Source organism: Hyphomonas atlantica corrig., from assembly GCF_000682715.1.
In the GTDB taxonomy this organism is placed as follows: Bacteria; Pseudomonadota; Alphaproteobacteria; order Caulobacterales; family Hyphomonadaceae; genus Hyphomonas; species Hyphomonas atlantica.
In genome coordinates this window covers 560,082-654,607 of the sequence record NZ_AWFH01000001.1, presented here as the reverse complement: position 1 = coordinate 654,607, position 94,526 = coordinate 560,082, and the positions used below count along the sequence as shown (strand labels likewise).

Here is a 94,526-nt window from a genome sequence, read left to right as displayed (position 1 = left end):
CCGGGGCCTCCCGCCGTTAGGGCGCAGAGCCAGCCGCAGGAGGCTCCGGCGCCCTGCGCCCCACGCTTGGGCCTGCTACGGGGCGAACGCAGTGCGTTCGCTTTATCCCTCCGCAGCGCCGGAGACACGGAGAGAGGAGACTGAATCCCGCAAACCGCGCAGGGGCCTGCGGGGCACTCTGGTCTCTCGAAGCGTGGCAGGGAAAGCACAATCCCTGAAAGATTTTGCAAGTGAATGTCAGATGCACATTGATCCCTGGCATCTGCTGCTCCTAATCAGGCGCAACTCAGTCTCAATTTCAAAACAGGTATCCCCTCATGCCGTTTTCCCACTTGTCTGTACTTCTGGCTTCCAGTGCGCTCGTGTCGCTTTCCGTCTATGCCGACACGGCCACAGAGCCGGGTGAGCAAAACCCCTACACGCTGCTGTCGACGATTGTCGTGACAGGGTCGAGCGAGGCGGTCGACGAGGTGGCAGGCTCTGTCTCTTTCCTCACAGATGCCGACCTCTCGGCACAGGCGCAGAGTGACATCCAGCGCGTGCTGCGCGTTGTGCCCGGCGTGAACATTCAGGAAGAAGACGGCTATGGCTTGCGCCCCAACATTGGCCTGCGCGGGTCCGGGTCTGACCGGTCATCCCGCATCGTACTGATGGAGGATGGCGTGCCGATTTCGCCCGCGCCCTATGCGTCTCCGTCCGCCTACTATTTCCCGACCACGGCTCGGATGAGCGCTGTGGAAGTGACCAAGGGGCCAGCAGCCATTCTGTATGGACCGCGCACGACAGGGGGCGCGCTGAACCTGTTCTCCACGCCTGTGCCAACAGAGATGAGCGGTTTTGCGCAGGCTTTCTTCGGCACGAATGACCGCCAGCGCGTACATGCCTGGACGGGCGGGCGCGCAGATGTGGGGGCAGGCTGGCAGCTTGGCGGCCTGATCGAGGTGTTCACTGACGAGACCGATGGCTTCAAGGAGCTGGACAATGGCGGCCCAACCGGGTTTGACGCTGCTGATCTGATGCTGAAGCTCGGCGCCTACAAGAGCGATGGCCCGATGCCGCAAAGCGTTGAGCTGAAATACCAGACGCGCGAAGAAACCTCCAACGAGACCTATCTGGGCCTGACTCTTCAGGATTTTCAGGCTGATCCCTATCGCCGCTATGATGCGAGCGCAGACGATACGTTCCGGGGTGAGAATGAGCTGTTCCAGCTGACCCACAAGATTGAGTTCTCACCGACGCTGAACCTGACGACGATTGCGTATCACCATGATTTCGCCCGCAACTGGTACAAGCTGCAGGGCATCAGCGCAGATGGTTCAGGCGCTAGCGGCGATACCGGCATTTCCTCCATTCTGGCCGATCCGGTGACCTATGCCGCCGAGTACAGCCTGGCGACCGGCGCGACGAGCCTCGACAATTCCATTGTGTATCGCGCCAACCGCCGCGCCTATTACAGCGAGGGCCTGCAAACGACGCTCAGCTGGCAGACGCAATTTGGCGGACTGGATCATGATCTCACAATTGGCGTGCGTGTGCATGAGGATGAAGAAGACCGGTTTCAGGAAGAAGACGCCTATCGCCTCGAAGGCGGGCGCCTGATCCTGACTGCCGCCGGTGCGGCAGGCAGCAATGCCAACCGGGTATCCAGTGGCGAGGCGGTTGCCCTGTTCGTTCAGGACCGCCTGACGCTGGACAGGCTGACCGTGACGGCGGGCGCGCGGTTTGAGGATTATGAGCTGACGCGCGAGGATTTCTCGACGGCGGACCCGACCCGTGCGGCTGGGCCGACACGGATTCGGACGCTGGATGATCAAGTGGTCGTACCGGGCCTGAGTGCGCTTTACGAACTGAATGAAAATCTGACCCTGCTGGCCGGCGTGCACCGCGGCTTTGCCATTGCCAGTCCGGGCGCGACCGATGCCGACGCCGAAGAAAGCGTGAACTGGGAAGCCGGTGGGCGTTTTTCCAGGGACGGACTGGATGTGGAGGCGATTGCCTTCTTCAATGATTATTCCAACCTGCTCGGCACCTGTACGGCGTCTTCGGGCGGCAATTGCACTATTGGCGACCAGTTCGATGGCGGCGATGTGGATGTGATGGGTCTGGAACTGACGGCCAGTTGGGACGCGGCGAAATTGTTCGACACCTCGCTCTCCCTGCCGGTCGGCGTCGTCTACACCTGGACCGATGCGGAGTTCCAGTCGGCCTTCGAGAGCAGCTATGAGCCCTGGGGCGATGTCGAGGCGGGCGATGAGCTGCCTTATGTCTCCGACCAGCAGATCACGCTGATGGCGGGCATCGAGGCAAGCCGCTGGGGTGTGGATCTTTCGGCCAATCATGTCTCCGAAGCGCGCGCGCGGGCCGGGCAGGGCGCCATTCCGGCGGCTGAGCGGATTGATGCGCGCTGGCTGGTCGATGCGGCGGCCTGGATGGATCTGACCGACACGCTGCGCCTGCGCGTAAAGGCCGAAAACCTGTTCGACGAAACCTATGTCGCCTCCATCGATCCCGCCGGCCTGCGCCCGGGCAAGCCGCAAGAGATTCTGGTCGGCCTTGAGGTGAAATTCTAGGGGGCGGCGCTTTTGCGCCAAACCTCACCTGAAGGCCTTTCATTTCGGGGGAAAATGAGCCATAAGCCGCCCCTTGTGGTGGGATATCGGGTTCTGACCCGGCTGGACGACATCCCGGCCGTGGCCTGGAGCTGCGGATACTCACCCGAAAACCCCGCCAATTCAGGCGTTTAGATGAAACCCGCCGCAAGGCGATCACATGAAAGATATTCGATGTCGATTACCGCTGAGAAGAAAAAAGAGCTGATCGAAAAGTTCGCCACCAAGCCTGGCGACACCGGCTCTCCTGAAGTGCAGGTCGCGATCCTGACCGAACGGATCAACAACCTCACTGAACACTTCAAGACGAACAAGAAAGACAATCACTCCCGCCGGGGCCTTCTGGCCATGGTTGCCACCCGCCGGAAGCTGCTTGATTATACCAAGAAAAAGGATGAGGCGCGTTACAAGACCCTCATCGAAGCCCTCGGCATCCGCCGCTAGGCTGACCAAACAAGCCCGCCGGGCAATAGGGCCACGGCGGGCTTTTCGTATGTGAAAAGAAAGACTGTTTGATGTTTGACAAGAAATCCGTGTCGCTGGAATGGGCCGGCCGCACACTGACGATTGAAACGGGCCAGGTGGCCCGCCAGGCCGATGGCGCCGTCATGGTGACCTATGGGGACACGAGCGTCCTCGCCACGGCTGTCTATGCCAAGGAAGCAAAACCGGGTCAGGACTTCTTCCCCCTGACCGTGAACTACCAGGAAAAATACTACGCATCGGGCCGCATCCCCGGCGGCTACTTCAAACGTGAAGGCCGCCCGACCGAGAAAGAGACGCTGACGTCTCGCCTCATCGACCGCCCGATCCGCCCGCTTTTCGTCAAGGGCTTCAAGCATGAAGTCCAGGTCGTGCTGACGGCTGTATCGTATGACCTTGAGAACGATCCGGACATTCTGGGCATGATCGGCGCCTCTGCGGCGCTCGTCCTGTCCGGCGCCCCGTTCATGGGCCCGATCGGCGCAGCCCGCGTTGGCTACAAGGATGGCGAATACATCATCAACCCGTCCGTGGTCGACCTTGAAGAGTCCGAACTGGACCTCGTCGTGGCCGGTACGGCGGACGCCGTGATGATGGTGGAATCCGAAGCGAAAGAACTCTCGGAAGAGGTCATGCTGGGCGCTGTGGTCGCTGGCCATGACGCCATGCAGCCAGTCATCGATGCGATCATCGAACTGGCAGAGCAGGCCGCCAAGGAGCCGTTCGACTTCGCACCAGTCGACAATTCCGACGCCGTTTCCGCGATTCAGAAGCTGGTCGGCGCAGACCTGTCCGCCGCCTACAAGATCACTGAAAAGCTGCAGCGCCAGGCCGCTGTCGGCGAAGCACGTGACAAGGCGAAAGAGGCTCTGGTCGGCACCGAGGAAGAGCCGGGCGAAATGACCGGCGAGACTTTCAAGGCCGCCTTCAAGGAAGCTGAAGCTGCTGTTGTCCGGGGTGATATCATCAAGACCGGCAAGCGGATTGATGGTCGTGACCTGGACCAGGTTCGCCCGATTCTGGCGGAGGCTGGCTTCCTGCCACGCACGCACGGGTCTTCCCTGTTCACGCGCGGTGAGACGCAGGCTATCTGTGTGGCCACGCTGGGCACGTCCGATGACGAACAATTCATCGACAGCCTGGACGGCACCCGCAAGGAACGTTTCCTGCTGCACTACAACTTCCCGCCATACTCTGTCGGCGAAACCGGCCGCATGGGCGGCGCTGGCCGCCGCGAGATCGGCCACGGCAAGCTCGCCTGGCGCGCGCTGCAGGCTGTCCTGCCGGATCATGCGGAATTCCCGTACACGATCCGTCTCGTGTCCGAGATCACCGAGTCCAACGGGTCGTCCTCGATGGCGACCGTGTGTGGCTGCTCTCTCGCCATGATGGATGCCGGCGTGCCGGTGAAGCGCCCGGTTTCGGGTATCGCCATGGGCCTGATCCTGGAAGGCGAAGACTTCGCCGTCCTGTCCGACATTCTCGGTGACGAGGATCACCTCGGCGACATGGATTTCAAGGTGGCCGGTACGGAAGCGGGTGTGACCAGCCTTCAGATGGACATCAAGGTGGCCGGTATCACCAAGGACATCATGGAAAAAGCCCTTGCTCAGGCAAGCGGTGGCCGCCTGCATATCCTCGGTGAAATGGCGAAAGCGCTGGATACGTCGCGCGACAGCCTGTCCGACAACGCCCCGCAGATGGAAATCATCAAGGTGCCAACCGACAAGATCCGTGACGTGATCGGATCCGGCGGCAAGGTCATCCGCGGTATCGTGGAAGAGTCCGGCGCCAAGGTGAACATCGATGATGACGGCACGGTTCAGGTTTCCGCGCTCGACAAGGAGTCGATCAACAAGGCGCTGAAGATGATCAAGGAGATCGTTGCAGAGCCGGAAGTTGGCGAAATCTATGAAGGCAAGGTTGTTGGCCTGAAGGATTTCGGCATCTTCGTGAACTTCTTCGGTCCGAAGGACGGTCTGGTGCACGTTTCGCAAATGGCGAACGAGCGCGTGAACCATCCGAAGGACATGGTGAAGGAAGGCGACACGGTCTGGGTCAAGCTGATGGGCTTCGACGATCGCGGCAAGGTTCGCCTGTCCATGAAAGTTGTCGATCAGGAGACCGGCAAGGAACTCACCAAGGACGAGGGCGGCGAAGAGGAATAGTCCTCTTCCCACTCACCAATTGCAGAAGGCCGCCCCACCGGGCGGCCTTTTTCGTTGCGGGCCTACAGGCCCTGACCGCCGGAAACCTCGATCCGCTGCGCGGTGATCCAGTGATTGTCCGGGGCCAGAAGATTGGCGATGACGGGGCCGATATCATCCGGCAGGCCAACCCGGCCGAGGGCGGTGATCGCGGCGATCTGCTGGTTCAGGCCGGGCGTGTCGCGCACCGCCCCGCCGCCGAAATCGGTTTCGACCGCGCCCGGCGCGACCGTGTTCACGGAAATGCCGCGCGGGCCAAGTTCCTTTGCCATGTAGCGGGTGAGCACTTCGACAGCGCCCTTGGCGGCGGCATAGGCGCCATAGCCGGGATATGTGAACTGGGTCAGCCCGGACGAGATGTTCACGATCCGCCCGCCATCCGCGATCAGGGGCAACAGGGCCTGGGTCAGGAAAAGGGGGCCTTTGACATGTACGGAGAAGAGCGTGACGAATTGTGCCTCACGGATCTCTGCCAGCGGCACATTGATGCCTTCGCCGGCATTGTTGACGAGGTGATCGAGGCTGGACCGGTTCCATGTCTCCTGCAGTGCTGCTTTCACGCTGTCTGCAAAGGCAGGGAAACGTGACGGTTCGCTCATGTCGAGTTGGAGCGCGCAGGCCTTCCGGCCGAGCGCCTCGATTTCGGCAATGACGGCATCTGCGGCATCAGCGCGGCTGCGATAGGTAATCAGCACATCGCCGCCCTTGCGTGCGATGCTGAGCGCGGTGTTGCGGCCAAGGCCGCGGCTGCCGCCAGTTACGAGGGTGAGAGGGGGCATGTCGGTCTCCTGTAGGGGGTGATCGCCTGAAGGTGGGAGCGAAGCCCGCCGCGCGGTTGCCGGAACCTCGCCAATTCTTGCCTGATCCTCCAAAATCGGATGCGGTGGCACGCTGGTTGGGGTAGGATACGGTCATGACCGACCCCCTGATTTCCGCCGCCCGGCATTATGCGGTTGACCATGCCGATGCAGATGGCACTGCTGAAACCCCGATCCCGGGCCTTGTCATCATGACGGCAACCCGGCCGACCGCGTTGCAGCGCCTGATCCTGCAGCCCGTGGTCTGCCTTGTCCTGCAGGGTAGCAAGCGGATGATGACGGGCCCGGATGTGTTCGACTTTTCGGCTGGCGATTCCCTGCTGATCACGACCGATGTGCCGACCCTGAGCCAGATCACGCAGGCGAGCCGGGAGAGGCCCTATCTGTCCCTGGCGCTGGATCTCAACCCGTCCGTGATCGCCGATTTGGCCGGGGACATGCCGCCGGCGCGCACTTCGGCCGGAGCGCCGGTACGAGTGGACCCGACGGATCGTGAAGTGGCCGATGCGGCAAGGCGGCTGGTCGGCTTGTTGGACCGGCCGGATACCTTGCCGGTCCTGCAGGACCAGCTGGTGCGGGAGATGCATTATTGGCTGATGGCCGGGCGTCATGGAGACGCGATCCGGCGGCTGGGCTGGCCGGATGGCCATGTGGAGCGGATCGGGCGGGCTGTTGCCATCCTGCGCAGGGATTATGCGCAGGCCCTGCCGGTGACGGATCTGGCCGCGATTGCCGGAATGAGCGTGTCCTCCTTCCACCAGCATTTCCGGGCTGTCACATCCTTGTCGCCCCACCAGTTCCAGAAGCAATTGCGCCTGATCGAGGCGCGCCGCCTGATGCAGGTGGATGGACGCACTGCCAGTCAGGCCGCCCATGCCGTTGGCTATGAAAGCGTGCCGCAATTCACGCGGGAATATGGACGTCTGTTCGGCCGTCCGCCCGCGCAGGATGCCCGGACCGTGCGGGCGCGGCCTGATGCTGTGGCGGGCTGACTGCGTTCCGGGCGTGGCCCGCCGCAATAATCCGTTGAAAGGCTAAGGGGTTTGCCGGTAGACCACGGGCCATCATGGCAAAGAAAAAACCCTTCCTAGTCGCAATGTCCGGCGGTTCGGGGTCCGGCAAGTCCACGCTGGCCGAAGCCCTTCTGGACCATCTGGAGCCCGGACAGGCTGTCCTGTTCGGCGAAGACGCCTATTACTATCCGATGAGCCATTATGGCGAGCCGACCACAAAGGAAGAGTGGACCGAGCTGGTGGCGGGCATCAACTATGATGCGCCACGCTCGAAGGAGGCCGATCGGCTGGTTAAGGATCTGCGCGCGCTGAAGGCGGGCGAGACGATCCAGCAGCCGATCTATGACTATGAGCGCCATGACCGCAGCGAGAAGACGCGCCAAATCAAGTCTGCGCCGATCCTGATCCTTGAGGGCATTCACGCGCTGTCCTTCCCGAAAATCAGCTCCCTGATCGATTTGTCGGTCTATGTGGATACGCCGGATGATTTGCGCCTGGCGCGCCGAATTCGCCGTGATGTGACGGAGCGGGGCCGCAGCCTGGAGAGCGTTCTGCAGCAATATCTCGGCACGGTCCGCGCCGCGCACTACCAATGGACGTATCCTGCAAAGTTTGAAGCTGATCTCGTGATTGCGGATGAGGGGCTGCCCGCCTATGGCAATGTGCGCCCGACCGAGGAAGCGATTGAGCGCATGATTGCACCCGTTCTGGCGCGCTTGCAGAATTGCGGGGCCATCTAGGCGCTTTTCGGCATGGAAGCCGTCTGGTAGAAATCAGGCCATCGCAACGGGAGATGGCCATGACACGCATAAATTCACTTTTCATGGCGGGCTTGCTCGCACCGCTGGCTATCTCGGCCTGTGTGTATGTTGACGAAGGGTCTGCGCCGGTGCGCGAAGTGGTGGTGGAGCAGGAAGTGCTCGTCACCGAGGCCGTGCCGCAGGATGACCGGCTGAACGCTGTGCTCTGGGCGCAGCAGGCGGTTGAGTACAAGGCGACGACCGATGGCATCTACGCGCTGGCGGCGATGCGTCTGGATCAGGCGCTGGCCGATCCGGACTGGACCGCCGCGCCGGATTTGCAGGGCGCAGGGTATCAGGATCTGCCCCCGGCAATCATTCTGGACGCAGACGAGACCGTTCTGGACAATACGCCCTATGCGGCGGACGACATTCTGGCGGGCGAACAATTCGATCCGGACCGCTGGAACGATTGGGCGAGCGCTGGCGTGGCAAACGCTGTTCCCGGCGCTGTTGAATTTACCCGCGCAGCAGCGGCCAAAGGCGTGAAAGTGTTTTACGTGACCAATCGCGACGCGGTGACAGAAGAGGGCACGGCCCGCAATCTGGCGGCGCTGGGCTTTCCGATGGGCGGCAACGTCGACACGTTGCTGACCAAGAAAGAGAAGCCGGACTGGGGTTCTGCCAAGTCTTCGCGCTGGAGCGTGGTGGCGAAGGATTACCGCATCCTGTTGATGATCGGCGACAATCTTGGTGACTTTACGGACGACTACAAGACCAGCCCGGCAGACCGTCAGGCTGTGTATGATGCAAATGCAGATAAATGGGGCCGTGAATGGATCGCCCTGCCCAATCCTGGCTATGGCAGCTGGGAAAGCGCGCCGTTTGATCATGATTACAGCCATTCGGTGGAAGATCTTCGCCAATTGAAGCGCGAACAGCTGCAGCCCTGGCCGCCGAAACCGTAACTGTCCTGTTCATCTTCGCCGGGATATAGTTCCTGTGAGATGATGTTGAGATCGCTGATTATCGGCCTGATGCCTGTGCTGCTGGGCTTGCCCGCCCTGGCTTGCGATCTGGGCCTGTCTGATCGAGGCGAAGCTGTGGCGGACTATGTGGAACAGGTGCGGCCCTGTTTCGTCAGCCTGCCAGAGGGCTATACGTTCGATGCGCGCATGGAGCGGGAGTTCCTGCGACTGACGAATGCTGCGCGGAAAGAGGCGGGGCTCGCTCCGCTGGTTTACCGCGCTCACCTCCGCAACACAGCGCGGTTTCATAGTCTCGACATGGCGTATAATGACTTCTTTGGACATGTCGGCCCGGATGGGCGCGAGCCGCAGGATCGGATTGCGGCCTTTGATCGGCGGGCGCTGGTGGAATATTCTGCCGAGAATGTCGCGATGCTGGAAGTGGTTCAGGGGCGGTGGAATCTGGAGCGGGAAGCCGTGCGCCGCCTGCATCAGAACCTGATGGACAGTCCCGGCCACAGGGCAAATATCCTGAGCGAAGAGGCCACTCATGTCGCAATGGGCGTCGCACGGACAGACAAGGGTGTCTGGCTAACGCAGAATTTCCTGAACTTGTCCGGCAGCCTCGCGCGGGATGTGCCGGTGCGCATGAAGGCGGGCGATCGGCTGCGGCAGATGCCGGTACTGGAAGGCTGGAATTTCCGTCAGTTTACAGCGGAACTGCCCGGCGGCGATATTCGCTCCATTAGCAATGGAATTCCGCCGGACCTTCGCGGGGATATTTATATTGCGGCTGAAGGCCGAAAGCCCGGCGAAAAGCCACTCAGCTTCTATACGATCCACCTGCCCGGACCTGCCGTGACGGTGGGCGGCTAAAGCACGCTCATGATCTGCTCCAGCGGCTTTTTCACCAGTGCGTGTTTCGGCACCTTGGCGCCGTCTGCCGGGTAACCCGCGACGAGGATCAGGAAAGGCTTTTCCGTTTCCGGACGATCACAAATTCCGTTCAGGAACTTCATAGGATTGGGCGTGTGGACGAGGGTGGCCAGCCCGGCCTGATGGCAGGCCGCCATCAGCATGCCAGTGGCGATGCCGACGCTTTCATGGATGTAGTAATTCTTGCGGTCTTCACCCTCATGTGCGCCGCCACGCCGCTGCGCGAAGATGCAGATCAGCCAAGGCGCTGTTTCCATATAGGGTTTGTCCGCATCCGTGCCGATGGGCGCGAGCGCGTCGAGCCAGTCTTCCCCGGCGCGCCCTGAATAGAATTCGCGTTCCTCGGCCTCGGCCGCTTCGCGGATCTCGCGCTTCTTTTCGGCGCTGTTCACACAAGCGAAGAACCAGGGCTGGTGGTTTGCGCCGGACGGGGCGGAGCCGGCCGTGGCGATGCAGGCCTCGATGATTTCGCGCGGGACGGGCGCGTCCGAGAATTCCCTGACCGATCGGCGGGTGGCCAGGGAGTCATGAAACGCCACTGCCCGGTGCAGCATTTCCTCTTCAGGATAATGCGGGAAACCGCTGAGCGGGACGTGGGTGTCGGTGCTGGTTTTCATAACGCCCGTGTTAGCAGGCTGACGGGCGGACGCAATTCACATCAGCGGGACCGGCGGGCAGCATCAGCGCCGCGCCGTTCGGCCCGCTTCAACCATTTTGCGAGCGTCGCCTCCTTGGCCGTCTTCACCGGTCCAACCTGCAGGATGCGTGCGGGCCGTATGCCGACAAATTTCATGACGGGCTTCTGCACCTGTAGCTTGGCGGCGCGACCATTGGATAGCCGGTCAAACCAGACCGGCGCGTCGGAAGTCATCAGCACGTCACCCCGTCGTCCGGCCAGAAGGCGATCCCAGAATGGGTCTTTCTCGTGATATTTCATGGCAAAGCCCGGCAGGAAACTGCGGTCGATCACACCTTTCATCTTTGCGGGCATCCCGCCCCACCATTGCGGATAGGCCCAACAGACATGATTGGCCCAGAGCAAGTCTTCCCGCCACGCTTCAAGGCTTGGCTCAAGTGTCTTGCGGGCGTGGTAGCCTTCGGTGAGATCCGGGTCGAAGACCATGTCCGACAAATTCATGCGGCGGGTTTCAGCACCGTTTGCTTCGGCCCCGCGCTGATAGGCATCGGCCATACCATGACTGAGCGATGCGGCACGTGGATGGCCGACCCAGATAAAGATACGTGCTGGCATAGAGCCTCCAATAAATCATTGAACAAAACATTTATTGTTCAATGATTGCATGTTGGCAAGGCCAGAAGTCGTAGAGCGCGAATTGCCAGTGTGGGCTTCGCCCTGCGTGTCAGCCCCGTTTCAGGCTGGCCACTGCCTCTGCAATCGGAGTGTCGCCATTGGTCAGCTCGATGATCTCATTGGTGATCTCGGGCGTGTTAATCAGTTCGGCCAGCGTCGCCGCAACATTGCCGCGGGCCACGTCTCCATAGGTGATGGCGCGCCCGGCGCTGACTTTGCCGTCGCCGTCATCATCTTTCAGCGTTCCGGGGCGCAGGATGACATAGTCGATGCCGCTGGTGGCCAGGGCCGCATCGGCGCGGCGCTTCATGGCCATATAGTGCTCGAAATCATCGCTCGTGTTGCGGTCGCGTCCGGCATCCATGATGACGGAAACCATGTAGATGCGGTTCACGCCCGTGGCGCGCGCAGCCTCGATCAGCTTTTCCGGGCCTTCGCCATCAATTGCCGTGGTCTTGTCGCGGCCTGATCCGGCCGCCCCAGCGGAGAAGATGGCTGTGTCGCACCCAGTCATCGCGCTGGCGATGTCATCAGCCGTCATGTCGATGATGTTGCCATAGACCGGCTCGACGCCGTGTTCGCGCAGATCGCCCGCCTGTTCAGGCTTGCGGTGCAGGCCTTTGACCGCGTGGCCGGCGCCCACGAGTTTCGGGCCGAGGCGGCTGCCGACGCCGCCCGTGGCGCCGATAAGAAAGATGTTGGACATGGAAGTCTCCTGTCAGAATGGGTTCGCCAGACCAACAGGGCAGACGGGCAGGAGTTCCGGGCGATTACAGAAGCGTGATCGCTATTGTACAACTTCAACCGGTTCGATTTCAAAGAACCGATTGCCTTCGCAATTGATCACGATTGAGCGGAGTTCCGGCTCAGGAAAGTCCGACTGAGTGTATCCAACGGACGTTTCGGTGATGACGCGGAGCATGCCTGTTTCAGTGCGCTTAAGATCGAAGACGTAGCTCGGAGGCGCTGACTCTTGGATGCTCTCAAATTCGAGTTCGTACGCGTCGCCGTCATTCGGTGCATCGACCAGAAACTGGATCTTCAGCACTGGAGGTTTAACGATGCCGGGCATGAAGTCGATCACGGCGCTTCCGTTGCGTGGATCGTAGGCCGGACACGTCGGACTTTCCTCCGCCGAGGCATCAGGTTCGGGGTTCTCTGCGGCAGTCTCTCCACACCCTGCCAAAAGCAGCGCCGCTGTCATGGCTGAACACGCGATACGTAACATGGTTATCTCCCTCCCAGCTTGAGGGAGAAGCATAGCACAACACGCTTAGGTTTAGGAGTCCGCTCCCCAAGATTGGGCCAGCGCGTACTACTCTTCCGGCAGATCCGGGACGCCGACGACGTGGAAGCCGGCGTCGACATGGTGGACTTCACCGGCGACGGAGTGGCCGAGTTCTGAGAGCAGGTAGAGCGCTGCACCTGCAACGCCTTCCATGCGCGTGTCTTCCTTCAGCAGAGACCAGTCGCGGCCCGTGCCCATCAGGCTCTTGCCGCCGCGGATACCGGCGAGGGAGAGCGTGCGCATCGCGCCGGCCGAGATCGCATTGACGCGGATGCCCTGCGGGCCGAGATCGCGCGCGGCATAGCGGGTTGCGGCTTCGAGCGCGGCCTTGGCAACGCCCATGACATTGTAGGAGGGCACGGTGCGCTCTGCGCCGAGATAGGTCATGCAGATCATCGCGCCGCCATCAGGCATGATCTCGCTGGCGCGGCGGGCTGTGTCGATGAAGCTGAAGACTGAAATGTCCATCGCGCGGCGGAAGCCTTCGCGCGTCGTGTTGGCGACCATCGAGCCTTGCAGCTCGTCCTTGCCGGCAAAGGCGATGGAGTGAACGAGGAAATCGATCTTACCCCATTTGTCTTTCACGGCGTCGAAGGCGGCATCCATCGAGGCGTCATCGGTCACGTCTGCCGGGATCATGAAATCCATGCCGATGCTTTCGACCAGCGGGCGGACGCGGCGCTCAAGGTTCTCGCCCTGATAGGTGAAGGCGATGTCGGCGCCCTGCGCGGCGAGCTGGCGGGCAATGCCCCAGGCGATGGAATTCTGGTTCGCGACGCCCATTACGATGCCGCGCTTGCCTTTCATCAGATCGCCTGCCGGCGGGGTCCAGTCATCAGCCATGTGGGAAAGCCTCTCTTGGTGAATGTCTCTACGGGAAACCGCTAGGCATCCCCGCTTTGCCCGTCAAGTTTCGGGCGGTGTTTTGCGCGGATCGGACAGTCTGCTGGACCAAATCAATCAGAGCCGCATCAGGTCTGGTGTGGTGCCGCGCTTCCCCATCCATGCCTTCTTGAACAGGTGTTTGGCGTAGCGCGCAGACCGGCGGTCGCCCGTTGCCTTGTAGGTCTGCCACAGGCCGTAAAGGGCATGGGCATTGTTCGGGGATTTCAGCAGGGCGCGATGGAACATGCGCTCGGCCCGATCCGTCTGACCATCCTGAAGCAGCATCGCGGCGAGGGTCTGGCGGGCGGGATAGTACCAGATTGGCGGCTCGCTATAGGGCAGCGCATCCTGCAGGTGTGCGGCGCGCTCCATCAGCGAAATGGCGGAAGGCAAATCGCCATCCTGAGCGGCGATCCGAGCGGATATGACCAGAGATGAGATCCGGGCGATGTCGCCCGCCGGAAGGTATTGTGCTTCCAGTTCCGCCACGCCCTCGCTGGAGACTAGAGCATCAATCTGGTCGGTTTCGGACTGTGCGCTGGCGGTGTCGCCTTCAGCTGCGAAGGCCAGCCCCCGCGCATAGTGCCAGGCAATCTTGTCCATGACGGACTCTGTGCCCGGATCGGGCAGTCTCAACACAGTTTCCGGGGCCGAGAACTGCGCGTGGGCATAGTAGGCGGACGGACGGATCAGGGTGATCCACGGCGCAAGCGAGGACATGTCCTGTGGCAGTGCTGCGTCCAGTTTGGAGGCTGTCGACAAAGCGGTCATTCCGTCCCCGGCCATCATCGCCGATGTCAGGATGAAATGGAGATTGTGAGGATAGTATCCATACTCATAGAGCGGCGGGGCGTTGCCGCTCGCAATATAGAGCTCGTCAGCCTGCGCGGCCGCCAGATTGGACTCCATCGACCGCTTCCACTGGCCGGTCAGGTACCAGAGATGTGAAGGCATGTGGACGAGATGGCCGGATTGCGGGGCAAGCTGCGGCAGGTGTTCAGCGGTCTCGATTGCACGCCAGGGATCATCGGACGCCTCGGTGGCATGGATGTAGAGGTGGATGGCATGGACGAATTCCGGATTTCTGTTCAGCACGGTTTCCAGCGTCGTGATGACATCTGCTGTCCGGCCTTTCGGCGTGTGCCCATCCGCCTCCCAATAGTCCCAAGGCTGGGTGTTCATGGCCGCTTCGGCGGCGAGGGAGAGAACGAGATCATCATTGGGAAATCGCACCGCTGCCAGCGCCATTGCGTCCGCGAAGGCTATCGGGTCTTCCGCGACACCGCCCTCTTCGGTGAGCGGATACCGGGCGATCGTTGCGTCGATAAGCACCTGCTCAAGAACGGGTGTGTCGGAGGCCCGAAGCTTGGCAGCCTGCGCCGCATCGTGTGCCAACTGAAGGGCATCCTCGCCAACCGCCATGTTCAGGTTGCTGCCCCGCGCAAACGCCTCGCCCCAATGGCACATCGCGCAGTTCGGGTCAGCCGCCTGCGCCTGACGAAATACATCAACTGCGGCGTCATGATTGAAGCTGATCACAAGGGACAGACCAAGGTCGAAAAGATCCTGCGCGTCTGCGGATTTGGTGGTGATGGGATAGGTGATCACCGGCGCGCTCAAACCTGCGGCGAAATTGTTGACGATCACTCCGGACTCCGCATAGGCGCGCGCTGCGCCCAGAAACAGGCCGAGGCGCCGAGCGCTGCTTCCGCTGCCGAGACAGGACTCGCCTGACAAAAGAACGGGATCCGGGAAAGGGGCCTGCTGAGGCCGCTCCGCCAGGTCAACGCCGCCGAGCGCCAGCACAGCAGCTGTAAGAATCGTGCCTGTTTTCCAATAGGCCATGCGGAGTCCCCTTTTCTCCCAAGAGGGGAAAGTACCGCAGGTCCGTCAATCTGTCATGGGGCAGGCTTGTTGTGCGCATTTTGTGCAATGCGCATGAAGGCCTGCGCGCTAGAGCACGTTCTTCAAGCCGACCTTCATGTCGAGGGCAGTGTAGACGTGTTCGCCATCGACATAGACGCGACCGTCAGCGATCCCGAGGTTCAGCTTGCCGCGGCGCACGCGTTTGATGTCGATGACATATTTCACGAGTTTCTTGTCGGGCGTGATTTCCCCGGTGAACTTCACTTCGCCCACGCCGAGCGCGCGTCCCTTGCCGGGGCTGCCGGACCAGCCGAGCCAGTAGCCTACGGCCTGCCACATTGCGTCCAGCCCGAGACAGCCGGGCATCACAGGGTCGCCGGGAAAGTGGCATTCGAAGAACCAGAGGTCCGGCGTAATATCGAGCTCGCCGATCACGCTGCCCTTGCCGTACTCGCCACCATCCATGGTGATTTCGGTGATCCGGTCCATCATCAGCATCGGCGGGATCGGCAATTGGGCATTGCCAGGTCCGAAATAGCCGCCCGCGCCGGATTTCAGCAGGTCTTCCTTGGAATAGGAGGATTGGGGCGTGTGGTAATCGTGCGGTCCGGACATGGCGGTTCCCTTGTTCATTCAAGCGCAAGTCGCCGTTCGAGCCTGTGCGGCCCGGATTGTCAACTCTGATGGGGTGTCGGAGTGTGTTGGCTTACAGCGCAGCGGCGCTGGTATTGTCGCCCCAGAGCGCGGTCGTCGGGACAAAGCCCTTGTAGTGCTTGGCCGTTACCTTGCACCAACCCTGGCCACATCCGTCGAGTTCGACCAGCACGGTGGCCTCAAGGCGCGCAACTTTCGGGCTCATCGCGTCCGGTGCCTTGTGCATGACCGTGTCGGACTGGACCATCGCGATCGTGTCAGGCTCCAGCATGCGGGCGTGAACCCAGACTTCGGCCCCTTCCGGGTCGCGCACGCGGCGCCAGTTCTGGCTTTCCTTGATGATCAGCAGAGGCAGGCCCTTGCGCTCATACCGCCAGACAATGGGGTGGTCCCGGCTTGGGCCGGCGCGGCCATTCACGGCGTTGTATTTCAGCGTTTCGAAACGCGGTACTTCCTTACCGGAAAATTTGCTGACGCGGACATAGTCGGCCCCTTGCGCAAACGCCGCAGCGCTCGCGACGAGAAAGCCCGTTAAGATGACCACTGCCCGCTTCATGTGCAGTCTTTTCCCATGTCTGCGAGGGGCTAGAATTCCATACGCAAATGAATCTTGTGTAAAACATGAAGCGTTGGCGTGTCCCGATCCCTCTGCTAAGGCCCGATTGAGAATATTTGCAAAAAGAGTCCCTATGTCCGCGAAGAAGCTGAAAGTTGTCGTCACCCGCAAGCTGCCCGCCCCAGTCGAATTGCGCTTGAAAGAGCTGTTCGATGCGAAGCTGAATGATGATGATCACCCCTTCACGCAGGAAGAACTGGTTGAGGCGATGCAGAGCGCGGACGTTCTGGTGCCCACGGTGACAGACCGCCTGGATGGGCGCGTCATGGCCCGCGCGGGAGAGCAGCTGCGCCTGATCGCCCAGTTTGGGGCAGGGGTCGACAATATCGACGTGCAGAGCGCGGTGCAGCGAGGCATCACGGTGACCAATACGCCCGGCGTGCTAACCGATGACACGGCAGATGTGGCCATGGCGCTGATCCTGTCTGTGCCCCGCCGCCTGTTCGAGGGCGCCGACGTGATGAATTCAGGCGGCTTTGATGGCTGGACCCCAACCTGGATGATGGGGCGTCGGCTCGCCGGCAAGCGGCTCGGCATCATCGGCATGGGCCGGATTGGCCAAGCCGTTGCGCGCCGCGCCAAGGCGTTCGGCCTGCAAATTCACTATCACAACCGCAAGCCGGTCAGTCCGCGCATCGAGGAATTGCTGGAAGCGACCTATTGGGACAGCCTCGACCAGATGCTGTCGCGCATGGACATTGTTTCGGTAAACTGCCCGCACACGCCGGCGACTTTTCACCTGATGAATGCGCGCCGGATCGAACTGATGAAGCCGGAAGCCTATATCGTGAATACGGCGCGCGGTGAGGTGATCGACGAAGCAGCGCTGGCCCGCGCGCTGAAGGCGGGCAAGATTGCCGGAGCGGGCCTCGACGTGTTCGAGCGCGAGCCGACAGTGAACGAGGAATTGTTCGGCCTGCCGAATGTCGTGCTTCTGCCGCACATGGGCTCGGCCACGATCGAAGGCCGCACGGAGATGGGCGAGAAGGTCATCATCAACATCAAGACCTTCGCCGACGGCCACCGCCCACCAGACCGCGTGATTCCGTCAATTCTGTAATTTCGACGGAAACCGATCCGGGCGGCCCTAGTCCAGTGCGCCGATATAGGGCAGGCCGCGATATTTGCCGGCATCGTCCATGCCATAGCCGACAAGGTAGCGCCCGGGCGCATCAATGGCGCAATAATCGACCCCGTTTTCGCCGCGCGGGGCCCAGGGTTTCTGGGTGAGGGCGCAGGTGATGACTTCGCGCGCACCCTTGGCCAGCATGTGTGTCTTGGCAAAGGCGAGCGTGCGGCCCGTATCGAACACGTCGTCCAGAATGATTACGCCCTTGTCCTTCACGGAGCGGGCGAGGTCTGCGCGCACAACGACGCGGCCCGAGCTTTCCCGCGCATCGCGATAGGATTCCAGCCAGATCACGTCGAGCGTGGGGTGAATGTCGCGCCGAGCGAGGGCTTTCATCAGGTCGGATGTGAAGGGGGTGGCGCCAATCAGGATGGAAACAACAGTCCATTCGCCCGTCAGGCGCGGGGCCAGCGTTTCGGCCAGTTTATCGATCTCCGCCAGAAGTTCGTCTTCTGGCACGATCACCTCGATTTTCGGCATGTCGGTCATTCTTCGGCGGCGTCCATTTCAGCTGAATTTGCAGGCTCGCTTGGCATGTCAGGTTCAGGCGCCTCTGCCGGAATTTCAGACAAGTCGACAAATTTGAGTTCGATTTCGAAGCTCTCCATCGGCGCTTGTTCCACGACCACGCGGAAGCTGCCAGATTCGCCTGCGCCCAGCTGCGCCGGGCTGATGCGGCCGTAAGTGGTAGCGACCACGAGTCCGATTTCGTCTTTCAGGTCCACACGCACAGCGGGCGAATCGACGGTTGAGTGGGACACGTTCAACGCCTTGCCGGACACTGTGACGATCGGGATGGTGTCATTGAAGGTGCGGCTGCGCTCGATGTCTTCGAATTCCAGCCCGAACCGGTTCACCTTGAAGCCGATCTGCTTGTAGGCGCTGCCCGCTTCCGGCCAGAGTTTCACCACTTCATTGCGGTAGACGATGGCGCCGACGCCTAGCGCAAAAAAGATGGCGGCTGTGATGAGCCAGGAGAGCAGGGCGGCGGTCCGGCTGCGCCGACGACGCTGGGCGCGGACCTTCTCGCGGTAGATTTCGTGCGCGGCGGCAGGGGTTCGGCGCACGGTTTCGTCAAGGTTTTTCGGCTCAACAAACCATGATCCACCACATGCGGCACACTTCACGGTGCGGCCACTTTCACCGATTGTTGAGTCATCGGCGAAATACTGGGTTTCACAATGGGGACAAGTGAGGATCATGACTTGGTGTTTCCCGCAATTCGCCCCAATAATCCACTCGAACGAGCACAGGATAGGAGCTGATGACCCTTCCCCGCCATGACCTTTTTGACGATGTCGCCGTGCGCCTTGATGGCGTCTCGCTGCGTTACGACACGTCGGAAGACATCCTTAGCGGGATTGATCTTGTCCTGAAACCCGGATCGTTCAGCTTTCTGACCGGAGCCTCCGGCGCGGGCAAGACCAGCCTGCTGAAACTGCTTTATCTGGCACTGAAGCCGACACGTGGCGAAGTTTCACTGTTCGGCCGACCAACCAGCCGCCTGACGCGCGACCAGTTGTCTGCGCTGCGTCGGCGGGTTGGGGTCGTGTTCCAGGAGTTCCGCCTGCTGGATCATCTGACCGCGTACGAGAATGTTGCGCTGCCCCTGCGCGTTCTGGGGCGCAAGGAAGCGAGCTATCGCCATGATGTAGAGGAGCTGCTGGCCTGGGTCGGCCTTGGAGAACGCATGCATTCGCGCCCGCCAACCCTGTCCGGCGGGGAGCAGCAGCGCGTTGCCATCGCCCGTGCCGTGGTGACCCAGCCGGATATCCTTATCGCAGACGAACCGACCGGGAATGTCGATCCGGAAATGGGCGCGCGCCTGATGCGCCTCTTCCTTGAGCTTAACAAGCGGCGAGCGACTACAGTCATCATCGCCACGCATGATTTGGGCCTCGTGCGGCAGGTCGATGCGCCGGTTTTCCGGCTCCAGCATGGCCTGCTGGTCCAGGATGTCGAATATGGCCCGGCGGCGCGTCGCCGAACCGATATCGTGAAGACGGTGGATTAGGCATGGCAAAGGAAACCCCGCTTCTGCCTGTAGAGGATGCGCGCGAAATGGCGCTGTTCTTCGTCGTCGGTGCGCTCTGCTTCCTGGCCGCACTGGCAACGCTCTCGGCGAAGTCGACTTATGGTGCTGCGCGCAGCTGGACGGCTGAGGTTGAGGGGGAACTGACAGTCTCCCTGCCGGATGCAGACCGGCGCGGCGCCGAAGAAGCGCGGCAATTGATTGAGGCAACCGAAGGCGTGCGCGAAGCGCGGCTTCTGTCCAAACAGGAAATAGATGCGCTTTTGGAGCCGAACTTTGGCAGCCGCGGCCTGCCGGAAAGCCTGCCCTTGCCACAGCTGATCGCCGTCACCGCTGAACCGGACACGCAATTCATGGGGCCAACGCTTGAACGGCGTCTGACGGAGGCCGGATATGCACATGCCGTGGACGAACATGCCGATTGGGCAGGGGATGTCCGAAGGATGCTGGCGATCGCGCGTCTTGTGGCGCTTACTGCCGTAGCTCTGTTGGCGTCAACGGCCGTGGCCGTCATCGCGTTTGCAACGCATGCGGCGCTGTTGGCGCGGAGGGATATTGTTGATGTGCTGCATCTGGCCGGCGCGCGCGATCGCTACATTGCCGGGCTGTTCGAGCGCCGTTTCTGGCTTCTGGGGCTGAGGGCAGGGGCAGTTGGCGCTTTGCTCGCGCTTGGCGCGGCGGCGGCGATGATCTTCGGGGTGCATTCCAGCGGAGCGCGATCAGGTCTTTTGCCCGTACTGAGTCTCGATATTGTTGATCTCCTGATCCTGGTGCTGACCCCGGTGATCGCGGGGCTGGCCGCGCGCATTGCGGCGCGTGTTACAGTTATCCGTTCCCTGAAGAGTGTGATGTGAGCGGCGAGCAACGATTGCGGAAACGACGTATCGGCGTGGTGCCGGCCCTGTTCCTGGCGGGGCTGGTTCTGGCGATTGCTGATTTTGTGCTGTTTGCAAATCGCGCGGCCAATGCAGACCGTTCGCCGGACGTGACGGCCGATGCGATTGTCGCGCTGACGGGGGGATCAGGTCTCAGGATCGCCGCGGGCGTGGAACTCGTCGGAAAAGGTCGGGGCAGAAGGATGCTGATTTCAGGCGTGAACCCCGATGTGCCGAAAGCGGACTTGATCGCGCTGGCAGGCGGATCCGAGGAGGTCTGGGCATGCTGCGTCGATATTGGCTATATGGCCGAGACCACGCTGGGCAATGCAGATGAGACGGCGGCCTGGGCCTATGAGCGAGGTTACAAGAGACTGATCATCGTCACCTCCGATTATCACATGCCGCGCAGCCTGATCGTGCTGAAGAAGGCCATGCCGGATCTGGAACTGATCGCCTGGCCTGTGCGCACGGTGAATGACCCGTCTCGTATCTGGAGCGATCCGGGGTCATTTAGAGGTGTCTTCCTCGAATGGGCGAAGTGGCGGGTGACGACTCTCGAAGTTTGACCTATCTGATACCCGCATGATGATGTTTCGCTCGCTCCTCTTCGTGATCTGGATGTATGGCCTGATGGCCGTGCTGGGCATCCTGTTCCTGCCGGCACTGCTTCTGCCGAAATCCGTGACGTTCTGGGCAATCAGCGTATATGCGCGCGGATTGATCTTCGGACTTCGGGTGATCTGCGGAATCGAAGTGGAGATCCGGGGGCGCCAGCACATGCCGCGCGGCACGATGCTGTATGCTGGCAAGCACAATTGCATGCTGGATGTGTTCGTTCCGTTCCTTGTCATGCCTGCCCCGGCGATCATTCTGAAACAGGAGCTGCTCTGGTATCCGTTTCTGGGCTGGTACGCGCTGAAGACGGCGATGATTCCGATCGACCGGGCCGGGAATACGCGAACGCTGAAGAAGATGGTTGCAACTGCTAAAGTGCGCGCGGAAGACGGTCGGCAGATCGTGATCTTCCCGGAAGGGACACGCACGGAGCCGGGCGCTGCGCCTGCCTATCATGCTGCTGGAATTTCTGGCCTCGCCAAGGCGATCGAGGCGCCAATCGTGCCCGTCGCAACGAATGCGGGCCTGTGCTGGCCCGGCCGAGGCCTGAAGCGGAACAAGGGACGTATCGTTTACGAGATTCTGCCGCCCATTCCGGCTGGTTTGCCCCGTAGGGAATTGATGGCACGGCTGCAGGCCGATCTGGAAACAGCCTCTGACGCTCTTGTCGATGAGGGCCGCGACGTGCAGAAATACCTCGCTTCCTAATACCTTTCAGGGCTCCCTATGGTCGAACCGTCCTCCGCACAGAAGAAATCCCGTTTCTGGTTGTATCTGCCTTTCGTCCTGCTGCTGATTGCAATCGGTGCATGGACGGCTTATTGGTTCATTGCGAAGTCTCAGCTGGACAAGGGCATTGACCAGTGGATCGCTGAGCAAAGAGCGCTTGGCGCCGAGATTGAATATTCCAGCAAGTCTCTTGGAGGCTTTCCCTACCGGTTCGAGTTGGTGGTTGATGACCCGGTTTATGCTGCGCCCGCTGCGCCTCGATGGGAAGGCGAACAATTGCGGCTAGTCATGCAGCCCTGGAACTGGCAGCACGTTATTGCCTATTCGCCCGGGCGGAATGTGCTGACAGAGGCAGATGGCCTTCGGCAGACACTGACCCTGGACAAATCCTCTGCGGTCAGTGTGTCTTGGAATTCCGATACTTTCCGCCGGATCGGCGTGCAGATGGGCAGCGCAACGGCGCTCATCGAAGGGGAATCCTATGAGGCAGCGAATTTCTCCTTGAACCTGGCGCCTCGCAACGGCGCTGAGACTGATTTGATGATCGCGCTGCAATGGGATCGCTTGACGATCAATGGCGCGCCAGAGGGGGCGGAATTTCTTGGTGACACGTTGGGCCCTTCCCGCCTGATCGGTGAAGTGCGCGAATTCTTCCCGGCATGGGTCCGAAGCGGTGGCAATCCAGAGAGGCTGCATCGTGCGCTGATTCAACAGGATGGGGGTGTGGAGATTGCGCAAGGCTTGCTGAATTGGGGGCCGCTCGACCTCGGTGTGAAGGGCGATCTGGCATATGAGGATGGCGCGGCCAATGGCTCGATGGGTGTGCGGATCGACAATGCCGACGCATTGCGTGACGCACTGGAATCGTCCGGGCGGCTCGGCCAGCAGGAAAACGCCATGCTGACAATGCTGGAGACGTCCTCTGCCGATGGCGGCTTCCTCACCTTCACCATCAAGGATGATGAAGTGAAGATGGGATTGGTGCCTCTGGGCCGTTTGCCGGAACCGGGGTATTGACCGCGCCCTCGCGGCGGAAGCTGAAGGCGGCCTGCGAAACTCTGGCTGCCGCGGATCCTGCGCTGTCTCGGGCATATGACGAATTGGGCGTTCCGACATGGCGGGTGGGTGAGCCTTGCTATGCCGCGCTTTGCCGACTGATTGCGTATCAGCAATTGTCGACGAAAGCGGCCGGGTCGATCTGGGCGCGAACCGAAACCTATTTCAGGGAGGTCACACCAGACGCCGTGCTGGCGGCGGACCCGGAAGACATTCGCGCATGTGGAATGTCCCGCCCCAAGGTGCGGCACATGGTGTCCATTGCAGAGGCGATCACATCCGGTGCGTTGGATCTGGAGCGGGTGTGTGCCTCCGATCTCGACCTTGCGCGCAAGGAACTGGTTTCGGTGAAGGGAATCGGCCCCTGGACTGCAGAATTGTTTCTGCTCTATTCGGTCGGTGCGATGGACGCATTTCCTGTCGGCGATGTCGGCCTGATGGAGGCGCACAAACTGTTGTCCGAAGTCGAAACCCGTATGGAAATCAAGGAATTCTCTGCCCATGCCGAAGTGTGGAGACCCTATCGGGGCGTGGCGGCACACATGTTGTGGGGCTGGATCAACGATCAACGCGCCAAGGCATCGCAGGCCAGTCCGCAGGCCTGATTGCCCGGAAAGCGTTGCAAAACGCCGTTTCTGTCATAATCTGATGATGTGAATCACCTAGATCAGGGGCGAGACGAAAAGGAGCTACGCCTTCAGTCGGTTCGAGCAAGCATATGTTCTCTGCTTCATGGAGGTGATCCATGGCTGAGATTCTTTCGGCCCCACCGAGCGGTCGGCCCGCTCTGGTATTGAACGCTGATTTCAGGCCGCTCTCCTACTATCCCTTGTCCTTGTGGCCCTGGCAGGAAGTGGTGAAGGCCGTTTTCCTCGACCGTGTCGATATCATTGCAGAATATGACTATGTCGTGCGCAGTCCGAGTACCGAATTCCGTTTGCCGAGCGTTATCGCGCTGAGGGATTTTGTCCGGCAGGATCGTCCGCCTGCGTTCACGCGCTTCAATGTGTTCCTCAGAGATGGATTCGAGTGTGCCTATTGCGGTGCAACGGACAATCTGACGTTCGATCACGTCATTCCACGCTCACGGGGTGGACGGACGACTTGGGAAAACATCGTCGCGGCGTGCAGCCCCTGCAATCTGCGCAAGGGCGGAAAGATGTTGCACCATACGGATTTGCAGCTCAAATCACGGCCGGCGCGCCCGAACAATTACCAGCTACAGGAAATCGGGCGAAAGTTTCCGCCAAACCATCTGCATGAAACATGGATGGATTATCTTTATTGGGATGTCGAACTGGAAGGCTGATTTGTCAGGCCCAGTCGTAGGCAAGGCGCGCCTGCTCGATGTGGTTCAGCTTCGCTTGCAGCGCCGACCAGTCGTCCGAGTTTGCGATGGGATCCCAGACGGCCTCTACCTCTTCAATCAGTAGGCTGACTGGAGCAGGGCCTTTGAAATAGGCATGATTGAGCCGTTCCGGGCAAACGGGGTTCCGTAGGAACAGGCTTTCTCGAACAGGCGCGAAAGTTTCCTCTGAATAGAGCGGTGCTTGTGGGGACGCTGCTGCCCGCGTTTCGCTGTCTCGTCCGCCGAACCAGTCGAAGAATGTGTGCGTCCAGCTGGCGCCTGAGTTTGTCATCCAGGCATAGAAAGCCTGTAGAAATTCTGTGTCCGCCTGCATGTCTTTCAGCGGTTCCAGACCGAGTAGAGCGTGGGTGTGGGCGACGAAGCTTTCCTGATAAGCGCGTTCGTAAGGCTTCAGCCCGGTGGCAAGAGCCTCGGCAGTCGCAAGTGGGAGGAGGGCAGAGGCAAGCTGCTGTAGCGCCCAGCCACCTTGCAGCGGTTGCCGGCCGAAACGATATAGACCCTGCTGGTCGAAATAGGCTGCTGTGAAGTTCGGGTCAGATACGGACAGGAAGCGCCACGGCCCGAAATCGAAAGTCTCCCCGGTGATGTTGAAATTATCCGTGTTCATCACACCGTGGACGAAGCCAGCAGCCATCCATTGGCCGATCATATGACCCGTCGCGGACGAAATGGCCGATAACATGTTGACCGCTTTCCGAGCCACGTCGTCATCATCGGCATCCGGATGGAAGTTCGCCACGACATAGTCCACCAGCCGGGCAAGTTCCTTGTCCTGTTCCAGATAGGCGAGCCGCTGGAAGCTGCCGAAGCGGATATGACTATGGGACAGGCGGGTAAGAACGGCCGAGCGTGTGGGCGAGGGCTCATCATTCCGCGCCAGCTGTTCACCCGTTTCCACAACGGCGAAGGGTTTGGATGTGTTGACGCCAAGGGCTTCAAGATAGTTGGCGGCCAGGATCTCACGGACGGCGCCTTTCAGCGTCAAGCGGCCGTCTCCTTGCCGGCTCCAGGGAGTCTGGCCAGACCCTTTCGTGCCGAGATCGAGAAGGCGTGAATTATCATCGCGCAGCTGCGCGAACAGGAAACCACGACCATCACCCAGTTGCGGATTGTAGGTGCCGAATTGGTGGCCGTGATACCGCAAGGCCAAAGGGCGCTCGAGATTGTTGGGCAATGGTTCGAACCGACCGAAATGGGCAACGCGTTCCTCGGCACTGAGTGTGTCGAGACCAATCGCGGAAGCCCAGCGATCATTCCAGTACCGCAATTTGTGCAGAGGGAAATCGGCCGAGTCGACCGGGTCGGCGATGAAGTCGGCAATGTCGAGGATGGGCGGGGAATATGTCATGGCCGCTACATAGGCGCTGAAAGCAAAAAGGGCGACCCGCGGGCCGCCCTTTCCGGAGATTCTCTATGAGAGATCGATCCTAGTATTCGTAGGTCAGCTCCAGACCGACGAGACGGCCTTTCTTCAGCGGCGAGAACGTGCCACCTGCCGGCAGACCCATGTACGGGTAGTTGTTGCCGGTCGAGAGTGGGCCCGGGAATGGCAGTTGGGTGTCGTTACCCGCCTGCACTTCGTCGAGCAAGTTCTTGCCGTAGATGGAAGCCGCAAGACCATCAACCGGGGTTTCCCAGGTCAGGTTTGCGTCCAGCATATTGGCGGACTGGATCCAGCCGAAATTGCTGTCAGTGTAAGCAATGCGGTCACGGAACTGGTAGTTCACCTGTCCAACCAACGCGCCGCCATCACCAAGGTCAACATCCTTGATCAGGCCGACACCCCAAGTTGCTTGCGGTACGCGCGGCAGGTCGAGTGCCAGGTCGCTGGAGCCAACAACACCGTCGGCATCCAGATCGAAGAAGACGTCGTCATAAGACGCATCGATCATGCCGACATTGAACGTGGCGAGCCAAGATTCGCCGATGGCGACGCGGCCGTCCACTTCAACACCCGTAATGGATGCGTCTGCGGTGTTGATGATGTTCTGGACCACGCCGGAAGCACCAGCTGTGTTGACCTCACGCTGCATGTTCTGGATCGCTGTGTGGAACAGGGCACCATTGACCTGAACGCGGCCATCTTCGCTGCTGGTTTTGAAACCGACTTCGAACGCGTCGACTTCTTCTTCGTCAAAGCCAAATTCACCGGTTTCAGCCACGAACTGATAGAAGATCGGGATGTCGGTGATGCGGAAGTTGTAACCGCCAGACCGGAAGCCCTTGGTATAGTGGGCATAGGTCTGCAGATTGTCTGTCCAGAAATACTGCAGGCCGAGTTTTGGCGTCCAGTTTGACCACTCATTGCCGTCGCTGAAGCCGTTTGGCTCCTGAGCCGCACCGCCGGTGATCAGCGAGATCAGGGCGTTCGTGCCGTCAGGCGAACAGGTGCCGCTTACGACAGAACACTCATTACGCGGACGGATGTAGATGACGTCTGCGTCCTTTTCCTCATTGGAGTAGCGCAGGCCGAATGTTGCGACGAGCTTGTCCGTGAAGGAATAGTCAACATTGGCGAAAGCGCCCCAGACCGTGTGGTCCTGACGACCGCCACCATAGAAGCCCCACGGAATGGAGGCTGGCAGTGTGGCCGGACGGGTTGTCGGCAAGTTACGAGTTTCAGTGTACGCAATTTCCTGTTCGAAATAGTACAGGCCAGTGGTCACATCCGCCTTACCGAAGGTACCGGCATAGCGCAGTTCGTTGGAGAATAGCTCCTGCGTGAACTCAGAGCCTGAATGGAACAGGGTGAATGGCGTGGCGTCGATGTCGCCTACTGTGCCGGAGTCTAGATCGCGATAGCCGAAGATGTTGGTGATCCGGCCATTGCCGAAATCAACATCATAGTCTGTACGGATGGAGCCGAAGATCGTCTCGGCTTCAGCCAGGCCTGGCTCGTTGATCGAGAAATCGAAGGTTTCGCGATCAAAATAGGAGCGGTTCTGGCCGCTTGGGCCATCGCCGCGGCTATCGGTATATTCCAGCTTTCCGAGCACGCTGAGGCGTTCGGTTGGTGTAAACTCCAGGGCGCCGCGATAGGTTGCGATCTGCAGCTCGCCATGATTGTCGCCATTGAACTGGTTTTCAAAGTAACCGGCGTCAGACGTGTAGGACGCCCCGATCTTACCATTCAGCAGGCCTTCGATCAGCGGTCCGGAGACATAGCCTTGTACGGTTGCGCTTGCGCCGCCACGGTCTTCATCAACCGGGCCGTCGACTTTGGCGCCAACCTTGAAGGTAAATTCGTCTGTTGGATTGCCGGAGTTCAGCACGACAGCTCCACCGGTCGTGTTCCGACCGAACAGAAGGCCCTGCGGTCCGCGAAGGATCTCGATGCTGTCCACATCGAACAGGTCGACCACGACGCCTGTGTTGACGCCGATATACACGCCATCAATGAACACGCCCACGGCAGGGTCGATGGACGGAATGGACGAGTTCACGCCGAGGCCACGGATGGCGAAGTTGGCCGTGCCGCGAGAGGTGCCAACATCATCCAGAGACACGTTTGGCGAGGAATAGGACAGGCTTTCCAGCGTGGTAACATTCAGTGCGTCCAACGTGTCAGAGTTGAAAGCGGTGACGGCCACAGGCACGTCCTGGACGTTCTCGACGTCCTTTTTCTTGGTGGCGGTCACGGTGACCGTACCAAGGACGCGGTCGATCGCTGACTGGCGATCTGCTTCAGTTTCGGGCGCAGTTTGAGCGTCCTGGGCCTGAGCGTTGGTCGCAATTAAGAGGACGGCAGAAGCCGTCGCAAACAAAGAGTGTTTGAGATGCATAGCAGTTTCCTGATTGTACTTATTCTAGTTCCGGGAGGGTATTTCGGAGCCCGCTCTTTTTGGCGGGTTGGCTATGAAGCTAATCATTTCACGTAGAGATTCAGCCTCAATTTCTGGTGAGACAGCGGGATTCTTGCCGACTGTAACATTTACGCCACAATCCAAGCGATTCTGACCAAATGTGTGCAGTTCGTGGCATATCTGAGGTGCACTCACATATCCCCGACAACGTTGGCATGAGCAAACCATTGCAATTCGGTTTCAAGATTTGCTGCGGCGCACAACATTATACCCCTATTCCGCTGGGTTTGGCGGCATATTCTGATCGTGAGTGAGACATGAACCGGACACCCAGATACCGGTCGCTCACAACACGGGAGGAAATATATGAAGAACCAATTCAAACTGTGGCTCAGTGCGTCTTGCGTTGCGGTGGCTGTCGGCATGCCGGCGGTCGCGCAGGAGGAAGATGCAGAGGCACGTCAGGACACTGTCGTGGTCACGGGATCGTTCATTGCCGGAACGCCAGAGGATGCAGCGCTGCCGGTCGATGTCCTGACGGCGGGTGAGCTGAAGCTTGAAGGCTCACCCAGCGTGTCGGAACTGATCCGCAACCTTGGCGTGTCTTCCGGTGTCGACGGACAAACCAACCAGTTCGCCTCGAACGGTCTGGAAGGGACGTCCAATGTGAACCTGCGGGGCCTTGGGCCCGGACGGACACTTGTGTTGCTGAACGGCAAGCGTCAGACATTCTCGCCTTATAGCGTGGGTGAGCAGGCACAGCTCTTCGTGGATACCAACATGATCCCGTCTGCTGCCATTGGCCGGATCGAAGTGCTGAAAGATGGCGCCGCGGCGCTGTACGGCTCCGATGCGATTGCAGGCGTTGTGAACTTCATCACGCGCAATGATCTGGACGGATTCGAAGTCGGCGGCAGCTTCCAGCAGTTTGATGGCTCTGATGGCGAGTATGATGTGTCTGCTGCCTGGGGTAAGCAGGGCGGCGATTGGAACTTCATTATTTCGGCTGGTTATCAGTATCGGAACGAAGTGCCGTTGCTTGAGAAAGACTGGGCTATCTCCGACATTACGGAAAACCCCGTCGGTGGTTTCTCTTCCTTGTCCAATCCGGGCCGTTATGTTGCTCTCGGCGCAACTGGCGTCATTGGCGCAGTCAATCGTGAAGCAGGCTGTACGGATGTTGGCGGCATTGTGAACCCCGCCAACGATCAGTGCTATTTCCAGTTTACCCAGTTCGACAATCTGGTCGAAGAGGAAGAGCGCTATCAGATATTCGCTGAGTTTAACCGCGAATTTGGTAACGGCGTCGGCCTCCATGTCGAGGCGCTTTACGGCATGACAGACGTGCCATCCTGGAAAACGTCTCCGTCCTACCCGCCGCAGGAACTGGCAACCCAAGTGGTTCCGGTTACCAACCCGGGTTTCCAGCAATACATTGCGGACAATCCCGGCGACTTCCCGGCCGGCACGCTCGCAGCGCTGTATATCGGACGTTCTTTTGGTTGGGGCGGCTTCCCCGGCACAGGCGGCGCGCAGGAAGGCTTCCGCGAGCATGAGACGCTTCGACTCGCCGGTGAACTCGACGGCACGTTCGAGAATGGCATCAACTGGTCGGCCAGCCTCGGCTATAGTGAGGCTTCTGCTGATCGGAACACGAATGATACCTACATCCTCGGCTTCACAGCTGCCCTGAACGGATTTGGTGTTTGTACCGATCCGATCACCGGCAATGATCCGGCGACTGGAACTCAGCCTTTCGCGGCGGGCTATACTGGCTCACTCGTGGCAGGCACAGGCGCATGTGAGTATTACAACCCATTCTCCAACGCCATTCCGGCAAATGCGATTACGGGTGAAGCAAATCCATCTTATGTGCCGGGTCTTGAGAACTCCGAGACGCTTGCGGACTGGATGACGGACGGACAGTTCACGGCAGCTGAAACCAGCTTGCTCGTGTTCGACGCCGTCATGAACGGTCAGTCCAATGTACAGGCCGCAGGTGGCTCCGTGGGTTGGGCTGCTGGTTTCCAGGTTCGCCAGGAAACTTACACGCTGACGCCCAACGCGCTGAACAATCTCAACATCACGCCTGGACCAGGCGGTACAGGTCCGTTCTCGTTCCTGGCCGGCTTTACGCCTGCTGATCGTGATCAGACGATCTACGCCGCATTTGGTGAACTTCAGATCCCGCTCTTTGAAGATCTCGATGTTCAGGTTGCCATGCGGTATGAAGATTATGGCGGTGATGTCGGCTCGACCTTCGACCCGAAAGTCGCAGCCAAGTGGCAAGTGAACGATGCCTTCTCCCTGCGTGGGTCTGCCCAGACCTCTTTCAAGGGGCCAACGCTGAACCAACTGGCTGGCAACGTCACAACACTGCAATTTGTTGCGCCGACATCTGCCTTCAAGGCGGTTGACCAGTTCGGTAATCCGGCACTATCGCCAGAAAGCGCCTTCAGCTTCAACATTGGTGGTATCTATCAGCAGGGCGGATTCAGTGCCTCGCTTGATTACTACAATTTCGACTTCTCTGACCCGATCATCGTCGAAGATCAGGCCTCAATCGTGAATGCTGCTCTGGCGGCGATTGCTGCCGGTGACACTGACAATGCGATCCTGGAACGTATTACGTTCACGGATAACAACAGTGACGGGATCAATCAGGCGAACGAAATTGCCCGTGTTGAAACCAACATCGTCAATGGTCCTGACATCAAGACATCCGGTTTCGATATTCGTGCCGAAAACGTCTGGGATAATGCCTTTGCGGGCGGCGATTTCTCGCTGGGCGCGGAAGCTTCCTACATTCTCGAATATGATGTCGATGATTTCGAGATCGAAGGTGTGGTCATTCCGGGCGGCGACCGTGTGGATCAGTTCAACCGGTCGAACTTCTCCCGTTCCCTGCCGAGCTGGAAAGCGAACGTGTTCGCCAACCTGTCAGCAGGCGACCACAATTTCCGCGGTGTCATGCGTCACATCGACTCCTATGAAGATGAGCGCGGCGATCTGACGGGGAATGGCACGTCGGATATCGACAGCCAAACCACGTTCGACCTGTTCTATACATGGCAGTCGACGGCGTGGGATCTGGATCTCGGTCTGTCTGTCGTGAACGTGACGGATGAAGATCCGCCATTTGCCCAGTTCGACCTGAACTATGACCCGTACACCCACAATCCGTTTGGCCGCACATTCAAAATCAGTGTGACCAAGCGTTTCGGCGGCAGCGACTGATTGCCATCGAATGCAGCACTGGAGGCGGTCTTCGGATCGCCTCCTTTTTTATGCGTGGTTAGATCGAACCGAGCGCCTTGCCAGCTTCGATACCCGCATCGCGAATCGCGTCCCGGACGGTGTCGGACAAGGCAGTCATGTTCATGAATCCATGCACCATGCCCGGATGCTCCCGCACGCTGACCTTCACGCCAAAGCTCGCCATCTTGTCGGCATAGGCGAGCCCCTCATCCTTCAGGGGGTCCCAGCCACACAGAACGAAATGCGCAGGCGGAAGACCCTTGAAAGAGGCAGGATCAGCGAACAGGGGAGAGACACGCGGATCCATTCGCTGCGTATCCTCGCCGATATAAGCATCACGAAAATACTCAAACAGATTTGCAGAAATGAAGAAGCCACCTTCCTGGAAGGTCATCTTCTTTGTTCGTATGTCCACGAACTGCACCAATGGATAAAGCAGCAGCTGGAACTTTGGACCAGGCTTTCCGGTGCGCAGTAATTCCTGTGCAAGAAAGGCCGAAAGATTCCCGCCTGCGCTGTCTCCGCAAACGGCGAGCCGGTTCGGATCCACCCCGCAAGCGTCGGCATGCGTGGTGACCCAATTCCAGGCAGCAAGCGCATCATCATGCGCGGCGGGAAACTTGTGCTCTGGGGCAAGACGATAGTCGATCGCGATCACCCGCGCTCTCGCCCCCTCGGCCAGCCGCCGACAGATCATGTCATGACTGTCCAGGTCGCCGAGAACAAATCCGCCGCCATGAAAGAAGACGATGCCGGGGCCGGGCGGTATTCCCGCACCCAGCGGTGTGTACAGGCGGGCTTTCATCGGTCCGGCGGGGCCGGGCAGGGTGACCAGAGAGATATTGGCCATTTCCGGCGCATCTCGCTCAATCGCGCGGCTGGCAACGAAGAATTGCTGGCGCAGGCGATCAACCGAGCCTTTCCAGTCCATCGCGGAAAAGTCCGGCATCTGGAATTTGTCCATGAACTGGCGGAAGGAGTTATCGAGGCCCATGCCGAATTAGATGGGCCTAAAATCAGTTCTTGTGAAGGCATCAATACGCCGCCAAAGTGTCACCATGAAAACTGTCGACGTCTTCTGGTCTTTTCGGTCGCCATATTCCTATCTAGCGACGAAGCGGCTTCGCGCCCTCAGCTCGAAATGGGATGTGCGCGTGCGGCCTCGGCCAGTGTATCCGATTGCCATACGAACGCCTGAATTCTTCTCGGAAATCCGACCGCAATGGGTGCCGTATCTGGTGCGGGACATTGTTCGATTGGCCCAGTATCTGGAGCTGCCATTCGGACCGCTGAACCCTGACCCTGTGGTCATGAATATGGTCACGCGGGAAATCTCTCCGGAGCAGCCCTATATCGGTCGTCTGACACGGCTCGGCATTCTGGCCTGCGAGGCCGGCGATGATGCGGGCTGGGCTTTCATGGATGAAGTTTCAACCCTGATCTGGTCCGGCGGGGCATGGACAGAGGGCACTGCGCTGGCCGATGCGGCGGCGCGAGCCGGATTCGATCTTGCCGATTTGGATGTTCGGCAAGAGGCCGAGGCTGACCGGCTGGAAGCAGTCATCGCCGAAAACCAGGCGGCCCAGGATCCGCATCATTGGGGCGTTCCGCTCATGGTGTTCGAGGGAGAGGCGTTCTTCGGGCAGGATCGGCTGGACGTGCTGGAATGGCGGCTTGGAGAATCCGGCATCGCGCGACGTTGATTGTCAGAGGCGGGATAGTTTTTCCAATTGGCTGAGATCCCCAGAATCAAAGTCGGCGGACATCACGAATTCCGAGAAAGCACGTCCTTTCGTCCCCTGAGGCAGAGTTTTCAGTGCGGTCACAGCCGTAACGCCCAAATCGCACATATCCAGAGATTCCAGCATGGTCGGCGACGGCCCGCCCGAGTTCGCGGCGAGCATGAGCGGCATGATCTGCGGATCGGAGATAATCGACATGGCGACGCCCTGCAGGGCCGATTCATCCTGATGGGTGAGCTTTCCGTGGTTTACCGGGCTGGTTCGCGCATCTTCAATGGCGGCGAACGCGATGCTGATAGAGGCGAATGAATAGTCGGTCAGTTCGCTACCAAGATCCGCAAGGTCTGAAGCTGCGGCCATCTGGCTGGATAATCCGGAGGCCGCGTCGAAGTTCTGATAGCGAATTCCAGAGCACCAACGGTGATTGCGGCGTGATGCGCTTCGCAATTCCTTGCGGGTCATGTCCAGCCAGTCGTCCACATGGCGCGTATTGGCATTGGCGAGCGTGGTCTGATGCTGGCTAAGCACTTTGCCTGCGGCCGCCAGCGCTATTCGGGCATGATCGTGCTGATCCGACTTCGAAAGGCGGCGGTCCAGATCAGCGCGTGCATTCGGGTCAATTCGCCCAAGTGCAGAGAGGAAGGCTTTGGCTGATTTACCTTCAAGACCTGCATGCTGGACCGAATTTACTTGAGCGGAAGCAATCGGAAACGGCCCATCAGAAGCGCTTTTCTTTGGCAGGTTAAGCACCGCAAAGAAGGCGCCAGCGACGACAAGAATTGTGATCGCGCCGAAGGTCAGCGTGTTGCCATCTTTCGGTTTACTGCCACCTCGTGCGTCAAACGTCATGGTCTGCCCCCCATTTCACCCGAAAGTGTGGAGGACAATTCCTGACAAAGCCTTATCAGGCGGCCGCTTCTACCGCGCTGACCACATGGGCCAGAGCACGCAACATCAGGTCTTCTTCCAATGCTTCCGCCATGACGCGGATCAATGGCTCGGTGCCGGATTTGCGGACAACCATGCGTCCGCGTTTGCCCAACATGTCGTCTGCGTCCGACAGCGCAGCTTTCACAGTGTCTGCGTCCAGCGGGTTTGATCCGTTGAAACGTATATTGACCAGTTTTTGCGGAGCTGGGTCGAAGACATGCAACAATTCAGAGGCAGGGCGATCGCTGTTTGAGAGTGTTTTCAGAACCTGAAGGGCTGCCAGCAGGCCATCGCCGGTGGTGGATACATCCGACAGAATGATGTGCCCGGATTGTTCGCCGCCCAGATTGAAACCGTGCTGGCGCATGTGCTCGCCGACATAGCGGTCGCCAACTTTCGTGCGCGCCAGCGTCAGATCAAGTTCCTTGAGGTATTCTGCCAGACCCATATTCGACATGACAGTGGCAACCATGCCCCCGCCAGTCAGCTTTCCGGCCCGGTGCAATTCGCCAGCGATGAGCGCCATGACCTGGTCGCCGTCAACTTCCTCTCCGGTTTCATCCACCACGACGACCCGGTCGGCATCGCCATCAAATGCGATTCCGATATCAGCCCCGGTGTCGACGACTGTCGTTTTCAGAAGGTCCGTTGCGGTAGAGCCAACACCAGCATTTATATTCAGACCGTCCGGTTGATCGCCAATGATCGTCAGGTTCGCGCCGAGCTGGCGTAGCGCTGCGGGCCCTACTTCGAACGCGGCACCGTGAGCGCAATCCAGCACAATCTTCAGCGCGGACAGGTCCATGTCTGTGCCAACCGCTTGCAGGCAGCGGTCCAGATAGAGCGTTGTCGCGCCGGTGAGTGAGTGGGGCGTCGAAACCGTGGAAGGAGCGGGATAATCTCCCTCGAAGGCCGACGCCATGGCGGATTCAAGCGCCTCCTCGGTTTCATCTGTCAGCTTGATGCCTTCGGGGCTGAAGAGTTTGACGCCATTGTCATCTGCCTTGTTGTGAGAGGCAGAAACCATCAGGCCAAGCGCAGCGCCGGTTTCTCTTGTCATCAGGGCGACATTCGGTGTTGGGACAACGCCAAGCAAGACAGGTTTGAGGCCCATACTGGTCAGGCCAGCAATCAGGGCAGCTTCGATCATTTCTCCAGACCGACGGGTATCGCGGCCAATGACCACTTCACGCCCGCCATTTGGTGCGAATGTCCGGGCAGCCGCAATTGCCAGCCGAAGGGCGGTCTCTGCCGTCATCGGGTGTGCGTTTACCCGGCCACGAATGCCGTCCGTTCCAAAGTACTGCCGTGCCATACGCTACATCCTCCTCACATGCTTGTGGCAGGACTTAGCGAAAAAATCGAGATCGTGCCTCAGGCGGGGGTGACATCGCCATAAACGATGAAATGGGGATTGTCGTAGCCGCGTTCTTTCTTGCCGTAGAGAAGAGGTTTTGCCTCTTCTGTCAGTACGCGGCCACCTGCAGCCTCCACGACCGAATGACCTGCCGCTGTATCCCATTCCATGGTGCGGCCCATGCGAGGGTAGAGGTCTGCCTCTCCTGCAGCGATCAGGCAGAATTTCAGCGACGAACCGGCCCCGACGGTTTCGGCGACGTCGAACTTGCCGAGCCAGTCATCTGTTTCCGCGGACCGGTGCGATTTTGAGGCGACAGCTGTCAGGCCCGCTTCAGGGGCAGGGCGGATTTTCAATGCGGTGCGTTCGGTTGGTACATCCCCACCTGGCTCGACCGTGGCCTGCCAGGCTGAATTGTGGCTCTCAGCCACGAACAGGCGATCACGCGCTGGAGCGTACACAACCCCCATGACCGGGCGGCCGTGTTCGATAATCGCGATGTTTACGGTGAACTCACCATTCTTGTTTACGAATTCCTTTGTGCCATCCAGCGGATCGACCAGTGCGAACCGATGACCGTGCTCGGGCACTTTTCCATCGCTGAAGGATTCCTCAGCGACGACCGGCAGGCTTGGCTCAGCTTCGGCCAAGCCTTTCAGGATCAGGACTTCGGCACGTTGGTCCGCTTCTGTTACCGGAGAGGCGTCGCCTTTCCGGTCCACATCGAAATCACTTTCATAGATCTCCATGATGAGTTTTCCGGCGTCGAGGGCAATCCGGGCGAGTTGGTCGGCGGAAATGGTCAAGTGTGCGATCCTTTGTGTAATTCCGAGGCTCTTCCTGTCAGCGCTCTCATGGGATGACAACCCATACGATTGGGTTGTGTTGACGAGGTAGGATTGCATAGGCAAGAAATGGGCGTTGCTTTCGTCGGAGGGTCAAGATGATCTCACGTCGCCATATGCTGCTGATCGGTGGCGCGGCGGCCATGCCTTGGCCCGGCCGCGCACAACAGACACCTGCAAAAAAGCGAATTGCGCTGATCATCGGCAATGCGTCCTATTCAGAGGGCATCGGAACGCTTTCCAATCCGATCAATGACGCCACTGTGGTGGCCGAAGGCGTGCGCAATTGCGGGTTCCGGCTCGTTTCTGGCGACATCGTTCAGAATGCCGGGCGATCTGCCATGATGAGCGCGATCCGAGATTATGTGGCAGAGTTGAAGGCCGCCGGGCCTGAGGCCATGGGATTTTTCTACTATTCCGGACACGGCGCAGCGCGAGAGACCGGCGGAAATTACCTGATCCCGGTAGGTGAAGCAGATGAACTGAACGAAGCACTCTGGGACGATTCTGTGGAACTGGATTGGGTGATGGAACGGCTGGACGCGTTGGAAGCTCCAAGCGTTGTCGCCATCGACGCCTGTCGGAACGTTTTAAAACTGCCAGAGGCCCAACGCTCGCTTGGCGGAGGAGAGGCTTTCCGGGGCCTCAGGCGCACGGCGGGCGGCGCTGGCGAGCGCAACATGTTCCTCTCCTTCGCAACCTGGGAAGGGGAGACGGCAAGCGATGGCCGTGCCGATGACGGGAACGGACCCTACGCACGGGCACTTGGCATTCGTCTCAATGAGCCTGCGACCACTGTCCGTGACATGTTCGAGCAGGTACGTCTGGATGTACTTGAACAAACGCTTCAACGGCAGGAGCCCATGAATCTCTCCCGGCTTCAGCGCAGGTCTTCCGACATCAAGATTGGTTCCTGGACCAGGGATCCGTCGGAATCGAGCGCCGAGACGTCACGCTACCCACTCAGGCATGCCCTCATTATTGCGAATTCCTATTCCGATGCCCGAGACCTCAGCCTGCCAAATGTCCATCATGACGGGGAGATTGTTCGAAGTGCGCTGGCTTCTGCAGGCTATGAGACCGTTTATCTCCCAGACGGAAATGATCGCGAAACCCGGGATCAGGTCGACCTTTTCGTGCAGCGTCTCGACGCGGCGGGTCCGGCATCTGTCGGGTTGGTCTATTTCGCAGGATATGGAACAGCCCTGGACGGAGAGAATGTGCTGTTGCCGCAGGGCCCGATCCCCCGGTCCAAATCTGAGTTGCGAGACCAGGGAATCTGGATTTCTGATCTTGTGGCGCAGATGGAAGCAGCGTCGTCACAAGCGATCATGATGCTGGTCGACTGCGGCAGGCCATTTTCGCTTGGCGGCGAAAAGGGAGAGGATCGCGGTTTTTCAGAGAGCTTCGGCAAAGATCGGGTCGTTATTGCCTATGCGGATGCGCCGGGAACGTATCATCCAGACGGCAAAGCCCCGTCATTGTTCGCGGACGCGTTTGCCCGGAATGTCGTGACGCCAGACCGGATAAGCATTCAATCTGTGCTGCGCCGGGTGAATGACGATGTCATGCATGCGTCTGAGGGTCAGCAGCGCCCGTGGTTTCAAACGTCACTGGACCTGCCAATCTACTTCAGGGCCGATTTGCTTCCCGAAGAAGCAGGCGAACCGAGCGCGGAGGATTCGTCGCCGAACTCTCCACGCCGGTACAAGAAACGCTAGTTCATCACGTCCAGAAGTTCGACTTCGAACATCAGATCCGCATTCGGAGGAATGGGGCCGCCCGGCGTGCCTTGGGCACCATAGGCAATGTCCGATGGAATATACATCAGCCAGCGATCTCCCGGCTTCATCATGGCAAGCGCTTCGACCCAGCCCGGGATCAGGCGGTCTGAGGGAAAGAGTTCCGGTTGGCCCCGCTGGAAGGCGCTGTCGAACATTTCGCCATTCTCTGCGAGCCGGCCTTCATAATAGACAGCAACCATTTGTCCGTTTACGGGGCTGGCGCCAGATGCATCGCCGCTTTCCAGAACAACATATTGCAGTCCGGACTCAGTTTTCTGGACTTCCGGAAGGTCTGAATTCCACGGCGTGTATTTCTCCCAGGCTTCCGCATCAGCCGATTTCGGCTCCATCACTTCAACCAGCTCCACTTGGAAAACGAGATCGTCGCCCGCCTTGATGACGTCGCCGCGATTGGAATTTCCATAGGCGAGAGCATTTGGAATATAGAAGAGGTAGGTGTCGCCCTCGCTCATCAATTGGAGCCCCTGCGTCCAGCCCGGAATCACCTGATTCAGGCGAAACATTGAGGGAGATCCGCGATCATAGGAGGAGTCGAATTTCTCGCCGTCCGCGGTACGACCTTCATAGTGGACACGGACCATATCGGTTGGCACAGGGCTCGCGCCGTCCTCTGGTCCTTCCTTCAGGACGATATATTCGAGGCCGGCAAGCCCAGTTTCGACGTCCGCACTTTCTGAGTTCCAGGGTAGATGCTTGTCGAACGTTGCGTCGAGGTCAGCGGTATCGGTGCCGCTGCTACACGCTGTGGCGAGGATTGTAGCGGTAAGAGCCGCGAGCATAGTCCGGATCATGTGTCTCTCCAGTGATCAGGTGGGATCAGTCTCGTTTAAGCAGGACAAGCAGCAAAGTCACCTCGGCAGCTGACGCAGCGGTCAGAGTGAGCGTGGCGGATAGCCAGCTTGGGCGAGTGCATCGATGACTTCCTGTGTGTGCTGGGCATCGCGCGTTTCGATCAGAATATCGAATTCTGCGCCTTTTGCGGGTACATCCAGCGCGATGCGATTGTGGGCGACTTCCATGATGTTGGCGCCCTGATCGCCGATGATCTTGGAAACAAGCGCCAGGAGGCCGGGCCGATCATCGCCGATAATACGGATGGAGGTCAGGCGGTTTTCGCGAACAAGTGCCCGTGTGAGCACTGAAGATAGCAAGCGCGTATCGATGTTGCCGCCACACAGGACAAGGCCGACATTGCGGCCCTGAAAGCGCGAGGGATGTGCCAGAAGGGCAGCAAGCCCAGCTGCACCCGCGCCTTCGGCGATGGTTTTCTCGACCTCCGCATATAGCGTGATGGCGCGCTCCAGATGCTCTTCCTCTACCAGGACGATGTCATCAACCAGCTCAGCGCAAATCTGGCGGGTCAGCTCCCCCGCCTCTTTCACGGCAATGCCCTCAGCGATTGTTGCACCGCCGGTTTTTGGTGTTTCACCGCGCAGGGCGGCGTGCATGCAGGGATACATTGCCGCCTCGACGCCAATGATCTTGATTTCAGGCTTCAGGGTCTTGGCCGCAATCGCGATGCCGCTGATCAGGCCGCCACCACCAATCGGCACGACCAGCGTGTCGAGCTCTGGATTGGCCTCCAGCATTTCCAGCGCAATCGTACCTTGCCCGGCGATGATGTCAGGATCGTCGAACGGGTGCAGGAAGGTGAGATTGTCCCGCTCACACACTTCCATCGCATAGCTCTTGGCTTCGTCGAAGATCAGCCCTTCCAACAGGACACGTGCGCCGTGACTGCGGGTATGCTCGACCTTGCTGAAAGGGGTGGTCTTGGCCATCACGATCGTGGCCGGAATGCCAAGGCGGCGCGCATGGTAGGCGACGCCCTGCGAATGGTTGCCGGCGGAAGCGGCGATAACCCCGCGCTTCTTCTGGTCATCCGTCAGTTTCGACAGCCGGTTCAAAGCGCCGCGTTCCTTGAACGCAGCGGTAAATTGCTGGTTCTCGAACTTCACCCAGACTTCTGCGCCCGTAATGCTCGACAGCGTCCGTGACTTGTTCATCGGCGTATGAACGATCTGGCCATCCAGCACTTCAGCGGCAGCTTTGATATCGTCCAGGGTCACGGGCAGGTCGGATGTGTGTGTGTCGGGCATAATGTGGGGGTCCGGGGGGTGAAAACGCGCGCACCCTATGCCTGCGCCCCCCCAAGGGCAAGGCCGGATGGCTGGTTCCTGCAGGCGCAACAAGCTGGATCAGAAAAAACCCCTCCGAACCGAGTTCGAAGGGGATTTCCAATGGGGCCTGTTTGAAAGCGTATCAGTGTACGCTGAGCGGCTTCAGATCGTGAGACCGGGCAGCGGCAAAGGCGGCTTCGCGGCCTTGTACCACAGCCAGGCGCACGCCGTCGACCGACGCCACAACGAACAAATCGTCGGGTTCGTCGATCTGATCAATCGCATTCTCGGGAAGAATTCCCGAAAGCTCTCCGGCATCAAGATGGCGGATATACACGAAGGCGTCGCTTTCAAACGGGTTCGTTTTCAGGTCTGTAGTCATCGTTCCAATCCTTTCCGTCACAAGAGACAGACATGCCGAACGCGGGAAGCATGTGTTCCACTGTTCATAATAAAGGTGGGGAACAAAGGTTCCGGTTCAAGGACCGGATTGGGGCATCTTCGGGGCACATAGTCACGTTTATGTGCACCAGATGGCGCGTGTATTCAGGCAAGGTTCAGGAATGACGATAACGACAGAAATTCGTTGAATGTGCAGGAAATGGTGGAGCCAGACGGAATCGAACCGACGACCTCTTGCATGCCATGCAAGCGCTCTCCCAACTGAGCTATGGCCCCGAACCGGAAGCGACGCAGTTACATCCGCCGCTTCCGGGTTTCAAGTCTATTTTTCATCTTCCTCATCATCGAGAGTCAGATCGTCGTCGTCATCGTCGGCGTCTGCATCGATTTCGAAGTCAGTGTCATCATCGTCATCCAGCAGGATGTCGTCATCATCATCGTCATCCACGCCGTCTTCATTGAATCCGGCCGGGACTTTCGCTGGCGTATCGCCGTCTTCGTCCTCATCGGACGAACCTTCGAGGATAACTTCTTCCTCGTCGCCACCAAGTTCCTTGGCTTCTTCCTCGTCGGATTCGTCGTCCTCATCATCAATGTCGTCATTGGTGCGGGCGGCGGCATCCTCTTCGTCGTCATCTTCATCATCATCCTCGGTCTTGACCGCGGCCTTTGCGGCCTTGGCTTTTACCTTGGTGATGGTGGTGCGGATGACTTCGTCTTCCGGATCAAATTCCTCGCCGCATTTCGGGCAGACGCAGGGGCGCTTGTTCAGGTCGTAGAAGCGTGCCTCGCAGGAAGGGCAGACCTGTTTGGTTCCAAGTTTGTCTTTCGACACGGGAGACAGCCTCCTTATGGTCTTCTCTGATTTTGATATGGGCGGGCGCTTGCCATGAACGCCGCACGCTGTCAAAGCCCCATTTCACGTGATCAATCAAGCAGGGAATGTACCTGAAATGGTCTGGACCAGCCGACCCGTTAAAGCTCTCAAAGGCAACATCCGCGCGCCGGGTGACAAATCTTGTTCACATCGTGCCCTCATCTTTGGCGGACTTGCAGCAGGAACCAGCCGATTTACCGGCCTTCTCGAAGGCGAAGATGTCCTGCGTACAGGCTGGGCCATGGAAGCGCTCGGCGCGACTGTAAAGCAGACTGGCCCCGGTGCATGGGAAGTGATCGGTGTGGGCGAAAAAGGACTGAGCCAGCCGGAAAAAGATCTCGACTTCGGCAATTCAGGCACAGGCTCTCGCCTGATGATGGGCCTGGTGTCTGGCTATCCCATCAATGTCGAGATGACCGGAGACGAAAGCCTTCGCTCACGCCCGATGAATCGGATCCTGAAACCGCTGCGCATGATGCGCGGGCTCGATACGGCAGGACCGGATGGCCAGTTGCCCTTCGCAATTGTTGGCACAGAAAGCCTGAAGGCGATCACCTATGTACCGCCGGTCGCATCTGCTCAGGTGAAATCGGCCGTGTTGCTTGCGGGCCTGAACGCAGATGGCACAACGATTGTTGAAGAGGCTCGTCAGACCCGAGACCATACGGAACGCATGCTGCGCGGATTTGGTGTCACTGTGGGAACAGAGCGGTTGGGGGCCGAAGGCGTTCGCGTGTCCCTGGAAGGTGGGCAAAAGCTGACTGCGATTGACGCTGCCATCCCCGGCGATCCCTCCTCCGCAGCATTTCTTGTCGCGGCGGGCATTCTGTCACCGCAAGGGGACGTCATGGTCGAGGGCATCATGTCCAATTCGACCCGGTCGGGTTTCTATGATGTGGTCAACCTGATGGGCGCACATCTGGGCGCAGAAGAGATGGGCGATGCGGCAGGGGAGCGGCTGATCAATGTGCATGCCGGATCAGCGCAATTGAGCGGAAAACCCGTGCCTGAGCGTCTGGTCCCTTCAATGATCGACGAATTCCCGATCCTTGGTGTGCTGGCTGCCTTTGCTGAAGGTGAGACGGTTGTTACCGGCGCGGAGGAATTGCGCGTAAAGGAATCCGACCGCATTGGCGCTGTGGTCGCCATGCTGCGGGCCAATGGCGTTGACGCCGAAGAGCGCCCGGATGGATTTGCCGTTCAGGGCTGTGGTGGCCCTCCGCCAGGGGGTGGCCTTGTGGAAACGCGGCACGACCATCGGATCGCCATGAGCGCGCTGGTCATGGGCACAGCCTCACAGAACCCGGTCAGCGTGGACGATATCTCCATGATCGCGACCAGCTATCCGGACTTCCTCAGTCACATGGCAGAGCTTGGCGCGGATATTTCGGAAGGCTGATTTCCGCTAGGTCAAAATTGACGAGAGAGCGCGGGGCGGCAAAGTGCGGGTCATGACTGATCTGACTTCTCCCCTCGCGTTTTCTCTGGGGCCTGCCCTCAAGAACCGTTTCGTACTTGCTCCTCTCACCAACCAGCAGAGCCATGCCGACGGCACGCTCAGTGCAGACGAGATCCGCTGGCTCTCCATGCGGGCTGAGGGCGGCTTTGGTCTGACCATGACCGCAGCGGCCCAGATTGATCCGCACGGAATCGGCTTTCCGGGCCAGCTTGGATGTTTTGATGACGCCCACCTTCCCGGCCTGCGGGAGCTTGCGGCCAGGATTAGCGCGGAAGGCAGTCACTCGGTCGTCCAGCTTCACCATGCAGGTATGCGCACGCCGCACGATCTGATTGAGGGCAAGCCGGTTTGTCCGTCGGACAATGAAGAGTTCGATGCTCGGGCGATGACCCTCGCTGAGGTCGAGAAAGTTCGCGATGATTTCATTGCGGCGGCTGTGCGCTGTGAAGCTGCTGGGTTCCACGGCGTTGAGGTGCATGGTGCCCACGGGTACCTGCTGTGCCAGTTCCTGAGCGCCGAGATCAACAAGCGCGATGACGCCTATGGCGGCAGCCTGGATAATCGTGCCCGGCTCACCTTCGAGATTATTGATGGCATCCGCGCCGCTTGCGGTGAGAATTTCTCGTTGGGCCTGCGCCTGTCGCCGGAGCGGTTCGGTATGGATCTCGGCGAGGTGCGCGAAGTGGCGCGCCGCGTGATGGCAGATGGAAAGATCGATTATCTCGACATGTCCTTGTGGGATGTCTTCAAGATGCCGGCTGACGAGGCGTATCAGGAGCGCCGTCTTGTGGACTGGTTCACGGATTTGCCGCGCGGAAATGTTCGCCTTGGCGCAGCTGGAAAGCTGCTGACCGGCGCGAAATGTCACGCAGCGATAGAGGCAGGACTGGATTTCGTCGTGATTGGTCGCGGCGCGATCCTGCATCATGACTTTCCAGAGAAAGTCGCCGCGGATCCGGATTTTGAGCCTGCAACGCTTCCGGTGTCACGTGATCATCTCCGCCGCGAGGGGCTTGGGGAAAGCTTCATTGACTATATGAGCGGTTGGAAAGGCTTTGTGGAAGCGCCAGCGGCTGAGCCTGCTTGACTTGACTGGCGGGATCGCTCACTTCCCGCCCCCATGATTATTGCGATTGATGGAACTACCGCTTCAGGCAAGGGCACTATTTCCAAGCGTCTGTCGGCTCATTACGGTTTGCCGCACATGGATACCGGACGGCTGTACCGGGCGACGGGCGTCGCCGCGCTTCGCGCTGGCGTCGATCTCACGGACCCGGACGCAGTCGCTCATGTTGCGCGCCATCTGGATCTTGCCAGCTTCGACGAAGCGGATCTGCGTACGGCTGACGCGGGCAAGGCAGCGAGTGTGGTTGCCGCAATTCCGGATGTAAGACAGGCATTGTTCGAACTGCAACGGGCATTCGCCACCCAGCCCATCGGGGCGCTTCTGGATGGCCGCGACATCGGGACAGTGATTGCGCCGGAGGCCGATGCAAAGCTCTGGGTGGATGCCCGCGTTGAAGTGCGTGGAGAGCGGCGCTGGAAGGAATTGCAGGGGCAGGGAAGTGACCTGACTCTCGAAGAAGTCATCGAACAGTTGCGCGCGCGCGACCAGCGAGACCAGTCCCGCAAGGACGCCCCTGCGGAAATGGCGGCAGATGCTGTCTTGATCGATACAAGCGACCTGACTATAGAGGCCGCAGTGGAAAAGGCGATTGCGGCTGTTGAGGCAGCGATTGCCCGTGGAAACCGCGCCTGAAGGGGCTGCTCCTCCAAATTGGGGGCACCTCAAATCCAAACAGGCCGCACCACTTCAAATTCAAAGAGACCACGCTCTCGGGTCGTTCTGAGCAGGCTGCAATAGTGCACGTCTGCCTTGAGCCGTTCGACCCGCCCGAAGGAACCCAAATGTCTGATAGTTTCAATCCAACGACCGACGATTTCGCAGCGATGTTCGAATCGTCCACGGCCGCCAGCGCAATGCAGGAAGGTCAGGTCATCCCGGCAACCGTTATTCGTATCGATAATGACGCGGTGCTGGTTGATATCGGTCTGAAGACCGAAGGCCGTATTCCGGTCAAAGAATTCTCGATGGAAGACAAGGAGCCGGCCCCCGGCGACATCGTCGATGTCTACCTTGATCGCATCGAAAACGCCCTTGGCGACGCTGTCCTGTCCCGTGACAAGGCTCGCCGCGAAGAGCGTTGGATCAAGCTCGAGAAGAGCTTCAACGCCGAAGAGCCCGTCAAAGGTGCAATTTCTGGCCGCGTCAAAGGTGGCTTCACGGTCGACCTGGGCGGCGTGAATGCGTTCCTGCCGGGCAGCCAGGTGGACATCCGCCCGGTTCGCGACGTAGGTCCGCTCATGGGCGAAATTCAGCCCTTCCAGATCCTCAAGCTGGACCGCGCACGTGGCAACATCGTTGTTTCCCGCCGCGCCATCCTCGAAGAGAGCCGCGCCGAACAGCGCGCAGAAATCGTTTCCGACATGGCGGAAGGCGACGTTCGCAAGGGTATCGTCAAGAACATCACCGATTACGGTGCGTTCGTTGATCTCGGCGGCATCGATGGCCTGCTGCACGTTACGGACATGAGCTGGAAGCGCATCAACCATCCGAGCCAGGTTGTGGAAGTTGGTCAGGAAGTTGAAGTCCAGATCATCAAGATCAACCCGGAAACCCAGCGTATTTCGCTTGGCATGAAGCAACTCGGTTCCGACCCGTGGGACGGCATCGACGTCCGCTATCCGGTCGGCGCACGCCTCAAGGGCCAGGTCACCAACATCACCGATTACGGCGCCTTCGTGGAGCTGGAAGATGGTGTCGAAGGCCTAATCCACGTTTCCGAAATGAGTTGGACCAAGAAAAACGTCCATCCGGGCAAGATCCTGTCGACCTCTCAGGAAGTCGATGTGGAAGTCCTGGACGTCGATTCCGAGAAGCGCCGCATCTCGCTCGGCCTGAAGCAGACCATGGACAACCCGTGGACCGCCTTCCTTGCAGAGCATCCGGTCGGCACGGAAATCGAAGGCGAAGTTCGTGGCATCACCGAATTCGGTCTGTTCGTTGGCCTCGGCCCGGACCTCGACGGCATGGTGCACATCAACGACATCGCTTGGGACAAATCCGGCGAGCAAGCCATCGAAGCCTTCAACAAGGGCGACATCGTCAAGGCGAAAGTCCTCGACGTTGACGTTGACAAAGAGCGCATCTCGCTCGGCATCAAGCAACTGTCTGGTGACCCGATCGAGGCCCCGGCAGATGGCGGTGCAGGCGTGAAACGCGGTTCGACCGTCACCTGTACGGTTACGGAAGTCACCTCTGGCGGTGTCGAAGTCGAATTCGGCTCCCCGGCGATGAAATCCTTCATCCGTCGCTCTGACCTGTCCCGTGATCGCGCGGACCAGCGTCCGGAACGCTTCGCTGTAGGCGACAAGGTCGACGCAAAAGTGATCTCGGTGGACCGTTCGTCCCGCCGCGTATCCCTGTCGATCAAGGCCCTCGAAATCGCGGAAGAGGCAGAAGCCGTTGCACAATACGGATCGGCAGACGCCGGTGCGTCGCTCGGCGACATCCTCGGCGCAGCCCTGGCTTCGTCCGGCGGTGCCAAGGAAACTTCCGAGAAGGTTACGCCAACTCCGCCAAGCACAGATGGCAAGGCAACTGCCGACGCGTCTGCGCTCGACGAGAATGGCCGCCTGTCCGCAGCCCAGGGCGATGCTGACGATCTGAAGCAGATCAAAGGCGTCGGACCGGCCTTCGAGAAGAAGCTGAACGAAGCTGGCATCTACCATTTCTGGCAGATCGCTGCGCTGACAGACGCTCAGCTGGCGACCCTCGAAGAGGAAGTTGGCACGTCTGGAAAAGGCGCTGAGTGGAAAGCTCAATCCGCTGAACTGGCTGACAGCTGAGGTGATTGATCCGACCGTCGGATCATAATCTAAAATTGATGAAATGTTTGCGGCGGGGGCCTAGCGCTCCCGCCGCAAATGCGTTTAATATCAACGACATGCTGAAGTCCGAATTGATTGCAAAACTCGCTGTCGAATACAGTCACCTGCGCCAGGAAGATCTGGAGCGGGTGGTCAATGTTATTCTTGACGAGATCGGCTCTGCGCTCGCACGGGGGGATCGTGTCGAGCTGAGGGGCTTTGGTGCATTCTCGGTCCGGCAACGAGAGGCCCGCAAGGGGCGTAATCCCCGCACGGGTGAGTCTGTCGAAGTGCCGGCGAAATCGGTCCCGTTCTTCAAGGCTGGCAAGGAGCTTCGCGCCCGCGTGAATGGCGGCGAAGACCCCGAAGCGCGCTAAGCCCCATAGCAGCGTTAACTGAGTGTGGCGTCTTGACGCGCCCGGCAAATTCTCTGCCTATTTGCGTCTACGCTGAAATATCCAAGGCAAGGGAAAGGGGCGCACAATGCTTAAGGAATTCAAAGAGTTTGCCATGAAAGGCAATCTGGTCGACATGGCGGTTGGCTTCGTCATGGGCGGTGCATTCGCTACGGTTGTCACAGCTTTCATTCAGGGCGTGTTTCTGCCGATTCTGGCGCCGGTCATGGGCGGCATCGACCTGTCGGCTCTGACCTACACGATTTCCCCGGCCGAGCTGAACGAAGCTGGCGAAGTGGTCAAAGAGGCCGCGATTGTTGAGCTAGGCGCATTCATCGCCGCGCTGATCTCGTTCATCATCGTTGCGTTCGTCATGTTCCTTATTATCAAGGGCATGAACAGCATGCAGAAAAAGGAAGAGGAAGCTGCACCGGCTGCGCCACCGCGCCAGGAAGTGCTTCTGGAAGAAATTCGCAACCTGCTCGCCAAACAGAGCTAAGGGTTCGCGTTATCTCATTCATGAAGGGTTAAGCTCAGTATGCTTATCTTCATGGATAGTAGAGTACAGGTAGAGTAGTGAAGGGCGGCCTGATTGGTCGCCCTTCTTTTTTGCCTCCACGCCTTCGCACTCTAGATCCGACTGCATGAACGCAATTGTATTCGGATCGAATGGCGGGATCGGCCGCGCCCTGACAGAACAGCTTGTTCATCGAGGTCAGCACGACACGGTATTCGGCGTGTCCCGCACAGGCACCGCGCCGGATGGGGCGCTCGGGGTGACGGCTGACGCGCTGGACGAAGGCTCCCTGAGGACAGCCCTCAAGGAGATTGCAGGCGCAGGTGACATTCGACTCTGTATTGTCGCGATTGGCCTGCTTCATGCCGGGGAGGGGCTCCAGCCTGAAAAATCCTACCGCCATCAAAGCCGCGATGCGTTCGAGAAGATATTCGCCGCAAACACGATTGCGCCAGCGCTCATCGCCAAGCATGTGCTGGGCGAGATGCCGCGGTCGGGGCGATGGGTGTTTGCGCCTTTGTCTGCACGCGTCGGCTCCATCAGCGATAATCGCCTGGGAGGCTGGCATGCCTATCGAGCATCGAAAGCGGCTCTGAACATGCTGATCCGGAACTATGCGATCGAGAGCGCCCGAAAGAATGACGAGTCCATCTGTGTCGGGCTGCATCCGGGTACGGTCGATACCGGACTTTCCGAACCGTTCCAGTCGAACGTGCCGGACACGCAACTATTTTCACCGGAACAGTGCGCAAGCTATTTGCTTGATGTCATCGAAGGCTTGCGCGCGCGTGACAGCGGGCATGTGTTCGACTGGGCAGGGAAGCGCATCGAGCCCTGAAGGGCGTCTCCCCCGCGAAAGGCAAAGTTAAGATCGTGCGGGCACACTGCTCGTATGGAAACGCTTGCTGCCTTCGTCGCCTATCTCACGGATGAACGCCGGATGGCTGAAAAGACCGTCGAAGCCTACCAAAGCGACCTTGCAGGCTTTTTCGGCTTTCTGACGCAACATCTTGGGGAGCCGCCAACGCCGCAGCGGCTGGACAAATTGCGGGCGCGCGATGTGCGGTCGTTTCTGGCGCATCGCCGCCGGGATGGTCTGTCAGATGCCTCCATTGCGCGGCTGCTGTCGTCTATCAAGGCGCTCTATCGCTGGCTCGGCAGAACGTATGATATCGAGAATGCGGAGATCGCCTATCTGCAAGGTCCGAAACGTCCGCAGCGCCTGCCCCGTCCGGTGTCGGTTGAGGCGGCTAAGGACCTGATCGCAGAGGCGGGAACTGATCCGGATTCCGAAGCCTGGATCAATGCGCGTGATGCGGCCGTGCTGTCTCTGCTCTACGGGGCCGGGCTCCGCATTTCTGAGGCCCTCAGCCTGACGGGGGCAGACATTCCCCTGCCGGAGCGTTTGAGGATCACAGGCAAGGGCGGAAAGGTGCGTATCGTGCCACTTATCCCAGCCGTGAGGGAAGCCGTGGACGCGTATGCCGGTTTGTGTCCCTACAATCTGGGGCGCAGCGATGCTCTGTTTCGCGGGGCGAAGGGAGGTGCGCTCAATCCACGTCTCATTCAGGGACTGGTCCAGAAGCTTCGCGCTGTTCTCGGGCTGCCATCGACGGCGACCCCGCATGCCCTGCGTCACGCTTTCGCGACACACCTGCTTGCGGCGGGGGCGGACCTTCGCGCGATCCAGACGCTGCTCGGGCACGCGTCGCTGTCTACCACGCAAGTGTATACGGGTGTGGATGCGACCCGCTTGAGGGATGTGCACTCTGCGGCGCACCCTCGGGCCTGAATAGCCTTAGTAAACTCATTCAAATTGCCCATTCCCGCCTTAATTCGCGGTAATCCTGTTCGTGTAGTGTGGGGAGGTATGCGGAAAGGATTGGCGCCATGGGTGTCAAAGGAAATGCAATTCTCGGCCTGATTACGCTTGCAGCGTTCATTGGCTGTGGGCTGATGGCGCAAGCACAGGAAAGCCAGGTCGACTATGACGGTTTCCTCGGCCTGACTGCTGAGGTCTCCGAGTACCGCGCCTCGCGTCTGGTTAATCTCGATACGTTCAATGAGATGAAGACCGATCAGAACACAATCATTCTGGACACGCGCAGCGCTGACGCGTTCGAAATGGGTCACATCGACGGCGCGATCCATCTGAACTTTTCTGATTTCACGGACGACAAGCTCGCCAAGATTATTCCATCGAGGGACACGCGCATCCTGATCTATTGCAATAACAACTTCACCGACAATGTGGCACCCGTTCCTGTGAAGCGGATCGAACTTGCACTGAATGTTCCCACATTCATCAACCTCTACGGCTACGGGTATCAAGATATCTATGAGCTTGAGGGTGCGTATTCGCTGTCTGATCCAAAGATTGCGTGGGTCGCTGGTGACACATCATTCCAGACATCGCAGCGCTGAGACTCTTCAGTAAAACTCAATAGTTCATGTGCAGCATTGCATTCTTCGCAACCACACGTCATGTGACGCTGCGAACGAAATGCAAGAGCGAGATGCCCTGATATGACTGCAGATGCGACGCCTGTTGCCGCCAAAAAGGTAAGCCCCAACGCCCCGACCGAAGAAACGGTTCTGGAGGTGAAGCACTATACCGACCGGCTTTTCCGGTTCCGGCTGACCCGTCCGTCGAGCTTCCGTTTCCGGTCTGGTGAGTTTGTCATGATTGGGCTTTACAAGGATGACGGCCGTCCGCTTCTGCGCGCCTATTCAATCGCCAGCCCGAGCTGGGATGAAGAATTGGAGTTCTATTCGATCAAAGTGCCGGATGGTCCTCTGACGTCGCGCCTTCAGGCCATTCAACCGGGAGACAAGGTTCTGCTCGGCAAAAAGCCGACTGGCACACTGGTGCATGACGCACTCGTACCAGGCAAAAGGCTTTATTGTTTCTCCACCGGTACAGGCTTCGCACCGTTTGCCAGCGTTGTGCGCGACCCGGAAACCTATGAGAAATTCGACGAAGTCATCGTCACACACACCTGCCGTGAAGCTGCTGAACTCGATTATTCCAAGGAGATTGTCGAAGAGACGCTGAACCACGAATTCCTCGGCGAACTCGCTCAAGGCAAGCTGCGCCGCTATGGCAGCTGCACGCGGGAAGACTATGAGTACAAGGGCCGCATCACGGATCTGATAGAAAGCGGGAAACTGTTTGAGGATCTCGGCGTGCCGCCGCTCAATCCGGAAACGGATCGCGTCATGATCTGTGGCTCCATGGAAATGATCCAGGACGTGAAGGATCTGATGCTGAAGGCAGGCCTGACCGAAGGGTCGAATGCATCGCCGGCACAATTCGTGATCGAGAAGGCGTTCGCCGGCTAGCTCTTCCGAAAGCCGCATCTTGGCGGTTTCGCGCAGGCATGGTTAATCTTCCCACACGGGAGGACGTGACATGTTGCGTAGAGTTTCCAGTATCGTTGCGGGCAGTTTCGCCCTCTCTCTGGCATGCGGCCTCACCGCCACAGCGCAGGAGCGGGTGTGCCGCGTTGAGGACACGCCCACCGGCGCGAAAGTGGTTGGCGGCGTAAATGCCCACCTCGCAAACTGGCCCGGAATCGCGTCTATTCAGCTGCGCATGCAGCGCGGTACGTTCCACGTCTGTGGGGGCGCGGCCATTTCGAAGGAATGGGTGCTGACGGCAGCCCATTGTGTCGAAGGCTTTCGCGTATCCGAAGAGAGTGGGCGGGTCTTCGCCTATGAACCGGCTGGGGATGGCGGATCAGAGCGGAAAGTCGCTGCAATTCGCGTTCAGTTGGGAACGGGAGACCTGGGGCGCACGCCGGACGGTTCACAGGCCGCTTTTGTCACCGAGGTCATCACCCACCCCGCCTATGAAGGCGCGGAAGAGATCTACAAGGGCGCCGACATTGCACTGTTGAAGCTCGACACGCCTTGGGAGGGGCCGCTCGCGACACTGTCCGCGGATGCCACGACAGATCGCCTGTCACAGGCCGGCGAAGAGGCATGGGTTGCAGGATTCGGCAATCTTGCAGAACTCGAGCCCGGTCAGCGCACCAAGTGGCAGAATGCGCGCAATTTCGCCCTCGCCGCGCCAAGTCTCGTTCTGCAGGAGACATCAGCGCCGACCGTGAACGCATCGGTGTGTGAATCCCGCTTGCGGCGGGCGTCGATGCTGGAAGGCTATCCGGCGGAGTACCAGTCGCTGATCGTCGACGAAACATTGGTGTGTGCCGGTCTGGAAGAAGGCGGCCAGGATGCCTGTCAGGGTGATAGCGGCGGCCCGTTGGTCAAGTACGACAAGAATGGCTGCGCCTACCAGATCGGTGTTGTCAGCTGGGGCGTAGGTTGCGGTCGCTCCGCCAGTCCGGGCGCATACACACGCGTCTCTGCCTATGCCGACTGGGTACGCTCTTACGTGCCGGACGCGAACTTCATCGCCTACGCAGATGTTCCGCCGCCTACTCGCGGTGTCCCAGATCTGGTCTCGAGCGTTCAGCATGATTTCGACACGCTGGTGAAAGATATGCCCATCTCGCTGGTCACACCGGCGGGGGACACTGTCAGCGTGGTGGAAAACGGCCAGATGGTGGATCTGAAAGTCACGCTGCCAGTGCGCGGCAAGCTCGTCCTGTTTGACTATAATGCCGACCAGATCCTTACCCAGCTTTATCCCAATCCGATTGAGTCGGCGGGACGCTGGCCGGTCCGAGAGGCAGGTGAGACGGTGTTGTTGGCCCGGGACATATTCGGCGAACCGGGGCTTAAGGCTGGCCCGCCGCTCGGCCCTCAATCCATGATCGCGATGGTCGTACCCGAAGATGCGAAACTGCCGGTTTCTCCGCAGCAGGGATTTCAACAGATAGATGCGCCGGTGGACTACATCACGCGACTCGTGCGCACCGCCTTGCGACAACAGCAACCCGTGCGCGGCTTGTTCCGGATCGCTGCGGCCACTGCCGCGCCAGAGGCCGAGCCGTCCGAAGTTGAAGAAATCGATGAACAGCCGCCGATCGAATCCCATCTGGCCATGGGCGTTTTGAACTATTGTATCGACTCCCGCATTTGCGGCAGCGACAGCGAGTAGACACCGGGCGACACACTGCGACAATAATCGATGAAATTTGCAACAACGTGTTCAGCGGGCGGTTACCGTACGCGTGCTACGCGAAGGAATGCTTCGCCGACTTATCGCAATCCTGCTGACAGTTTACGCGATCGCCTTTGCGTTTGGCGCGCTGACGGCTGTGCGCTGGCCTTCGATCATGATGGCGATGAGCTGGATTGTTCAGGATGACATTGCGGGCGGTCTGGAAAGCGTCGACTGGCGAGAGCTTGGTATCGCGCATGGAGGGCCTTACCTGCTGGCCGCGCTCTGTTTCTACTGTTCAGCTGCAATGATCGCCGCGAAACGCCCCGGCGGTGTGCTCTGGTATGTCATGGGCCTGTTTGCGGGCATCCCGTGCCTGTACCTCGTGACCTTTGAGCCGGGCTGGTGGAATGACCCGAGCGCCGCCGAAGGCGCAATTGCAGGTGTGTGTGCGGGGGCGTTCCTTTTGATGCTCGCGGTTTGGGAATTGAGATTGCGCCGAGTGCGCCCACAGGATGCCGCGGCAGAGAGTGCGCCCGTGCTTCTGTCTCAACCGATCCTGGTGAGCGATCCGACACCACAGGCAATCCAGAGGCCTATGCCGATGAAGCCCACTCGTGTTCCCGCCGCAATAGCTCGCCAACGTGCCAGTTTTGCACTGCATGGCCGCAAGATTCAGGAAAAGCGACGGCGCGCGGCTGAGCACTAATCATTTGCTGCAGCGTCCTGCCCGCCATACCCTCTGTTGAAAACAGAATGGGAGGAAATGGGATGAGCGTGAGGCGTGCTATTGGATTGATACTGGCACTGATTGGCGGTTGGCTATTCTGGGGCGGCGTGTCCGCAGTCAATATCTTGGTGAATCGGGGCAGCAGCCTGTCGGATGCCTTGATGCAGCCCCCCACCAGCCTGTTGAGGCTGCTGGCGACGGGTTTGGTTTTGATTGGCGGGTTGGCGGTTCTGGCGGGCAAGGGCATGGGGCGCTGGATCGCCCTGATCGGCATCTTGTTATTCAGCCTTCTGGGCGGCCTTATGATCCTTGCGGGTGCGGATTCGGTGATGTGGGCCGATGAGGCCGTGATCAGCGCGGTGCTGTGGGCGCTCTTTCTGGGCCTTGTGATAACGAAACGCAGCTAAACCAAACTTGCAGACCCCGCCGCATTGATTTCAGGGGCAAAATGCCTAGTTTGGCGGCTCATTCCTACTGGGCCCTCTAAGCAAGGCAGAATTCCCCATGGCTGAGACATACGACGTCGTCATTATCGGTGGCGGCCCCGGCGGCTACAATTGCGCAATCCGCGCTGGCCAACTTGGCCTGAAAACGGTCTGCATCGAAGATCGCGGTGTTCTGGGCGGTACATGCCTGAACGTTGGATGCATCCCGTCGAAGGCGCTGCTTCACGCGTCTGAACTCTACGCCACAGCGCAGAATGAATTCGAAGCGATGGGCATCAAGACCGGCAAGCTGGAGATCGATCTCGACAAGATGATGGCCCAGAAAACCGAGGCTGTGGACGGTCTGACGAAGGGAATCGAATTCCTCTTCAAGAAGAACAAGGTCGACTACATCAAGGGCCGCGGCAAGATCCTTGGAAAAGGCAAGGTCGAGGTCAAAGGTCTTGATGGCAAGACCCAGACGCTGGACACGAAGAACATCGTAATTGCGACCGGGTCTGAGCCGACCAATCTACCGGGCATCGAGATTGATGAAGAGCGTGTTGTTACCAATACCGGCGCGCTGTCGCTGACCTCCATTCCGAAGCGCCTGGTTCTGATTGGCGCCGGTGTGATCGGCCTCGAAATGGGGTCCGTCTGGGCGCGTTTGGGCTCTGAGGTGACAGTTGTCGAATATCTGGATCGCATCATGCCCGGCGCCGATGCCGATGTGGCAAAGGAAGCGCAGAAGATCTTCAAGAAACAGGGTCTCAATTTCCGACTTGGCATGAAAGTGACTGGCGTTGAAAAGCTGAAGTCCAAGCTGAAGCTCAGCATGGAGCCTGCAGCAGGTGGCGACAGCGAGACGCTGGATGCGGACGTTGTAATCGTCGCAATTGGTCGCAAGCCATATACCGAAGGCCTGGGCCTGGAGGCAGTCGGTGGAACAACTGACAAGCGCGGTGTGGTGCAAACCACAGACGGCCATTTCAAGGTGGCTGACGGCGTTTGGGCGGTTGGTGACTGTATCCACGGACCAATGCTGGCCCACAAGGCAGAAGATGACGGTGTCGCGGTTGCCGAGCTGATCGCTAGCAAGGCCGGTCATGTGAATTACGAGCTTGTTCCAAGCGTGGTCTACACGAAACCTGAGATGGCCTGGGTCGGTCAGACCGAGGAACAGCTGAAAGAGGCTGGCGTGGACTATGTGAAGAGCAAGTTCCCCTTCATGGCCAATTCGCGCGCGCGGACGAACCACGAGACGGACGGTTTCGTCAAAATGCTGGCCGACAAGAAAACCGACAAGATCCTCGGTGTTCACATGGTTGGCGTAGGTGTCGGCGAACTGATCGCCGAGGTTTGCGTTGCGATGGAATTCGGCGCGGCGTCCGAAGACATCGCCCGCACCTGTCATGCGCACCCCACCCTTTCCGAAGCGGTCCGTCAGGCTGCAATGGGCATTGAGGGCTGGACGATGCAAATGTAGGCAACTGGCATTTCGTCAGATTGGATCTGAATTAAAGGGTGGACCCGGCTGCTGTTCGGGCCCACCCTTTTTTGCATGTACACACATTCTGGAGCTGGCTGGCATATCCGCGACTTCGAGCGCAGGGACTATCGTCCGTGCTATCAGGTGTTTCGGGAGTGTTTGAGGGAGTTCCCGTGGCGCGGGCCTGCCGCGCCCTATTTACGACAATTGTTCAATACCCTGCCGACGGCCATGGCCCTTGTCGCGGAAGAGCCGCAAGCTGGCGTGATCGGGTTCATGACATTGCGTCCGGATACTGGCTATGTGGACCATTTGTTCGTCGCGAATGACTGGCGCTTGTGCGGTGTCGCTCGAGGCTTGCTACATGTTGGCCGCGACAGGATGGGGCAGGCATTGATCTTGGATGTGGACGCCCAGAACACAGCGGCGCGGGACGCGTATGAAAAGCTGGGCTGGAAAGTCTTCGCCCGCGCGGGTGAGGCAAGCGCAGAACAGATCCGCCTGATCGGGCCGTAGGACCTATTCCGCCGCCCGCATCAGGGCTTGCATCCTGTCGAGCCAGGCAAGCCATGCGGCTCGGCCGGACTTCGTCAGATGAATACGGGTCTGCGGCCTCCGGCCGACGAAACGCTTTTCCAGTTCGATGTATCCCGCCTCTTCCAGCTTCCGCAGATGTGTAGAGAGGTTTCCATCTGTCGCGCCGACCTTGTCGCGAAGTTCGCCAAAGATCGCCGGACTTACACTTGAGAGGTAGGCCATGATGCCAAGCCGCAAACGGCCGTGAATGACGTCATCAATGTCATTATGATCGAAGGGGTTTTCGCCTGACATTGCGTTTACACCGTCTCCGACGGTTCATTCCGCATCAGCAATATGCCTGGCAGGAACACACTGATGGCGGCGACGGCTGAGCCGAGCAGCACGATGTAAGGCGTATTCATAAGCAGGACGGCCGGCACCGTACTCGCGATGGCTGCGGTGCCGCTGATGGACAGAACCCTGTTCTGCGCCATCTCGCCAGACACGAATTGCGCAAGCCCATATAGACCAATCACCATTGGAACGGACCACATGAAGGCGCCAGTCCCTTGCCCCAGCAGAGCGGCGAGAAATGCACCTGTGAAGTACGCGCCGAGGAAGCATCCCGACGCCTGCCATACAATACGCGACACCTGATTGCCGACCGAAGCGGCGCCTGGCTTATGGCCGGAGAACCGCATTTGCATCAGGAACATGCCCCCCATACCGATCACGATATAGCCGACCCAGAGCGCGGCGAAGGCGACGGGTTGCAAACCGAACATGCCCGTCGAAATCGCGTAATGACCCAAATAAGCGAACGTCGTCAGGCCGCCCCACCACGCCAGGAAGCGTCCACCTAGCAGAGGGGCTTTCTGGCCCGCTTCGGCAAGGTCGCGCACGTAAGCGAGATCATCAGTCAGAGATTGAGGGCTCATTTTTTTGTCTCCACAAATAACTTTAAAATACAAAGTATATTGATAAACAGAAAAGTCAAGCAGGCCATGATAGCTTGCGGCTTTAATGATTATCCTGTGGCAGAACTGGTGGGATCAGCTCTCGGCGAGGCGAGCAACTTCCGCTTCGGATAATTCCGAATTGTCGTAAACGTTGGCGACATCATCGAGATCGTCGAGCACGTCCAACAGCTTCATCAGCGTGTCAGCGGCCTGTCCTTCGACCGGGATGGTATTCTGTGGTTTCCAGATCAGTTTGGTCGACTTGGCTTCGACCTCTTCCCCGAAATGTTCGACCAGTGCGTCCGCGACCGTCTGCAGGTCTTCGCGAGCAGTGTAGATCCAGTGGCCGTCATCATCGGACTCAACGTCCTGCGCGCCAGCCATGATGGCAGCTTCCATGATTTCATCGTCGGAGCCGGCCTCTGGCGAATAGTGGATCTCGCCAACCTGATCAAAGCTGAAAGAGACTGATCCCGTCTCACCAAGATTGCCGCCATTCTTGGAGAAAGCTGTACGGACTTCGGTTGCCGCCCGGTTCTTGTTGTCGGTGGAGGCCTCGACAATGATGCCGACACCGCCAGGGCCAAACCCTTCATAACGAATGTCGACATAATCTTCGCCGCCGCCGCCCTGGCCCTTATCGACCGCGCGCTGGATATTGTCCTTGGGCATCGACTGGCCCTTGGCGTTCTGAATGGCCAGGCGCAGGCGTGGATTGGCGTCCGGATCTGGCCCGCCCATTTTGGATGCGATCGTGATTTCCTTGGACAGTCGGGAAAACAGCGCGGCGCGCTTCTTGTCCTGTGCGCCTTTGCGGTGCTGGATGTTTGCCCATTTACTGTGGCCTGCCATGGCGCCCTCGTCGAATTTGGTCTGGTTCAGGAGAAGGGAGGCGTTTAGCGCAGGTTTGCATTTCGGCCAAGCTCCCCTTGTGCAGAGGGTGATCCAGGGCAAAGATTTGCGGTGCGGCGACGGAACACAGAGGCTTTTGCAAATTTTTCCGCGCCAAATTGACACTTACGTCAACGTCAACCTTGCGTCTTTGATTTGTCGGCGTTAGGCACACCCCACGCTAGTTTAATTCCAACAAATGTCTGGAGCGGTTGTATGAAGGTCCTGGTGCCCGTCAAACGCGTGATCGACTATAACGTCAAGGTTCGGGTAAAGCCCGATCAGACGGGCGTCGATCTCGCCAATGTCAAAATGTCGATGAACCCATTCGACGAAATTTCGGTCGAAGAAGCGGTTCGCATGAAGGAAGCCGGAACGGCAACTGAAGTCGTTATCGTGTCTATCGGCCCGAAACAGGCTCAGGAAACTATCCGCACCGCACTGGCCATGGGCGGCGACCGCGGAATCCTGATCAACACCGACGAAACCGTTGAGCCGCTGGCTGTCGCGAAAATTCTTGCAAAAGTCGTTGCCGACGAAAGCCCGGATCTCGTTCTTCTCGGCAAGCAAGCTATTGACGACGATTCCAACCAGACAGGCCAGATGCTGGCCGCTCTGCTGGATTGGCCGCAAGGCACCTTCGCTTACAAGATCGAGAAGGACGGCGACGCCCTAACGGTGACTCGTGAGGTCGATGGCGGTCTGCAGACAGTGAAGCTGGCAACGCCAGCGATTGTCACGGTAGACCTTCGTCTGAACGAACCGCGCTATGCATCGCTGCCAAACATCATGAAAGCCAAGAAAAAGCCGATCGATGAGAAGGCGCCTGGTGATTATGGCGTCGATATCTCGCCACGTCTGTCGGTTGTGAAAGTCACCGAGCCGCCGGTCCGTGAAGCCGGTGAAAAGGTCGAAGACGTTGCGACGCTTGTTTCGAAACTCAAATCAGCAGGAGCGATCTAATGGCTGTTCTGGTTATTGCTGAACATGACAATGCGGCCCTGAACGACGCCACCCATAAGGTGGTGACGGCTGCTGCCAAATTTGGCGGCGACGTTGATGTCCTGGTTGCCGGTGAAGGCGCTGGCGATGTTGCGGCTTCGGCTGCGAAAATCTCCGGTGTCCGCAAGGTGGTCCACGCTGATGGTGCGTCGGTTGCCAAACAACTGGCGGAAGCCATGGAAGCACTCGTGGTTCCGATGATGGATGGCTATGACGCCGTGTTCATTCCCGCCACGACGATGGGCAAGAACGTCGCGCCGCGTATCGCTGCAAAGCTGGATGTGATGCAATTGTCCGACATCACCGACGTGATCGACTCCGAGACATTCGAGCGCCCAATCTATGCTGGCAACGCGATCCTGACCGTGAAGTCTTCCGACGCGAAGAAAGTCGTTACCGTTCGCGGAACGGCGTTTGACGCGGCAGGCGAAGATGGTTCCGCATCGGTGGAAACAACCGAAGCGCCAGCTGGTCCTTTCAAATCCGAATTCGTGTCGGAGCAAATGGTCAAATCTGACCGTCCGGAACTGGCAGGCGCCAAGCGCGTCGTGTCCGGTGGCCGCGCTCTCGGATCGAAGGAAGAGTTTGATCGCCTGATCGTGCCACTGGCTGACAAGCTGGAAGCGGCTGTGGGTGCATCCCGCGCTGCAGTGGATGCTGGTTACGCACCAAACGATTATCAGGTCGGCCAGACGGGCAAGATCGTTGCTCCGGAACTTTATGTTGCTGTTGGTATCTCCGGCGCGATCCAGCACCTTGCTGGCATGAAGGACTCCAAGATCATCGTGGCGATCAACAAGGATGAAGAGGCCCCGATCTTCCAGGTTGCCGATTACGGCCTGGTCGCAGACCTTTTCTCGGCTGTGCCCGAACTGACAGACGCCCTCTAGGCGCTCGTCTCACTCATGACAACAAGCCCGCAGTTCCGAGATGGATCTGCGGGCTTTTTCATGTCTGGTGCCGAGGCCGAACCGCTCTATAGACGTGTGATGAGTGCGGTGGGCGTGCCGCACGCGTATCGGACAATCGCTCGAGGGGCATCGTGACACCGGCTGAGCAGGAAACATCGTCAACGGCGAAAGCAGGCGTCAGATATTTTCTGGCCAGCCTCGTTGCGCTGGTGATTGACTATCTCGCTACGCTTTTCCTGCATCATGGGCTCGGCCTCGCTCTGTCAGTCGCTGCCGGATTGTCGTTTCTTGTCGTCGGTCTGATTTTCTACTTTGTGCACGAGTTCTGGACCTTCCGACGAAGTTCCTCCGCTCTGTCCGTAAGGCGGCTGGTGGCAAATCTGGTCGTACTGGTGATATCGGGGGCCCTGAGGGTCGCAGTTATCTTCGCGTTGGAGATATGGCGCGCCCCAGAGGGGATCTGGGTGACGCTCTACTTCTTGGCCGGTGTCGCTTGCTCTTTCACTGCCAATTTCGTGCTCAACAGGTTCGTTGTTTTTCGAGATTAGCAAGGTTCGTGTTTTGCAGCGGCGTTGGAGAAGCGCCGGAAATCCATGTTAGTCTGACTGCGTGTCGCACTTGTGTTTGACGCACTGCACAAACAGGATATGACTGCAGACTTTTACGACGTTCCGGACGAGATAGATGACAGACCTGAAGACGATTGGTGTGATTGGCGCGGGCCAGATGGGCAACGGTATTGCCCATGTCAGTGCGCTTGCAGGCTATAATGTTGTCCTGAGCGACATTTCGGAAGACGCGCTGGCAAACGGCATGCAGGCCATTGAGCGCAACATGGCCCGCCAAGTCAGTCGTGGGCAATTCGAGCCGGACGCAATGACTGCTGCAATCGCGCGCATCAAGCCAACAACTGTTCTCAAGGATCATGAAGCTGCAGACTTGGTCATCGAGGCCGCGACCGAGCGCCGTGAAGTCAAGGAACAGATTTTCAAGTCTCTTTGCGAGATTGTGCCAGCCAGTACATTTCTCGCGACCAACACGTCCTCCATTTCCATTACACGACTTGCTTCTGTCACGGATCGCCCCGAGCGCTTCATCGGCCTGCACTTCATGAATCCAGTGCCACTGATGAAGTTGGTCGAGGTTATTCGCGGTCTGGCCACAGATCAGCAGACCTATGACATGGCCATTGGATTTGCTGAACGCCTGGAAAAAACCACGACGAATGCCGAAGACTATCCGGCTTTCATTGTGAACCGCATTCTCGTGCCAATGATCAACGAAGCCGTTTATGCGCTGTATGAGGGCGTAGGCACTGTCGAGAGCATTGATACGGCCATGCGCCTGGGGGCGAACCACCCGATGGGGCCGCTGACCCTCGCGGACTTCATTGGTCTGGATACGTGTCTGTCCATCATGCAGGTGCTGCATGATGGTCTGGCTGACACGAAGTATCGCCCGTGCCCACTTCTCGTGAAATATGTCGAGGCGGGTTGGGTCGGCAAGAAGGTCGGTAAGGGCTTCTACGACTATTCCGGAGATGTGCCGGTCCCGACGCGTTAACCGCCTGAAGGTCGAGTTCTGTAGCAAATACTACAGGCCAGGGAACATCAAGGCGCTGTTTAGTACCTTGAAAAAATGAGATATCTATTTTCGTTTCCTTAACCCCGGAGTGCTTTACTCTAGGGGAAGTATCCCGTCTTGGGATGAGGGGACACGTTCATGGTTTATTATGCAGCTGACGGGATAAACGCTTCCCATGAGCTCGAAACCTTCGAAACGTCGGCGAGACCGCAAGCCTTTATCGCCAGGCGGCAGGTCGGCTCACGTCTTCGGACAACAGCTGCGCGGTCTCTACTCCGATGTGCTCTCAGAGCCGGTGCCGCTGAGGCTGCAGCACTTGATAGAGACAATGCGACAAGCGGAAAAATCCAGAAAGAAATAATCGCGCGGGTGGGACTACGCTAATGACAGAGACAATCAACGAATCCTGGTCTTTCGTGGATGAGCTGGAAGCGCTCTTGCCGCAGATGCGAGCCTTCGCGCGTAGCCTGTGCAATGATGCAACGCTTGCCGATGACATTGTACAATCGGCCTGTCTAAAGGCGTGGAGCGCTGCGGATACGTTCGACCGCACTGCGCAGATGAGGCCCTGGATCCTGCGGATCGTCAGAAATGAATACCTTCAGCATTGTCGCCGTGCGTGGCGGAATGTGGACGTGGAGTCTGAATTCCTGGAAGAGACGCTCGTGGACTACACGTCTGCCGAACTTCAAAGCGAAGCGTCTCATGCAATTCAGGCTATCTACGCGCTACCGCTGAAGCAGCGGGATGCCGTCATTCTGGTTCTCGCGGCTGGTCTCACCTATGAGGAAGCCGGCGCGATAATGAATTGTTCCCCGGGCACGATCAAAAGCCGGGTGAACAGAGCTCGTGCTGTACTGATGGACGGTCTCAATGGTCTCATACCGGTCATTTCCAATGATGGGGGCCAAGATGATATGGATCGCTCGACGCTCAACGGGTTGGTAATGTATGCTGAAGGCCTGATGGCTCGTGCGGCCTAGTGAGCTCAAGCGAGTAGCAAGAAGACGCTGACCGAATAAAGTGCCATGAGCGCCCCGGTCTTTATGCCGGCCGAAATCAGGAACGGACGCAAATCCGACCAGGTAGTATTCCGCGCAATTGCGGCGACTGAGCTTGCAATATCCTGCTCCAGACCTTCTCGCGATTGCCCCGCCAGCATCAGCATGATTTTCGAAGTGCGAGTCGCGGGCGCGGCTTGGGCTTCAGTCAGTACCTGCTGAAATACATGTCCCGCGACAACCTCGCTCAAGGCCAGCTTGGGTCGCCATCCATAGCGCGCTAACTCCGTAAGGCCCAGACGAACAAACGGCCACGACACCCAGATGTCCCTGATAAGGAACAGCCCGAGCACGACCGAGACGCTCAAGACAAAGTGCTGACGCTCCAGCGCTCCATAGTGCGCGAGCCCCCACAGTGCGATCAGCAGCGTGAGCTTGATACCTGTGGCAATTGCGAATGCCCGAAAGCTCCTCTTCAGGAAGTCGTCAGCATGACGCTTGATGCGTCGGCGTGTTTCGATTGCGGCAGCTTCGATTGCCTGATTTTTCTGCGACGACACTCCTTTTTCAAGGTAGCGGCGTCCGAATGCCAAGCCTGCGCCAACGGCAGAAGCTATGAGGAAGAATGATCTCATCTCTCCAATATAGGAAGAATTCGGCAGCTTGTCTGAGATTTATGGGAGCGATCTTCTATAGCAATCCGAGCAGAAGTCGTTGCGCATGCCGAGTCGCTGTTTTGGGATCCCTCACGAGGGTGTACCCAAGCAACATTGCGCCAGCCGACACAGATACGGGATATTTTTGAACGAGTGACTTCAAGGTGTCGAATGGAAGATCTGCCAGGGCGTTCGCTGTCGTCTCTTCCAGATCATCAATCTCCTCGGAGGATTTCCGGTATGGCAGGAGAAAGATATATAGCATGAGGGCGGCTATGCCGATCAGAAGGGCCGCGACCGTAAAGCAAGCCGCGATCAGTCCGATGACGGAAGATAAGGCGAGCACGCCTGCAACGGAAAGTGCAAGCATGCCGCCGAAACCGCTGACGATTCCGGCGACTGCCGCGAACAGCCTGAGCTTGGTCGCATCCATAGATTATTTGCCTCGCATCATCGCGAGGATCAGTCCAGCACCGAAGGCGATTCCAACAGCAGCAAACGGGTTCTTGCGAATTTCAGCTTCAACTTCGCCCCGTGTCTCCTTGAATTGTCCAGATGCCTTCTCGGCAAACTCCGTGCCTTTCTCCACTCCTGCTTGAGCTTTGACTTTTGCAAGTCCACGGACGTCCTCCATGACATTTTTGAGGTCACTGCGCAGCATCGCGATGTCGTCTTTCAGGGCTGCGTAGTCATTTTCGGTTCCAGCTTTGAGCGTACTCGCCGTCTTGGTATTCACGATTAATCTCCTGTATTGGGATACATAATACAAACGACCAGACGCCGAGTTTGTTCCTCCAACTGGATCAGTTTTGTGAAGAGGAACAATTACACCACATCTACGTTCTGATCACATGGATGCTTTCAGAAACAGATTGTCCCGGTATGTTACCCTCCCGCCTGATGTGTGGGAGCGGTTTGACCATCTTGATCTACGGTCGCGCGTCTTCCACGCGAATGAGGACATCATTCGCGTGGGGGAGAAACCCCGCAACATGTACTTCGTGAAAGATGGCTGGGCGATCCGGTACCGAACCCTGGACGACGGTCGCCGGCAAATTGTCAACTTCATGCTGCCTGGAGATGTCTTTGACTTGCAGGTTGTGGCGGGTGTGGAAGCCGATCATTCCGTGACTGCCTTGACTCGGATGGCGGTGCAGGCCGTAAGCGCAGAGCAATTTATTCACTGTCTGAGAAGCAATGCGGATATAGCATCCGCTTTCTGGTGGGCGTCGGTCCAGGAGGAGTCGATCCTCAGGGAGCAGATTGTCCGCATCGGTCGCCGATCAGCCAAAGAACGCATTGCGCATCTTCTGCTGGAGCTACAGCGGCGCATGCATGCGGCGATGGGCGGTTCTGAAGTTCACTTGCCGATGCCCCTTACGCGCACGGACATGGCAGATGCGCTGGGACTGACACCTGTGCATGTATCTCGAACCATGTCTGCGCTCCGCCGCGCGGGGCTGATCGATGAATCGCGGGGACAAATAACGATTCTGGACCGGGATCGCCTCACCGCCCTGTCGCAGTTCGATACAGACTATCTGCACATGCGGAAGCTGGATTTTGTAGCTCAACCTGAGCTGGCGGAACGCGCGCTGAATGGAGCTCGAATGGAGAATGGTGTCGTCCGCTGAAGATTCAAAAGCCCTGCTCGACGCCAATAGTCCCGATTTCAATTACTGGAGAATAAGATGCAAACTACTCACAAAGAAAAAGAAGTATCAACAACAGAAGCCCGTCAGGGCCGCCGCCGAACAGGCCTGTTGAATGTTATGGCGATTGGCATCGTGATCGCTCTTATCGGAATGTTGCTCGCCTTCGCTATTACGGCCTAGACGATCTCCAATCACATACAAAAAAGGCCGCTCCAGACTTGTCGGGAGCGGCCTTTTGTTGATCGCCAGATGTTGGGATCAAGCATCCACCTTGTTGTGTGCAGGATGGAAAAAGAGCGCCTGGCCGATCGCGGCCTTCACAGTATTCTCCTGGAACGGCTTTGGAATCAGATAGGTTGGTTCTGGACGTTCGCCGGTGAGCAGTCGCTCGGGGAAGGCTGTAATGAAGATGATTGGAACATCGTGGTCGGCAAGAATATCGTGGGCCGCATCAATGCCTGAGGACCCATCGGCCAATTGGATGTCGCAAAGCACGAGCCCAGGCAGGTCGGCGCCGAAGAGAGAAAGCGCCTCACGGTGGGTCGTGGCAATGCCGGTGACGGTGTGACCGAGATCTTCGACAAGGCTTTCTAGGTCTGCCGCAATGATCGGCTCATCCTCGATGATGAGGACCTTCGTGGCCAGTTCGCTTTCGATCTCTTTTTGCGCGTCTTGTTCAAGCATGCGCTGCTCATCATCGGAAATTCCGAGAATGTAGGCCGCTTCGGAGGCAGAAAAGCCTTCGAGTGCTGTCAGCAGGAAAGCCTGACGCTGAATTGGGGCTAGCGATTGAAGGCGTGTGTCCGCCGGGTCACTGGACGCAGCAGCTTTGCCTTCCAATTGTGCGCCTGTCGTTCCCCAGATAACATGGAAGAAACGATACAGGGAAAGTCTCGGATCTTCAGAATCCTCAACAATATCAGGATTTTCGACGAGTGCCTGCAGGGATGCGCGAATGTAAGCGTCGCCGCTATCTTGACTGCCGGTTAGTGCCCGCGCGTATCGCCGAAGAAACGGCAAATGGGGGGCGAAGGATTGTACCAAACTCATGGGAACCTCTCTTCTGGGACCGCATTAATAATTCCTGAAACCCGTCTAGGTTCCACCATAGTGCAAAAAACTGCACTTTGTTGGAACTTTTACGCTGCCTGTAGGTTTATGGATTAGACTCATATAGTAGGTATTTGGATCGTGAATCAGGATAGTTTAGACGGAATGGACAAGACCGGACGCACAAACGCCGTCAAATCCGACCTCGGAAGCAAGAGGCGGACGCAGCGCATTGGTGAACAATTGCGGCGCGTGTACGACGAAGTTGCGCAAGAAGATGTTCCGGACGAGTTTCTTCGGCTTCTCGAAGAAGCTGACAAGGCTCGCCCATCTTCAACCTCAGACAAATCCTGAGGGGGCGGCCATGACAGACAATAAGGAAAAGCTGAGCGACGCGGAATTCAAGCGCGAGCTGGCCGAGCTGATCCCGCACTTGCGCGCATTTGCCCGCAGCCTGTGCGGTGATGCAACCCTCGCCGACGACTTGGCCCAGGATGCAATGCTGAAAGCGTGGAATGCGCGTGAATCCTTCCAGGCCGGGACGAACATGAAGGCGTGGGCCTTCACCATTCTTCGCAACGTGTTTTATTCCGAAAAGCGCCGTTCCTGGCGGCGAACGCCGCTCGACCCCGAAGTCGCAGAAGCTACACTGGTCTCCAACAGCAATCCTTCAGACTCGATAGACCTTTTGGCCATGCGCAATGCGCTGGGCATGTTGCCGATCGACCAGCGGGAGGCGCTGATTCTCGTTGGAGCGGGCGGGCTGCCTTACGAAGAGGCTGCGGAAATTTGTGGTGTTGCTGTCGGAACTATCAAGAGCCGTGTTTCTCGTGCGCGCAAGGCGATCGTTGAGATCCTTGAGACGAATGGCGCAGGTTTCAGCGATGATTCCAACATGAAGGCAGAGGACGCATTCAACGACATCATGCGGCAGGCGGACGATATTGCCGGTGTCGGATGATCAAGAAGTAATAGAGTCAGATAGCGCACCCCCAAGTGCAGCGCCGCTCCGGAACAAGCTCGTCCTGACGCTTGCCGCGGCGCTAACGCCTGTCCTGCTCTTGTCCGCCTTTAAAGCCTACATCGACGCCAGCGACGTACGGGAGAGCCAGGCTCAGAACCTGGTGATCGTGGCTGGCGCAGCAATTGATGGCGTGAATCAATCGCTTCAGCAGGCGGAGTTGTTGCTATCTCTCTACGAGCCGCGGCTATCAGCCGGAGAATGTAGTGGGGTGTATAACGAGCTGATCGAGTATATTCCGTCTCTCACGAATGTTGTCGCATTCGACGAAAAGAGTGACGTGATCTGCGCCGCCGTCGGTTCTCCCAAACTAAGTCGTGAGAATCAGGTCTTGCATGATCGTCTCCGCTCTGGCGGAGATTCTTTTGCGCGAAGTGATGCCTTCTTTGGATCCGCAAGTGAAGAATGGTTGTTCGCCTTGAACAAGCGCGTCGAAAACGAAACGGGCGAGTTCACTGGAATAAACACATTTGCGCTGGGTGCAGTCGATCTGGCAAACCTTGTCCGCACGGGGTATTTGCCAGAATCCGTTTCGCTCGCGATTGCCGACGAAACAGGACGTGTGTTCGGAGATACGCCCATTACGTCCATTCCGGAAGAATGGATCGAAGCGGTGAACGAAACTCGCGATGCACAATTGTTCCGGGCGGACGAGACTGACGTAAGCACCGTTGACGTAGCCCTTCGACCCGTCGGAGACTCGAACATCTACGCGGTGATAGCGAGACCGTCATATGGCTTATGGAATGACCTTTTTGTACGCCCTGCAACATCCTTCGGTTTGCCCCTTCTCGCCTTTGCCGTAACGCTCTTGTCGGCGTGGCTGGCGATTGACGGGCTTGTACTTCGCTGGATTTCCAGACTGACGCGCACGGTCCGTATATACGGTGCGGGTAGATATCAGTTCAAAGCGGGCAACTCGTTCTCTGATGCGCCCTCTGAAATCCGAAGCCTGGCCCGCGCGATGGAAGTGATGGCGCAGGATATCGATCACCGGGACCGGGATCTGAAAGAAGCGATTGCGACCCGCGATGCAGCGGTGAAAGAGATTCACCATCGGGTGAAAAACAACCTCCAGATCGTAACGAGTTTCTTGAACCTTCAAGGGCGCCAGCTAAAAGATCCGCAAGCCAAAGAAGCTATTTCCGCAACGCGACATAGAATCGATGCCTTGGCAATTGTGCATCAGACACTTTACCAGAACGAGCGACTGGAGAGCGTTGACATGCGCCCATTCTTGACCGGGCTGCTGAACCATCTTTCGGATGCGTTGGGAATGACCGAATCTGGTATCAATCTTGTTCAGACCTATGATGATATTCAGCGTGACGCAGATGATGCAATTCCGATGGCTTTGTTCATTGTCGAGGCGGTCACAAATGCGATGAAGTATGCATTTGAGGAAGATGGCGGCGAAGTTGCAGTAAATCTGACCGCTGATTCCGAAACTGTTACTCTTGAGATAAGGGATACAGGGCTCGGATATGAGGTGAAGGATGGGAGCTCTGGTCTTGGGTCAAAGCTGATGGTTGCTTTTGCGAGACAGCTTTCGGCGGAGTTCACGACGGAAGCCAAACCAGGTCAAGGATGTTCTCACCGCTTGGTGATGGACCTTTGAGATCTTAGCAAAGAGCCCGGACCATGTCCGGGCTTCGATTTTGGCGGTAGTTCGAAACTATTGTGGAATATCGGTAGATTCAGTCATCGATTCACCAGCCTCGTTGACCGCATTCTCAGCTTCTTCGCTGGCTGCTTCGATCTCCTCGGCTGCATTATCTGCAGCGTCCCGCAGGCTTTCGCCTGTCTCTTGCATTTCTTCCTCAACTGGGTTCGATACCTCTGCGTCTGGTGTTTCCACACCATGTGATTGGCTATCGTAATTACATGCACTTAACATGCTTGCTGATAGAGCAGCGGCGGCAAAAATGGAGTTTCTCATATTTCTTCGTCCTCGGTAGCTGAGGGTTCAACGCAGTAGTTGATCGCATGTTCCGTCGAGCTGAGATGGGAACCGTCAGCGAAGGGCGGCGTTTGAAGGGTATGAGTTCCAATATGCCCCGCCTGATAATTGATGCTCCTTGTGCCAATCAAGGTCTTTCTGCAAACCTGAAAGTGCTGTTCCGACTCATTGGGATCGGTAAGGTAAGCGCGGTGTTGTCTATGGTGATCGTGGCGCTCAGTCAGGTTTGTTCCTGTGCCTGGAACAAATGCGGCCGGCTTCAGTGTCGAAGAGCATCCCGCGTCCTATTGCTGCCGTCTGGCAAGTAACGCCCATTGTCGGAAAACTTCGGTTCAGGATTCTTATGAAAGTACGAAAAAAGCGCGCCCCTAGGAGCGCGCTTATTCAGGTAGTTAAGAACCAACTTAGTCGTTGATGTCTTCTTTAACTTCATTGGAAGCATCTTGGATCACTTCTCCACCTGCTTCAACGTCTTTGCCAACCCCGTCGACCGTGTTGCAAGCTGCAAGGAGGGTTGCGAGTGCGCCGAGAGCGCCGACGCTAGCGATTTTCATTGTATTTCTCATAATCTGTGTCCTTTCTAATTCGAACAGTCAAACAACGTCGATTTGCGATACGGGTTCCGCATCCGGTCGAAAAAATAGTGTGGAACTTATCTCGCGCTTTCCAAGTTGGTTAGGCATCGTATCGGCAACGCGCCGATCTGTTTCTACAAAGAAGGAGTAGTCATCATGCTCGGTTGGGCTATAGCATTTTTCGTTCTGGCACTTATTGCTGCTGTTCTGGGATTCGGCGGAATTGCCGGCGCTTCAGCAGGTATCGCCAAAATTCTGTTCTTCGTATTCCTTGTGCTTCTCGTGCTGTCATTCGTTGCAAGGGCTGTGCGTGGTCGAAACGTAACCTGATGGAGTGCGAGATAGAGTAGAAAGGCGTCACAGTTGTGGCGCCTTTTTTTATATGTCGCTCAGCTGAGGAACTTTGGCAGGCATTGACGCGTAGCTTATTCGTATCCCGAGGAGACGCGAGTGCCGGCAAACGACAACAAACTCGACCGGTCTGGCGCCGATGGCAAACACGACGTTGTTCGCAATTGGGCTGTTACCGGAATTTTTTGGATTCTTGCGCTCGGAACCCTCAGCGTAGCGCAAGGCGTCTTTGTGCCGATCATCACCGCATTGGTCTTGGCCTTGACGTTCTCTCCCGTGAGGAGAGCCTTGGGAGGGATTGGTATTCCGCCGAGCGCTGCGGCGGGTATCATCATGATAAGTCTCATGATCATACTTGGAACGCTGTTTTTCTTTATATCCGAAGCCTTGCAAGAATATGTCAGCGATGCGCCGACGTTCGCGGAAGAAGTTCGTCGAGAGCTTAGTGGTCTTTTCGGAACGATAGAGCCGGTGTTGAAAGCCGGAGATCAGATTGAGGCCCTGACAAAGCAGGGAGAGCAGCAGACTGTTGCGTTGCGCGAACCTGGGTTCGTCAGTGTAATGACGCAGGCGACTCCAGCAGTAATCAGTCAGCTGGTCATTACCATAACGCTGTGCTTCTTTTTCATCGCGTCAGGCGACATGTTCTACGAAAAGCTGGTTCAGGTGATGCCAAAGCTGAAGGATAAACGTAGAGCTCTTGCGGCGGCGCGTACAATAGAGAACCAGCTTTCAACTTATCTATTCACAATAACAGCCATTAACGCCGCTCTCGGAGTTCTCATTGGCTGCGTTATGTGGGCTCTTGGAATGCCGAACGCGGTATTATTCGGTCTCGGTGCATTCTTGCTGAACTACATTCCGTACATTGGTTCAATCGGTGGCATCGCAGTGACGCTCGTGACGGGACTTGTAACTTTCGACAACACCGCTCAAGCTCTGCTGCCAGCATTTATGTATTGGGTCCTCAATACAATCGAAGGCCAGTTGCTTACTCCCATACTGGTCGGAAAGCGTCTGAAACTCAACGCGGTTGTTGTATTCATTTCATTCGCGTTGTGGGCGTGGGTCTGGTCTTTCATGGGCATGCTGCTGTCGACGCCAATACTTCTCATGGCGAAAGTTGTGTCAGACAACGTCGAGGGGCTGGAGAGCTTCGGAAAGTTTCTCGGCGACCGGGATGATCTATCCAGTTCGGATTCTCGTTTGATGAAATTTGTGTTCAGGCAGAAGAAGGACTCCGTACCAGACCAGAGCTAACTTCTGGCGTCAGGTGCGCGGCATTTCTACGGCTAAATGGAGCATGGTCAAATGTGCGCCATCGCGTCCTGAGAACGCCAAAGCCTGCAAGCAAGTCAAATCTGTGCCGGCCTTTTGAAGATGCTGAAGCAATATTTCGAATACGATAAGTGTTTCATCGTCAGACCAGACCATGAGTTCGCCCAATGGGCCGATGTCAGACCATCTATCTCCAGACAAGGCTAGAAGTCGAATACTCTCATAATTAGTCGAGTCGCGCGATGCGATCAGAGTGAAGCCAAACCCTGCATTCAATTCACGTGAGAGATCCAGCGGTGAATGATAGAATGACAGGCAGGATTCGAACCCGTGCCACGTGCAATTGATGGCGTTTTCCTGTTGTCCGACATCTGTGGTCTTTGCTGTTAGGGATTGATCTTCACTTGTTCTTTCGCCGCCGGTCCACGCTTGGGCTGAGCCGTCCTTTCCGAGTTTGATAGACCAATTCGGACCTGTTACGCCTTTCTGAAACACAGTCAGGTCATCGGCGGTGGAGAGCCCGCTGTGTTCATTCAAACTCGGGATGTCGCCGGGTTCACGCAGGCCGAGGCCGTAGCCCCAAGGGAACGTGAAAAATGAGTCCTTCTGACCGTCGCGATACGCAGGCCGATTTGTGTCAGTAGGCCACGCAAAGGGTAGCTTTCCTGTGAAGTCGAGAACGCCATTGGAGAAAATGAGATCGGCCAAGGCGCCAGCCTGTGTGCCTGGGAGAAATCCGGCGATAAACGCATCAGAAGCGTTCAGGTGATGGTTGGTCCAGAGGGGGCGCCCGGAGATGAACACCGATACCACGGGTATGCCGTCTTGGTTCAACTGTCTCAGGATCTCTAACTCTCGACTATCAGGCGCAGAGTATTCCAGACTTTTCCTGTCGCCCCGAAACTCAGCATAGGGAGATTCACCGAAAACGAATATCGCAACATCCGGGCGTTCTGAAAATTCGCCGCCGATTGCATACGTAACGTGTCCTCCAGCGGCCTTTACGACTCGCCGAATTCCGTTGAGCAGAGTTTCGGCGTGAGGGTAGTCGGATTGTTGAAGGCGTCCACCTTGCCATGACTGTGTCCAGCCGCCGCAAAGTGTTCCCAAGTCGTCTGCAGCTTTGCCGACAACCAGAACATGTTTCACGGGATTCAGTGGAAGTGTTTGGTGCCGGTTCTTCAGGAGCACGGCAGACTTCTGAACGGCCTCGGCAGCAAGCTTTGCGTGGTTCGCCAATGTTGGGCGACGTCCCATCGCAGCGCCGGGTCGTGCGCTGGGTTTAGGGGCCGAGAAAATGCCAGCCCGAAACTTGAGTCGGAGAACTCTCCGAACAGCATCGTCCAGTCTCTCCATGCTGATCTCACCGGAATTCAGCTGGCGCAGAAGCGATGCATGAAGTTCCTTCCAGCTGTCAGGCGCCATGTAGATATCGAGGCCAGCCATTAATGCGTCGGGACAATTGGTGGGAGTTGCTCCGACAATCTGTCCGTGACCGTTCCAGTCACCTATGATGACTCCATCGAAGCCCAGATGCGCTTTTAGTAGGTCGCTTAGAAGGGGCTTGTGGCCATGCATCTTTCGTCCGCCCCAACTGGAGAACGATACCATGATTGTTTGCACGCCCGCCTCAAGCGCAGAATAGTAGGCCCTGGCATGCACATCTCTCAGCTCTGCTTCCGTTGCTATTGTTTCGCCTTGATCAGTCCCATTCCGAGTGCCGCCATCTCCCAGAAAGTGCTTTGCTGTCGCAATGATTTTCTCAGGACCGAGAAATTCAGATTGATTGGGCAGACCCTGAAGTCCGCGCACAAGAGCAGCCCCCAAGTCGGCACAAAGCTGGGGACATTCAGAATAGGCCTCATACGTTCGTCCCCACCGGATATCTTGAGCCACCGCGATGGAAGGCGCAAAGGTCCAGTCCATGCCGGACGCGCGAACATCCAATGCGGTGGCGGCACCAATTCTTTCAACAAGGTCCGGATCTCTAGCCGCACCAAGATTGACGTTGTGAGGGAATATGGTCGCCCCTGCAATGTTGTTGTGTCCGTGAACGGCGTCGGTTCCCCATAGAATCGGTATTCTAGGGCCGTCGGCGCTCATGGAAGCTTCCCAGAATTCATCGGCCAGATTGAGCCAATCCGAAAGGGGCGTGTTCTGCCTTCGACCGGGTGCGGAGTTTCCTCCGTTCAGTACTGACCCCAGATGATACTTTGCCACATCGTCCGGTGAGACTGACGCGATGTCGGCCTGAATGATTTGACCCACTTTCTGGGCTGGAGTCAGCCATTCAACAATACTTGTTATCAGTCGTTCGGTTCGTGGACATTTCAGATTCGGCGCTCCGGATGGCGGCCAGAGAGAGAGATCCAGCGATGCGGGATGAGCATCCGTCATGCTTGAGCCTCAGAGAGTGAAGTTACCGGGCTCTCTGGGGGCGTAGCGTCATCTTCCAGCCGATCGTACCAGTTTGCTTTCAGGATTAAGCTGGTCACAATGACGATGAGGGCTGAGATGGAGAGTTTCGTCCAATCCTGAATCACCAGGAAGATCGGTGTGCAGATCAACGCTGTTTGCCAGATTATGCCAATGGCTACGTTCAGAAGGTCTCTTCCCATGTTCGAGTTCTCGGGTACGGACTGGCCCTTGGCGGCAAGTGAATCTGAAACGGGTTTCCAGAGACCCCAAGGGCGGGTCTTTCGATAAAACTCTTCCAGAGTTTCCATATTGGTTGCAGGTGTCATTAAGGATCCGACGATCACAGCAACCAAGCAGGCGGCAAAGAAGAATGGGAAGGCGTGGAGCGGGTTAATGTCGATCTGAGGAAGGCCCAACGCGAGCGCAGCAATAATTCCGGTCAGCATTCCCCAGAAATAGCCGTACCCGTTCATTCGCCACCAATACCATTTGACGACATTTGCAGCGGTGTACCCGCCATACAGGCCAGCGGTGATCCATTTGATGGACATATCTATGCTGGTTAGAAAGAAGCCGAAAACTGTCCCGAGAATGACGAATATCGTGGACGTGATATAGCTCATCCTCAGATAAGTCTTCTCCGGGGCGTTCGGACGGAAATACTTTTTGTAAATGTCGTTGACGATGTATGCGGGAGCAGCGTTCAGCGGCGCCGCGAAGCTAGACATAAATGCTGCCAGGAGGCCGGCAAGCGTTAGGCCTAACAGACCAGCCGGGATAAACTCTTTCAGAGCAAAGGGCAGGACAGATTCGAAATCTGCATCTGGCCCCATTTCTCTCAGATACGGACTGAAATACACAAGCGCGAGAACCGTTAGGCCGGTGACGAAAAGATATCGAGGCAAGTTCAGGACCACACTTACGAGCGCGCTCATTTTGGCTGCATCGACGGGAGAGCGTGCGGATAGAATTCTTTGCATGTCGTAGTTTGGCGCGGGCCCTGCGAGCGATGTGAAGACGCCTTTCAGCAAAACCAGCATGAAGAATATCCCAAAAAGGGAGTAGCCTTCCGTTGCGATCTTCGCGTTCGCTGATGGCATCAACTCTGCCCAGTCCAGGCCAAGTTCCCAACCAAAGAACGGACTCGTCCAGCCTTCGGGAATGGCGGCTGCCAGCATATCTGGCGAAACATGCATCATCGCGATCACCGCAACGCCGATACTCGCCAGTGTCATCACGACGAACTGAAGAACCTCTGTGAAGACCACCGAATACATCCCACCCTTGATGACATAGAGTGAGGTCAGGATAATGAAGCAGACGCCGTAGGCTTTCTCGTTCAGCCCGCTCATCATGGCGTTTCGCTGGAGCAAGTCGTCGCCGGAAAGTCCCGCTACCTGAAGAGACCGCGGCAAAAAGACATCGAGATGCAGCGTGGTGGCTAGATCAAACGGGATGAATTGGGCGGCGAGCTTTCCGATGCCAAGAAATCCGTACGCCATGTAAGCCAAAACCAGAATAAGAGCGAAGAGGACGATGATGAGGTGGCTAAGCCGCGCGGCAGTTCCGTCTCCGAAGCGAAACGTAATCCATTCTGCCCCCGTCATGGCGCCCGAGCGCCTGAGCCATATCGACAGGAAGACCATCAGGAAGATCTGATTGAAAACTGGCCACAGCCAGGGGATCCATATGCTCTTAAGGCCATATACAAACAGGATGGAGACGAGCCACATTGTGCCAGCGACATCGAACATTCCTGAGGCGTTCGATAAGCCGAGCGCATACCAGGGCAGGCGGTTTCCGCCAAGAAAATAGCTCCGCATGCCAGCCTTGGCGCGGCTGGAAATCCAGAATCCGAGGATCAATGTCAAACCGATATAGGCCGCAATTACAGCGATATCGATCGCATGCAGAGCCATCTGTTGCTCCCCCGAGTGCAGACCAGCCCCGCTTTCTTTCAGGGCAGACACCGCGATCTCTTTCTTTCTTCCAGTCCGATGGACTGCCTACGGCATCATTCTGTGAACACCTTTACGACAGAGCATTCTATACAACCGGTTTCATTGCAAGGATTGATAGTGTTTGATGGAGGCTGGCTCTGCACGCGGCACGCCAGTTTCCGCGATAGAGCGTGGGTAATTGAATGGTGTCCGGGGGAGGGCGCGCATGGCACAGATTCGAGATGTGGCCCGACGTGCAGGGGTTTCCCCGGCGACGGTATCGCGGGCGTTTTCTGATCCGGCAAAACTGTCAAAGGATACATTGGCGCGCGTATTGGCGGCAGCAACCGATCTCAAATACAAACCAAGTTCACTAGCGCAGCTGTTCCGAGAAAAGCGGACCAACACAGTTTTGGTCATGGTACCAGACATTGCCAACGTGTTTTTCGCGCGAGTGGTATCCGGAATCGAACGTGGCGCGGTCGAGTCAAAGCTCAATCTTGTCGTCTCTGACACTGGAGACGATATGGATATTGAGCGGGTCGGAATCGAAATGGTGCAGACTTATCGCGCCGATGGCTTGATCCAGTTGGGGGAGCGACCATTGAACGAACTTCTACCCAATGAAGAGCATGCTCAGATACCATTTGTGCAGGCGATTAGCGCTGATCCCCGTGGCGCGTATCCGACCGTGGGAATTGATGACCGATCATCCTCTGCCATGATGGCACGTCATCTCATCGCACAAGGACATCGTCGCATTGGGGTGATTGCTGGTCTTCAAAACCGCCTCGTCACGCAAGAGCGATTGAAGGGGATTAAGGATGCTATCGCAGATGCGGGCCTGGATTTCGATGATACGATCGTTGAGTACGCGCCATACTCCATGGGCGGGGGAGAGCAGGCGGCGCAGCGATTGCTCTCTCGAGCGCGACACCTGACGGCATTGTTCTGCATGAGCGACGAGATAGCGATTGGGGCGATCCGCGCAGCCCATGACCTCGGCTATGATTTGCCAGGAGACCTTTCGATTTCCGGGTTCGACAACATCGAGTTCGGAAAATACTGCACACCGCCGCTGACGACAGTGATGCAGCCGGCCGAAAAGATTGGAGAGGTTGCCATGGCTCTGATGTCGGACATGCTGACGGGACAGGACATGCCTGTTGTCCACGAGATGCTGCCAACCGAATTGGTTATTCGAAGCAGTGTTCAGAACATTTGCGGCGAATAGACTTAGAACAAATTTGGCAGGGCCAGTGAGATCGCGGGAATGAATGTGATGATCATCAGCGCCAGCAGTAACGCGCCATAAAATGGCCAGATCGTTTTGACGGCCTCTTCTACCGGTACTTTGCCAACTGCGGATCCGACAAAGAGGACTGATCCCACGGGCGGTGTCACCAAGCCAATCCCCAAATTCAGCATCATGACGATACCAAAGTGAACGGGATCCACGCCCACTTCCATAACGACAGGCAACAGGATCGGGGTCGTTATGATGATTAGAGGCGACATATCCATGAATGTGCCGAGTACGAGCAGGATTACGTTGACGATCAACAGTACGAGGATCGGGTTACTAGTCGCTGATGTGATCATGTCGGCGAGCTGTGCGGGCGCTTCAAGGATTGCAAGCGCATAGCCAAAAGCTGTCGCCGCGCCGATTATCAACAATACCATGGCCGTAATCTTCACAGACTGCATCGCAGCCTCTGAAAACCGCTGCCAGCCCAGAGTGCGATAGACGAATGCGCCGACCGCAATTGTGTAGATTACCGCGATTGCAGACGATTCTGTTGCAGTGAAGATGCCAGACAGAATTCCACCCATGATGATAATGGCGGTGAGCAATCCTGGTACAGCAAACAAGAGGGCTCGCAAGAAACTGCGCCAGCCCGGAAACGCGCCGCTGGCATAGCCGCGTTTTACAGCCACGCGCCATGCAACAAACATCAGCAAGGCTGCTGTCATGATGCCGGGGATGATGCCCGCAAGGAACAGGTCGCCGATAGAGACACCTATTCCACTCGCTGCGGAGTAGATGATCATGTTGTGCGATGGCGGAACAAGGAGGCCAACGATTGCGGCTGTGACCGTTACGTTCACGGTGTAGTCACCCTCATAACCACGCTCGCGCATTAGCGGCATGAGAGTTGAGCCCATCGCGGATGCGCTGGCGATCGCAGACCCGGAAACAGCTCCGAACATGGTGGACGCGCCAACGTTGACGAGCCCAAGTCCGCCTCGCGTTCGTCCAAATGCGCCTTCTGCCACCTCTACCAGTCGCTTCGCGATGCCTGATCGGTACATCAGGTCTCCTGCGAAAATGAAGAAGGGGATTGCCATCAGTGTGAAAACACTGACGCCCGCCGCCATGCGCTGGAATACGACGACAAGGGGAATATCCAGTGCCAGGAACGTCGCCATAGCGGACCCCAGTAGCGAATAGGCCACTGGCACACCAAGCGCGAGCAGGACAACAAGTACACTGACCAGAATAATCAGCTCCATCTCGGATCCTCCTCGTCTTCGATTTTCTCGCCGGATATCTCTTCCAGCACCCGTTCCACCGAGAAGAGGGCCATCAACGCCCCCGCGATGGGAAGTCCCAGATAGGCCAAACCACGTGGAATGCCGAGCGATGGTATGACGTGCCCCCAAGTCTTGGTGACGAGCTGACCACCCCAGACCAGCATCGCAACCCCGCAGGCGCCGACGACGATGTTGGACGCGATACGCATCCACAGACGCGTTCTGGGGCCGACAGCATTTTCGAGGGCGACGATGCGTATGTGGAAGCCCTCGCGCACGCCGGCCGCTGCGGCAAGCGAGACATACCAGATCATCAAGGCAAGCGATGCCTGTTCAGACCAGGAGGGCGTAGAGTTGAGGACGTAACGCCCGAACACCTGCCAGCCGATAATCAGTGTCATGAGGATAAGGCCCACAGCCGCAATGCGTACCAACCAGTCGGCTGCAATGTGAGTGGTTTTCGTCAAAAGGTGTATCACGAGGCTGGCCTCATCTTCTCGATTGCTGCGACCAGTTCCTTTTGCGCATCAGTTTTGACAAAACGGTCCCACACTGGGCGCATCTGTTCCTGAAAAGCGCTTAGATCCGAGACTTCATTTACTTCAACGCCGGACGCCATGATCGTGGCGCGGGATTGTTCGACGCGTGCATCCCATAGCTGGCGCATGTAGGGAACGGAGTCCCGGGCGGCTTGTTTCACAAGGGTCTTGTCAGCGTCCGACAGTTTTCTCCAACGGCTCGCCGACATTACCAAAACTTCCGGCGCGATGATGTGCCGGGTCAAACTGTAGTAGGGCGCCGCTTCGAAGTGGCGCCCGCTTTCAAATGATGGCCAGTTATTTTCAGCGCCGTCGATCACCCCCTGCACGAGCGCTTGGTAGACTTCGCCAAGCGACATCGGCGTGGCATCTGCGCCCAGCGCTTTGATCATTGCGACGTACAAGTCTGAGTTCGGCACCCGTATTTTCAGGCCGAGCATATCGTCCGGCGTCAGGATTGGTTTTCGAGTATTGTAAAAGCTGCGCTCCCCGGAATCATAAAAACACAGTCCGATCAGGTCGTGGGGAGCGAGGGAGTCTAGAATGCGATCCCCCACTGGTCCATCGAGCGCTGCTCGCATGTGCGCGGTCGAAGAAAACAGGAAGGGGAGGGCAGGAACGGTCGTCAGTGGCTCGATTGAGTTTAGCGGTGCAAGGTTGACCCGATTCAAGTCCAATCCGCCAAACGTCGTGATTTCCAGAGTATCCCGCTCTGACCCCAACTGACCGCCAGCATACATTTTGATGCGGAGGCGACCGCCACTGCGCTCATTCAGCAGGCGGCCCATTTCCCGTACGGCTTCGACAGTTGGATAACCGTCCGGATGAGAATCTGCGCTGAGCAGATCCCTGCCAGAGCGTTCGCCACATGCGGTGAGTGCGGCAGTGGCTCCGATAGCAAGCAGAGACTGCCTACGCGTCATATGGAACGTCGTTCCGCTCATCCGGCGCACCGGTCCGGCTGTGTGTTCGCCACTCGAACGCGTCTCATCATCTTCCTCCCCGCGGCAATTATCTCGCCCACATTCAATGGGGCAGCTCGCGCAACATTTGTCTATGGTAACCGGTGTCATTTATTCCGCAAGAGGGCACCGCCGGATTTAGTGGGGCCAGCGTTCCGCCAATACCTCTACCTGCCCGTCCGAAGTTTTGACCTCCATGGCCGGGTCACTTGGCTGGCCTTCGGCGAATAGTTCATAAATGATGCTTCCATCGGTCTGGACGCTTTCGATGATCCGGACCGGCTCGCCTGCGCCCGCTGACTGCGCGGCTTCGCGTACAGTCGCTGGAACATCAGGCCAGGCGAGGTCGCGCTGGATTTCTACCACTTCCGCCACGCCATCTGCGTACAGGATGTCGAGTTCAATTTCCGATCCGTCCGCGCGTTCACCTTCGACGTCGAAATACACGCGTTCGTCTCGTTCCTTCCGCAGCACTTCCTGAACGGTCATGTCTGGCATGGCGGCTGACACGGCTGCCTGGACTGGTCCGGGCAGGTCATCTGGGGCGACTTCCGTCACGATGTCGCCTTGGCTTTGCAGGGTTTGAGCGGGCTCTTGAGAACAGGCGGCTAGGAGACCCGCAGCGATGGTGATGTAGATAACTGGTTTCATGGATCAGGTTCCCCATTGAGTAAAAGGTACTTTGGCGAAGAGTTCCCGCTCGCCTTGGCGAGGATCGCTCTCCTGACGAGTTGTCGTATCGAAGATCATGGTCTTGCGATCGGGCAGTGTGTGCCGCGACCATTCAGGTATTCCGGCATGGTTAGGCTGGCCGGAGCGGGCCATAGAGATAAAGGCGCGGGAAAGTTCATCGGCAACACGCGCATAATCATCGGACGCCGGGACCCGCGTACCGGTGTATTCACCAGACATGCCGAGATTGTCGAATGCGAACGCGATATCGATTGTATGAGGCGCGCCCCATTTTCCGTCATCTTCTGGTGACCCCAGATCGAACTGGTACACCCAGGTCGGCCCGGCTTCTGCGGCGCGCACATCTGCTTCCTCGACCTGACCGCGCCAAGAGCGACCCGCAGTTGTCGCGGCAAAGAATACGTCGCTTGGCGAATAGTCCGGATAAAGGGACTGATAGGTCGACAAGACTTCGATCGGACTGATGTCACAGCGCATATGTTCGGCCAGCAACGCTGGCAGATCTTCCCAATTAAGATCAAACGCTTCGGGTAGTTTGTTCCCGATGAGATTGCGTGTTTCGTCTTTCGTGTTCCCAAGAATCATTGGGATATGTGCAGACTGCTTGGGCGCGCTCGGCCAGAACGGATGGCGAGCCAGGAAGCGCCCATCCAGGACCGGACCGAAATAGAGGCCGCGTGACGGGTTCACCGGATCGTTGGTTGCGAGGCCTTCGACCAATCGTTCCATGGGGATGGATAGGAGGGCATGCGTATCAGACGGATCGATGCCCACGACCTCCAGGAAGCTCTCTGCTCGCGCCTTTGCGTTGAGCGGACCACTTGCGGTTACTTGCTGGCCGCTCATCGTCGCAGCTGAATGAAACAGGCCCTCGGCAGAGGGTGCCGCCATCAACGTCGCAATCTTTGCTCCGCCGCCGGACTGGCCGAATACGAAGATGCGGTTTGGATCTCCGCCAAAATACTCCGCATTGTCCCGAACCCATTGCAGGGCGAGGACAAGGTCCCACATGCCACTATTACCGGAATCCGGAAGGTCGGGATTGAGAAGGCCGAGAGACAAATATCCGAAGGCGTTCAGGCGATGGTTCACGGTGATGACAACCACGTCGCCCTTTGTCGCAAGGTTGTGACCGTCATACAGAGGCGAAGACCCTGAGCCGCTGGCGTAGGCGCCGCCATGGAAGTACACCATGATTGGGCGCTTTCCCTCATCTGCTACGCCCGGGGTCCAGACGTTCAGAAACAGGCAGTCCTCGCTGATGGATTCATTGCGGCCCAATTGCGGTGCCGACGATCCGTGCTCGGTGGCTTCCTCTGTATCTGTCCATCGTTCAGGGGGGCGGGGCATTGCAAAGCGTGTCTGCGCTGTATCGGTGCCATAGCGAATACCCTTGAAGATGTTGATTCCGTCCTTCCGCACCCCACGCACCGCGCCGTGGCGGGTTTGGGCGACTGGATCATCAGATGGGTGGCGGGAGAAGCCCATAAGCGGAGTCACGGATGCGGCAAGTCCAGCAGCGCCGCTTGCAAAGGCTCGGCGGGTCATGTCCATCAAATTTCCTCCTCGTGTGCGCGTCTTAGCGGCGCACATCCAGACCGTTTTGCGAAAGCATGTCTTCCACTTCTTCTATACACGCTCGGTTGTAGTCCCCCGGCACTGAATGTTTGATCGCGGCAGCGGCAATGCCAAAATCCACAATGCGTTGAGGTGGCATATCTTCAATCAATCCATGAAGGATACCTGCGGCGAACGCATCGCCACCCCCAATACGGTCCACGATATTGGGCATATCCATCTCTACCGACATTGTGACATCCGTCCGTGTGGCGAGACGCCCGGTAATCATGTGATGATTGGCGCTGGCCTGCTGTCTTTGTGTCGATGCAATATAGGCCAGGGCTGGAAACCGTTCGAATGCGGCCTGTTCTGCGTCGGATCGATCCGTATATTGCGTTCCAAGGATGAGATTTATGTCGAGTTCATTGATGAACGCCAATGTCGCCTTATCGAGCAATTCCGCGAGAATCCGAGGACCGTCTCCGGACCATGACTTCCAGAGTTGTTCACGATAATTGCCATCGAAAGATACTTTGACGCCCCGCTCCTTCGCGACCGACGTAGCATCGAGGGCAGCCCTCGCCGCGTTCAGCCCGGTTGCGGGTGTAATGCCGGAAATGTGCAACCAGTCTGCCTCATCAAGTAGGCTGTCCCAATCATAAGACTCGGCAGGAGTGGTCGTGAACGTGCTGTCAGTCCGATCATACACAATCCTGGAAGGGCGCTGCACGGCACCTGTTTCCAAGAAGTACAGGCCCACGCGACCTTGGCCGCGAAGCACAGGCTCGGTTTGAATGCCATGGCTCTTCAAATCTCGAATAATTGCGTCGCCCAGAACATTGTCTGGTAGTGCGCTGACCATCTTCGTGTCGTGCTTGAATTGCGAAAGCGAAACCGCAACATTCGCTTCAGCTCCGCCAACGTGAACCCCGAATTGCGAAGACTGCATGATACGCTCGTTACCTGGCGCACTCATCCGCAAGAGGAGCTCTCCAAAACAGATGATTGAACCAGTCATATCGCGTTCGTCCGTTCTCGCGTTTTACCTGGCCAACCAGCCGCCATCGACCGGCAACGTGATTCCCTGAACATAGTCCGACGCACTGGAGGCGAGGAAAACCGCGGCACCTCCCAAATCAGATGGCTTGCCCCAGCGCCCGGATGGAATTCGGCCAAGAATTTCCTTGTTTCGCGTCTCATCAGCTTGAAGGGCGGCTGTATTATTGGTCGCAAAGTATCCTGGTGCAATCGCATTCACATTGATGCCATGCTTGGCCCATTCATTGGCGAGAATCTTTGTAAGGCCGGCCACGCCGCTCTTTGATGCCGTGTAGGATGGCACCCGAATGCCGCCCTGAAAACTCAGCATGCTGGCAATATTGATGATCTTTCCACCAGTGTCTGCTGCAATCATTTCCCGCGCAACGGCCTGACTGAGAAAGAAGAGAGTTCGGAGATTCACATTCATCACCGAGTCCCATTCGTCAAACGTGAAGTCGATGGAATCGTTTCGCTTGATGATACCAGCATTGTTCACAAGTATATCAATGCCGCCGAGCGCAGACTTGGCGTCAGATACGATCGCCTCGACACTGTCTGCAGAGCCGAGGTCTGCCAGGATGGAGTGCGACTTGCGGCCAGTCGCGGCAAGCTTGTCGAGCGTCTCGCTGGGCTCGCTTCGCCCGACAACGCAGACATCGGCCCCAGCTTCTGCGAGCGCAATTGCCATGCCTTGGCCAAGGCCAGTATTCGCGCCCGTTACGATGGCTGTCTTGCCCTCAAGACTGAACGGATTGATGCTCATCAACCTCTCCCAGAAAGTTATTGTACGTGAAGTCTGGTGTTGTGGCGGTTCAAGAGGCCAGCACGGACTTCACATATTCTGCGATGGCTTCATCCTTTGCGTTCGCAAAGAAGTATTCCTGGAAGCGCTCGCCAGAGATCGCAGTTTTCAGCAAGTCCTGATCGACAGATTTCAGAACCGTTAGCATGTCATGGTGTGAGGCGGCTTTTACTTCGCTTAGGATGTTGCGGTTCTTCGCCATGATGGCTGCGCGCTCTTTGGGATAACCGACACCCCGCTCAACTTCGAAAAGCTTGCGGTAACAGTCTTGCAGGTTCAGTTCAGCCGCCCATCCGAAGCCTTTTGCATAGGGCATGGAAATGGCGTTGCCATCATTGATCTGACCGAAAAGGAACGCGTCAGTCGGATCAATCACCAAGCCGCAGATAACGCCGGGCATGGCGTTGCAGCCGAGCATGGAGCCCATGCCGGTTCCGCACCCTGTGACGACAAAATCTGCCGCTTTGGAATTCAGCAGAATGCCGGCCAGCAAACCATTCATGATGTAGGTCAGCTGCGTGTTATCCTCGGGGCTATACATCCCGTAATGGTGCACATTGTGGCCGAGCGGCTCGACGACCGTCTTCAGCGCGTCGTGAACAATCTCGCTCTTCGCGGCCTGACTGTTTTCGATGATGAGTGCGATGTTCATAGGGATTCCCTTTGATGGTTCTGATTTTGTCTGCGTCAGGCCTTGCGCGCTTCACATGGTGATGGGGAAGGCGCGCTAATGAGATTTGGTAACCGGTGTCATAACATCTGCTCCAGAGACTGACAACCGCATCATTTGCCTCAATTCAGACAGAACGTGTGGATTCGCGCACGATCAATTCGAGCTGGAAGGATTGCAGTTCCTCGAGATTCTCAGAGCCGCTTCCGCGTTTCAGCAACAGGTCTGCAGCAGCGCGTCCAACCTCCCGGATAGGCGACCGGACAGTTGTCAGCGGCGGCCAGATGCGCGCAGAAATAGGTGTGTCGTCGAACCCGACGATGGACAAGTCTTCCGGAATCCTGAGGCCGGCTTTACGGGCGGCCACATATACACCGACGGCCATTTCATCATTGCCAGCAAAAATTGCGGTTGGTCGGTCGCGGCGATTCAGCAAGCGGGTCGCGCTGGAGACGCCGGAATCGAATGTGTAGGCGCCCTCGACGGTAAGCTCGGGCGCAAGCTCAAGGCCATAGCTCTCCAAACCGCTTCTGAATCCAGACAGACGCTCATGGGCAGACCGGAATGTTTTGGGACCGTGAATGTGTCCAATACGTTTGTGCCCCAGTTGGGCAAGGTGGGCCGCTGCCATCTCTGCGCCCTGCGCATCGTGCGTACGGATGCTGCGCGACGGAACGTCCAATTCCAGCGACGCAATGCGAACATAATCGCATTCTTCTTCGCGCAGGATTTCCGCGAGAGTCTCGTCTTCGGAGACGGAGGGCGTCAGTATGATGCCGTGTGGCTTGTGTTGGACGATAAAGGATCTGACCCGTTCACGATAATTCTCGTCGCCACGATCGCATGGTCGCAAGACAAGCTGAAATGCGGTGTCGCCGAGCGTGTCAAGGATGCCGCGTTGCATGTTGACGACATATTGTGGGCTCGGATTGTCATAAACGAGCCCGACCAGGAAGGATTTTCGGAAGGCGAGCGCACGCGCTTGCGGGTTCGGCGTGAAGCCGGTTTCCGCAATGATTTCCTTGACCTTCTTCCGAGTTTCTTCGCGCACAAGCGGCGACTCGTTGATTACACGCGACACGGTCTTCTTCGAGACACCCGCCATGCGAGCGATGTCGATAATCGTTACCTGTGACCGGTCGCGTGCCGGTTTGGACTCATGTTCGTCGTCACTCATAGGAAAGCCTTGCTGCCCAGCGATCCTTTTTCACCTGATTTGGGGCAGCTTCAAGTCCCCTTGGCCTTGAGACCGGAATCCAGTGCGTCTTGCGTGGCGGGCTCCATAGTGTCCAGATGCCATTGAGACGGATCAAAATCGCGATATGTCGCGTCCAGTTCCGGATAGCCGCCCACTTGTTCCTGGCTGTCGATGATCTCTCCGCGGCCTTCGGCGGTGTCAGCAAGAATACGCACATCCACCGCGTCGCGGTCCCAAGGCCGCGCGCCGGCATGTTTCAGAACGTAAGATTCTACCTGACCAGCAGCAAGAATAGGTAGATCTGTTATAATCTTTGAAGGTCCGGCCTCGTTCAATTCCGAGGCTGAATTGCTCGTATAGCTACCGGCATCTGGCAGGGCTGAACCCCATTGGTCTTGCGCGATATTGCCGGCCATGTGCAGATCCAGCGCCCCATCCCCTCCGATCATCAGCAGGGGAAGGCCGTCACTGGTCGAGGGGCCGGCGCGCATGACATTGCCGACCAAATCCATCCGGCCGGTTTCAGCAGGGACATCTCCCCACTCCAGACCCTGGAGATTGTAGTGCACCCCGCGCTGGCCTGGATTGTAGATGAAATTGTTCACGATCGCGCCGTGAACGCCCCCTTTGAACAGTGGGCTTCTTTCGAAATTGTGTGCGTACAGGTTTCCGTAGATCAGGATGTCGCTCACATTATCGTGGATAAGAGACCCTTTCGAATGCTCGCCCTTGGCGTGGGTCGAATGGGACAGGCCTTCAGCAATGATATTGTTGGTGTAAGCGATTGTATGGGATGTGCCGTCGCGCCATTCGTCGGGCGTGTCGCCGGTGAATCGCGGACCTGATGCCGACAGGTTTTCGTCTGTCGCCCAGCTTAGCGAGCAGTGGTCAACAATCACATTGCGGGCAGAAATCGTTGTAATGGCGTCGATATCCCGACCACTGCGATAGGCCTCACCCAAATCTCCTGGACGAATGCGAAGATGCTGAACGATTACGTCGTCGCCGGTAATCACCATGCCGCCTTTTATCAGCGTTATGCCGGGGGAGGGGGCCGTTTGGCCCGCGATGGTGATATTCGATGTCGCGACATGTAGATTGTCGCCGTCGAGGTCGATGATGCCGCCAACTTCGAACACGATAATCTTCGGTCCTTCAGCCTGCAATGCTTCGCGCAGACTGCCGGGCCCAGCGGAATCCAGATTTGTGACTTTGACAATTTGACCGCCTTTGCCGCCGACAGTTGTGCTTGCTGGACCGAGTGGCCCCATCCAGGGCGCAGCAGGCGTTGCGGTTTCGAATGTTGCAGGCGCAGTCGAGGCAGTTGTTGTCTGCGCAGTCGCGCAACCGGCCAGCGACATGATCGCGAGCAAAGCTAGTGTTCTGGAGGCTGTGTGTTGCGCCATGTCGGATTCCTCGCATTTGTCTGCAGAAATGGCGAGCCAAAAGACGCTGACAGCCTGTTTCCGCTAGAATTTATCATTATGAGGTTTGAAAATGACACCGGTTTCCTATACTGTCCACCCCAGTTCGAACAGGCCGAGGAAAAAGCGTGAGCGTCTTTGAAAATATTGCAAAAAAATTCGTTGAGGCGCGGCTTTCAGCTGGCAGTCTGAGTGAGTATCCGGGAGAGGCGCCTCTTACGTTGTCGGACGCGTATGCGATTCAGGATGAGGCTATAACGCTCTGGCCTGACGCAGTTGCTGGCTGGAAGGTGGGGCGGATCAATGGTGCAGATGCCGAGCGATTCGGAACGGATCGTCTGGCGGGCCCGGTCTTCAACAAACTGATCCGCCATCAGACAGCATCAGAGATGGACAGCCCGGTATTTGCGGAAGGGTTTGCGGCGGTCGAAGGTGAGTGTGTAATCATCGTCGCCGAAGACGCTGATCCGTCGAAAACAGGATATTCTACGCAAGAGGCAATCGCCCTCGTCGGGTCTGTCCATACGGGGGTGGAGATCGCGAGCAGTCCATTCAGCGGTATTAACGATCATGGACCTTTGGTGACTATTTCTGACTTCGGCAATAACTATGGCCTGATCATCGGTGACGAGTTACCGGATTGGGACACGCTGGAATTTGGTCGCTGGCCATTTGAAACGCTGATTGATGGACAGACAGTCGGCACAGGAGACGCTAGTGGAATTCCGGGGGGGCCGATCGAATCCTTCCGCTTCATGCTGGAGAATTCGGCGCGCCGAGGCATGCCTTTAAAAAAGGGTATGGCAATTACAACCGGTGCGGTGACCGGCGTACACGCTGCGCATGTGGGACAAAAAGCCGTGATTAAAACGCACGGTGCGCGTGACATTGATCTGCGACTGTCAGCCGTCGGAAAGTTCGTCGACTCACCGGCCTAGGAAAGCGACCTGTACTGAAACTGCGTGAAGCGGACCTGCCCGGTTCCAGCAGACATCAATCCAGGGCGAAGACTCAGAAAGTCATAAGCTGTATTATGGTGGTATCCTGATACCTCCATCTGTACGTCGAACTTCTTCCATCTTTCGCCGGGTAGCCGGGTGAAGAAGGTTACAACGTGATGATCGTTGCGAGCCTTTAAATCAAACTTGGTGAGCCCCGGTTTCAAGTCACCGGGGCGAGCCCGCTCCTGGCCGTACCGATGCATGACAAGACCCTCCGGTCCATAACTGATTCCGCAGTACAGGCCCGCATTGTAGAACAAGAGAAGACCTGCGCGCGCACCGGCCTCGAGTTCAATCTGTGTAGTGACTTCGTACGCGCGATCACCGGGGATTACGCAGAGTGGAGACGTATCGGCTGGTGTGCTGCCTTTCGCCGCCAGAGCCAGTCCCGAGCCATTCAGGGAGACTCGGCCATATTCTTCAGGTGACGGATTGTAAAATGCCCATTGGGGACCGAGTGATGCAGACGTGAAGTCGTCTGACAGGGGAATACCATGAGGTCGGTGCTCATCGGGCCGGGGCTTGGGGAACGGTCTGGACAAATCACCCCCAAGCGACTCGAACCAACCATCATCTCTCCAACGGATTGGCTCGAGAAGACATTGCCGTCCAAGTGTCCAGAACCCGTTCTCGTAACCGTGTGAGATCATCCACCAATCACCGTTCGGGCCTTCCAGTAATGTCGCATGCCCTCGTGACCACCACGATTCGGACCGGTCAGTGGTTCGAACTTGAGGGTTGTTCGGTGCATGATGCCAAGGTCCTTTCACAGAACGCGACCGCGCCGCAATAACCATATGCCCAGTCGGAGGGCCTGCGGTTCCGCCAACTGCGGTCAACATGTAAAACCAATCGTCCTTCCTCAATGTTTTGGGGCCTTCCGGACAAAAGCACTCAACATCCCAGTCTTCAGGATAGCGCCACGGGTCATATACATGTTCAACTTCGCCGACTGTAGACAGTCCGTCTTCGGATAGCTGAATCAAATCGCCATTGGACAAGAAAAGATATCGCTTACCGTCTTCTCCAACGGCGTGGGCAGGATCGATGTGGTCCGGAAGGTTGAGATCAACTGGTTCGCTCCAGGGCCCATCTATACGAACGGCGTGGATGACGTAAATGGACTTCCTGTCCGCGCTGCGGGCAGGAATGTATATGAAGTAGCGCTCTTCGTGTTTAACAAGGTCTGGTGCCCATACCGACCCAATGGGGTGGGTTAGCGCTGGACCGACAGGTTGCCAGTTTACGAGATCGTTTGACTGCCAGATGAACAGACCTGGATAAGCATCGAAACTCGAGAATGTTAGATAGTACGTATCTCCATCTTTGATGATGGATGGGTCGGGCCGGTCGCCAGAGAATATTGGATTGAGGAAAGTGCCATCGCCGCGATCTGCTATTCTCTGGTTCTCAAATCCGGCGCCCCATCCCGCCATAGAAGGCGTTGGGCGACTACCGGCATCGGGCCGCGCTCGCCCGGTTGGCTTCGCGCTGCAGGCTCCAGCTGCGATGGTTGTGCCAAGGAGCAACAGGCTTTGGCGTCGGGTCAAAAGGTCTTTCATGTTTGTCATCCTGAAAAAATGGCCCCTGCGAAGTCTCGCCGGGGCCATTCAGAACATGCGTCTTGGGAGGAGCGCAATGTCAGAAAAGGTGGTCTGGACTGGCGATACATGTCGGACCGCCAGTCCAATTCAACTACATGCCCCTAGAAAGTGTACCGTGCACCGACCAGGAAGTTCCGTCCGGTGTGGTGATAGAGGGTCGGCAGGTTGAGCTGGTCAAATGTCTGATGCTCGAACTCGTCGGTCAGGTTGATGCCTTCGAAGGTCAGATCAAGCTGATCCGTCAAAGCATATGATACAGACAGGTCAACATTGTAGGTCGATGCGACGCCGCGATCTTCGCGACCTTCGGTACGTCCCGAACCATTTGGTGCGCGGGTTTGGTATTCATCCCGGTACGCGCCAGAGATCCGTGCAGAGAACCGATCGGTCTCATAGTAGAGCGTCATGTTGTGCGAGATTTCCGAGAAGTTTCTGATTTCATCTGAATCGACATAAGTCAGGTTCCCGACAAATCCGGCATTTTGCAAAAGGCCCGGCAGGAAGAAGAAGGGCTGCTGATACACAAATTCCATACCCTGGATGGAGGCATCCCCACCATTGGTCACCTGGCTGACCGCAACGATCGGATCAAGACCATCAGCGAGATCTTCACCCAGCGGACTTGTGGATGACGCGACGCCGGCTGGAAGGCCCAGTGTGCTGAACGCAACTTCTGTGCTGGCCGGAGTCAGGAAAAAGGATTCGACATCCTTGTAGAAGAAGGACACTGCCAGGAGGCTTTCTTCTGCGAAGTACCATTCTGCACTCAGATCATAGGCAGTGGCGCGATACGGGTCCAGATCGGGGTTGCCGATGCTGAAACTGTACGGCTCACCGCTGAACGTATCCAGGCTTCCGCCAGGTGTCAGGTTTCCAAGTGAAGGGCGGGCCATCACTTTGGCGATGCCACCGCGGAATTGCACCTGATCATTGGCTTCAAGGACCACGTTTATGGATGGCAGGAAGTCATTGTACGAATTTTCAACGGTGCGAAGAGCAAGTCCGCCATCGCCCGGAACATAGCCGGACGCTGTGGTGGTCGTTTCAACATAACGGGCCCCCACGTCGCCGCGCAGCAGCATGCCGGAAAGTTCAGTTTCGAAGTCGAGCTGGACGTAGCCGCCGAGATCTTCTTCTTCAACAGAGCGATTGTCCTGCGGGCGAGAGGCGATGTCACCTGAAATATCCAAAATGCCGCTGAGTGCGATTGCAGCATCCCAATTCGCGCTGATCCAGGACGTGTCGTTTGAGCCATAGTCGAGGCCATTGCCATATCCAGTGACCAGACCCACCAAATCTCCGCTCACGGTTGGGGATTCTGTAAAGCCGTCGAGATCGGCAACGTTGCCGTCAATACGAATTTCCCGGGTCGAGAAGTCATACTTCTTGAAGCTCAAGCCGCCTGACAACGTCAAATTGTTGCTGAAGTCATACTCCAGATCCGCGCGAACGGTCTCAAAGTCATTCTCCGAACCTTGAGGGCGGTTCCGGAATTGTGTGAACAGGAACTCCGACGGGTCGGTTACATCAGTATTGCCGTAGCTGATCGCCGGAAGCTCAAGATTGTTCCGGAAGTCGTAGCTGTAGCCTTCGACAGGATTGGCGGCATCGAAGAACACAGTGGCCTGAACCGGATTGTCAAAATTCGATGACGACTGACCTGCAAAGAACGACCCTCTCAGCTGATCAGAGAAGTCATGCTCTACTTCAATCGTGAACTGATTGAACTCTGTCGTGTAGTAGTCACGGCGATGTTCGCTGCGCATTGGAATGATGCCATTGCTGGCGTCGGCAAGCACGTCCCCTTGCAGATAATCAAGCACGCCATCGCTGTTCACATTGTAGTCCGTGACGGCGATATTATCTGTGTTCGAGCGAACGAAGACTTGCAGGAACTCCTCATCACGCTGAGCGTCGAGTTCTGAGTACAGGCCCTCGATGGTCACAGTTGTCTTGTCGGTCGGTCGGAATTGAACCGCACCCGTCAGACCTGTACGTTCCTGATCATATGTCAGGCGGCCGTAGCGAGGGATCCGCGCATAATAGGAGTTCCGCACTTCATCGCATCCCGCAGACAGCGGGTCAGCTCCGATACAGTCAACGCCGTCGACTGAGCGGAATGTGCCGAGATCGTCAAAGCGAACTGATGAGAAGCCCTCTTCGCGGATTGTGCGATCCTGGAACGCCGCAGACAATAATGCGCCGAACCTGCCATTGTCGCTCTTGTAGGACGCAAGCCCAGCGAGGCGAGGCGAGGTGTCCTCCACGAGGTCATTGTAGAGTGCCTGCCCGGATAGTGAGAAGGTCCAGCCAGCATCATAATCGAGCGGACGGGCGGTCTGCAGTTCCACCACAGCACCGAGCGATCCTTCTTCGATCGAAGCAGATTGCGATTTGCGCACAACGAGCTGGCTAAACAGTTCGGACGCGAACGTGTTGAAGTCAAAAGAGCGGCTTCTGTTTGTCCCGCCTGACGCATCGGAGCCACCGCCAGTCGCCAAGGCATCCATGCCGTTGATGCGTACGCGTGTGAAATCGCCGGAAAGGCCGCGCACAGTGATGCGACGACCCTCGCCGGCCTGACGATCAATTGCGATGCCCGGAATACGTTGCAGGGATTCTGCAAGGTTCAGGTCAGGGAATGCAGCAATGTCTTCTGCAACGATTGCGTCGACGACCCCAGTCGACTCTTTCTTGAGGTCCAGTGCTTCAGCGAGGGAGTCCCGGAAACCGGTTACCACAACGCTATCAAGCCGACGATCCGTCTCGTCGACGGCTGTTTCTTCAGGTGTTTCCTGTGCATAAGCTATCGACCCGGACAGCAGAAGGCTGGCCAGGGACGCGCCCGCAAGGACTCTGACTCTAGTGGATACCCGCATATTGAATTTTCCTCCCGATAGGTATTTTTATCACCGGAATGACACCGGTGTCAGAAATGGCTTACTGCATTTCCTGCTTATGTTCAAGCCCGACCCGAGATTGAACAAGGCAAAATTAAACCTGTCGTTTAGAGGTTCGCGGATGTTTGACGAGGGTGTATGGTTAGCGTCGGCCCAAATCGCTTGTGCTACATCAGGATTGTAATCACGAGGCAGCCCGTTCTGTGGCTTGCAGAAAGCTTTTCAGCCCTGCCGCCAGTTCTTGCGTGGGTTTCCCGTCTTCTGCCAGCTTTGAAGCAACGGACTCCAGCGAGAAGGCCGCGTCAGAGACTTCCTTGAATCCGAAGCTTCCCGCGCTGCCGGCAATCGAATGGGCCAGTTGGCGGATTTCGCGTAGCACATCCTCTGAATTTTCAATGTCGAAGATCTTCGAAACTTCATCCGGGACAGTTGAGAGATACTCTCGGTATCGGTCCGTGAGCGCACCTATGGGGTCTGTCTCGGGTTCTGGCGCCGATGCGCGCGCTGTCGCATCACAAAGTTCCGCGATCCGGCTATTCAGTTCGGTGATGTCGATTGGCTTAGCGACGTGAGCGTTCATGCCCGCCGCCAGGCAATTGGATATCTGCTCGGGCATCACATTCGCGGTCAGGGCAATGATGGGTATGTTTCTGGCCGGTTCGTCCAATTCGCGGATCATGCGGGTTGCTGTCATACCATCCAGTTCCGGCATCTGAACATCCATGAGAATGACGTCATAATTGCCCCCGGCGCGCAGATCCTCAATTGCTTCTTGGGCGGACTGGAAGACTTCCACGGTGTGACCAAATTTTTTCAGACCCAGTTTCACCAGTTCGAGGTTCATCCGCACGTCGTCGACGGCCATGATCCGCATCTGTTTTGTCTGACCGGGTGACGCCCGTGTGGCGCGTCCCGATACTTCGTCTTGGGACGCTGGTCGGTATGGCAGGATCAATGTCGCGGAGGTTCCTTCGCCCACCGTGCTATCCAGAGTGAGTTCACCGCCCATCAGGCGTGCCAACGACCGGCTGATCGACAAGCCGAGTCCAGTGCCACCATAGACGCGCGTTATACTGTTGTCCGCTTGGCGGAAGCCTTCGAAAACGCTTTCAAGTTTTTCTGCAGGTATACCCGGCCCCGTATCGGTGACAGTCAGATTCAGTGCATCTTCAAGCACGTGGGCGCTGATGTGGATGCTTCCCGATTCTGTAAATTTCGCAGCATTGCTCAGTAGGTTGGTCAAAATCTGCTTGAGTCGAACCTCATCAGTATACAGGGCAATCGTACCGGCCGAAGTCGTTATGGGAACGGTTTTTCCTTCCCGCCCCGCGAGAACAATCTCGATGGTTTCCTGTATCGTGTTTGCAACATCGACTGGGCGATCTTCGAGAACGACCCGCCCGGCTTCAATCTTCGAATAGTCCAATATATCGTTGACGATATCACGGAGCATCCCCCCTGCCGACAACGCGCGTTGAGCGAACAGTTTTTGCTCAGCATTCAGATCTGTCTGGCTGAGCAGTTGTGTGAATCCCAGTATGCCGTTCAGAGGCGTTCGTATCTCGTGGCTCATATTCGACAGGAATTCTGCCTTTGCCTTCTCGGCGGCTTCAGCCTCGGCCCTGGCTTCGGCGAGTGCTGTTTCTCGCTCCTTGCGGTCCGTAATGTCGCGGAAGGTCGAGATAATTTCTACTGGCTTCCCATCGGAGCTGCGAATTATCTTCGGATTGCCCTCAAGCCAGATGATGTTTCCGTCCTTGTCTCGAACACGGAATTCCCTGAGTACGCTCGGATCAACCGAGTTGTTCTCGAATAAATCCCTCGTAACTGAGGACGCGAAATCCTTGTCTTCCGGGATAGTGAAGTCGATGGTTGACAGTCCGATAGCGGTTTCAGAAGTCACGCCGAGAATTTCGCATGATGGCGACGCATAGGTAATGATGCCATCCAGACCGAAGCGAACAATGATGTCGGTAGAGTTGTCAGCAATGGTCCGATAATTTGCCTCACTGCTTGCAAGCGCTTCGATCACCCGTTGCTCATCTGTGATGTCCTTGAATACACCGAAGATGCGCTCAACGTTCCCTTCCCTGTCGGTCAGTATTTCACCGATAGACCGCACACGCCGCTTCTGACCATCGGACTTTCGGATGAGTGTGGCTTCGAATTCCCAGCCTTGGGCATCCGTAATTGCATGTTGGACGAGGTCGCGAATCCGATCACGATCTTCTTTCGCGTAAAATAGAATGGCGTCGCCATACATCGGATTGAACTCTTCCGGCGTAACGCCGTGAATAGCGTAAACTTCCGGAGACCAGGCGACTTCCTGAGTGACGGGATTCAACGTCCAGTGCCCAACGCCGGCCATGCGTTCTGCGAGATGGGCTTTGGCCAGCATTTCCTGTTGTTCCCGCGACTTGTCTCTTAGTCGAGCCCGGGATTTCCGGATTTGTCGCATCAACCGCCGCCGA

92 protein-coding genes, 1 tRNA gene and 1 pseudogene (1 of these 94 only partly in view) are annotated in these 94,526 nt (G+C 57.6%); 48 read left to right on the top strand and 46 right to left on the bottom strand.

Going from position 1 to position 94,526, the window contains the following annotated elements:
* Nucleotides 1–332: 332 nt before the first annotated feature.
* From HY36_RS03250 to pnp, 3 genes are all read left to right on the top strand, one after another.
* A complete protein-coding gene (locus HY36_RS03250) occupies nucleotides 333–2,570 on the top strand; it encodes a TonB-dependent receptor family protein (protein WP_162175940.1) in 2,238 nt (745 codons plus the stop codon).
* 213 nt (nucleotides 2,571–2,783) lie between these two features.
* Complete coding sequence (gene rpsO, locus HY36_RS03245; protein WP_027838265.1) at nucleotides 2,784–3,053, top strand: 30S ribosomal protein S15; 270 nt, start codon at nucleotides 2,784–2,786, stop codon at nucleotides 3,051–3,053.
* Nucleotides 3,054–3,124: 71 nt separating this feature from the next.
* Entirely contained in the window at nucleotides 3,125–5,260 is a 2,136-nt protein-coding gene (gene pnp, locus HY36_RS03240; protein WP_035548052.1) for a polyribonucleotide nucleotidyltransferase, read from the top strand.
* 62 nt (nucleotides 5,261–5,322) lie between these two features.
* Here the strand turns inward: pnp and HY36_RS03235 are convergent, their stop codons facing one another.
* Nucleotides 5,323–6,078, bottom strand: a complete 756-nt coding sequence (locus tag HY36_RS03235) for an SDR family oxidoreductase (protein ID WP_035548049.1) — start codon at nucleotides 6,076–6,078, stop codon at nucleotides 5,323–5,325.
* Nucleotides 6,079–6,212: 134 nt separating this feature from the next.
* Here HY36_RS03235 and HY36_RS03230 point away from each other — a divergent pair, with 134 nt between their 5' ends.
* The 4 genes from HY36_RS03230 to HY36_RS17605 all read left to right on the top strand — a co-directional run bounded on the left by HY36_RS03230 (nucleotide 6,213) and on the right by HY36_RS17605 (nucleotide 9,714).
* A complete protein-coding gene (locus tag HY36_RS03230; RefSeq protein ID WP_035548047.1) occupies nucleotides 6,213–7,109 on the top strand; it encodes an AraC family transcriptional regulator in 897 nt (298 codons plus the stop codon).
* Nucleotides 7,110–7,183: 74 nt separating this feature from the next.
* Nucleotides 7,184–7,870 (top strand): uridine kinase, encoded by a 687-nt coding sequence (gene udk / locus HY36_RS03225; RefSeq protein ID WP_035548045.1) that lies wholly within the window; start codon nucleotides 7,184–7,186, stop codon nucleotides 7,868–7,870.
* A 59-nt stretch (nucleotides 7,871–7,929) separates the two neighbouring features.
* Complete coding sequence (locus HY36_RS03220; RefSeq protein WP_162175939.1) at nucleotides 7,930–8,838, top strand: 5'-nucleotidase, lipoprotein e(P4) family; 909 nt, start codon at nucleotides 7,930–7,932, stop codon at nucleotides 8,836–8,838.
* 42 nt (nucleotides 8,839–8,880) lie between these two features.
* Nucleotides 8,881–9,714 (top strand): CAP domain-containing protein, encoded by an 834-nt coding sequence (locus HY36_RS17605; protein WP_162175938.1) that lies wholly within the window; start codon nucleotides 8,881–8,883, stop codon nucleotides 9,712–9,714.
* Here HY36_RS17605 and HY36_RS03210 read toward each other — a convergent pair.
* The 8 genes from HY36_RS03210 to HY36_RS18500 form a co-directional block, all read right to left on the bottom strand.
* The gene (locus tag HY36_RS03210; RefSeq protein ID WP_035548042.1) at nucleotides 9,711–10,391 is read right to left on the bottom strand and encodes a nitroreductase family protein; all 681 of its coding nucleotides are present in this window, start codon (nucleotides 10,389–10,391) and stop codon (nucleotides 9,711–9,713) included. The genes HY36_RS17605 and HY36_RS03210 overlap by 4 nt on opposite strands.
* Before the next feature lie 41 nt (nucleotides 10,392–10,432).
* The gene (locus tag HY36_RS03205; RefSeq protein WP_051602436.1) at nucleotides 10,433–11,026 is read right to left on the bottom strand and encodes an NAD(P)H-dependent oxidoreductase; all 594 of its coding nucleotides are present in this window, start codon (nucleotides 11,024–11,026) and stop codon (nucleotides 10,433–10,435) included.
* A 109-nt stretch (nucleotides 11,027–11,135) separates the two neighbouring features.
* Nucleotides 11,136–11,792, bottom strand: a complete 657-nt coding sequence (locus HY36_RS03200; protein ID WP_035548036.1) for an SDR family oxidoreductase — start codon at nucleotides 11,790–11,792, stop codon at nucleotides 11,136–11,138.
* An 81-nt stretch (nucleotides 11,793–11,873) separates the two neighbouring features.
* Nucleotides 11,874–12,314 (bottom strand): hypothetical protein, encoded by a 441-nt coding sequence (locus tag HY36_RS03195; protein WP_155841663.1) that lies wholly within the window; start codon nucleotides 12,312–12,314, stop codon nucleotides 11,874–11,876.
* 87 nt (nucleotides 12,315–12,401) lie between these two features.
* Nucleotides 12,402–13,217, bottom strand: a complete 816-nt coding sequence (locus HY36_RS03190) for an enoyl-ACP reductase FabI (protein ID WP_035548033.1) — start codon at nucleotides 13,215–13,217, stop codon at nucleotides 12,402–12,404.
* 117 nt (nucleotides 13,218–13,334) lie between these two features.
* Complete coding sequence (locus HY36_RS03185; RefSeq protein ID WP_035548031.1) at nucleotides 13,335–15,104, bottom strand: tetratricopeptide repeat protein; 1,770 nt, start codon at nucleotides 15,102–15,104, stop codon at nucleotides 13,335–13,337.
* A 108-nt stretch (nucleotides 15,105–15,212) separates the two neighbouring features.
* Nucleotides 15,213–15,740 carry a bifunctional 3-hydroxydecanoyl-ACP dehydratase/trans-2-decenoyl-ACP isomerase gene (gene fabA, locus HY36_RS03180; RefSeq protein ID WP_035548405.1) on the bottom strand — a complete coding sequence of 176 codons (528 nt, stop codon included), beginning with the start codon at nucleotides 15,738–15,740 and terminating at the stop codon, nucleotides 15,213–15,215.
* Nucleotides 15,741–15,831: 91 nt separating this feature from the next.
* Nucleotides 15,832–16,335, bottom strand: coding sequence for an SH3 domain-containing protein (locus tag HY36_RS18500; protein ID WP_051602435.1), 504 nt, complete (start codon nucleotides 16,333–16,335; stop codon nucleotides 15,832–15,834).
* A 133-nt stretch (nucleotides 16,336–16,468) separates the two neighbouring features.
* Here HY36_RS18500 and HY36_RS03170 point away from each other — a divergent pair, with 133 nt between their 5' ends.
* Entirely contained in the window at nucleotides 16,469–17,455 is a 987-nt protein-coding gene (locus HY36_RS03170; RefSeq protein WP_035548028.1) for a 2-hydroxyacid dehydrogenase, read from the top strand.
* A 27-nt stretch (nucleotides 17,456–17,482) separates the two neighbouring features.
* Here the strand turns inward: HY36_RS03170 and HY36_RS03165 are convergent, their stop codons facing one another.
* Nucleotides 17,483–18,013: a phosphoribosyltransferase gene (locus HY36_RS03165; protein WP_035548024.1), complete on the bottom strand. Its 531-nt coding sequence runs from the start codon at nucleotides 18,011–18,013 to the stop codon at nucleotides 17,483–17,485.
* Nucleotides 18,010–18,726 (bottom strand): MJ0042-type zinc finger domain-containing protein, encoded by a 717-nt coding sequence (locus HY36_RS03160; protein ID WP_035548022.1) that lies wholly within the window; start codon nucleotides 18,724–18,726, stop codon nucleotides 18,010–18,012. Before HY36_RS03160 ends, HY36_RS03165 begins: the two co-directional genes overlap by 4 nt.
* Before the next feature lie 62 nt (nucleotides 18,727–18,788).
* On the opposite strand from HY36_RS03160, the gene ftsE reads away from it, so the two are divergent.
* The 7 genes from ftsE (at nucleotide 18,789) to HY36_RS03125 (ending at nucleotide 24,143) form a co-directional block, all read left to right on the top strand.
* Nucleotides 18,789–19,538, top strand: coding sequence for a cell division ATP-binding protein FtsE (gene ftsE, locus HY36_RS03155; RefSeq protein WP_051602434.1), 750 nt, complete (start codon nucleotides 18,789–18,791; stop codon nucleotides 19,536–19,538).
* A gap of 2 nt (nucleotides 19,539–19,540) precedes the next feature.
* Nucleotides 19,541–20,410 carry a cell division protein FtsX gene (locus HY36_RS03150; protein ID WP_035548019.1) on the top strand — a complete coding sequence of 290 codons (870 nt, stop codon included), beginning with the start codon at nucleotides 19,541–19,543 and terminating at the stop codon, nucleotides 20,408–20,410.
* A complete protein-coding gene (locus HY36_RS03145) occupies nucleotides 20,407–21,000 on the top strand; it encodes a YdcF family protein (RefSeq protein ID WP_051602433.1) in 594 nt (197 codons plus the stop codon). Before HY36_RS03150 ends, HY36_RS03145 begins: the two co-directional genes overlap by 4 nt.
* 16 nt (nucleotides 21,001–21,016) lie before the next feature.
* Nucleotides 21,017–21,757 carry a lysophospholipid acyltransferase family protein gene (locus HY36_RS03140; RefSeq protein ID WP_035548016.1) on the top strand — a complete coding sequence of 247 codons (741 nt, stop codon included), beginning with the start codon at nucleotides 21,017–21,019 and terminating at the stop codon, nucleotides 21,755–21,757.
* 18 nt (nucleotides 21,758–21,775) lie between these two features.
* Nucleotides 21,776–22,795 carry a DUF2125 domain-containing protein gene (locus HY36_RS03135; RefSeq protein WP_035548014.1) on the top strand — a complete coding sequence of 340 codons (1,020 nt, stop codon included), beginning with the start codon at nucleotides 21,776–21,778 and terminating at the stop codon, nucleotides 22,793–22,795.
* A complete protein-coding gene (locus HY36_RS03130; RefSeq protein ID WP_035548012.1) occupies nucleotides 22,792–23,439 on the top strand; it encodes a DNA-3-methyladenine glycosylase family protein in 648 nt (215 codons plus the stop codon). The genes HY36_RS03135 and HY36_RS03130 overlap by 4 nt, the downstream gene beginning before the upstream one ends.
* 140 nt (nucleotides 23,440–23,579) lie before the next feature.
* Nucleotides 23,580–24,143, top strand: coding sequence for an HNH endonuclease (locus tag HY36_RS03125; protein ID WP_035548009.1), 564 nt, complete (start codon nucleotides 23,580–23,582; stop codon nucleotides 24,141–24,143).
* A gap of 4 nt (nucleotides 24,144–24,147) precedes the next feature.
* Here HY36_RS03125 and HY36_RS03120 read toward each other — a convergent pair whose 3' ends face one another.
* Both HY36_RS03120 and HY36_RS03115 read right to left on the bottom strand, forming a co-directional pair.
* The gene (locus HY36_RS03120; protein ID WP_035548006.1) at nucleotides 24,148–25,551 is read right to left on the bottom strand and encodes a protein adenylyltransferase SelO family protein; all 1,404 of its coding nucleotides are present in this window, start codon (nucleotides 25,549–25,551) and stop codon (nucleotides 24,148–24,150) included.
* Nucleotides 25,552–25,630: 79 nt separating this feature from the next.
* The gene (locus HY36_RS03115) at nucleotides 25,631–27,985 is read right to left on the bottom strand and encodes a TonB-dependent receptor (RefSeq protein WP_035548002.1); all 2,355 of its coding nucleotides are present in this window, start codon (nucleotides 27,983–27,985) and stop codon (nucleotides 25,631–25,633) included.
* 387 nt (nucleotides 27,986–28,372) lie between these two features.
* Here HY36_RS03115 and HY36_RS03110 point away from each other — a divergent pair, with 387 nt between their 5' ends.
* Nucleotides 28,373–31,243, top strand: a complete 2,871-nt coding sequence (locus HY36_RS03110) for a TonB-dependent receptor domain-containing protein (RefSeq protein ID WP_035547999.1) — start codon at nucleotides 28,373–28,375, stop codon at nucleotides 31,241–31,243.
* Nucleotides 31,244–31,301: 58 nt separating this feature from the next.
* On the opposite strand, the gene HY36_RS03105 is transcribed toward HY36_RS03110, so the two are convergent.
* Entirely contained in the window at nucleotides 31,302–32,258 is a 957-nt protein-coding gene (locus HY36_RS03105; protein WP_035547996.1) for an alpha/beta hydrolase, read from the bottom strand.
* 64 nt (nucleotides 32,259–32,322) lie between these two features.
* On the opposite strand from HY36_RS03105, the gene HY36_RS03100 reads away from it, so the two are divergent.
* The gene (locus HY36_RS03100; protein ID WP_035547993.1) at nucleotides 32,323–32,967 is read left to right on the top strand and encodes a DsbA family protein; all 645 of its coding nucleotides are present in this window, start codon (nucleotides 32,323–32,325) and stop codon (nucleotides 32,965–32,967) included.
* A gap of 3 nt (nucleotides 32,968–32,970) precedes the next feature.
* On the opposite strand, the gene HY36_RS03095 is transcribed toward HY36_RS03100, so the two are convergent.
* The 3 genes from HY36_RS03095 to cysQ are packed head-to-tail and all read right to left on the bottom strand — an operon-like array spanning nucleotide 32,971 to nucleotide 36,099.
* Complete coding sequence (locus tag HY36_RS03095; protein ID WP_035547991.1) at nucleotides 32,971–33,855, bottom strand: hypothetical protein; 885 nt, start codon at nucleotides 33,853–33,855, stop codon at nucleotides 32,971–32,973.
* 55 nt (nucleotides 33,856–33,910) lie between these two features.
* The gene (gene glmM / locus HY36_RS03090; RefSeq protein ID WP_035547989.1) at nucleotides 33,911–35,251 is read right to left on the bottom strand and encodes a phosphoglucosamine mutase; all 1,341 of its coding nucleotides are present in this window, start codon (nucleotides 35,249–35,251) and stop codon (nucleotides 33,911–33,913) included.
* 59 nt (nucleotides 35,252–35,310) lie between these two features.
* Nucleotides 35,311–36,099 (bottom strand): 3'(2'),5'-bisphosphate nucleotidase CysQ, encoded by a 789-nt coding sequence (cysQ, locus tag HY36_RS03085; RefSeq protein WP_035547985.1) that lies wholly within the window; start codon nucleotides 36,097–36,099, stop codon nucleotides 35,311–35,313.
* A 137-nt stretch (nucleotides 36,100–36,236) separates the two neighbouring features.
* Here cysQ and HY36_RS03080 point away from each other — a divergent pair, with 137 nt between their 5' ends.
* Nucleotides 36,237–37,859: a caspase family protein gene (locus HY36_RS03080; protein ID WP_081805991.1), complete on the top strand. Its 1,623-nt coding sequence runs from the start codon at nucleotides 36,237–36,239 to the stop codon at nucleotides 37,857–37,859.
* On the opposite strand, the gene HY36_RS03075 is transcribed toward HY36_RS03080, so the two are convergent.
* The 5 genes from HY36_RS03075 to HY36_RS03055 form a co-directional block, all read right to left on the bottom strand.
* Nucleotides 37,856–38,734: an FKBP-type peptidyl-prolyl cis-trans isomerase gene (locus tag HY36_RS03075; RefSeq protein ID WP_051602431.1), complete on the bottom strand. Its 879-nt coding sequence runs from the start codon at nucleotides 38,732–38,734 to the stop codon at nucleotides 37,856–37,858. The genes HY36_RS03080 and HY36_RS03075 overlap by 4 nt on opposite strands.
* Nucleotides 38,735–38,815: 81 nt before the next feature.
* Nucleotides 38,816–40,042 (bottom strand): threonine ammonia-lyase, encoded by a 1,227-nt coding sequence (locus HY36_RS03070; protein ID WP_155841659.1) that lies wholly within the window; start codon nucleotides 40,040–40,042, stop codon nucleotides 38,816–38,818.
* Nucleotides 40,043–40,205: 163 nt separating this feature from the next.
* Nucleotides 40,206–40,445 (bottom strand): DUF1150 family protein, encoded by a 240-nt coding sequence (locus HY36_RS03065; RefSeq protein ID WP_035547981.1) that lies wholly within the window; start codon nucleotides 40,443–40,445, stop codon nucleotides 40,206–40,208.
* A 220-nt stretch (nucleotides 40,446–40,665) separates the two neighbouring features.
* A tRNA-Ala gene (locus HY36_RS03060) sits at nucleotides 40,666–40,741 on the bottom strand.
* A gap of 46 nt (nucleotides 40,742–40,787) precedes the next feature.
* Complete coding sequence (locus HY36_RS03055; protein WP_035547978.1) at nucleotides 40,788–41,300, bottom strand: TIGR02300 family protein; 513 nt, start codon at nucleotides 41,298–41,300, stop codon at nucleotides 40,788–40,790.
* Between the two features lie 118 nt (nucleotides 41,301–41,418).
* Between HY36_RS03055 and aroA the strand changes: the two genes are divergently transcribed.
* From aroA to HY36_RS02980, 15 genes and pseudogenes are all read left to right on the top strand, one after another.
* Nucleotides 41,419–42,741 (top strand): 3-phosphoshikimate 1-carboxyvinyltransferase, encoded by a 1,323-nt coding sequence (gene aroA / locus HY36_RS03050; protein ID WP_035547975.1) that lies wholly within the window; start codon nucleotides 41,419–41,421, stop codon nucleotides 42,739–42,741.
* 52 nt (nucleotides 42,742–42,793) lie between these two features.
* Nucleotides 42,794–43,888 (top strand): NADH:flavin oxidoreductase, encoded by a 1,095-nt coding sequence (locus HY36_RS03045; protein WP_035547972.1) that lies wholly within the window; start codon nucleotides 42,794–42,796, stop codon nucleotides 43,886–43,888.
* Nucleotides 43,889–43,921: 33 nt separating this feature from the next.
* Nucleotides 43,922–44,560, top strand: a complete 639-nt coding sequence (gene cmk / locus HY36_RS03040; protein WP_035547969.1) for a (d)CMP kinase — start codon at nucleotides 43,922–43,924, stop codon at nucleotides 44,558–44,560.
* A 149-nt stretch (nucleotides 44,561–44,709) separates the two neighbouring features.
* Nucleotides 44,710–46,389 (top strand): annotated as a pseudogene (rpsA, locus tag HY36_RS03035) (30S ribosomal protein S1); the annotation flags it as partial.
* Between the two features lie 419 nt (nucleotides 46,390–46,808).
* On the top strand, nucleotides 46,809–47,108 hold the full coding sequence (locus HY36_RS03030; RefSeq protein WP_035547965.1) for an integration host factor subunit beta: 300 nt from the start codon (nucleotides 46,809–46,811) through the stop codon (nucleotides 47,106–47,108).
* Between the two features lie 106 nt (nucleotides 47,109–47,214).
* Nucleotides 47,215–47,625, top strand: a complete 411-nt coding sequence (gene mscL / locus HY36_RS03025) for a large conductance mechanosensitive channel protein MscL (protein WP_035547961.1) — start codon at nucleotides 47,215–47,217, stop codon at nucleotides 47,623–47,625.
* 145 nt (nucleotides 47,626–47,770) lie between these two features.
* Nucleotides 47,771–48,481 (top strand): SDR family NAD(P)-dependent oxidoreductase, encoded by a 711-nt coding sequence (locus HY36_RS03020; protein ID WP_035547958.1) that lies wholly within the window; start codon nucleotides 47,771–47,773, stop codon nucleotides 48,479–48,481.
* 54 nt (nucleotides 48,482–48,535) lie between these two features.
* Entirely contained in the window at nucleotides 48,536–49,435 is a 900-nt protein-coding gene (locus tag HY36_RS03015) for a tyrosine recombinase XerC (protein WP_035547955.1), read from the top strand.
* A gap of 98 nt (nucleotides 49,436–49,533) precedes the next feature.
* Nucleotides 49,534–50,067, top strand: a complete 534-nt coding sequence (locus tag HY36_RS03010) for a rhodanese-like domain-containing protein (protein ID WP_051602430.1) — start codon at nucleotides 49,534–49,536, stop codon at nucleotides 50,065–50,067.
* Nucleotides 50,068–50,169: 102 nt separating this feature from the next.
* On the top strand, nucleotides 50,170–50,985 hold the full coding sequence (locus HY36_RS03005; protein ID WP_035547952.1) for a ferredoxin--NADP reductase: 816 nt from the start codon (nucleotides 50,170–50,172) through the stop codon (nucleotides 50,983–50,985).
* A 70-nt stretch (nucleotides 50,986–51,055) separates the two neighbouring features.
* The gene (locus tag HY36_RS03000; protein ID WP_035547949.1) at nucleotides 51,056–52,708 is read left to right on the top strand and encodes a trypsin-like serine protease; all 1,653 of its coding nucleotides are present in this window, start codon (nucleotides 51,056–51,058) and stop codon (nucleotides 52,706–52,708) included.
* Between the two features lie 73 nt (nucleotides 52,709–52,781).
* Entirely contained in the window at nucleotides 52,782–53,420 is a 639-nt protein-coding gene (locus tag HY36_RS02995) for a hypothetical protein (RefSeq protein WP_162175937.1), read from the top strand.
* A 62-nt stretch (nucleotides 53,421–53,482) separates the two neighbouring features.
* Nucleotides 53,483–53,848, top strand: a complete 366-nt coding sequence (locus HY36_RS02990; RefSeq protein ID WP_035547944.1) for a hypothetical protein — start codon at nucleotides 53,483–53,485, stop codon at nucleotides 53,846–53,848.
* Nucleotides 53,849–53,945: 97 nt separating this feature from the next.
* A complete protein-coding gene (lpdA, locus tag HY36_RS02985; protein ID WP_035547942.1) occupies nucleotides 53,946–55,352 on the top strand; it encodes a dihydrolipoyl dehydrogenase in 1,407 nt (468 codons plus the stop codon).
* A 75-nt stretch (nucleotides 55,353–55,427) separates the two neighbouring features.
* On the top strand, nucleotides 55,428–55,871 hold the full coding sequence (locus tag HY36_RS02980; RefSeq protein WP_081805990.1) for a GNAT family N-acetyltransferase: 444 nt from the start codon (nucleotides 55,428–55,430) through the stop codon (nucleotides 55,869–55,871).
* Nucleotides 55,872–55,874: 3 nt separating this feature from the next.
* Here the strand turns inward: HY36_RS02980 and HY36_RS02975 are convergent, their stop codons facing one another.
* From HY36_RS02975 to HY36_RS02965, 3 genes are all read right to left on the bottom strand, one after another.
* Nucleotides 55,875–56,186: a winged helix-turn-helix domain-containing protein gene (locus tag HY36_RS02975; RefSeq protein WP_035547937.1), complete on the bottom strand. Its 312-nt coding sequence runs from the start codon at nucleotides 56,184–56,186 to the stop codon at nucleotides 55,875–55,877.
* Nucleotides 56,187–56,191: 5 nt separating this feature from the next.
* A complete protein-coding gene (locus HY36_RS02970; RefSeq protein ID WP_035547935.1) occupies nucleotides 56,192–56,812 on the bottom strand; it encodes a hypothetical protein in 621 nt (206 codons plus the stop codon).
* A 114-nt stretch (nucleotides 56,813–56,926) separates the two neighbouring features.
* Nucleotides 56,927–57,685, bottom strand: coding sequence for a YebC/PmpR family DNA-binding transcriptional regulator (locus HY36_RS02965; RefSeq protein ID WP_035547933.1), 759 nt, complete (start codon nucleotides 57,683–57,685; stop codon nucleotides 56,927–56,929).
* A 255-nt stretch (nucleotides 57,686–57,940) separates the two neighbouring features.
* Between HY36_RS02965 and HY36_RS02960 the strand changes: the two genes are divergently transcribed.
* The 6 genes from HY36_RS02960 to HY36_RS02935 all read left to right on the top strand — a co-directional run bounded on the left by HY36_RS02960 (nucleotide 57,941) and on the right by HY36_RS02935 (nucleotide 62,204).
* Nucleotides 57,941–58,687, top strand: coding sequence for an electron transfer flavoprotein subunit beta/FixA family protein (locus tag HY36_RS02960; RefSeq protein ID WP_035547930.1), 747 nt, complete (start codon nucleotides 57,941–57,943; stop codon nucleotides 58,685–58,687).
* The gene (locus HY36_RS02955) at nucleotides 58,687–59,616 is read left to right on the top strand and encodes an electron transfer flavoprotein subunit alpha/FixB family protein (protein ID WP_035547926.1); all 930 of its coding nucleotides are present in this window, start codon (nucleotides 58,687–58,689) and stop codon (nucleotides 59,614–59,616) included. The genes HY36_RS02960 and HY36_RS02955 overlap by 1 nt, the downstream gene beginning before the upstream one ends.
* Before the next feature lie 152 nt (nucleotides 59,617–59,768).
* The gene (locus HY36_RS02950) at nucleotides 59,769–60,185 is read left to right on the top strand and encodes a GtrA family protein (protein WP_035547924.1); all 417 of its coding nucleotides are present in this window, start codon (nucleotides 59,769–59,771) and stop codon (nucleotides 60,183–60,185) included.
* 136 nt (nucleotides 60,186–60,321) lie between these two features.
* Entirely contained in the window at nucleotides 60,322–61,200 is an 879-nt protein-coding gene (locus HY36_RS02945; RefSeq protein ID WP_035547923.1) for a 3-hydroxybutyryl-CoA dehydrogenase, read from the top strand.
* Nucleotides 61,201–61,396: 196 nt separating this feature from the next.
* Nucleotides 61,397–61,582 (top strand): NepR family anti-sigma factor, encoded by a 186-nt coding sequence (locus HY36_RS18860; RefSeq protein ID WP_162175936.1) that lies wholly within the window; start codon nucleotides 61,397–61,399, stop codon nucleotides 61,580–61,582.
* A 22-nt stretch (nucleotides 61,583–61,604) separates the two neighbouring features.
* Nucleotides 61,605–62,204, top strand: coding sequence for an RNA polymerase sigma factor (locus HY36_RS02935; protein WP_051602429.1), 600 nt, complete (start codon nucleotides 61,605–61,607; stop codon nucleotides 62,202–62,204).
* Between the two features lie 5 nt (nucleotides 62,205–62,209).
* Here HY36_RS02935 and HY36_RS02930 read toward each other — a convergent pair whose 3' ends face one another.
* The 3 genes from HY36_RS02930 to HY36_RS02920 are packed head-to-tail and all read right to left on the bottom strand — an operon-like array spanning nucleotide 62,210 to nucleotide 63,614.
* Nucleotides 62,210–62,857, bottom strand: a complete 648-nt coding sequence (locus tag HY36_RS02930) for a hypothetical protein (protein ID WP_035547918.1) — start codon at nucleotides 62,855–62,857, stop codon at nucleotides 62,210–62,212.
* Between the two features lie 55 nt (nucleotides 62,858–62,912).
* Nucleotides 62,913–63,311 (bottom strand): hypothetical protein, encoded by a 399-nt coding sequence (locus tag HY36_RS02925; RefSeq protein ID WP_035547915.1) that lies wholly within the window; start codon nucleotides 63,309–63,311, stop codon nucleotides 62,913–62,915.
* Between the two features lie 3 nt (nucleotides 63,312–63,314).
* Entirely contained in the window at nucleotides 63,315–63,614 is a 300-nt protein-coding gene (locus HY36_RS02920) for a DUF883 family protein (protein WP_035547912.1), read from the bottom strand.
* A 136-nt stretch (nucleotides 63,615–63,750) separates the two neighbouring features.
* Between HY36_RS02920 and HY36_RS02915 the strand changes: the two genes are divergently transcribed.
* Together HY36_RS02915 and HY36_RS18315 are read left to right on the top strand one after the other, a co-directional pair.
* Complete coding sequence (locus HY36_RS02915) at nucleotides 63,751–64,512, top strand: Crp/Fnr family transcriptional regulator (protein ID WP_241764131.1); 762 nt, start codon at nucleotides 63,751–63,753, stop codon at nucleotides 64,510–64,512.
* 57 nt (nucleotides 64,513–64,569) lie between these two features.
* Nucleotides 64,570–64,713 carry a hypothetical protein gene (locus HY36_RS18315; RefSeq protein WP_155841657.1) on the top strand — a complete coding sequence of 48 codons (144 nt, stop codon included), beginning with the start codon at nucleotides 64,570–64,572 and terminating at the stop codon, nucleotides 64,711–64,713.
* 78 nt (nucleotides 64,714–64,791) lie between these two features.
* Here the strand turns inward: HY36_RS18315 and HY36_RS02910 are convergent, their stop codons facing one another.
* Nucleotides 64,792–65,583: a response regulator gene (locus tag HY36_RS02910; RefSeq protein WP_035547909.1), complete on the bottom strand. Its 792-nt coding sequence runs from the start codon at nucleotides 65,581–65,583 to the stop codon at nucleotides 64,792–64,794.
* A gap of 165 nt (nucleotides 65,584–65,748) precedes the next feature.
* Between HY36_RS02910 and HY36_RS02905 the strand changes: the two genes are divergently transcribed.
* From HY36_RS02905 to HY36_RS02895, 3 genes are read left to right on the top strand one after another with little or no spacing between them, the layout of a single operon-like run.
* Entirely contained in the window at nucleotides 65,749–65,937 is a 189-nt protein-coding gene (locus HY36_RS02905; protein WP_035547906.1) for a NepR family anti-sigma factor, read from the top strand.
* Between the two features lie 10 nt (nucleotides 65,938–65,947).
* On the top strand, nucleotides 65,948–66,544 hold the full coding sequence (locus tag HY36_RS02900; RefSeq protein WP_035547904.1) for a sigma-70 family RNA polymerase sigma factor: 597 nt from the start codon (nucleotides 65,948–65,950) through the stop codon (nucleotides 66,542–66,544).
* The gene (locus HY36_RS02895) at nucleotides 66,534–68,222 is read left to right on the top strand and encodes a sensor histidine kinase (RefSeq protein WP_155841655.1); all 1,689 of its coding nucleotides are present in this window, start codon (nucleotides 66,534–66,536) and stop codon (nucleotides 68,220–68,222) included. The genes HY36_RS02900 and HY36_RS02895 overlap by 11 nt, the downstream gene beginning before the upstream one ends.
* A gap of 57 nt (nucleotides 68,223–68,279) precedes the next feature.
* Here the strand turns inward: HY36_RS02895 and HY36_RS18310 are convergent, their stop codons facing one another.
* Both HY36_RS18310 and HY36_RS18070 read right to left on the bottom strand, forming a co-directional pair.
* The gene (locus HY36_RS18310; protein ID WP_155841653.1) at nucleotides 68,280–68,543 is read right to left on the bottom strand and encodes a hypothetical protein; all 264 of its coding nucleotides are present in this window, start codon (nucleotides 68,541–68,543) and stop codon (nucleotides 68,280–68,282) included.
* 425 nt (nucleotides 68,544–68,968) lie between these two features.
* Nucleotides 68,969–69,130 carry an entericidin A/B family lipoprotein gene (locus tag HY36_RS18070; protein ID WP_081805988.1) on the bottom strand — a complete coding sequence of 54 codons (162 nt, stop codon included), beginning with the start codon at nucleotides 69,128–69,130 and terminating at the stop codon, nucleotides 68,969–68,971.
* A 165-nt stretch (nucleotides 69,131–69,295) separates the two neighbouring features.
* On the opposite strand from HY36_RS18070, the gene HY36_RS18065 reads away from it, so the two are divergent.
* The gene (locus HY36_RS18065; RefSeq protein WP_034814608.1) at nucleotides 69,296–69,469 is read left to right on the top strand and encodes a DUF1328 domain-containing protein; all 174 of its coding nucleotides are present in this window, start codon (nucleotides 69,296–69,298) and stop codon (nucleotides 69,467–69,469) included.
* A gap of 120 nt (nucleotides 69,470–69,589) precedes the next feature.
* On the top strand, nucleotides 69,590–70,750 hold the full coding sequence (locus tag HY36_RS02885; protein ID WP_051602427.1) for an AI-2E family transporter: 1,161 nt from the start codon (nucleotides 69,590–69,592) through the stop codon (nucleotides 70,748–70,750).
* Nucleotides 70,751–70,759: 9 nt separating this feature from the next.
* Here the strand turns inward: HY36_RS02885 and HY36_RS02880 are convergent, their stop codons facing one another.
* Complete coding sequence (locus tag HY36_RS02880) at nucleotides 70,760–73,165, bottom strand: glycoside hydrolase family 3 protein (RefSeq protein WP_051602426.1); 2,406 nt, start codon at nucleotides 73,163–73,165, stop codon at nucleotides 70,760–70,762.
* A complete protein-coding gene (locus HY36_RS02875; RefSeq protein WP_035547900.1) occupies nucleotides 73,162–75,105 on the bottom strand; it encodes a sodium:solute symporter family protein in 1,944 nt (647 codons plus the stop codon). The genes HY36_RS02880 and HY36_RS02875 overlap by 4 nt, the downstream gene beginning before the upstream one ends.
* A 247-nt stretch (nucleotides 75,106–75,352) precedes the next feature.
* On the opposite strand from HY36_RS02875, the gene HY36_RS02870 reads away from it, so the two are divergent.
* Nucleotides 75,353–76,360 carry a LacI family DNA-binding transcriptional regulator gene (locus tag HY36_RS02870; protein ID WP_035547897.1) on the top strand — a complete coding sequence of 336 codons (1,008 nt, stop codon included), beginning with the start codon at nucleotides 75,353–75,355 and terminating at the stop codon, nucleotides 76,358–76,360.
* Between the two features lie 2 nt (nucleotides 76,361–76,362).
* On the opposite strand, the gene HY36_RS02865 is transcribed toward HY36_RS02870, so the two are convergent.
* From HY36_RS02865 to HY36_RS02820, 10 genes are all read right to left on the bottom strand, one after another.
* On the bottom strand, nucleotides 76,363–77,640 hold the full coding sequence (locus HY36_RS02865; RefSeq protein ID WP_035547894.1) for a TRAP transporter large permease: 1,278 nt from the start codon (nucleotides 77,638–77,640) through the stop codon (nucleotides 76,363–76,365).
* The gene (locus tag HY36_RS02860; RefSeq protein ID WP_081806007.1) at nucleotides 77,631–78,062 is read right to left on the bottom strand and encodes a TRAP transporter small permease; all 432 of its coding nucleotides are present in this window, start codon (nucleotides 78,060–78,062) and stop codon (nucleotides 77,631–77,633) included. The genes HY36_RS02865 and HY36_RS02860 overlap by 10 nt, the downstream gene beginning before the upstream one ends.
* Before the next feature lie 74 nt (nucleotides 78,063–78,136).
* Nucleotides 78,137–79,144: a TRAP transporter substrate-binding protein gene (locus HY36_RS02855; protein WP_241764130.1), complete on the bottom strand. Its 1,008-nt coding sequence runs from the start codon at nucleotides 79,142–79,144 to the stop codon at nucleotides 78,137–78,139.
* A gap of 156 nt (nucleotides 79,145–79,300) precedes the next feature.
* The gene (locus HY36_RS02850; RefSeq protein WP_035547888.1) at nucleotides 79,301–79,813 is read right to left on the bottom strand and encodes a hypothetical protein; all 513 of its coding nucleotides are present in this window, start codon (nucleotides 79,811–79,813) and stop codon (nucleotides 79,301–79,303) included.
* A gap of 3 nt (nucleotides 79,814–79,816) precedes the next feature.
* Complete coding sequence (locus tag HY36_RS02845) at nucleotides 79,817–81,409, bottom strand: carboxylesterase/lipase family protein (protein ID WP_035547885.1); 1,593 nt, start codon at nucleotides 81,407–81,409, stop codon at nucleotides 79,817–79,819.
* A gap of 25 nt (nucleotides 81,410–81,434) precedes the next feature.
* On the bottom strand, nucleotides 81,435–82,433 hold the full coding sequence (locus HY36_RS02840) for a sugar kinase (RefSeq protein ID WP_035547883.1): 999 nt from the start codon (nucleotides 82,431–82,433) through the stop codon (nucleotides 81,435–81,437).
* A gap of 24 nt (nucleotides 82,434–82,457) precedes the next feature.
* Entirely contained in the window at nucleotides 82,458–83,219 is a 762-nt protein-coding gene (gene kduD / locus HY36_RS02835) for a 2-dehydro-3-deoxy-D-gluconate 5-dehydrogenase KduD (protein ID WP_035547880.1), read from the bottom strand.
* A gap of 49 nt (nucleotides 83,220–83,268) precedes the next feature.
* Nucleotides 83,269–83,910: an RpiB/LacA/LacB family sugar-phosphate isomerase gene (locus HY36_RS02830; RefSeq protein WP_035547877.1), complete on the bottom strand. Its 642-nt coding sequence runs from the start codon at nucleotides 83,908–83,910 to the stop codon at nucleotides 83,269–83,271.
* A gap of 145 nt (nucleotides 83,911–84,055) precedes the next feature.
* Nucleotides 84,056–85,105: a LacI family DNA-binding transcriptional regulator gene (locus HY36_RS02825; protein WP_035547874.1), complete on the bottom strand. Its 1,050-nt coding sequence runs from the start codon at nucleotides 85,103–85,105 to the stop codon at nucleotides 84,056–84,058.
* A 50-nt stretch (nucleotides 85,106–85,155) separates the two neighbouring features.
* The gene (locus HY36_RS02820; RefSeq protein ID WP_155841650.1) at nucleotides 85,156–86,532 is read right to left on the bottom strand and encodes a pectate lyase family protein; all 1,377 of its coding nucleotides are present in this window, start codon (nucleotides 86,530–86,532) and stop codon (nucleotides 85,156–85,158) included.
* Nucleotides 86,533–86,678: 146 nt separating this feature from the next.
* Between HY36_RS02820 and HY36_RS02815 the strand changes: the two genes are divergently transcribed.
* Nucleotides 86,679–87,488: a 2-keto-4-pentenoate hydratase gene (locus HY36_RS02815; RefSeq protein ID WP_035547873.1), complete on the top strand. Its 810-nt coding sequence runs from the start codon at nucleotides 86,679–86,681 to the stop codon at nucleotides 87,486–87,488.
* Here the strand turns inward: HY36_RS02815 and HY36_RS02810 are convergent.
* The 3 genes from HY36_RS02810 to HY36_RS17600 all read right to left on the bottom strand — a co-directional run.
* Nucleotides 87,485–89,113, bottom strand: coding sequence for a family 43 glycosylhydrolase (locus HY36_RS02810; RefSeq protein WP_035547870.1), 1,629 nt, complete (start codon nucleotides 89,111–89,113; stop codon nucleotides 87,485–87,487). The genes HY36_RS02815 and HY36_RS02810 overlap by 4 nt on opposite strands.
* A 143-nt stretch (nucleotides 89,114–89,256) precedes the next feature.
* Entirely contained in the window at nucleotides 89,257–92,034 is a 2,778-nt protein-coding gene (locus tag HY36_RS02805; protein ID WP_035547867.1) for a TonB-dependent receptor, read from the bottom strand.
* A 205-nt stretch (nucleotides 92,035–92,239) separates the two neighbouring features.
* Nucleotides 92,240–94,526, bottom strand: the 3' portion of a protein-coding gene (locus tag HY36_RS17600; RefSeq protein ID WP_051602424.1) for a PAS domain S-box protein. It continues 899 nt past the right edge of the window; the window shows 2,287 of its 3,186 coding nt (coding positions 900–3,186); its start codon lies off the right edge, out of view; its stop codon occupies nucleotides 92,240–92,242.

Excerpts from the sequence above, each read along its gene's own strand:
- HY36_RS18310 (WP_155841653.1), bottom strand. The coding sequence starts at position 68,543 with ATGAGAAACTCCATTTTTGCCGCCGCTGCTCTATCAGCAAGCATGTTA.
- HY36_RS03075 (WP_051602431.1), bottom strand. The coding sequence starts at position 38,734 with ATGATCCGGACTATGCTCGCGGCTCTTACCGCTACAATCCTCGCCACA.
- HY36_RS03205 (WP_051602436.1), bottom strand. The coding sequence starts at position 11,026 with ATGCCAGCACGTATCTTTATCTGGGTCGGCCATCCACGTGCCGCATCG.
- HY36_RS03070 (WP_155841659.1), bottom strand. The coding sequence starts at position 40,042 with ATGCCCGACACACACACATCCGACCTGCCCGTGACCCTGGACGATATC.
- HY36_RS02925 (WP_035547915.1), bottom strand. The coding sequence starts at position 63,311 with ATGGATGCGACCAAGCTCAGGCTGTTCGCGGCAGTCGCCGGAATCGTC.
- HY36_RS03030 (WP_035547965.1), top strand. The coding sequence starts at position 46,809 with ATGCTGAAGTCCGAATTGATTGCAAAACTCGCTGTCGAATACAGTCAC.
- HY36_RS03100 (WP_035547993.1), top strand. The coding sequence starts at position 32,323 with ATGAAAACTGTCGACGTCTTCTGGTCTTTTCGGTCGCCATATTCCTAT.
- HY36_RS02860 (WP_081806007.1), bottom strand. The coding sequence starts at position 78,062 with ATGACACTGATTATCGGCTGGCAGGTGTTCGGGCGTTACGTCCTCAAC.
- HY36_RS03045 (WP_035547972.1), top strand. The coding sequence starts at position 42,794 with ATGACTGATCTGACTTCTCCCCTCGCGTTTTCTCTGGGGCCTGCCCTC.
- HY36_RS03235 (WP_035548049.1), bottom strand. The coding sequence starts at position 6,078 with ATGCCCCCTCTCACCCTCGTAACTGGCGGCAGCCGCGGCCTTGGCCGC.
- HY36_RS03020 (WP_035547958.1), top strand. The coding sequence starts at position 47,771 with ATGAACGCAATTGTATTCGGATCGAATGGCGGGATCGGCCGCGCCCTG.
- HY36_RS03115 (WP_035548002.1), bottom strand. The coding sequence starts at position 27,985 with ATGCATCTCAAACACTCTTTGTTTGCGACGGCTTCTGCCGTCCTCTTA.
- HY36_RS03195 (WP_155841663.1), bottom strand. The coding sequence starts at position 12,314 with ATGTTACGTATCGCGTGTTCAGCCATGACAGCGGCGCTGCTTTTGGCA.
- fabA (WP_035548405.1), bottom strand. The coding sequence starts at position 15,740 with ATGTCCGGACCGCACGATTACCACACGCCCCAATCCTCCTATTCCAAG.
- HY36_RS03125 (WP_035548009.1), top strand. The coding sequence starts at position 23,580 with ATGGCTGAGATTCTTTCGGCCCCACCGAGCGGTCGGCCCGCTCTGGTA.
- HY36_RS03185 (WP_035548031.1), bottom strand. The coding sequence starts at position 15,104 with ATGGCCTATTGGAAAACAGGCACGATTCTTACAGCTGCTGTGCTGGCG.
- HY36_RS02905 (WP_035547906.1), top strand. The coding sequence starts at position 65,749 with ATGGACAAGACCGGACGCACAAACGCCGTCAAATCCGACCTCGGAAGC.
- HY36_RS02825 (WP_035547874.1), bottom strand. The coding sequence starts at position 85,105 with ATGAGTGACGACGAACATGAGTCCAAACCGGCACGCGACCGGTCACAG.
- HY36_RS03230 (WP_035548047.1), top strand. The coding sequence starts at position 6,213 with ATGACCGACCCCCTGATTTCCGCCGCCCGGCATTATGCGGTTGACCAT.
- HY36_RS03160 (WP_035548022.1), bottom strand. The coding sequence starts at position 18,726 with ATGATCCTCACTTGTCCCCATTGTGAAACCCAGTATTTCGCCGATGAC.
- HY36_RS02930 (WP_035547918.1), bottom strand. The coding sequence starts at position 62,857 with ATGAGATCATTCTTCCTCATAGCTTCTGCCGTTGGCGCAGGCTTGGCA.
- HY36_RS18315 (WP_155841657.1), top strand. The coding sequence starts at position 64,570 with ATGCAAACTACTCACAAAGAAAAAGAAGTATCAACAACAGAAGCCCGT.
- HY36_RS03220 (WP_162175939.1), top strand. The coding sequence starts at position 7,930 with ATGACACGCATAAATTCACTTTTCATGGCGGGCTTGCTCGCACCGCTG.
- HY36_RS02970 (WP_035547935.1), bottom strand. The coding sequence starts at position 56,812 with ATGAGCCCTCAATCTCTGACTGATGATCTCGCTTACGTGCGCGACCTT.
- HY36_RS03065 (WP_035547981.1), bottom strand. The coding sequence starts at position 40,445 with ATGACTACAGACCTGAAAACGAACCCGTTTGAAAGCGACGCCTTCGTG.
- HY36_RS03190 (WP_035548033.1), bottom strand. The coding sequence starts at position 13,217 with ATGGCTGATGACTGGACCCCGCCGGCAGGCGATCTGATGAAAGGCAAG.
- aroA (WP_035547975.1), top strand. The coding sequence starts at position 41,419 with ATGGTCTGGACCAGCCGACCCGTTAAAGCTCTCAAAGGCAACATCCGC.
- HY36_RS02965 (WP_035547933.1), bottom strand. The coding sequence starts at position 57,685 with ATGGCAGGCCACAGTAAATGGGCAAACATCCAGCACCGCAAAGGCGCA.
- pnp (WP_035548052.1), top strand. The coding sequence starts at position 3,125 with ATGTTTGACAAGAAATCCGTGTCGCTGGAATGGGCCGGCCGCACACTG.
- HY36_RS02880 (WP_051602426.1), bottom strand. The coding sequence starts at position 73,165 with ATGACGGATGCTCATCCCGCATCGCTGGATCTCTCTCTCTGGCCGCCA.
- HY36_RS03110 (WP_035547999.1), top strand. The coding sequence starts at position 28,373 with ATGAAGAACCAATTCAAACTGTGGCTCAGTGCGTCTTGCGTTGCGGTG.
- HY36_RS03095 (WP_035547991.1), bottom strand. The coding sequence starts at position 33,855 with ATGACGTTTGACGCACGAGGTGGCAGTAAACCGAAAGATGGCAACACG.
- HY36_RS03080 (WP_081805991.1), top strand. The coding sequence starts at position 36,237 with ATGATCTCACGTCGCCATATGCTGCTGATCGGTGGCGCGGCGGCCATG.
- HY36_RS02910 (WP_035547909.1), bottom strand. The coding sequence starts at position 65,583 with ATGAGTTTGGTACAATCCTTCGCCCCCCATTTGCCGTTTCTTCGGCGA.
- HY36_RS03165 (WP_035548024.1), bottom strand. The coding sequence starts at position 18,013 with ATGACCGACATGCCGAAAATCGAGGTGATCGTGCCAGAAGACGAACTT.
- HY36_RS02980 (WP_081805990.1), top strand. The coding sequence starts at position 55,428 with ATGTACACACATTCTGGAGCTGGCTGGCATATCCGCGACTTCGAGCGC.
- mscL (WP_035547961.1), top strand. The coding sequence starts at position 47,215 with ATGCTTAAGGAATTCAAAGAGTTTGCCATGAAAGGCAATCTGGTCGAC.
- glmM (WP_035547989.1), bottom strand. The coding sequence starts at position 35,251 with ATGGCACGGCAGTACTTTGGAACGGACGGCATTCGTGGCCGGGTAAAC.
- kduD (WP_035547880.1), bottom strand. The coding sequence starts at position 83,219 with ATGAGCATCAATCCGTTCAGTCTTGAGGGCAAGACAGCCATCGTAACG.
- HY36_RS02900 (WP_035547904.1), top strand. The coding sequence starts at position 65,948 with ATGACAGACAATAAGGAAAAGCTGAGCGACGCGGAATTCAAGCGCGAG.
- HY36_RS02830 (WP_035547877.1), bottom strand. The coding sequence starts at position 83,910 with ATGAACATCGCACTCATCATCGAAAACAGTCAGGCCGCGAAGAGCGAG.
- HY36_RS03140 (WP_035548016.1), top strand. The coding sequence starts at position 21,017 with ATGATGATGTTTCGCTCGCTCCTCTTCGTGATCTGGATGTATGGCCTG.
- HY36_RS03005 (WP_035547952.1), top strand. The coding sequence starts at position 50,170 with ATGACTGCAGATGCGACGCCTGTTGCCGCCAAAAAGGTAAGCCCCAAC.
- HY36_RS02855 (WP_241764130.1), bottom strand. The coding sequence starts at position 79,144 with ATGAGCGGAACGACGTTCCATATGACGCGTAGGCAGTCTCTGCTTGCT.
- HY36_RS03010 (WP_051602430.1), top strand. The coding sequence starts at position 49,534 with ATGGGTGTCAAAGGAAATGCAATTCTCGGCCTGATTACGCTTGCAGCG.
- HY36_RS02820 (WP_155841650.1), bottom strand. The coding sequence starts at position 86,532 with ATGGCGCAACACACAGCCTCCAGAACACTAGCTTTGCTCGCGATCATG.
- HY36_RS02960 (WP_035547930.1), top strand. The coding sequence starts at position 57,941 with ATGAAGGTCCTGGTGCCCGTCAAACGCGTGATCGACTATAACGTCAAG.
- HY36_RS17605 (WP_162175938.1), top strand. The coding sequence starts at position 8,881 with ATGTTGAGATCGCTGATTATCGGCCTGATGCCTGTGCTGCTGGGCTTG.
- HY36_RS02990 (WP_035547944.1), top strand. The coding sequence starts at position 53,483 with ATGAGCGTGAGGCGTGCTATTGGATTGATACTGGCACTGATTGGCGGT.
- HY36_RS02870 (WP_035547897.1), top strand. The coding sequence starts at position 75,353 with ATGGCACAGATTCGAGATGTGGCCCGACGTGCAGGGGTTTCCCCGGCG.
- HY36_RS18500 (WP_051602435.1), bottom strand. The coding sequence starts at position 16,335 with ATGAAGCGGGCAGTGGTCATCTTAACGGGCTTTCTCGTCGCGAGCGCT.
- HY36_RS03200 (WP_035548036.1), bottom strand. The coding sequence starts at position 11,792 with ATGTCCAACATCTTTCTTATCGGCGCCACGGGCGGCGTCGGCAGCCGC.
- HY36_RS03015 (WP_035547955.1), top strand. The coding sequence starts at position 48,536 with ATGGAAACGCTTGCTGCCTTCGTCGCCTATCTCACGGATGAACGCCGG.
- HY36_RS03135 (WP_035548014.1), top strand. The coding sequence starts at position 21,776 with ATGGTCGAACCGTCCTCCGCACAGAAGAAATCCCGTTTCTGGTTGTAT.
- HY36_RS03000 (WP_035547949.1), top strand. The coding sequence starts at position 51,056 with ATGTTGCGTAGAGTTTCCAGTATCGTTGCGGGCAGTTTCGCCCTCTCT.
- HY36_RS02865 (WP_035547894.1), bottom strand. The coding sequence starts at position 77,640 with ATGGAGCTGATTATTCTGGTCAGTGTACTTGTTGTCCTGCTCGCGCTT.
- HY36_RS18860 (WP_162175936.1), top strand. The coding sequence starts at position 61,397 with ATGAGCTCGAAACCTTCGAAACGTCGGCGAGACCGCAAGCCTTTATCG.
- HY36_RS02945 (WP_035547923.1), top strand. The coding sequence starts at position 60,322 with ATGACAGACCTGAAGACGATTGGTGTGATTGGCGCGGGCCAGATGGGC.
- HY36_RS02840 (WP_035547883.1), bottom strand. The coding sequence starts at position 82,433 with ATGACTGGTTCAATCATCTGTTTTGGAGAGCTCCTCTTGCGGATGAGT.
- HY36_RS02955 (WP_035547926.1), top strand. The coding sequence starts at position 58,687 with ATGGCTGTTCTGGTTATTGCTGAACATGACAATGCGGCCCTGAACGAC.
- HY36_RS02935 (WP_051602429.1), top strand. The coding sequence starts at position 61,605 with ATGACAGAGACAATCAACGAATCCTGGTCTTTCGTGGATGAGCTGGAA.
- HY36_RS02850 (WP_035547888.1), bottom strand. The coding sequence starts at position 79,813 with ATGAAACCAGTTATCTACATCACCATCGCTGCGGGTCTCCTAGCCGCC.
- rpsO (WP_027838265.1), top strand. The coding sequence starts at position 2,784 with ATGTCGATTACCGCTGAGAAGAAAAAAGAGCTGATCGAAAAGTTCGCC.
- HY36_RS18065 (WP_034814608.1), top strand. The coding sequence starts at position 69,296 with ATGCTCGGTTGGGCTATAGCATTTTTCGTTCTGGCACTTATTGCTGCT.
- ftsE (WP_051602434.1), top strand. The coding sequence starts at position 18,789 with ATGACCCTTCCCCGCCATGACCTTTTTGACGATGTCGCCGTGCGCCTT.
- cmk (WP_035547969.1), top strand. The coding sequence starts at position 43,922 with ATGATTATTGCGATTGATGGAACTACCGCTTCAGGCAAGGGCACTATT.
- HY36_RS02810 (WP_035547870.1), bottom strand. The coding sequence starts at position 89,113 with ATGAAAGACCTTTTGACCCGACGCCAAAGCCTGTTGCTCCTTGGCACA.
- HY36_RS03120 (WP_035548006.1), bottom strand. The coding sequence starts at position 25,551 with ATGACATATTCCCCGCCCATCCTCGACATTGCCGACTTCATCGCCGAC.
- HY36_RS02875 (WP_035547900.1), bottom strand. The coding sequence starts at position 75,105 with ATGGCTCTGCATGCGATCGATATCGCTGTAATTGCGGCCTATATCGGT.
- HY36_RS02845 (WP_035547885.1), bottom strand. The coding sequence starts at position 81,409 with ATGGACATGACCCGCCGAGCCTTTGCAAGCGGCGCTGCTGGACTTGCC.
- HY36_RS03105 (WP_035547996.1), bottom strand. The coding sequence starts at position 32,258 with ATGGGCCTCGATAACTCCTTCCGCCAGTTCATGGACAAATTCCAGATG.
- HY36_RS03210 (WP_035548042.1), bottom strand. The coding sequence starts at position 10,391 with ATGAAAACCAGCACCGACACCCACGTCCCGCTCAGCGGTTTCCCGCAT.
- HY36_RS02975 (WP_035547937.1), bottom strand. The coding sequence starts at position 56,186 with ATGTCAGGCGAAAACCCCTTCGATCATAATGACATTGATGACGTCATT.
- HY36_RS03150 (WP_035548019.1), top strand. The coding sequence starts at position 19,541 with ATGGCAAAGGAAACCCCGCTTCTGCCTGTAGAGGATGCGCGCGAAATG.
- HY36_RS03170 (WP_035548028.1), top strand. The coding sequence starts at position 16,469 with ATGTCCGCGAAGAAGCTGAAAGTTGTCGTCACCCGCAAGCTGCCCGCC.
- HY36_RS02805 (WP_035547867.1), bottom strand. The coding sequence starts at position 92,034 with ATGCGGGTATCCACTAGAGTCAGAGTCCTTGCGGGCGCGTCCCTGGCC.
- HY36_RS18070 (WP_081805988.1), bottom strand. The coding sequence starts at position 69,130 with ATGAGAAATACAATGAAAATCGCTAGCGTCGGCGCTCTCGGCGCACTC.
- lpdA (WP_035547942.1), top strand. The coding sequence starts at position 53,946 with ATGGCTGAGACATACGACGTCGTCATTATCGGTGGCGGCCCCGGCGGC.
- udk (WP_035548045.1), top strand. The coding sequence starts at position 7,184 with ATGGCAAAGAAAAAACCCTTCCTAGTCGCAATGTCCGGCGGTTCGGGG.